Raw genomic sequence first — 115,343 nt, 5'->3', positions numbered from 1 at the left:
TTTATTGTATCTGGTTAGGGCCTGTCAGCTGTTTCTCGCCGGTCACGGCGACTCACTCAGCCAGACTATGCGTTCGGTGAAAGCAAAAACCTTGTTTTTACCGGCAGAAAATGACTTATTATTGATGCCGTATATGGCGCAGAAAGCCCACGATGCCTTACAAAAGCAAGGAAAGGACAGTCGCTATGAAGAACTCAGCGGCAGTCTGGGCCATTTTGATGGCGTGGTGAGTATTAAACAAAAAGCCGATGCGATTGAAGCATTTTTACAGTATTAACAAGGACCTTAATCGATGAACACGACCTTAAAAACGGCCTTGGGTATTGGTCTTGTAACCTTTACTCACAGCGGTATTGCACAGCAGGATGGCAGTTTACAGCTTGATACCGGAGCAATTACCGTGTCGGGGTTATCCTCAGGCGGCTTTATGGCCACTCAGTTTCATCTGGCCAACAGTGACAAAGTGTCCGGTGCGGCGATGCTGGCCTCAGGCCCCTATTACTGTGCACAGAATGATATCGCTGTTGCCCTTAGTCAGTGCGTGGATAAAGTCAATTCGCCGCTGGATATCAAAGCCCTGAGTGCCCAGGCTAAAAACTGGGCACAAGCAGGCAAAATTCCGCCGCTGGCCAACTTAAAAGACGACAACGTGTGGTTGCTGCATGGGAGCGCCGATACCCGGGTCAACTCAGCGGTTAGCGACGCCTTGTATCAGCAATACCAACAGTGGGTGCCGGCTGAACAGCTGACTTATGTAAACGACAAACCTTTTTCACACGTGTTTCCCACTGTTGATGCCGGCGGCAGTTGCCTGGACTCTGCTCCCCCTTACATCGGCCAATGTGAATATGACGCCGCAGGCGAGCTGCTGACAGCCCTGTTAGGTGAACTAAATCCCCCTGATGACGTATTAGAAGGTGCAGTGATTTCCTTTGATCAACAGGAGATTGCCGGCGATGATGCCAGCACGCTGGCCGACAAAGGTTACGCTTATATTCCGGCATCATGCAGTAATGGCGAAGCCTGCCGCGTACATGTGAGTTTTCATGGTTGTAATCAGTATGCAGAAGCCGTTGATATGGCTTATGTAGAGCAAACCGGCCTCAACCGCTGGGCCGATGACAACCAGTTAGTCGTTATTTACCCACAAACCCGAAAATCGTTAATCATGCCAATGAATCCGCAGGGATGTTGGGATTGGTGGGGGTACACGTCAGACGCCTACGCCACCAGTGAAGGACCGCAAATTAAAGCGGTGAATGCTTTTATTGATTATCTAGCCACACGCTAAGGATTATTTTTCTATGTCATCTTACAATATTTTTATTACCGGCGGTGCCAGTGGCATTGGTTACGGTATTGCTGAATTTCTGGGCGCTCAGGGACACACTATTTTAGTGGCCGACATCAACGCCGATGCCGCTTCAGAAGCGTGTAAAAAACTGGCCGGCAAAAACATCAAAGCACTGCCAGTGGAAGTAGATGTTACCAACGCTGAACAGGTTGGCGCCTTGCCCGGCAAGCTGAAAGACACTCCGGTGGACATTCTGGTTAACAATGCCGGTATTCAGCACGTGTCTAAAATTGAAGATTTCCCGCCTGAAAAATGGCAAATGCTGATTAATATTATGCTGGTAGGCCCGGCTCTGCTGACTCAGGCATTTATGCCCGGCATGCGCGCAAGAGACTTCGGCCGCATTATTAATATTGGCTCCATTCATTCGGTCGTTGCCTCACCGTTTAAATCGGCCTACGTTGCAGCGAAACATGGCTTACTGGGCTTTTCAAAAACCATCGCACTTGAAACCGGTGATGCCAATATCACCATCAACACGGTATGTCCGGCTTACGTAAAAACCCCTTTGGTAGAGAAGCAGATTGCTTCACAGGCCAAGGAAAACGGCATTACCGAAGAAGAAGTGGTCAATAAAATCATGCTTGAGCCTATGCCGAAAAAGCAGTTTATTAGCCTGGAAGAACTCGGCGAAACAGCCGCTTTCTTAATGAGTAATGCCGCTCGCAATATTACCGGCCAAACCATGATTTTAGATGGTGGCTGGACCGCCAGATAAACACCGGCGTTATCAGCGGGAGGTGCTTAATATCACCTCCCGCTTTATTTTGCGCACAAGGTTATGGTAATGTCGCCTCAGGATGTGGGGAAGACGAAAAACATGCCATACAACACCGTTGGATTAATCGGTAAAGCGGCCCACGAAGGTGCCCATGTAAGCCTCAATGCGTTAGCAGATTATCTACGCGCAAAGCAATGCACCATTCTTGTTGAGGAAAGCGTCGCTCAGGAAATGGAGGGCGATGACTTCACCGTTTGTGACCTTGTCTCTATTGGAAAACAGGCCGACCTCGCGGTGGTGGTAGGCGGCGATGGCAATATGCTTGGCGCCGCACGCGTACTGTCCCGCTTCAACATTCATGTGGTTGGTGTAAACCGGGGCAACCTGGGGTTTCTCACCGATATTCACCCCGACGAAGTGGTTCAACAAATGGATCTCATCTATAACGGTGAAACCATGGTTGAACAACGCTTTCTGCTGGAAGTGGAAGTGTATCGCCACGAGCAATTAAAAAGTAATAACTCGGCAGTGAACGAAGTGGTATTGCACCACGGCAAAGTGGCCCACATGACTGAGTTTGAAGTCTTTATTGACGATCAGTTTGTGTTTAGTCAGCGTTCAGACGGACTGATTGTGGCCACCCCTACAGGCTCAACTGCTTATTCTCTTTCTGGTGGTGGCCCTATTTTGATGCCACACCTTGATGCACTGACACTGGTTCCCATGTTCCCGCACACCTTAAGTAGCCGGCCCATTGTGGTTGACGCAAACAGCACTATTTCTATGCGGGTATCCAAAGCTAACGTCGACAGCGTACAGGTAAGCTGCGATAGTCATATTGTGCTCCCCGCCCTGCCCGGCGACGAAATACGCGTAAGGAAAAGTAACGACCGACTGTCATTGGTCCATCCTGCCGGTTACAGTTACTTTAACGTACTGCGTAAAAAACTTGGCTGGGGCAGTAAACTGTTTTAGCTGAGCGCCGGTCAGAACGCATTTCGCCCACGACAAACCTGGCCCCAAATAGCGCTATACTCTGTGACATAAACTGCGTTAACCTGCTAATACCTGTAGGTTTTCAGCTATCAACACAGTAACGGAAGTTAAAGCGCTATGGATTCGCCTGCCAATACGCCTGATATTTACGCGGAAGTCATTATTGACTCTTTTGCCAGTCTGCATGGCGGGCGGAAGCGTTCCTCTGCTCTGTTGTATTTCGCTAACCTGGGCGCTCAATACCGTTTTGACTCAGGGCTTTCCCTGCAGGGCGAGCTATGGCTCACTGATAACCAGTCTATTTCCGATGTGGTGGGCGATGAACAAGGAGTCAGCAACATTGAAGCCAGTGAAGCCGGCGTGCATATAGGCACCCTTGCACTGGGCTATGCTACGTCGTCGTTTTCGGCTTTAGTTGGCGTTTATGATATTAATTACCACTTTGACGTGCTTGAGAGTGCCAATCTTTTTGTGCACAGCGCCTTTGGCATGGGCTCTGTATTTGGTATCAGCGGTCCCAACGGTCCAAGTACTTATCCGCAACCCGGTTTAACCGCTAAGTTTGGCTATCATCGAGGTCATCATTCGGTGCAATTTGCGCTCGCTGATGGCGAACCGGGCGACCCACTTTTTTATTACCATACCGCTGCTCAGGAAGAAAAACGCATCAACCTTCTGGTGGTAACGGAATACGCTTACGAGACTGCACAACATAAATTACTGGCCGGATGGTGGGGCTACAATGATGATTCTGTAGTACTGCAAAATGCCGGCGCCAGCCGGGGCAAAAACACCGGCTTATATTTACGCATCGAACACCGATTTCCAGCAGGACCTGCTGAGCACCAACTTACGCTGTTTGGTCGAGCGGGCGTCGGCGCCAGTAAATTTAATTTTTTTGACGAGTTTTACTCTGTTGGTTTGCAAGCCAGCGTTAGACTATGGGGCTTTGGTGACGAGAAGTTCGGCCTCGCCATTGCTCACGCCCGAACCTCAGACGTGAGATCTCCGGAGTATGGTAGCGATGAAACCGCGCTGGAACTCACCTATTCTGCCTCGTTTAATAACGGCCTGGCCGTTCAGCCCAGTCTGCAATGGATTGGCTCACCGGGTGCAGCCCGGGAAGCGAATGACGCCGTCATTTTAGGAGTACGTTTTAGCGGGCGTTTTGACTAACCGTTACGGGATGTTACCCTGATTGCAAGACTGGAAATCCATCCCGTTAGTCAGGCTGTTTTTGGCTGAACTGCAAGCGGATGGTGATGTTAAAGGATTACACAAAATGGGATTACCTGCACTTACCAGGGCCATGCTGTTCACGCTTATTGTTTCAACTGCTTCGTTTTACAGTATTGCCAACACCGCCGATTCCGCCAGCGCAGAGATATGCACCACCGCGTTAGGGTTTGATTTTAAAGCCTGCCCTCAGGATTTCAGGGCCAGCGCACTGGCAAATAGTCCTCAACAGATGGATATCCTGCCCTGCGAAGTAGAAGATGGCGATTGTGCAGTGTCTGAAGCTACCTACCCGGGCAAAACTCACTACGTCACATTTTTTGATGTGGATAACCAACAGACACTGAAATACGCCATCACCACGAAACCGGATGTTTACGATCGCAATAACAATGAGCTGATGACAGGCAGTCAATTGGCAACAACAGTAGCGCCCACCAAACAGGAAGTGAATGTTACAGCGGCTCTGGCTGAAATCGCCCGCCTCAAACAATCCATGCCCCAACACTATCAGCTTTATAGAGATGAAGATGGCGTGATCAGGGATGCTTCAGGCCAACTGGCAGAAGCCAGATTACTCCATTCTTCTGAACTGTGTCAGACCGCGTTAGACTACACGCAGACAAGAATTAATTGTTCAGGCGCATTGAATACCGATATCGATAACGCCATTGCCAGGGATCCGAATTTTCAGTCCTTGCAGGCAGCCATTACAAAGTTACTGCACGCGGCAAACCAACTACCCTCTCTGCACAGGTTTACCGCTCCTTTGGCAAATCTGGCAAGCTTCAGGCTGGTCAGGCAATTCAGTGATAGCTCCGAGCTGGTATTAGACGTCACCGCAATTCAGGGGGCTGGAAGCATAGTGCTGAATAAACATGCTTCGCAAACCACCGAGCAGCGAACGTTTGCCGGAGCAATGGAGTACGGCACCTCCGGACAAGGCAATCACAGAGAAGCGAAGGTAGTGGCAATTTCAGGATTTATTCCCAAGCGTTGCGAGCCTGTCGATTTCTCTCACGAAGATTGGCAACTCGCCGAAAAAGTCACTCTGGCCCGGCCAAATGGTGGTGCGGAAGTGTTTAATATCTACCGCAGGCAAGACCGTTATATTACCTATCAGCAGTGCACTGGGAGTTAATCTCCAGCGTCAGCAGGAAGGGGCGTTAAATTAAATAGCCAGTAACCAGGCTACAAATTTTTTCGCTTCCATGGCGCTTTTAAGCGGCACGTATTTTTTATCGTGACAGTCTTCAAACGCAACGTTGAATTTATTGACAGAAATATTAGAGATAGGTGGTTTGGCATTAATGCTTAAACCATTAAATGTACGAATCATAGAGTTTCTTATTTTTATAGTGCTTAAAAAGAGGTGTTTCTGAATGGTGGGTGGTCGGACAGAAAAAAGTGTTGGAGTAAGATAAAAGGCTGGTTGATGCCAGCCTTAAAAAATCATTTTGATTTATAAAGGTACGACGTTTGAAGCTTGAGGACCTTTTTGTCCCTGTTCAATAGTAAATTGAACCTGCTGGCCTTCTGCCAGTGACTTGAAGCCTTCAGAAGCAATAGAGCGGAAATGTACGAAAACATCTTTGCCGCCGTCATTAGGAGTTAAAAAACCAAAACCTTTATCATCATTGAACCACTTTACTACGCCGTTTACAGAATCAGACATAATTGAAACCTTTTTATTCAAATATTAAGTGCGATGGCGTGCCATCGATGAAGCTATAGATATGAAGAAAACATTTACCAGTAAAGCAAATGTAAATACAAGTTCGACTTAATTGAATAAAAAGCAGAAAAAGAGACGCACAATGCAGTAAGGGATAAAGCTTTAACTTTCTAAAGCCTAGTCAGGGTACGCTAATCGTGCAGACAAGTAAAGCGGTTTATTTATTATTATTCTAGCCAATGTGGTGAGCTCTTCGTTCCAGAACGCTGCGACAGAATCGCGTGGTAATTAAAGTACGACAAAATCGCTTGGTGTTCACAAATCTAAGCTGTACTGACACATAGACGTTCTGACAGTTTAGAATTTTAAGCTCAATCAAATCTGACTGATTAATGGCCGAAAAGAGCGAATAGCAGAAGTAATCCGTACATTATTTGTACTAAATGGTTCTCTGATAGCGGACGTTCGGCTACTGCCGGCTCCTTTTTATCGGATTTACCTCATGCCGCTTTTGGAGAAAGCAGGAGTCTTACCTTCGAACAGATAACCGGAGGAAATCGGTTTATAGCCCCAAAATTATGCACTAAGGCCACGTGCACGAATGAAATCGATCAGGGCTCTCAAGGCCGAGTTCATGTGCACATAGCGCGGAAAGTACAGAAACAGCCCCGGCTCCGGGGGACACCATTCCTCAAGGAGAACAACTAGCTTGCCGTCTTCTATGGCTTGAGCGGCATAACCCTGCGGTAGGTATGCAATGCCCAGCCCTTGCAGGCAGGCTTCTGTCATCAAATGATTATTGTTGAGTGTAAGTGAACCAGGTGGGTCGATTTTTATGGCATTGTCGTTATTGCCAAACTCCCATATGTAGCGTTTGCCACTGGGCAGTCGCTGCCTGATGCACTGGTGAGCGAGTAAATCCTTGGGGTGTTCAGGTTTTGCTCTGTTTAATAAGTATTGAGGCGATGCAACCGCAAGAAATCTGACATCCTGGCTGATGCGAACGGCAATCATATCTTTAGGAATACTTTCACCTAATCTGATGCCGGCATCAAACTCCTTGTTGGTGATATCGCTTAACGCGCCATCTGAATACAGATCGATATCCACGTCAGGAAATTGCGTGTGAAAAGCATACAAATAGTGATTCATCAGATGCCGTAAAGCCCCTTCGCTGCCATTGATTCTGAGCGAGCCCTGGGGTTTGCTCCCCGTTTCACTGATGGTAAACAAAATATCATCCATAGATTTTAATAATGGATTGATTTGATTCATCAGTGATTCGCCTGGCTCAGTAATTGAAACACTTCGGGTTGTGCGCCTGAAAAGCTGGATGCCAAGTTGCTGTTCCAGCCCTTTGATCAGATGGCTTAGCGCTGAACGGCTAACGCCTAATTCATCGGCCGCTTTACGAAAATTAAGATGGGAAGCGACACACACAAATGCATTTAATTCTGCTAATGAGGGCTTTCTCATTGTTCATATTTACTCAACAGTACATCCTCAATGTTGAGTATTAAAGCATTATTGGTTAGTCCCTACAATGGTGTCTCATTTTATAGGAGGCATTATGACAACGAAAACGTGGTTAATAACGGGGGCATCGTCGGGGATCGGGTATCAACTGACTCATCAAATTCTGGCCAACGGCGATAAGGTTATCGCATTGGTGAGAAGAATCGATGCGATGCAGCCGTTACAACAGCAGTTTGCTGATCAGTTAAAGGTAATGTACCTGGACCTGACAGATGTGAAACAAATCGATGCGATAATAAATACCCTGTTCGACAGCGGGAGCAATATAGATTACGTGGTAAGTAACGCCGCATATGGTTTATTTGGTGCTGCAGAGGACCTTTCGGATAACCAGATAGAAAAGCAAATCAGTACCAATTTATTAGGCTCGATCCACCTTATACGGCATACAATACGGCATTTGCGAAAACAGGGTGGAGGGCGAATTATTCAGGTTTCATCTGAGGGAGGCCGGGTCGCTTATCCTGGATTCAGTTTATATCATGCAACAAAGTGGGGAATTGAAGGGTTTGTTGAAGCGGTAAAACAGGAAGTGGAGGCATTTGGGATAGATTTTATCATTGTTGAGCCCGGGCCAACTGATACTGCTTTTATTACTGCCATAGACTTTGCCCCGACATCCCCAGCGTATTCGGATTCCATTGTTGCCCAGCTCAAAGCGGGGTTACAATCCCGCAGCTTTAATTTAAAAGGTGATGAGTCTAAAACGGCCGAGGCAATTCTGAATGTCGCGAGTCTGACGAAGCCACCATTTAGGGTTGCTCTGGGAAGTATTGCCTTCGACAATATTAAAGCGACACTCACTCAACAGTTAAGTGAGTTACAGGAGCAGAAGTACATCGCGTATTCAGCCGATAAAATTGCTTAAGTTCCCCACAGTCATAGCCATCGAAACGATGGCTATGGGCATACCCGGCACAGCGTAAATTTCTTCGCCCTGAGACGATATACCAATCGCGAAAATAGCCTGCGGAAAAGGTATATTTTGATGGTCTATGCACCATAAGCGCCGAAGTGCAGACCATTTTCCTGCCGCTCGTTTGCCTGTTTGGGCATAATTGAACGGGTAACCACCTCCGCCGTTTTTTCCTTTTCTATTGACCAGGGGACGATGTATCTAACCCTGGTTATGGACTCAGCGCTACCTCGATACACGAATGCAGCCGCATTTAATGCTACTGCAAAACGCTGAGCTTCCCTTACAACAGCGCTTCAAAGCGCACATGATGTCTATTCTGGCCATGCAATGCGATACGGAACATGCGAAAGGCTGTTATTTAGTGTTGTGTCAGTCCGAAATCATCAGTGGCAATATCCCGGACGATGCGGCGGAAATGTTGGCGCGCACAGATGCGCTGTCCATTCAACTCTATGCGGCGCTATTTACTGAATCTCCGGAAGCCATTGCTCTGGGACTGGACGCGCATGCTCAAGACAACGCGCTGGCGTTGTATACCTTGTCGAAAGGCACGACCGCCATGGCACGCAGTGGCGCGGAACTATCTCAGTTAGAATACGCTGTCGATAGCATGTTAGCGGGGATTTTTCAGTGCAGCAGCAAGTTGTGCGTATTCAGTAATTTCTATTGTCGGATTTACCCCCCATGGGTCGAAGACCGTGTGAGGGTTACGTTTTACACAAACGGTATTCAGACCGCATTCATTGGCACCAAGCACATCGAAGGGATTACCTGATATCAACCTGGTCTGGCTGGCACTGCACCCGGTAGATTTCAGTAAATACTGATAGATGTCGGGATCCGGTTTAAAGGTTCTAACGGCATCAGCCGTGATCACACTATCAAAAAACTGTTTAATACCATTAATCCTTCTAGAAAAGTGATCAGCACAGAAACCTCAGAACTATTTAGGTCAAGGCGCTCGAGTGTAGGAATGCTATAGCCTTTCAAACTCGAGTAACGCAGACATAGAGAGTCCTAAGGATTCCCGAAGGGCCCGGCCTTCATGCTCTCTGAGCTGCATCAGTCACTTTTGATTTGGCACTACCAAACCGGAAAGTGACTTCTTTGCCAGACAGTATGAATCTCGCGCTGAGTGAGCACTTATCTAGACGGATTGGTATATACCTGCGTGGGTAAGCAGACTGTTGACCGCCTGTTGCTCGCCATTTGAAAAGGCAATCAGAGAATAGTCTTCTGCCAGCGCAGATAACGAACCAACAGCAACAGTAAACGCGGGCAACTGCAAATATTTGGCTAACAGCTCGTTGCGTTGGTTTTCGCTGAGCGATACGTGTAATTGATTGTAGGTAAAGTGAAGTGTCTGCTGCAAAAGTGCACAGCAAAGGTCAACACTCCCTAATACCACTTCCATTTAGTTCTGCTAACAAGCTGCGCGTGTCTATTACCGTGCCATAAACATCAAAAGCCAGCACTGTTTTCATTTCCGCCTCCTGAATAACAAATCAACTATGTTAAAGTTGTTTGATGTTAGTTTACCGATCGGTACGAAATAAATCTGACCACGAGGAAAACACATGACGTCATTAACTGTACATACCTTAGATACCGCGCCAGAAGCGTGCAAGCCAATGTTGGAAGAGTCGATTAAAGCGTTTGAAATATTGCCTAATTTACATGGCATTATGGATGCATCGCCGCAAGTGCTTGAAAGCTATAAAGTACTGCATGATCAGTTCCAGAAAACGTCATTTGATGCTGAAGAACTAACAGTTGTATGGCAAACCATTAATGAAGAGCATGGCTGTCACTACTGTGTTCCTGCTCACACCGCCATTGCGCATTCGATGAAAGTTGATCCGGCTCTGACCGAGGCGCTTCGAAACCAGCAACCCATGCCGACCTCTAAGTTACAGGTACTACAGGATATGGTGCTACTGATTACCCGCAATCGTGGGGTGATCAGCGCTGCAGATCTCGACGCGTTCTAAGCTGCGGGTTATGAGGAGCGTCACGTACTTGAAATTATTCTGGGGTTGACGCAAAAGGTAATGAGCAACTACATTAACCACATTGGTCACACGCCAGTGGATGCTGCATTCGCCAAATTTAGCTGGACCAAGTAATTCGTCAACTACATGCTCAACTGCCTATACCGCCGGGGCACCGGCTATATTGCAACGGTTAACCCGTCCTGTTTACTGATTTGCAAGTCAATTCATTAAACTGCTGAGCAGAGCAAGGTATCTGTAATCAAACGCGTTTTGGTATCCTAAATTAAAATAATTCAAATTCCTTGTCACACATGCCGGGTGTTGTTCGTCTAAACCATTACATGATTCATAAAGAGGACAACATTCATGTTATATGTAATAAAAAGTATTGTGATCGACCAACCGTTTGCAAAGGTATTCGAATTTATTGCCAACCCTGGCAATTTACCCCATTGGACCAATGCGTTCAGCGACGTTACCGCGGATACTGCGCAACTAAAAACGCCAGCCGGAACCGTAACCATTGGGTTAAAAACCAGTGCTAACCCAACCGTGGGTAATGTTGACTGGTTGCTAACGTTTCCGGACGGCAACACGGCCGTCGCGTACTCCAGGCTTTCGCCATTAGCAGAACACCAAACCTTGTATAGTTTTACCTTAACGCCACCACCAGCGCCGCTGGAAGAACTGGAAGGCGCGCTTGCACAGCAAGCCACTATTCTTGAAAACGAACTGAAAACCCTTAAAGCATTACTGGAAGCATAACCTACACGATGAAAAACTCTGGGCAACTGAATCAAATGGTAAGTGATGCATTAAAAGGAAATCAATCGGCCCTTGACCAGTTACTCAGAGTCATTCAGCCGGAAGTTTACCGCTTGTGCCTGCGCTTTCTTATGTCACCGGATGAAGCAAAGGATGCTACCCAGGATATATTACTCAAAACCGTGTTACATCTTGCGCAATTTGAAGGTAACAGCAGTATTAAAACCTGGGTGTATCGCATTGCTACAAATCATCTGCTGGATAGGCGTAAAACACGTCCCACCAGACTGATGTCCTTGGATGACTTCAGCGAAGACCTGCATAGTGGTTTAGCAGAGCAGGATAGCGCCAGTGCCTATGATGATAAACTCCTTGCAGAATTGAGAGTGGGTTGCACGCTGGCGCTCCTTCAATGTGTCACGCCCGCCATGAGAATCACTTATATTCTTGGCGAAATTTTAGACCTTGATCAGTTGGAAGCGGCGAGCATTCTTGCGTTGTCGGCCGAAACCTATCGCCAACGCCTGTCCCGGGCGCGCCGTACAGTGATCGAGTTTATGACGAAAAACTGTGGACTAGTGAAAACCAAGAACCCATGTCGTTGCCATAAGCGTCTTGCAACAGCGCAGAAATTACATCGGGTTGATCCGGAAAATTTAATCTTTGTAAGTTCACAAACTGCGGTAAAGCGCTTTCCTGAAGTGTTAAAAAGCATAAGAAAACTTGAAGAAGCGCAACGCGTATCGGCGTTATTCCGGGCACAAAATATCTCGGTAAATGATGATCATTTTAGCCATTGGTTAAAGTCGGTTATCGCTCAGCACCATTGATATTTACTTTGTAACCCGGTCTATGAAATTATGTTGGACACAAACACGCAGGCTCTGCTTCGCAGTTTAGCCTACGTATTTGTGCCCCATATTTAGGTGTTGATGTCCGCTTTAGCGAAATTATTAGTTCCAGAGTGAGCTTTGTGGAATCTATCGAAACGTCCGCTTTTGACCATTAGCTGAAGTGTTATAACTGATTGAGTCCTAATTTATTTTTTGCCTGATTAAATTAGAACTCACCCAACTAAGCCACAAACCGCCAAACCCACTATTAATCTTCATACAGGTGAGAATAAATCACTCTTAGGGTACGCTGCAGGTTTTGCTTTGCCATTGGCCAGTAAATAGAAATATTGTCGATGTTGTCATGATTACAGTCTGCGCTCAGTCGTGACTCCATATCTTTGAGCGGTGCTGAATTAATGGTGCTAATAACGCTTATTAACCGCCGGCACCCCAGCAGTATGGCCCGATGATCGTCGGCCATCACCGCTTCATCCATAATTTGAGTTGCGGCCGACAGTTTGTCCATCAAACTGGTTAAAGACGTGGCCATTGAGCTTACCTGATGACTGCTTTGCAGATAATTCAGCAAATCAAACCAGGCATTTGGATCAGGCGGCATAGCAAGATTGGCAAAATCTGGTTTTTCGCGTACCTGTTCAGTAATTTCCTGCGCTTGTTGCAACTCCACTTTTTGCGCTTCAACCAGCGCTTTCTCCTGTTCTGCCAGTCTCGACTCACTGTCTTTCAATTTCGTCTGAGCTTGCTGTAACGCCTTCTCGCGATTCTCCAGTTGCGATTTACGCTCGCTCAGTTCATTTTCCAGTGAACTAAGCTGGGCATGTAAATCAGACTGTGAAGAATTCTGCTGATTTAACGATTGCTGCGAGGCGGCGTATTCGCGCTGCACGGCCTCCAGTTGCTCGGTGAGCTGCTGCTGTTGCTGTTCGAGTTGCTCAATACTGTTCTGACTGGACTTCAGTGAAGACTGCTGCTGTTCAACCTGAGCCCGAAGTCTTGCTTCCTGCTCTTCCTGTTGCGCCAGCCGTGCTTCTAATGCCTGCGCCTGTTCTTTGGAGCGATTCAGCTCTTCCTGCATTTTTTGCTCTTCGCTTTGTGTCAGCGTTACTTTCTCTTCAGCATCAGCCAGCTCGCTCATACTTGAGTGCAGTTTGTTCTGCATTGCTGAATTCTGACTTTGAGCTTCCTCCAGCGCTTGCTGTAACTGTTGCTTCTGAGCTTCGATTTCCTCGTGATGCTTACGCCACTGTTCGTCACTGCCAAGCATCATTTCTTTCTGCTTGGCGGCTCGCTGCGCCACGTCGGCCATTTCCGACTGCAATTGTTCCAGCTTGCTCTGCTGTGACTCACGTTCCAGTTTTTCTGCTTCCATCTGCTTCTGGCGGTTGTCCAGTTCCGCTTCGGCTGCGGCAAGCTTTGCTTGTTTAGCAGCCAGTTCCTTAGCCAGTGTTTCCTGTTCAGCCTGCCATTTTTGCTCGCTTTGCTGTATGGCTTGCTGTTGCTGACTGGATTTGTACTGCATTTCACCGAGCTCTTCCTGGAGCTTGGCGAAGATAGCCTGTTGACGGGCTTTTTCCTGTTTTTCAGCTTCAGTTTGTTGCTTGGCCTCAGACAGGATCTGCTCTGTTTGTTGTAACTCCGCCTGTTTGGCCTGCAGTGCCTGCTGCAGCGCTTCATGCTCAGCCTTGCGCTGCGCATCTGCTTCGGCAACTTTCGACTGTTGCTCAACCGTGCGGCTTTCAATATCGGCCAAATCATTCTGCAGTTGCGCCAGACGTTCCTGCTGCGCGGCCTTTTCCTGCTTATCCTGTTCTGCCTGTTGCTTTATTTCTGCCAGTGCCGTTTGCGTTGACTGCAACTGCGACTGCTTGGCTTCCAGCTCTTTGGCCAGTTGCTCTGCGTGGGCCTGCATATCACCCTTCTGCTGAGTAGACATCGTTTCAAGCATCTGCATTTCATGCTGCAAGTGATCGATATGACGCGCTTTTCCTTCGGCTTCGGCCTGCATTTTCTGATACGCCATAGCCAGCTCTCGGCGCTCCACTTCTGCCTGCTCGCTGGCCTTGCGTTGATTTACCAGTTGCTCGCGCAGCTTCTCTGACGCTTCACTGGAACTGTTTAACTGTGACTGTAAAGCGGCAATCTGGCCGCTCACGTCGCCAATTTGCTTATCTTTATTTTCAATAGACGCCTGTAAACCGGCTATTTCCGCTACGTAATTTTCAACCGCTGATTGTTGCTCAGCCTGCTGTTGTTCCAGTCGCTGTGTTTCCTGTTGGCTTTGTTCGAGTTGATCCTGCGCCTCACGGTATTTACGTTCACTGTATTGCAGGGCATCGGCGATCTGATTGCGTTGTTTTTCCAGACTGCCCACTTTCATGCTGGAGCGTTCAAGTTGCGCTTCAAGCGCCGCGTTTGCCTGTTGGCTTTCTTCCAGGAGTTCGCGGTTTTGTGTGTAGTCAAACTTCAGGCTGGCCAGGTGTTCACTGATATCCTTATGCGCCTGTTGTAGCTCAGAGATAGTTTCTATTTTCTCCGACAGGGTAACTTCTGCATCCTGTAATTTCAGCTCGGCCTGAGCCAGGGTTTGTTCGGTTTCAGCCAGCGCTTCCTGTTGTTGTGCTAACTGATGCTGACTGCTGGCCAGTTGTTGTTGTTTTTCTTCAACTTCAAGTTCGGCCGCTTCGCGAAGTTTAACCGCCTCCGTCCGCGCCACTTTGGCTTGTTCAATGGCACGCAAATCTATCCAGACACAAATAATACCCTGTAGTTTGGCGTCCCTTAAAATGGGAATGAGCGTCAGTTCGCAGGGCAGCGTTCGCTGCTGGTACTGGTGTTGCCAGCTTAGGGTAACCACCTGACCCCGGCTGCCAACGATATCCAGCTTTTGTGCGAGCGTCTCGGTATTTGCCGCAGCACCGTGTAGTTCAGGGGCTGTTAACTGCAGCCCCAGCATCTCTTCTTCATCCTGAATGCCAAAGAAAGCACAGGCAGCAGAATTAAACTGGGTAAAACCCTCGTTGGTTAACAGCGCCACCGGCACACTGGCGTATTTCACCAGGCGATCAAAGCGACTGTTCAGATAATCCTGCTCTTCACGGCTGCCAATCCAGCACACATACTCTTCTGGGATCTCGCTAATTTTGTTGGCATGCAAGGTCGTCGACAGGGTTTTGTTAGTGCCACTTTTGAGCCGCGCCGGAAATTCCCTTGCCTGATCATGACGGTCAAGTCGCAGCGTAAGTTTGTCGGTTTCCGCTTTATCCGTAAACAACTGGTAAAAGGAGTGTGATAACAAGTCCTGACTATTCATATCCAGTTGTCGGCAAAGGGTTTGGTTAACTTCCTTAATTTCACCTTCACGATTAAACACTGCGATGCCCATTGGCGAATGGTCGGTAAACATACTTAAGCGGTCTTTGGCCTGAGCCACCTCATGGGTTAAAGACTCCACTTCAGTATGGTCTTCGATGATACCCATAACCCCGCCTGACTCGCCGGCCAGCGCCTGCAAAATAACATTCAGAGAAAGGGATAAACCATGTTCCCGCTTAACCGCAATCATCTGGCGCCTGGTGGTTATTCTGTCACGGCTCTGATGGAGCGTTTTGAACGCCTCATCAAACTGCTTAAGGTCGTTTAATGGCTTCCCTTTAATGTACATTAGATCGGTGTTAAATAAGCTCAGGAAGGCCCGGTTAGCGTCAACAAACTTCCCTTCTCCATCCAGTAGATAGAGCGGCTGAGTGGAACTGGCGAGCAATGCGCTGAAGCGCTGGATTGCCACATCACGCTCCGCTTTGGTGTGGGTTATTTCCCTGCAGTCGACCACCGAAATATGCCCGATAGGAGAACCTGATTCACTGGTATGCTCGGCAAGCGACCCACACAGGGTGACCGGTATGATGCTATTATCAGCCGCCACCAAGGACGTATCGGCCGCCAGTATTTCACCACTCGCAAGACGCTCAAAAGCATCGGTCAGCATTTGCTGATCGCGATCGACTACCCGTTGGATAAAGTCGGCTACCGACAGGTCGCTGTGCTGAGTGCCGAGCCAGGTAACTAAACTTTCATTGAGGGTCAGTTGCTGGGCCGAAAGGTCGATTTCAGCCAGGCCAACTTTTTGCCCGTCAAACAGGCTGCCCATATGCTCGAGCATGGCTGCTGAGTCATCCAGCTGTTGCTGATAATCCTGCACATCTTCAACAATAACCATCATGTGAGCATCTGCTGCCTGACTCAGCGCCGGATTAATACGTAAGCGGTATGCCCTGTCGCGCTGACCAAGTACACACTGCATTGATAACTCGCGGCTGGCACCACTGGCCTGGTTGAGTAATTGTTGTGCGTCAACTGGCAGCAATTCGGCCAGTCCCTTGCCTTTAACGGTGTCGGCATTCTGTCCCAACAGGTAGGCACCAGTGCGGTTTGCGTAGCAGACAGCCAGATTCTCATCAACCAGGATGACGCCAACGCTGACGGCATTCAACCGCTCCTGTTGAACGGTTAGCAGCGCATTAGCTTTGCTGAGCTGCTTAGTGAGCCTGCTTCGCTTGAATGCACCGAATAAAATCATCAGTAACAGGAACCCGGCACCTGCAACACCGGCATACACTATGAGATTAAACTGGTCCGGCGACAGGGACTGGAGGGAAGACGGGAAAGCATAAACATTGGGTGCCACAGCACTAAGCAATAACAATCCCTTGTTTTGAAGATAATTTCTCTGGCAACAGGCACTCATAATCTACATTCAACAACGCGATTAGGATAAAAAGTAAACTATACGCCAGATTTGCAAAGTTGCTATGTGTGATTCATTAAGAAGGTTTGAATTTGCATACGTGAAAAATATTTAGTTACACGATTTCAATAACCTGAAGAGTAATTTCCGGCAAAAGGTATTAACTATATACAGGCGGCTACGGGCTATATAAAGTGTCAGAGTCAGTTGATACTGCAAGTCTCCTGGAAAAATATATTTTTTTAGGTTTATCATAGCCTTGCGTAGATATCTCCGGGAAATTCGACCAACGGGATTTAACTCACCCAAAATACTGTATATATTTACACGTACTGTATATTCATCTAGTCAAACTGTGAGGCATTTATGTTATCGCATTTATCGGTTAAAAACTTTGCTGTCGTTAAAGAAATAAATATTGCCTTTGAGTCCGGCATGACTGCGGTGACCGGTGAAACCGGTGCAGGTAAATCTATTGCAATCGATGCACTGAGCTTGTGCCTTGGTGAGCGCGCCGATGCGTCGGCGGTGAGAAAAGGCGCCGATAAAGCAGAAATTATTGCCTATTTCTCGTTGCTTGATGCGCCGCTGGCAAGAGCCTGGCTGGATGAAAATGACGTCGTACTCGATGATGATCCCAACACTTGCTTTATTCGCCGCCTGATCTCTAAGGAAGGGCGCTCAAAAGCGTTTATTAATGGCGTGCCCGTGGCGTTGCAGCAACTAAAGCAACTGGGTCAGTATTTATTGGCAATTCACGGCCAGAATACCCACCTGCAACTATTAAAAGACGACGTGCAGAGAAAACTGCTGGATGATTTTGCTGAACACGGGCCACTGCTAAACGCCACAGCTGCCAGTTATAAGCAGTGGCAGCAACTGGCCAAAGAACTTAGCGCCCTGGAACAAGCCGCCCAGCAACGCGCAGACAGAGAACAACTGTTGAGTTATCAGGTTGCTGAACTGGACGAATTTGCTCTGGCTGAAGAGGAATTCAGCGAACTGGAAGCCGAACATAAACGCTTAAGTAATGGTCAGACATTACTCGAAGAGGCACAAAAAAGTTTTTATCATTTATATGAAGCCGATGAGTTCAATGCGCTGTCAGCCATTCAAACCAGCATTGATAAGCTCAGTCACCTGGAAGATCACGATCCGGCATTATCCCCGATTGTGGCATTGCTTAACGAAGCGGCAATTCAGGTGGAAGAGTCGGCCAATGAACTGCGTAGTTATTGTGATCAACTGGAAATCGATCCAATGCGTTTACAACAGGTTGAAAAACGCTTTGCTCAGGCGCTGGAGCTGGCCAGAAAACATCAGGTAATGCCCGAATCACTGTATCAACATCATCAGCAGTTGTCTGAAGAACTGGCTGGCCTGAGTGCAGATACCGAAAGACTGTCGGCATTGCAGGAAGAACTCGATAGTAGTCATGCGGCCTATCTGACTGCCAGTGAAAAGCTGTCGCAAAGCCGCAGCAGCGCGGCTGAGAAGCTGGCCGCGATGGTGCAAACCCAGGTGCGCACACTCAATATGCCTCACGCGGAATTTTGCATTGACGTGACTCACTGCGCTCAGTCACGGCCTACCGCACTGGGGATGGATACGGTAGTTATTAAAGTGTCTACCAACCCGGGGCAAGCGCATGATCGACTGGATAAGGTGGTATCTGGAGGTGAATTATCCAGAATTGGACTGGCATTACAGGTGATTAGCCGGGATACGAGTTTGACACCCACCATGATTTTTGACGAAGTGGATACCGGTATAAGTGGCCCAACCGCTTCAATTGTGGGGCAGTTGTTACGTCGATTGGGTAAAGAAAATCAGGTTATGTGTGTGACTCACTTACCTCAGGTGGCGGCACAGGCGCATAATCAGCTATTTGTGACCAAAACAACCGAAAACAGCGAAACGCAAACACATATTCTGGCACTTACGGAACAAGCCAGAATTGATGAGCTGGCGCGGCTACTGGCGGGCGACAAAATTACGCCCAATGCGCTGGCTAATGCCAAAGAATTACTTGATAATGCTTTGGCGAACTAAATTGCAATTCATTGGTCAAAGTTGACGTGCCGGTGTTGAGCGATTAGCATGCTCGGCACCCATAGCGTCTGCAATGACTATCCCACGCGTGTAACAGCCTGGCATGCAGACCAAATAATAACGAATACTTACTGTAATAATTGGATTTATCTGTTAATGAAGCTGTCTCACCTGATTGTTGTGCTTTCACTTACTTTTTTATCAACTGCGTGCTCTAACTGGATTTACCGGATAGATATTCCTCAAGGTAACTTTTTGGACGAGCAGGACGTAAAAAAACTGCGTATTGGAATGACAAAGGAACAGGTAGAATTTGTTCTTGGCCGTCCGATACTTAAAGATGCCTTCGATAAAGATACCTGGTATTACTACTACGAAATGAAGCGTGGCATGGAAAAACGCGGTGAAGATTTTGAAAAAAGTCTGGTCATTACGTTTATTGATGATCGCGTAGAAACCGTAGACAGCGATTTCGAACTGTCTGAGGACTTTAACACCCCTCTCGAGCAATAAGCCTCTCTTTGATTATGGCTTGCCAGAGTTGAACCGGCAGGCCATCCGCGGTCCCGCCTGCTTTTTTAATCTTGATACAATTACCCTTGCATTACCAATGCCCTGTTGGCGTCAGACATATTTTGAAATTATTTTAAAGTACGAGCTTTTCAGCCCCCATGCTAAGGTTATTGCGTGTTTAACCTAATATGCTCTGAAGTATTATGAAAAATCGCTTACTTAACATTTCCCGCCTTGCGCCCCTGTGTTTTGTCATTGGCACTGCGCTCTCTGGCTGTGTGATCAACGTCGGTGGTCAAAGCGCTTCCGATTATGACGGCAGTGTAAACCGTGTATTCGGCAGCATTGATATCTCTGAAAATCGCCAGGTAGGTTCACTTACCACCGTCAATGGCGGCATTACGCTAAGGTCCAATGTTAAAGCCGATGAACTGACTACGGTTAATGGCGGAGTCACGGTTGGCGATTTTTGTGAAATTGATGGTATTACCGTCGTCAATGGCGACATTGAAGCCGGTCAGAAACTGGTATCGGGTGACGGTATAGAATCGGTCAATGGCGATATTACCCTTGGCTCCGGGGCAAAGGTTGATGGTAGCCTGATCACCGTTAATGGCGATATCGAAGCTGCGGACCTTACACTTTCCGACAACATTGAGACCGTCAATGGAGACATCAGTATTACCGGTAATAGTGTAATTAAAGGTGATATTATTTATAAAGATCCGGAAAATAACGACAACCACTCAACCCCTACATTATTGATAGACGCCAGCGTACAACTGACGGGCGACATCATTTTAGGGCGTGACGTTAAACTCGACATTCCGGACACGATGACATCCAAAGTTCACTACCAGAGTTCGGCAATGTAATGATGCAATTTTCCAAGTTAACTATTCAGGATAAACAAGGCGATGATATCGCCATGCAAACATTTGACGGTAAGGTATTGCTTATCGTTAATACGGCCAGTAAATGCGGCTTCACGCCACAATACGAGGGCTTAGAAGCCTTACACCAACAGTACAACGATAAGGGCCTCGCTATAATAGCTTTTCCCTGCAACCAGTTTGGCCAGCAGGAGCCGGGGGATGATGCCAGTATCCAGTCTTTTTGTAGCCTGAACTATAACGTCACTTTTCCGGTAATGAAAAAAATTGAAGTGAACGGTTCAGATGCGAGCCCATTATATAAATACCTTAAAGCGCAGGCGCCGGGCCTGTTTGGTACTAAAGCTATTAAATGGAATTTTACTAAGTTTCTGATCAGTAAAGACCGGGCATCGATCAGGCGTTTTGGTCCGCAGACCAGCCCGGAATCGCTGCATCAGGAGATAGAAAGGTTACTGACACAATAGCAGACTCCCCCGCCGGAGGAGTCTTCAAAGAGAATTAAAACTGACGACGTTGATGAACCCGCTCTTTACGGATTTTATGTTTCTTCACTGAACGACGCATACGACTCAGACGGGCGTGATCCAGTTTCGTCTGGCGTTCATCAACCATACTTTCATTTTCTGCCGGTAACTGAACGATATGACGTAATGCATTAACTTCACTTAGTGGCAACTCTACCCAGGCACCCTGTGGTAAACGCTTTTGCAGCTCTACCGGCCCGTAACGTACCCGAATCAGACGGCTCACCTGGCAATCCTGTGACTCCCATAAACGACGCACTTCCCGGTTACGGCCCTCTTCGAGGGTAACATTAAACCAGTTATTCATGCTCTCTTCGTCAGTAGCTGGACGTGGCTTAATGGCATTAAACTTAGCCAGACCATCTTCCAGCGTGACACCTTTTTTAAGTATCTGCAGCGTTTTGGCCGACACGTCACCGAAAATGCGCACTGCATACTCACGCTCTACTTTACAGCGCGGATGCATCAGGCGGTTGGCCAGCTCGCCATCATTGGTGAACAGCAACAAACCGCTGGTGTTAATGTCCAGCCGGCCTACGGCAATCCAACGACCCTGACTAATTGCAGGCAGACGATCAAACACCGTACTGCGGCCTTCAGGATCAATCCTGGTACATAGCTCGCCTTCCGGTTTGTTGTACATCAGCACCCGGCAAACCGGCTCTTCATTACTGCGCGAAAGGATATGGCCGTCGACCCGGATTTGTGCAGCAGCATCAACGCGGTCACCCAATTTCGCCACCGTGCCATTTACGGATATACGCCCTTGTTCAATCCAGCGTTCCATTTCACGGCGCGATCCAATGCCATGGTTAGCGAGTACTTTCTGTAATTTCTCTGTCATTAGTGTATTGACTCATTCTGGTTGTCGCTATCACCTGCTGCCTGAGTATCAGTCTGCTCATGCAGTACATGAGTGATATTCTGACTGGCATCAAGGGAGGCCATAAAGTCCTCGGCATTAGGTAAGTCACTGAGTGACTTCAGCGAAAAATAATCTAAAAACTGTTTAGTGGTGGCATACAGTGCCGGCCGACCAGGAACTTCCTTATGGCCAATCACTTTTATCCACTCACGCTCAGTCAGCGTTTTTATGATGTTACTGCTTACCGCCACACCACGCACTTGCTCAATCTCACCGCGGGTGATGGGCTGTCGATAAGCAATTAGCGCCAGTGTTTCGAGCATCGCCCGGGAATACTTAGGGCTGCTTTCCTGCCATAAACGACTCAGCCACGGGCTGAGGCTATCCAGAGATTGAAACCGGTAGCCACTGGCTACTTCTTTCAGCTGGATCCCGCGTGGGCGATAATCCAGCTCCAAAGCGCTCAATGCTGATTGTATCGCTTTATCGCTAACGGTGAAATCGGCCAGGACAGTATTTTTTAGTTTCTCAACCGAAACCGGCTGGTCCGAGACAAATATTGTCGCTTCAATAAGCTGTTTGAGCTGTTCGCTATTTATTTTTTTCATGGTGCTTCAAAACTGCCTAACTTCACATGAATGCGGGCAAAAGGCCCCGCCTGTACCAGTTTAACACTCTGCCCTTTAACCAATTCTAAAATCGCCAGAAAGGTCACTACAGCGCCAGCTCTGCCTTCTTCGGCGGTGAATAAGGCTTCCATTGGCGTGTACTCCTGGGCATTGAGTAACTGTAAAATTTTACTCATCCGCTCGCGGGTACTCAGCGCCTCCGGAGCAATATGATGATGCTCGAATGCGGCAGCTCGCTGGATGGCAGCCGAAAAGGCCAGTACCAATTCCTGTAGCGACACGTCAGGCTGAATGATCACCGGTTTAATATCGGATGACGGTTCCACACTTACCCTGAACAGGTCCCGCTCCATGCGTGGCTGCATATCCAGGTCTTCGGCGGCCTGTTTAATTAACTCGTATTCCTGCAGTCGTCTTATCAGCGCGGCACGCGGATCTTCTTCGTCGTCTTCCTCGTCACTGCGACTGGGTAACAGCAGGCGCGATTTGATTTCAGCCAGAATCGCAGCCATTAGCAGGTACTCAGCCGCCAGTTCGAGCTTAAGGGTTTGCATCACTTCCACGTATTCCATGTACTGACGGGTAATTTCCGCCACCGGCATCGTGGTAATATCAAATTTCTGTTTACGGATTAAATACAACAGCAAATCCAGTGGGCCCTCAAAAGACTCCAGGATCACCTCCAGCGCTTCCGGAGGAATATATAAATCTTCCGGTTTTTCAATAACCGCCTCACCATTCACAAACGCCAGGGGCAGCGGCTGCTGCACTGGCGTGGAAAGGGTTGAAGCTGTTTCGTCGCTGTTGCTCATCTCATTGCCCGTTGTACTTTTCAGACATTACAAAAATGGCGTTATGTCACCGCTGCCCTCGCGTACCACAACCGGCTCGCCGTCACTTAAATCAATCACGGTAGTGGGTTGCTCGCCGAGGTAACCGCCATGAATAATCAAACCAACCTGTTTTTCCAGCTTGTCGCGAATGTCATCGGGATCGGACTCAGCCAGAGATTGGCCGGGTAAAATCAACGATGTGGACATAAGAGGTTCATTGAGTTCTTCGAGTAACGCCAGGGCTATGGTGTTATCGGGCACGCGAATACCGATGGTACGCCGTTTGGGATTTTGTAATCGCTTAGGGACTTCGCGGGTGGCTTTCAGCACAAAGGTGTAGGGCCCCGGCGTGTTATTTTTTAACATCCGAAATGCCACATTATCCACTTTTGCATACACCGACAGCTCAGACATATCGCGGCACATCAGCGAAAAATTATGTTCGTTACCAATCTGGCGGATACGGCAGAGTTGATCCAGCGCGCGTTTATCGTCCATCTGACAACCAATGGCATAGCCGGAATCGGTGGGATACACCACCACTTCTCCCTGCCGAATCAGTTCAGCGGCCTGTTTAATTAAGCGGGCCTGCGGGTTATCCGGATGGACATAAAAAAACTGACTCATACAGGGTCCTTAAGTGAGGATTGTCTCACAGATAAATGCCAGTCATGCCAGACCGGAGTAAGCGTGTCTGATTTTAACTGACAACGCCCCAGCTCAGTCCAGCGACCGGGAAAATGAAAATCCGAACCCGCCGATGCCAGTAACTGATGTTCAGCAACAATGGATTGCAAGAAGGCTTGTTTATCCGCATTCATGCCAGGAAAGACGACTTCGGCCGCATCCCCGCCTGCAGCAGAGAATTCACCGATAAGACGGCGCAGCCATTTGGTGCTCATATCGTAATGAATAGGGTGAGCGAGCACAGCGCGCCCACCGGCTTGCTGGATCACTTTCACCGCGGCGGCGATATCCGGCCACTCGGCTTTTACTGCCGCGCGTTTGCCTTTGCCTAAATACAATTTAAAGGCTTTTTCGAGGGTCGGGACCTGGAAATTATCTACCAGTACGCGGGCAAAATGCGCTCGCGTTATCTGCCCGACACCCGCATAACGACGGGCCCTTTCCAGAGTACCTACAAAGCCACACTTTGCCAGCTTATCGGCAATTTTCACTGCACGTTCTTCGCGTTTTTGCTGTTGTTCTGCCAAAAACCGCTGTAAAACCGGGTCTGCGGTGTCGATATTCAATCCGACTATATGAATTTCAAAACTGTGCCAGCGAGTGGATATTTCAACGCCGTCTATCAACGTGAGCGCCGGATAATGTTTACTCGCCTCGGCATGCGCATCAGCCAATCCGTAAATCGTGTCGTGGTCGGTAATGGCCAGAACATCAACCTGCATGGTTTGAGCGCGTTGAATAAGTTCGGCCGGCGTTAACCGACCGTCCGAGAAAGTCGTGTGACTGTGCAAGTCAATTTTCATGTAATTTCAAATTTATGGTTGACACAAATAGGTTTTTGTTTTCTTCTATAGCACAGTATACGGATTGAATGCTTCGATGCCTATCGAAGTTATCAAATAAAACACAGAGACAGAAAACTAATGCTCAAACAACCACAACAACATGCCGTAATGGTAACTATCTGGTGGTGGCACTCCCTTCGATAACGGGCGGTGTGAGCGTTAGTGCGCAGAACAAACAAAAAAGGCCCGTAATGTTACGGGCCTTTTTTTTAATTTTTAACCGGAGAAAAAAGATGAGTTTGGCCGAATTAGGCATGGTCCCGGGAAAAGTGGAAACCATTGAGAGAACAGCAACCTACATCAATGATCCCTTGGCGGCATTTGCCCAGCTATGTGGCGAAAAGCCTCATGCGTTATTGCTGGAGTCAGCAGAAATAGACAGCAAGGATAATCTGCAAAGCTTATTGATGGTAGACGGTGCCTTGCGCTTTGAGTGCCGGGGACAACAGGTTGCCATCAAAGCGCTGAGTGCTAACGGCAAGGGGCTGTTACCCCTGTTCATCGAAAGCTGTCCGGCAGACATGCGGTGCCAGGTAATTAACGATACCGAAATCACCCTTCATTGCCATGCCGACACCGCGAATCTTGACGAAGACAGTCGCTTAAAGTCCACCAGCGTATTTGACGTCTTGCGCCAGGTTGTCAACCAAATCACGCCGCTTCGCGATCACCAGCATGCCGTCTTTTTAGGGGGAGTATTTGCTTATGACTTACTCGCAACCTTCGAAGAACTGCCTGAGGTAGCGGAAGGCGCCAATGACTGTGCCGACTATGTGTTTTATCTGGCTGAAACGCTAATTACCTTCGATCACCAGACCCGCGAAGCCCGCTTACTCGGCAGTGTGTTCAGCGGCAGAGAAGTAGCAACCAGTTACTTTGCCATTGCTCAGCGTCTGGAGGCGCTGTGTGCGGAATTACAAAGTCTCGCGCCGCTGGATTTATCACCGGTCAGGGTGAATGAGCCAACCTCGCTGGAGATGGACAAGTCGGATCAAGAGTACTGTAACGATGTGCTGACCTTAAAAGAGCACATACTGGCCGGCGATATCTTTCAGGTGGTGCCGTCCCGGACTTTTTCTCTGCCCTGCCCCGCTCCTCTCACCGCCTACGCCGCTCTGAAAAAACAAAACCCCAGCCCTTATATGTTTTACATGCAGGATGCTGAATTTACCATTTTTGGCGCTTCACCAGAGTCAGCACTGAAGTATACAGCGCAGAGTAATGTGGTAGAGATTTACCCGATTGCCGGCACCCGCCCACGGGGTAAACGTGCCAACGGTGAGATCGATCACGACATGGACAGCCGGATTGAGCTGAATCTGCGCGAAGACCAAAAAGAAAAAGCCGAACACCTGATGCTGGTAGATCTGGCACGTAACGATGTGGCAAAAGTGTCTGAGCCGGGTACCCGTTATGTTAAGGATTTACTTAAAGTTGACCGCTATTCCCATGTTATGCACCTGGTGTCCCGCGTTGTTGGTCATTTGCGCCACGATCTGGATGCCCTGCATGCTTATCAGGCCTGTATGAACATGGGTACCCTGGTAGGCGCGCCTAAGGTTAGTGCCGCTTCATTAATACGCAAGGTCGAACATAAACGCCGCGGTAGCTACGGAGGAGCGGTAGGCTACCTGAACAACGATGGCGATATGGACACCTGTATCGTGATCCGCTCAGCCTTTGTAAAAAATGGCCGCGCCTATATACAGGCCGGGGCCGGCGTAGTGTATGATTCCGACCCGCAGGCAGAGGCAGATGAAACCCGTAATAAGGCGCAAGCCGTCATCAATGCAGTGAAATCCTCATTGCTCGTTGAGGGAGAAGTACAATGAGCCAGCCCATTACCGTTTTTCTGTTAGATAACGTCGATTCCTTTACCTACAACCTGGTCGATGAGTTGCGCACCATGAATTTAAATATCGTGGTGTACCGCAATAATGTCGACGCTAAAATGTTATTTGAAAAAATGCAATTGCAGGCTGAAAACGGGCCGGTTTTATTGCTATTATCCCCGGGTCCTGGCGCACCGCACGAAGCTGGCTGTATGCCCGAATTGCTAGCGATGGTCCAGGGGCATTTTCCGGTGCTGGGAATTTGTCTTGGTCATCAGGCAATTGTAGCCCATTATGGCGGCACCGTAGGCCGTGCTGAAGATGTGATGCACGGCAAATCATCGGCCATTACGCATACTGGTGAAGCCATGTTTGCGAATATGCCTCAGCCGCTTCACGTTGCCCGCTACCACTCACTGATGGCGCTGGAACTGCCAGACGGTTTAGCGCCGCTGGCTAAAGTTGGTACCACGGTGATGGCGGTTTACCAGGCAGACGATAAAATGCTTGGATTCCAGTTTCATCCGGAGTCCATTCTGACAGCAGAAGGCAGTCGCCTGCTGCTGCAAAGTATTCATTACCTGACCAAAGAGGATTAACTCATGGCTGATTACAGCAAGGTAATTGAAAAACTCTTCGACGGTCAAAACCTGACCCAGGCCGAATCGTTTTCGGTGTTCAATCAGGTGATGCACGGTGAGCTATCGGAAGTGAAGCTCGCTACCTTACTGACCGCGCTAAAAATCAACGGTGAATCCCCCAATGAGATTGCCGGGGCCGCCAGTGCGATGGTGTCAAATGCACGCCCTTATCCAACACCGGACTATGAGTTTGGTGACATCGTAGGGACCGGTGGCGACGGCCATCATACCATCAATATTTCCAGTGCTGCGGCACTGGTAGCCGCCAGTTGCGGTATTAAAGTTGCCAAGCACGGCAACCGCAGCGTGTCGAGCAAATCCGGCTCGGCTGATTTCTTTCGCGAATGCGGCATTAAGCTCGATATTACCCCGGAAGTCGCGCGCAAATGCCTCGATGAGGTAAACTTCTGTTTTCTGTTTGCACCGGTTTACCATGCGGGTATGCGCTTCGCCGCCCCGGTACGTGCCGAAATGAAGACCCGTACCCTGTTTAATATTCTCGGCCCGCTGGCCAATCCCGCCGGCCCTACGTTTGGTGTGTACGGCGTTTATACACCTGAACTGTTGGATATCTATGCGCAAACACTGACCCTGATGGGGCAACGTAAAGCGTTAATCGTCCACGGTGACGGGTTGGATGAGCTATCATTACATGGCCCCACTCAGGTCGTTGAAATCGATCATGGCAGTACTTCCCACTATACGGTTACAGCGGCCGATTTTGGCTTAAGCCATGCGCCTATCAGTGCCATTGCCGGTGGTGAGCCAAAAGAGAACCGGCAGCTTATTGAAGCGGCGTTATGCGGTGAAGGTGAACAGGCCCATCGCGAAGCCATTGCCATGAATGCCGGTGCACTACTGAAAGTTGCCGGGTTCGCCAACACTTTTAAACAGGGTGCCGAGCAAGCGCTTAATGCCATGGCCGATGCCGCGCCAATCAAATTAATCAGACAAGTCGCTGAACACAGTCAACTGGAAGAAAATGCATGAGCAACGTCCTCGAGAAAATAGTTGAAGACAAACGTGTCGAAATTGAAGCACGCATGGCCGAAACGCCTCTTGAGCAAATTAAGCAGGGGTTAACACCATCCACCAAAAGCCTCTTCGAGGCTCTGAATGGCCCGAATGCAGGTTACATTCTGGAGTGTAAAAAGGCCTCCCCCTCAAAAGGGTTGATCCGCGAAACATTCGACCTTGATGAAATTCTGGCCGCCTATACGCCCCATGCGGCGGGCATTTCTGTGCTGACCGACGAAAAGTACTTTCAGGGTAAATTTGAATACTTAGCTTATGTTACCGAGCGTGTCAGTCAACCGGTCCTTAACAAAGACTTTTTTGTCTGTGAGTACCAGGTTTATCTCGCGCGCTACTACAACGCCGATGCAATTTTGCTGATGTTGTCGGTACTGGATGACGAAACCTACCAACAGCTTGCTGATGTGGCAGACTCGCTGGGTCTGGATATCCTGACCGAAGTCAGCAATGAAGAAGAAATGCACCGCGCCATTGCGTTAAAAGCCAGGATTATTGGTATTAACAACCGCGATCTGCGCGACCTGTCAACCGATCTGGCGACCACCGAAAGACTGGTACCATTGCTTGAGGAAGCCACTCACGAGTTCGTCGTAATCAGCGAGTCGGGTATTTATACCCACCAGGACGTACTGCGTCTGGCACCGCTGTGTCAGGGCTTTTTAGTCGGTAGCGCGCTAATGGCCCAGCAGGATCTGCCGCTGGCCGTCAACCAACTGGTTTACGGTACCGTAAAAATGTGTGGTATGACCCAGCCGGATCAGGTGCGTCATGCCTTTGCGTCAGGTGCCAGTTTTTGCGGGCTAATTTTTGCCGCTCACTCCAAACGCTGTGTTAGCCCCGAGCAGGCTCGTGAAATCGTTACCGCTACGCCGGGTAACTACGTCGGCGTGTTTGTTAACCAACCACTTGAAATGGTACTCGGAATTGCCAATGAGCTGGGCCTTAAAGCCGTTCAGTTGCATGGTGATGAAGACACTATGTACCGCCAGCACTTACGAGCAAACTTACCAGAGGGCTGTGAAATATGGCAAGCCATTGGCGTAGCCGGGGAATTACCTTATTTAACCCATGCGCTGCTGGACGATGAGACGCTGGATAAGGTGTTGCTGGATTGTCAGGTTGGCAAACAGACCGGTGGCACCGGGCAACAATTTGACTGGTCATTGATCCACAATGAGCTGGAACTCGAAAAACTGGTTATAGCAGGTGGCATTAACCCACAGAATATTGCCGCTGCGCAGGCAACCGGCGTTGCCATTGTAGATGTCAACTCGGGCGTGGAAGACAGCCCGGGTAATAAGTCTGCACAGCAGGTCAGCGAACTTTTTACTATTTGTCGTCAGTATTAACCGGCAGATATATTCAACAGGACATTTCATGAATCAATTAGATACAAAATTTGGGGAATACGGCGGCATGTATGTGCCCGAGCTGCTTATTCCTGCGCTGGATCAGCTTGAACAAGCGTTTCTTGATGCCAAAGATGACCCGGAATTTAATGCCGAGTTTATGTCACTTTTAAAAGATTACGCAGGACGTCCAACCTCGATGTTCCTGACCCGTAACCTGGTGTCTAACCCTAACGTAAAACTCTATTTAAAGCGTGAAGACTTGCTTCACGGCGGCGCGCACAAAACCAATCAGGTGCTGGGTCAGGCACTGCTCACCAAACGGATGGGCAAAACCGAAGTCATCGCCGAAACCGGAGCCGGTCAGCACGGTGTGGCCACTGCGTTGGCCTGTGCCCTGCTTGGTTTAAAGGCTCGCATTTACATGGGCGCAAAAGACGTTGAGCGTCAGTCACCTAACGTGTTCAGGATGCGACTAATGGGAGCTGAAGTCATTCCGGTAGATTCAGGCTCAGGCACCTTAAAAGATGCGGTAAACGAAGCCCTGCGCGACTGGTCAGCCAACTACGACAAAGCACACTACCTGCTCGGTACTGCAGCCGGTCCTCACCCGTTCCCGACTATTGTACGCGAATATCACCGTATGATTGGTGAAGAAACCCGGGCGCAAATTTTAGAGAAAGAAGGTCGACTGCCAGATGCCGTAGTGGCATGTGTGGGCGGTGGCTCTAATGCCATCGGCATGTTTGCCGACTTTATTGATGAACCTTCGGTGCGCTTGGTGGGTGTGGAACCTGCTGGTAAAGGCGTACATACCAAAGAACATGGTGCCGCTATTGGCAAGGGTACCAAAGGCATTCTGCATGGCGCCTATACCTATATTATGCAAAACCCCGATGGTCAGATTGAAGAGAGCTATTCCGTATCAGCGGGGCTTGATTACCCGGCGGTAGGACCTCAGCACGCATACCTTTCTGATATCGGTCGGGCTGAATACTTTTCTGTTACCGATGAAGAAGCCCTCAATGCCTTCCAGTTACTGGCGCGTAAAGAAGGGATTATCCCCGCCCTTGAGTCATCTCATGCGCTGGCCTATGCGTTAAACATGGCGGATGAAGCCGAAGAAGAAACCATTATTGTGGTAAACCTGTCTGGCCGGGGCGATAAAGATCTTGGTCACGTAATTAGTATTTTGGGAGATGACCTGAATGGATAGATATGCAGCCATGTTTGGCCGTTTAAACGAGCAGAACGCCGGCGCGTTTGTGCCTTTTGTGATGGTCGGCGATCCGGACATAGAAACGTCAGAGAAAATCATTACCCAACTGATCGAGAGCGGCGCCGATGCATTGGAACTGGGGATCCCGTTTTCAGACCCGGTAGCCGATGGCCCGACGATTCAAAAAGCCAGTATCCGGGCATTGGGAAGCGGCGTAACCCCCGCCGCCTGTTTCGAGTTACTGAAACGCATTCGGGCAAAATACCCTGACGTGCCGGTAGGCTTGCTACTTTACAGCAATCTGGTACTGGCCAAAGGGGTAGAAGGCTTCTATGCACAAGCAGCTGATGCTGGCGTCGATTCAATATTAATTGCCGATGTGCCAATCCGCGAAGCACAGCGATTTATTGATACCGCCAATGCCAACGGTATTAAACAAATACTGATTGCGCCGCCTAACGCCACGGATGCCACGTTTAAAGCCATTGGTGATCTGTCGGCCGGCTATACCTATTTACTTGGCAGAGCCGGTGTAACAGGGGCAGAAACCGCAGCCACCATGCCAGCGGCTTCATTAATTGCACGACTGACCAGCGTGAATGCAGCACCGCCACTGCTCGGCTTTGGGATTTCAAACCCTGAACAGGTAAAGCATGCTATTGAAAGCGGTGCAGCCGGTGCCATCTCTGGCTCAGCTACCGTTAACCTTATTGAGCAAAACCTCAATGACGTACCGGCAATGCTTGCTGCCCTGGGGCAGTTTGTGTCGCAAATGAAAGCAGCCACAGGAAAATAACCCATGTTCTATATGATATGCGCCACGGATAAACCCGACACCCTGGGTGAGCGTTTAGCTGCGCGTCCGGCACACCTGGCGCGCCTCAATGAGTTAAAAGATCAGGGGCGTTTGCTAATTGCCGGCCCATTCCCTGCCATCGACAGTGATGATCCGGGCAGCGCAGGCTTCACCGGCTCGCTGGTCGTAGCGGAATTTAGCAGTCTGGAAGACGCTCAGGCCTGGGCCGACGCCGATCCTTATATCGATGCCGGGGTTTACCAGGAAGTCGTGGTTAAGCCCTACAAAAAAGTGTTGCCCTAACTCCCCCTCCCGCGCAAAGCTGCTATAAGCTTTGCGCTCTTCTCCCCCGGTGGTACTATAATTTATAACGGTTAAGGACGGAGCAATATTGCCTGACTTTTTATGGTGCCCGATAAGGTTCTGGATGAGCCTAAGCACGATTCAGACAATATTCAGCCTGACCAGGCTATCCTGCTGATAATAACGAATGATTGGGTACTACCCAACGAGTGGAGTGACATGTTCAAAAGCGTTGTGACCGGTGTATTGCTTGTTATGCTGACTGTCTGTGCGCCTGGTGCAATGGCCCGGCAAGACAAGCAAAAACCCGTTAAAAACTCGACCCAGGCGGCTCAACAGGCCAAGCGCCATGTTGAAGGCCGAGTGTTGAAGGTAGACACCAAGAAAAGCTCCTACCGGGTAAAAATGCTGAAGAAATCAGGCCGGGTTGTCTCCCTCGATGTGGATAAACGGTCCGGACAAGTTAAACCCAGCAAGCGCAAGGATGATAATTAGTGAGAGTATTAGTCGCAGAAGACGATAGCCGTCTGCTGATGCAGTTAGATAGTTTATTCCAGCAACAAGGATTCAGCGTCGATTTGGCTGACGATGGTAAAAAAGCCTTGTTCCAGCTAAAAGAAGTGAATTACGATTTAGCGGTTATCGACATTGGTCTGCCCAAACTCGATGGCTTCGACGTTATACGCCAGGCACGCAGCAGTGATATCAGCACGCCAGTCCTGATCCTGACCGCTCGCGACCGCTGGCAGGAAAAAGTGGAAGGACTGGATGCCGGGGCTGACGACTATCTTACCAAGCCCTTTCATAATGAAGAATTACTCGCCCGGGTCAAAGCGCTGATCCGCAGGGCGTCCGGCCAGGCCAGCTCTACGATTGAATTTGGCCCCGTGGTGCTCGACATGCAGGCTAAGGAAATCCGCGTTAACGCCCGCGCACTGGACCTCACCGCCTATGAATACAAGGTAATGGAATATCTCATGCTTCATCCGCAGAAGGTAATTTCCAAAACTGAGCTGACCGAGCATATTTACGATCAGGACTTCGATCTCGACAGCAATGTGATAGAAGTCTTTGTTGGTCGCTTACGCCGTAAACTCGACCCTGAAGGTACCTTAAAACCCATTGAGACCCTGCGGGGCCGGGGTTACAGGATAAGTCGCGAACTGGCTCAGGACGCTAGCGGCAGCTAACCAATGCCGAACCTGTCGCTGCGGCTGCGCAGTTTGCTTATTGCCATACTCGCCCTGGGAATTTTCATACCGGTTACCGTATTAACACTGTCCAAGGCATATACCTCCAGTTTATTGCAAGCCAAATACAGCGAACTGAAGCTGATGAACCTTGCCATGATCTCGGTATTCGAGTTTGATGACGGTGTCAGTCAGATGCCCGACATGCTCTACGATGAGCAGCTTAACCTGCCCGACTCCGGGTATCTGGGCGCCATTACCATTAATAACGAACTGGTATGGCAATCCGCCTCCAGTGTTTACACCGTGTTCGATCCCCAGACATCAACGCCAGCTACCGGTGATGAAAATTTTGTCACTCAGTTTGCCTTTGAGAATTCCGATGGTGAGTATTTCGCCTATAGCTTTACGGCTGAGTTCGATGATGGCGAACGGTATATCCCGGTCAGTTTTTATGTGTATAACGACAGACAGGACTTTTTGCAGGAGCGGGATGCCTTTCTGCGCTCCGTATGGCAATACCTCGGGGCCCTGGGCGCAGGATTATTGGTGGTACTGATTCTAGGCATGAACACCTTGCTCAAGCCCGTACGGTTGCTGATTGGCGAAATACAGCAAGCCAGTGGCGGTAACCAAACCCGGTTAATGGAAGACTATCCGCCTGAATTTACCCCGCTCAAACAAAGCATTAATCAATTACTGGCCGGCGAAGCTGAACAACGGGAGCGCTATAAGAACAGCCTCGGTGACTTAGCTCACAGTCTCAAAACCCCGCTGGCAGTAGCAATGGGTACCTCATCCTTACCCGAGTCAGCCAGAGAGCCGTTGCAACAAATTGATGCCCTGATTAAGCGCCAGTTGAAGCGGGCTTCAGCCGGTGCCTCAGCGTGGAGTCAGGGCGTGCCGGTGATGCCGGTTGCAGAGCAATTGATCGCAGCCCTGAATAAGGTGTATCGCGACAAGGCATTGCAGCTTAAGGCATCCGGTGATGAAGGCGTATTTTTTGGTGATAAAACCGATTTGATGGAAATTCTCGGCAACCTGATGGATAACGCCTGTAAGGCAGCTCGCCACCAGGTAGTGGTTTCGGTTAAACAGTTATCGCGGCAAACCGAGTTGTGCATTGATGACGATGGTCCGGGCATACCGGCTGAACAAGTCGAACGGTTGCTTAACCGCGGGCAACGACTCGATGCCTACACCGACGGTCAGGGTATCGGCATGGCCGTGGTTACCGATTTACTCACGGCCTATGAAGGTAAACTCTCCATTGAGCGTTCAGCCTCAGGCGGCGCAAGTATCAGGGTAACTTTGCCGGCTCCTCGCTAGCATGACGATGTTTCGCTTCATCGAGCACGGCTTCCCCATCGCTGGACAATAAAATGGCCAGCCAGCGGCTTTCTTCCCGGGACTCCAGGGCAATCTTCACAATCATTGTTAGCGGTACAGAAAGTAACATGCCCACACTCCCCAGCAGCCAGCCCCAGAAAATTAACGACAGGAAAACCACCAGCGTTGAAAGGCCCAGACCGCGCCCCATAAACCGGGGTTCAACCACATTGCCCATAACAGTATTGATCACCACAAAACCCAGCGCCACCAGGCCGGCTTCCCCGCCGCCGTATTGTACCAGCGCCATCAATACTGCCGGTACAGCGGCAATAATAGAACCGATATTCGGAATATAGTTAAACAAAAACGCCAGCACGCCCCAGAGCAGAAAATGATCGACTCCCAGAATATACAACCAGGTACCGGCCAGCAGACCGGTGGCCAGACTGACCACCGTTTTAATCGCCAGATAACTGTTAACCGACTGAATAAAACGGTCGATGTGATGCATTTTCATTTGGGGATCAGATAGCGCAATATGCAGGCGTCTTGGGATCCCTTCCGCTTCAAACAGCATAAAAATCACAGTAAGCAGGATTAAAAACAGATTAGACAGCACGCCGCCCATCCCACTTAAAAAGTTAGTTACCATAGACATGGCCATGCCCGGATCGAGATAGGAAATAATTAAATCTTTATCCACATGAATATTAAAACGCGCGAGTTGATTCACTACCCAGGTAAATTCACCAGAGAGTTTCTCCCGGTACTGCGGCATATTTTCGCGGAATTCAGCCAGTGACTGTCCAACTAAACCCGCCAACATAAAACCAAATACCACAATTAACAGTATAACCAGAGTAATAGACAGCCATCGTGGGATGCGGTATTTCGACATCCACAGAATCAACGGGCCACAGGCGATTGCGATAAAGCCGGATAAAAAGAACGGCACCATAATAGTGCTGGCAGCTTTAATCCCGGCCAGTATTACAATCAGGCTGGCAAAAATGAGCAGGGCTTTAGCGGTTGGCGACAGAGTTGACATAAAAGACTGGTTTCGCTGGCAAAATGCCACGCTACCAGATTTAACCAGAATTAGGTAGCCCTGAGCGCGCAGCCAGGTACAAAGAGTGTAACGGAGCATGTATGCAAATATTCATAACTGGCGGCACAGGCCTTATCGGGCAACATCTGATAGCAAAGCTTGCCCCTGCACATCAAATCACCGTGCTCACCCGTTCAGAGGCGAAAGCACGGTCTGTTCTGCCAGCCGCCGTGACGGTTGTTGATAACCTCGACACACTTGCAGATTTTAATGACTATGACGTGGTGATAAACCTGGCAGGAGAACCCATTGCCGATAAGCGCTGGACCAGTCAGCAAAAACACCAGATCTGCCAGAGCCGTTGGCAGCTGACGACCTCGCTGGTAACAAAAATCAACGCATCCACAACGCCCCCGCATACATTCATATCAGGTTCCGCTATTGGCTATTATGGCCGTCAGGGCGACAAACAGGTCACAGAAAACAACACTGAACCGCATCAGGAATTTACCCATGTGGTGTGCCATCGCTGGGAACAGATAGCCGAAACGGTTAAACAGCACTGTCGTGTATGCCTGCTGCGAACCGGAGTGGTGCTGGCGGCTGACGGCGGCGCACTGGATAAAATGCGGCTGCCCTTCAAGCTCGGCCTTGGTGGCCCCATAGGCAGCGGTGACCAGTATATGTCCTGGATCCACCTGGACGACATGGTGGCCGCGATCAGCTTTCTGATGACCCATTCTCAGTGCAGCGGTCCATTCAATTTAACCGCCCCCCAACCGGTAACCAATAAAGACTTTGTCAGCGCGTTTGCCAGTGCCCTTAATCGCCCGGCCTTTATTCCCATGCCGGGGTTCGCATTAAAAATCATGATGGGTGAAGCAGCAGACATGCTACTCACTGGTCAGCGGGTTATCCCTGAGAAGTTGCTTGATGCCGGCTTTGAGTTCAGATTCGACACCGTGGATAAGGCGTTCGCTGAGACAGAAAAAAGTTAAACAAGCAAGCTGACAAGAACAACAAGAGTCCCTGTTAGCAGTGGAAAAAACAGATAGTATCCGGGCCTGAGCAGAATACCCGCTTGCGTGGTGGCGTAACTCAAAAAGAAAAACCCCCATTGACTCAGCGATAACAGGTCAAACTTTACTATAAGCAGAATGACAGGCAGGCAATATGCCAGGCAATAAGCGAGTGCCTGAACGTTGCCATTACGATCGCTCAGGGGGAGCGCATTCAAATAGTAGTGGTAACGGCACCGCAGTGACTGCAGCTCCAAAAGCTTTGTTGCCGAAATAACGCTCAGTACAAAGGCCACTAACATACCAGCGGGAGCCCTGGCACTGATGTCAATTTGCCTGATAAACGTTGCACTAATGACGAGTAGCAGCAGGATCACCACAGCTCTCAGCAAGGTAGGCTTGGTGTGGTTTATATCCTGCTGCAAAAACAGACGCCAGAACCCTTGTGGCAAAGCGGCCAGGGATGGCGCGGGTAAGCGAACCATGCGCTCAACCAAAACGGCCATTACCAGCCCCAGTAAACAAAGCCAGGGCGACTGCATTTGGCCTGCCCACGGCATGGCTATCAGTGGCAACAGGCCTAAGCTGAGCCAGGGTTTTACCGAGCCCATCGCACTCTGGCAATAATAGAAAGTCAAAACCAGTAACCCGCTGACCGGATAGAGCTGAGCAACCGAAATCCACAGCTCGCCACGCAACAGCTCTTCAAAATGGCCGTACACCATGGCCACAAGCACGGCAGCCGGTGCCAGAATAAAAACGTTGGCCGCATACAGTAACAAGCCCAGTTCAGTGCCTGCCCGTTGCCAGCCTGAAACCGGTAACGAGCGGTCATACATAGCGTGATCAGCCGCTGCCAGTGCTTGTTTTTGCATAGCTATCCAACAATATGCCAGAAGCAGGTAACCCCATAATGTATAGAAAAAACTCTCTCCCTGAGCGTCCTTATCGGCCAGCACTCCAAGGGCCAGCAGCGGTAACAGCAATAAGGCGTAAAGGGCCATCGGGAATAACGCTACAATGCCGGTGCTTACCTGAGTGAGGCTTTCCAGCCACTGTCTTAAGGCGTGCTGATAGAGCTGGCGGCGATATTGCCAGTAGTTCACTTATCGTGTACTCCGCTCGCGTCGAGGTGCAAATGACGCACGTCATTGGCACTTGAGAAGACCTGCGGTTCATGACTGGCAATCACTAACTGACCTTTGTAAGCGGCAAAACAGCCTTGAAGCGCGTCACGGGTTTTGTCGTCCAACCCGTTGGTGGGTTCGTCCAGTAACAGCAACTCGGGCTCGTGCATAAGAGCCAGAATAAGACTGAGCTTTTTGTAATTGCCAAGTGAGAGATCCTGCACCCGGGTATTAATAAAAGGCGTTAAGCCAAATGCGGTAACCCACGGATAATCGGCCCAATGGCAATCCGGAACACAGTGAAACTGCCGCGCATGAAAAGCCAGCATTTCAGTGACCTTAAAAAAGCCCGGCAGATTAACTTTGCTGGCGCTGATACCGATTGTTCGGCGCATGGCAGTCTCAGCGACATTTTGCTGATTAAACCGCACGGCGCCCTGGCTGGGTGTCAGAATACCAGCGGCAATTAGCAGTAGTGTGGTTTTTCCGGAGCCATTAGCGCCGGTGAGCACTACCCGTGGCTCGGGCAGTGAAAGTGTTAAATTGCCAAAAAGCGTTCTGGCACCAAAATGATGGCTGACCTGTTCAAAGCTTAACAACGCCTGCTCCCTTCTCTACAACCCGAGGCCTGCCCCCGGGCCGTTCCTTGTTTACACCATTTTACGCAGTAATTGCCCGGTATTGAGACGTAACAGGCGATAACACCCTATCCCCCCCAACACGCCAACAACCAAAGCGCCAACCAGCGGAGCTATAACCCAGTATTCCCAGTGCATAGAGGCCTGCATATCGAAAATCCGGCTTTGCAGCAAATACAGACTGACTTCGTTGGCCATTGCAGCCATCAGGCCGGCAACGGTGCCAATAATCAAAAACTCGTTGATAACGCTGAAGCGGATCAGGCTGCCTTTAGCGCCCAATGTGCGCAGTATAGCGAGTTCCTGCTGACGTTCATCCATGCTCGCCTGAACTTGCGCAAACAGTACCAGGGAACCGGCTATTAGAACCAGTACCAGAATAAATTCCACGGCCAGTGATACCTGGTCGATAATTTCGCGTACCTGGTTAATTCTGGCATCCACATCAAACAGGGTGACCGAACTAAAGGGCAGCATCAGCGCCGTGATATCGGCTTTACGATCGCCATCAAGGTGGAAACTGGTAATGTAAGTGGCACTGAACTCCTGCATCGCTGCCGGATGCAGTACAAAGAAAAAGTTAGGTTGCATGGTTTGCCAGTTAACTTCTCGAATACTGGTTACCCGGGTCACCACAATTTCACTGCCCACATTAAAGGTCAGTAGATCATCCAGCGCTATATTCAACCGGGTCGCAACGCCCTCCTCTACCGATACCGGATAAATTTGTTGACCACTTTCAGTCATATCCTGCCCATCGGGTTGCCAGCTTTCGTGCCACTGCCCTTTAACTACCGTATTTTCGCGCTGTAACCGCTCGCTCCAACTAAGGTTAGCTTCCCGGCCAAGGCCTCGACGCCCTTCGCTTTGCTCCGGATCTTCTTCTTTGGTGACTTCGGTATTTACCCGTTCATCATTGACTGCCACGAAACGGCCACGGACCACCGGATAGAATTCGTCCACACTGACCTGATTATCGGCAAAATGTGCCTCCAGCGGTGCTCTTTGCGCCTCGGTAATATTGGCCATAAAGTAATTGGGCGTATCCACCGGCAACTGTGCTCGCCACTGAGCAATCATATCGTTGCGCATTACCAGAACCACCAGCAACAGCATAATGGTTACCGAGAAACTGATAAGTTGCACGCTGTTATCCATAGCGCGGCGGCGAATACGGGCCCACGCCAGCTGCCATGAGCCCATTGCCCCCTGTCCTAACCGCCGGCCGACGGCTATCAGGCCAAAGGTGACACCTAACAGGGTAATCACCAGGAGTACACCGGAGCCAAATAAGATGGCACTGATTTCCAGATCGCGGCTGTAAACCCACATGAGCAGGAAAATAGCGCCGCCTGATGCGCCGAACTGCAGCCCTCTGGAACTTAACCCTGAGTCCATGTCGCGACGCAATACCCGCAAGGGTGGTACCGAAAATAACCTAAGCAGCGGATAAAGTGAAAACAGCACGGCACAAATGGAGCCGGTAAGCACGGCGATAAAGACCGGTCGCCAGTGCCAGACATCCAGCGACACATCTACCTGACCAGCAAGAGCCGAGACAACCAACTGCTGAATAATGACACCGGCAATGATGCCAATGAGGATCCCCAGCAGGGTAATAAACATAATTTGCAACACATACACCCGGCGAATCATTTGTTTGGTTGCGCCCAGGGTTTTAAGGATAGCCACCGGATCAAAATGGCGCTGACTATACCGCTGTGCTGCCACAGCTATCGCAACCGCCGCCAACACAATGGCCAGCAGGCTGGCCAGAAGAAAATACCGTTCTGCGCGGGCAACCGAGCGGCCAATGGCGGAATCATCATCCCCGACCTGCTGCCAGCGGTGTAATTCGTCATCGAGATTCTGTCGAAGCCAGTCATAATAGGCTTCAATCAGCGAATTCTCACCGGCGAAATACGCTTTATACGTTACCCGACTGCCCGGCCCGGTAATATTCGTTCGGGCCAAATCGTCCAGCGCTATCAGCACCATAGGATCGGTATTAAAAACACTGAATCCCTGATCGGGAATTTCTGATAACACCTGACTTACCGTAAACTCGCCGTCGCCAATATACACCGTATCGCCCAGCTCGACGTCAAGCAGCTGAAACAGCCTGGAGTCGATCCATATTTCACCGGCAAGCGGCGATTTATCAGTGGCTGAGGGGGTACCAAAAGGCTTGTCAGCGAGCTGAATTTCACCTTTGAGTGGATACTGCGGACTCACGGCCCGTAAATCCACCAGCGACATTTTTTGTTCACCGAAGGCCATGGACCGGGTACTGACCTGCTCAGCAGTGGCCAGCCCATCGGCTTCGGCCTGGCGTTTCCAATCGTCGCTGATAGGCTTGCGCGAGCGCAGCTGACTATCTGCGGCAATAAACTGCGAAGACCGCTCAACGAGCGCCCCCTGTAGCCGTTCGCTGAATAACGATAACGACAACACGGCGGCGACCGACAGAATAATGGCAAACAGAATGATAGTGAGCTCGCCCCGCCGGGCTTCGTGCTTAAATAACCGCCAGGCAAGATTAGCTACCATATGCGAGATCCTTTTCCTCTGCGGCCAGCGGGGAAACGGTAATTTCGGTTAGCTCTCCGGCCTGCATCTGCAGTTGCCGTTCACACTTTTTGGCCAGTTCATTATCATGTGTCACCAGCACCAGGGTGGTGCCAATTTCCCGGTTCAGGTTAAACAATAAGTCTTCAACTCTGACACTGTTAGCAGCATCCAGATTGCCGGTTGGCTCATCGGCAAACAGAATTTTAGGTTGCCCGATAAAGGCTCTTGCAATGGCCACCCGTTGTTGCTCCCCCCCTGATAATTGGTTGGGATAATGGTGAGCGCGATGGCTTAAGCCCACTTGTTCAAGGATAGCCTGGGCGCGTTTGTGAGCGTCAGGCAAGCCGGCAATTTCAGCCGGTAGCATCACATTCTCAATCGCCGTCAGGCTTTGCACCAACATGAAACTTTGAAAGATAAATCCCACTTTCGCGCCGCGCAGTCGGGCTCGCTGTTCCTCGTCCATGTTATGCAACGACGCAGCGTCCAGAAATATCTCGCCACTGCTGACTTCATCCAATCCGGCAAGTAAGCTCAACAAGGTAGATTTTCCGGAACCGGACGCCCCGACAATAGCGATGGACTCCCCGGCCTTGACTTCAAAGGAAATAGGCTGAAGGATCTGTAACGAACCTTCACTCGTATTAACGGTCTTAGTAATGTCTTTGGTTTGAATCATATAGGAGCTATTGTCGTTTTGATTTGTCATTGTTTATTCCGTCGTGGACCCACTCTTAAGTGGATAAAAACACTGGTATTACTAATACCTTTTGTACTGTTTTCAGATCAATTACTGGCGCAATCAGCGACTGCTAAGCCTGCCAGTCAGCAAAGCAGCTCAACGCCATCAGATACACGCTTGCTTATACTTGGAGATAGCCTAAGTGCGGGCTATGGTTTGTTGCAAGCACAAAGTTGGGTTAGTTTGTTACAAAATATCTGGCTCGACGAGCAACGCGGGATTGATGTGATAAATGCTGCGATTAGTGGCGAAACGACCGATGGCGGCCTGGCAAGACTGCCCCGCTTGCTTGAGCAACATCAGCCTACCGATGTATTAATTGAACTCGGCGGTAACGATGGGTTGCAGGGGCATAACGTTGGCAAACTGCAGAACAACCTTACCCGGATGGTGCAACTGGTCAAAGACTACGGTGCCCGGGTTTATCTTCAGGATATGGAAATCCCGACCAACTACGGTCGACGCTATAATCAGATGTTCAGCAATACCTTTGAACAGGTTGCCGATGCCCAGGATATTCCGCTGATTCCGTTTTTCCTGCAGGATATCGCCCTTGATGAATCTCTGATGCAGCGCGATGGGATTCACCCCAACGCCGAAGGCCAACCGCTTATTGCAGAGTTTATGCACCAGCAGCTATCGCCTTTTTTGTTTTCCGACACCGGGAAATAATCGCATTTTTGATAAATCCACCTATAATTGGATATTAACTGAACAGCTATTTTGAGGGGTAAAGAATGGAAATTGGACAATCACCCATCGACAGTGCGTACTCGCGACCAACGCCAGATCCCGCGGAACGCAGCGAGTCGCCACGTCAGGAACGCCTTGAGAGTAATCAGAGTGATGCGCCGACGCCCACTCCTCCGTCATCTTCCCAGCCAACAGCAACCACCGGTTCAGTAGGCCGCAATATCGATACCTACGCCTGAGGTAACAAATACTTTTGTTCGAACTCTGCCAGCGGTATGGGTTTGCTGTAATAAAATCCCTGTACCCGATGACAACCGAGTTGTTTGAGCAGTTGTTCCTGTTCGAAAGTCTCCACCCCTTCAGCCAGTACCCGCAAGTCAAAGTTAGCTGCCAGGTCGACAATGGATTTTACAATACCTGCACCTTCGCCAAGTTCTAGTTTGGACGTGAACTCACGATCAATTTTGAGTTTATCCACCGGCAGCTTATCGAGATACGCCAGCGATGAGTAACCGGTACCAAAGTCATCGATGGCCACATGAAACCCGACTTCGCGAAGCTTTGATAAGATGGCACTTGCTGACTGAAAGTTTTCGATGATGGCACTTTCCACAATTTCCAGCTCAATATAGGCCGGGTCAATTTGCTGAAGTTTGAGTTCTTCTGTCATCCTTAACAGCAGTTCGTTGTCGGCTAAATCGAGGGCCGATATATTGAATGACAAAAACAAGTCCCGACCAGCCTGTTCCCAGCGTTTGATAATGCCAAAGGACTCTTTTACCAACCACCCCGTGACCAGTCGAATAGCCCGGGTTTGCTCTGCCACATCAATAAAGGCCGCCGGGGTAAGAAACCCTTTTACCGGGTGATTCCAACGCAACAGGGCCTCTGCCCCCACCACTTCGCCACTGGCACTGTCCAACTGAGGTTGCAGGAATAATTCAAGCTCATTTTCGGCGATCGCCCTTTTCAGCTCCGCGGCGATGGTCAGTCGGGAACTGGCTTCTATGAGAATATCCTGAGTAAAGAATGCCAGTGCAGCGCCGCCGGCCTGTTTTGCTTTATACATAGCCGCATCAGCGCGCACCAATAAGTCTTCACTGTTGTTGGCATCTTCCGGGAAACAGGCTATGCCAACTGACCCCCCAACATTGATTTCCTGTTCGCCAGCCAGATAAAAGGGCTGGTTCATTTCAGCAATGAGTTTGCGTGCCAGGGTTTCAAGTTCTTCACGCTGATGATACTCCTCCACCAGCAGCACAAACTCATCGCCGCCCATTCGAGCCAGTATATCCGATGCTCTTAACCGTGATAACAGACGCTCGGTTACCATTTTCAGCAACTCGTCGCCGGCCAGATGGCCAAGACTGTCATTGACCACTTTGAAGCGGTCGAGATCCAGATAAAGTAAAGCACACTGCTGATTTGAACGTTCACTGCGCGACACCGCGTGCTGAAGGTGTAATTGAAACTGCACCCGATTAGGTAAGCCGGTTAATGAGTCATAATGAGCCAGGTGTTCGAGCTTTTCTTCAGATTGTTTTAGATTAGTAATATCCGAGAAAACGCCAAGGTAGTTAATAATGTCACCGCGGTCATTTTTAACCACCGAGACACTGAGTAATTCAGGAAAAACCGTGCCATCCTTACGCCGGTTTAATATCTCACCGCGCCAAAAACCGGATTCAGTCAAAGTTTGCAACATGGCTTCCATAAACCGTTCTTCCACTACTCCCTCGCCAAGGAAGAAAGGAGATCTGCCAATCACTTCAGACTCTGAGTAGCCGGTGATTTCAGTGAAAGCCGGGTTAACTGACACAATTTTGTGATGCGTATCGGTAACCACAATCCCCTCCAGGCTGTGATTAAATACCTGCTGACTCAACTCCCAGCGTTTTTGATACTCCAGTTGCTCAGTGGTATCCATAACCAGCGAGTAAAGCAATCGCTGGCCGCCACTATCTACCGGGGTATTAAACACCTCTACATCACGCACTTCACCTGAGGCCAGGCGATGTTTAACATTGAATGTTGTCGACCGTTGTAACAGCGCCTGTTTTACCCTCGACATAATAGAAGTTTGTTCCTGTGCCTGTAAATCAAACACCGTCATACCGGAAAACTGCCTGGCGCTGTAGCCGTAATAATTCAACGCCGCGTCGTTCGCATCTACAATATTGCCAGCGTCATCAACAATCAGCATAACCACTGCGTGCGCTGAGAAAAATTGCCGAAACTTTTCTTCCGAGGTCGTCAGGGCTTCGAGCTTTTCCTGCTCTAATAAGGAATTGTTATACCTCAGCTGGACAATATAAAAGGCAATGGCATTAATGATAAAAGCCAGCACCCAGAACAAAGGGTGAAACTGAAAAGAGACCCAGCCCCCGGCAGGTTGCGCTGAAAGCTGCCACTCACCGTAGGGCAACTGAATAGACAGTTGAACCGGCGTTTGAATAGTGCCTACGGCCTGACTGCGAAAGATTTCGGCCATATTACCAAACTCATTCCGGCCGGTGATCAGTATATCGAGATCGGCATCTTCGATGAAGCCGGCGTCACTTAGTACGCCGCGATAATCCAGTACAACAGAAATTATTCCCCATACGCCGCTATCATTGATAACGGGTAATCGCGCTATAAACCCCACTCCCCCCTGAACCAGACTAACCGGACCATCCAGTACCGGCGAGCCGGTATCAGCAGCAGTAAAAGCCGACTCCCGCTGCTCTTCATTAATCCGATAATCAAGACCTAAGGCTTTTTCATTACCGGCTACGGGGTAAATCAGGTTGACCACAAATCCGCGCGCCGCGGCGATATTGATAATGTTATTGCGCTGTTCCAGCAAGCGGCTCATATAGCGGCTAAAGCCAGCCTGATCGATTTCGGGATTCAACGATATGTAAGCGGCAGCCCCCCGGATCAGCTCGATATTTGTATAGAGCTCAAACTCCAGGTTAGAACGAAGCAAACCCAGCTTTTGTGTAACCCGGTTAATTTGCTCTTCCCGTTGCCACTTACTGGCACCATAATCCGCCGCCAGAGTGACCGAAACGATAACCGTGAATACGCTTAAAAATAGCCAGACCGGGCGATGTTTTTGATGAGGTTTTTTGTGACTACGCAAGACAATCCTATTTCAATAAACGAAGTCATTTAACCGTTGGCACGCCAGCACAAACGCAGAGCGAAAATGGTTAAAGAAAATACAATTCTCAGATACCACTAGCATAGGACAATTTGCTGTAGTTTGCTGATATTTTTTAAAATTCTGACAGAAAGACGGACAGCGATTGACGCCGTTTCTGGTTTATTTACCGTGTTTGAATAAAATTGACTGTGTTTTTTATAGGCGCGCATACCAACGTATCAATTTTTATTAGCTTTACATTGTAGAACAAACTACACTTACGCCAATTTCTTTTACTTTGTAGTACAAAATACAGTTGGAACATGTATGGGTAAGTCACGATTTTTAGGTGAGTTTGAACAGTTTGTGTTACTCGCCATTTTACGCCTCGGGGAACAGGCTTATGGCACCACTATTCGTCAGATACTGCTCGACGTAATTCAACGGGACGTCAGTATCGGCGCGTTGTACACCACCTTAACCCGGCTTGAAGAGAAAGGACTGCTCAGTTCAGCAATGGGAGAAGCTACTGCTGAACGGGGAGGACGGGCAAAAAAATATTTTAAAATAACGGGGGAAGGTAAGCGAGCGTTAGCAGAAACACGCCAGTCACTGGATGCCATGTGGCGGGATGTAAAACTGAGTTTTGTTGGGGTGCAATAGTGAACAATAACTCACCACCACGCCTGGCCGAGGCATTGCTGGCGAAAATCCTGCCGGCGCATCTTAAGGACCCTTTGCTGGGCGACCTCGAAGAACAGTTCAGAGAAATTCAACTTAAACACAATAAACAGTCCTGTCAGTTATGGTACTGGCGCCAGGCACTGATCACTTCATTTCACTTTGTTAACCAAACACAAAAGGCGCTTATTATGTTTGCATTCAGTATTGTATTTTTTGCCGGATTAACCTTTTTTGCCATGGAGCTTTCCGGTGGTAGCAGTATGTTCTTTGATGTGCCATCGTTTATTATTACCTTGCCACCAGCGCTGGTATTTACCCTAGCGGTTACCTCGCCGACAAAGGTTAAACAAGCTTTTAGCAGTCTGCTGTCAGGGCACGTTGAATCTTTGCGGCATGTCCAGAGCAGTGTCATGGTGTTTGATGTGCTTGGCTCGTCCTGTTTGTGGCTGGGCGCAATTATGACCCTGCTGGGCTGGGTAGCTATGGGCTCTAACATCACTGAAGTTAAGGTTATTGGCCCGGCGTTTGCGGTTTCGGTGCTCACCCTGATGTATGCCATGAGCGTGAAACTGGTTTGCTATGTCGCCAGCCAGCGAATCACTTACCTGGGTCAGAGGCTGACAACGAATAGCGACTAACCATTCGCTCGCCGCAAAAAAAAGCCGGCAGCTTGAGCTACCGGCTTATCGCGTCGCTTGCAATACTAGCGAATATACTGTGATGTCTCGCCCGACTCAGCCCGCTGTTGATAGCGGTCCCGAAGTTTGATCTGACGGGATGTCATGTCAATCTGCTGGCCATCGATGAGCACCACTTCCGGTGCTTCGGTAACCTCCAGCGGATCGCCACTCCAGACCACTACATCGGCTTTTGCCCCCTTCTTAAGTACACCGAGTTGGTCGGACATACCAAAAATGCTGGCCGGATTTACCGTGAGAGCTGCCATTGCACTCTCCCAGGACATCCCAAACGCCACGGCATTACCCGCATGCTGAGTCGCCAGGCGGATATTATGAGTCTCCATTCCCATTGCGACCATTACCCCCGCCTCTTCCAGCCGACTGGCATTGGCCAGGGTTGCACCGAGCTGTTCAAAACTGCCAGGCAAATTAAATTCCGGATCGATAATCACCGGAATATCCGCCGCCGCCAGTTCATCCGCGACACGCCACGCTTCCATACCTTTTACCAGTACCACCCTGATTTTGGGATAGCGCTGTTTAAACGCGATCACCTGACGAATATCCGCAGCGCGATCGGCAAACATTAGCAGTGGTGTTGTACCGTCTACCACTGGCTTTAAGGCTTTGATGTCAGCCCGGCTGTTGAGTCCATGCCATTCGGATGACGGGCTCAACTGTGCGGCATCACTTACCTGCATGGCTTCACTGATGGCTTCGTTCAACATCACCCACAGCGCAGCTCTGGAACCGCCACGGCTGTCTGCCCCATTGTTACCCACATTCACGGCCGTAAATGCCTGCGGTTTTAATATCGAATCAGCGGCGCCGGATAGCGTGATTACCGCGCCCAGTCCATGAAATAAGCCGTCGCTGCGCGAAATACCACTAACTGCCGACGTGATCCCCTCAACCCGGCTAATCGCCAGCAAACTGGAATCCGGATTCACCGCATAGCTAACATCGAAAGCCGCGCCGGTAGATGAAACAGGATTCGATGATACCGAAGCATCTACTGTGCCGGCGGAACTGCTGACCTCAACCAGACCCAACTGAGTATAAGCACCAATCAACCCCGGCGTTACATACTTACCGCTGGCATCAATTGTTGTGTAGCCCTCAGGCACTGAGGATGACGTATTAACCGAAACTATTTTATTGTTTTCAATAAGTACCGTAGCGGCATCGAGTGTCCCCTGCGCCGTGCCGGTAAACACTTTACCGCCAACAATTGCCAGTTTATCGGCCAGGGCGGCACTGCTCACCGTTGCCAACAGGCATATCGTTAATAATGACTTCATTTGATATCTCCCTCGCCCACTTGTCCTAACTCAAAATCTGCCACCGGCCAGGTCGCCGGATCACTGAGATCAAAAGCCAGTCCACCGTCGATATAGACTTTGTCTGCTCTGGCATAAGTTGAGAACGGGTTAGCACTCCACAGCACTAAATCGGCATTTTTACCGACTTCCAGAGAACCGGTTTCATCAAAAATACCCAGGGATTTAGCCGGGTTGGCTGACAACCAGATCCAGGCTTCCTGTTGACTGATATCAATGCCTGCACGGCGGCCGTCAGACCAGGCTTTGGCAGCCTCCTGATTAAGTCGCTGAATGCCTAAATCACTGTCGGAATGCACAATCGCACAGGCGCCGGCCTCGTGCACCATTGGAATGTTTTCGCGGATGCCGTCGTAGGCTTCCATTTTAAAGCCCCACCAGTCGGCCCACATTGCCGAACAAACGTTATTCTCCGCCAGTAAATCGCCAATCTTGTAGGCTTCCACACCGTGCTGGAACGAATAGATCTGATAGCCGAACTCTTTCATGACATCCATCATCACGGCCATTTCATCGGCGCGATAACAATGCATATGAACGCGGATCTCATCTTTTAACACGCCCATCAGGGTATCGAGATTTAGATCGCGCTTGGGCGGCGTTGGATTTTTCCCCGCATCATAGTCCGCTTCGTACCGCTCCCAGGCACGCCTATAGTTTTCAGCATCGGCCCATGCCTGGCGATAACCGGCTACATTGCCCATACGGGTTGAAGGTCCGCCTTTTTTGCCATAAACCCGTTTCGGATTTTCTCCACAGGCCATTTTGAGTCCGTAAGGCGCATCGGGAAATTTCATTTCCTGCATAGTACGATCCGGCACATTTTTCAGTACCACTGAACGCCCACCAAACAGGTTGGCAGAGCCCGGTAAGATTTGCAGCGCGGTAACGCCACCGGCCAATGCACGGCCAAAGCCAGGATCCTGAGGCCATACCGAATGTTCAGCCCACACATTCGCAGTGACTGGCTTAACCATTTCGTTTCCATCCGAATGTGAATGGGTAGAGGGATTAGGGTAAACCCCTAAATGGCTGTGTACATCAATAATGCCCGGTGTGACCCATTTACCCGTGCCGTCGATTACCGTAGCGCCGGCGGGAATATCCAGGCTTTCACCGACAGCGGCAATTTTGCCGTCGGCAAAGTACACCATACCGTTATCAATTTTATTACCGATGCCATCTAAAATAGTGACGCCGGTAATCACCGTTGGCGCGCCAGGAAGAGGCGTATATTGACTGGGAAATGGATTTTTATCGATAGTCACTTTCGGTGACTGCTCGGCTTTTTCCGCTTTATCGTCTGCACAGGCAGAAAGCAGCAAAGCACAGCAACACGCCGCAGTAAGACTTAACTGCTTCAGGTTAATAGTCATGCATTACCTTTGTTCTAATAGTTGTCGTTTGAGTGCCATAACCGATCATGCATTAATTCAATGCTGATGGGTCTGACTTACGGTAGCGAATAGCAAGACAACGTACAAGCAGCAAAAGCTATTTTGCAGTGGCAGCCGATTGTTGTAGCACCGCAACAATTTCATCGGCCTTTTGTAACCGGCGGATATTATCAAACAGGACTTCCGCCTGGGGGTATTGGCGCTTCAGGTAGCCACACCATTGTTTCAGACGGTTCGGATAGTAGCGGCCTTTATCGCCGTATATCTCATAACCCGAATAGTCTATCAGTAAGCGGGCCAGTTCAGGCCAGCTCATGGGCGGCTCGTTATCACGAATGTGACGGGCCAGATTAGGCATAGCCAGAGCACCGCGGCCAATCATTACATCATCGCAGCCCGACATTTCCTGGCAGCGTTTAGCATCGTCATAAGACCAGATTTCTCCATTCGCTATCACCGGTAACCGGGTATGCGCACGAATTTTCTTGATCCAGTCCCAGTACGCCGGTGGACGATATCCCTCGGTTTTAGTGCGGGCATGGACTACCAGCTCGGATGCACCGGCTTCATCAATGGCCACCGCATTGTCGATAGCCAGCGATTTATCTTCAAAACCGAGACGAATTTTTGCCGTTACGGGCAAATGGGCGGGCACTGCCTCTCGCACAGTTTTAACGATACCATGCAGCAACTCAGTATATTGCAGTAACACTGCGCCGCCTTTACTTTTATTGACCGTTTTAGCCGGACAACCAAAGTTTAAATCGACGCCAGGAGAACCCAACTCAACAGCTGTTAAGGCATTTTCTGCCAGCCACTGAGGGTGCTGCCCTAATAACTGTACGCGAACGGGAACGCCACTGGGGGTTTTCCCCCCCTCGTGCAATTCAGGGCACAGACGGTAAAAGGTTTTGTGGGGAAGTTTTTGGTCAACGATACGAACGAATTCTGTTACGCACAGATCAAAACCGCCTACCCGGGTAAGCATGTCGCGCATTAAATGATCAACAACGCCTTCCATCGGCGCCAACAAAACTCGCATAGTATTCAGTATTCAAAAAATAAGGGGGCGGATTTTAGCAGAACATTAGGCGGCTGGCATCAGAATTGGTACTTCTGCCCTGAACGTAAAGCAAAGCGTTTTTCACACCGATTTAAAATGGCGCGACGCTCTGTGGCATCGGCACTGTGCCAACCAGTGATTTCATTAATATGGCGCTGACAGCCCAAACAAATGTCCTCATCATCCAGGCAGCAGTTACCAATGCAGGGCGATGTGGCAATTGCCTGTTCAACAGGGACTCTGGGTGTGAACTTTTTCATTATTCGCGATCAGTTCCTCGGTAAACCACAGGCAAACATAGCAGCCAAACCGGGCATCGAGTTTAGCAAAAAAATCGGCTTCATTACTGGCTTCATACCTGACCAGTCTTTGCCCTACCCCTTCATATAACAATGCAACGTAAACCATGATATCCCCGCAACGCGTTAAGCATAGCGAGGAGTATACATTTAGACGTCTAGAAATCCAAACATCCAGACATCGATAATCGACCATTTATCGCATTACTTCAGTAAATGCTGTAAAGCGCCCTCTACAGCCGCAACCTGAGCACGATTACAAATTTCCGGAGTAGCTGACGGGCTGTCCGGATACACCTCCGTTGTAGAACAATAGGTAGCATTATTAAATCCGCCGCATAAGAAGAGCTTTCTCTTGTCATAGCAGATTACGCCTTCAGAAGGCACCTCCGCGCCGATAATCAGGCCGTTTTCATCCGTTGGGGCAATATGGGTAACTTTTTTAACCTCGTTGTTAATCGCTTGCTGCAGTGGCAGATGAGGCGCTTTGGCATCGGCCACCAGATAAAAGCCGTCGGGGATTTCCCAGGCTTTTTGCTCAATAGCATCACGGGCCGCTAATGCCGGGCGAAACTCGCTGTTATCCGTATCGGTGGTTTCATGAAGATCGATATGCAGTAAAAATTCCTGCGGCATTGCGCCAATAAAGTCCATGAGTAGTTTTGACTCTGGCGCTGGCGAGTCGGGATAAAAAGAGCGATTCGGATCGATAGCCAGCGGATCCCAACGGTTAATGGTTTCATAACCCCAAGGGCTCACGCAGGGAACCACTATCAGATTGATTTTATCGGTATACGCCTGACTGTATTCCCGCGCAAATAACAAAGCGCCCTGCACGCCACTGGTTTCATAACCGTGTACACCGCCAGTTACCAGTACCCAGGGGGCTTCTGCTATTGGCTGCCTGGGTAACAATGCATAAAGTGGGTAGCGTGACTCATCATAGGGCAAGGCACCGTACTGAATAACAGAAAAATAATCCGGCATGGCGTCTAATTGACTTAATACTTCATCGGCGTAACTACGCTTAACTGATTGCGCCGCGAGCCATTGTTTTTTTTCTTCTTCTCCCCAGGGCTTACCTGGTGTGCCGATAGGATACATTGATCACCTTATTGCTAGTAAATTTACAGGTGAATTGTAGCATGATTGCAGAGTGGATGAAGTGACGGCCAATTGCACAGTAACCAGAACACGCATAACTGTCTTAGCCTGTTATATAAAGCTTAACAGAATGAGTAAGGGCTTCTCATCCCGAAGAGCAGGCATAAAAAACCAGCCGGTTGGCTGGTTTTTTAATATGGCGTTCCGAGCGGACTAGCCCTAGGGGATTACAGAGTGCTGTCCTGCACTCTGCCCTTCGGGCCGCGCTAAAGCGCGTTCTGCCATGTTCCAGACATGGCAGTCGAACCCCAAATGAAAAAACTCCGGAAGTACTTATGAGTTAGCAGGTTGAATAAGGACTTCTCATCCCAAAGAGCACGCATAAAAAAACCAGCCGATTGGCTGGTTTTTTTAATATGGCGTCCCCTAGGGGATTCGAACCCCTGTTACCGCCGTGAAAGGGCGGTGTCCTAGGCCTCTAGACGAAGGGGACAGAAATTTGTTAGTGAAGCGTTGCTTCACTAAATTTCTGTAAGGCGAGGTAAGCTCTGCGTAACCGAGCGACCTTATAATCATTCCTCACAGAATATTTCGGTCCTGAAAGCATTTCAGCTTCCGGCCTATCCACAGTATTAATCGACTGTGACACGATATAGATGGCGTCCCCTAGGGGATTCGAACCCCTGTTACCGCCGTGAAAGGGCGGTGTCCTAGGCCTCTAGACGAAGGGGACTGAAAATCTGTTTCCGAAAGCACTGCTTTCGGGATTTTCAGTAAGGCGAATTTTGCTCTGCAAAATGAGCGACCTTAGCCTTACTGATTTTCAAGTCCTGAAGAAGCTGGAGTGTAACTCACGAATTACCAAACTAATAATTCTCAACTTACTTCGGCCTATCCACAGTATTAATCGACTGTGACGCGATATAGATGGCGTCCCCTAGGGGATTCGAACCCCTGTTACCGCCGTGAAAGGGCGGTGTCCTAGGCCTCTAGACGAAGGGGACTGAAAATCTGTTTCCGAAAGCGCTGCTTTCGGGATTTTCAGTAAGGCCAGTTTTGCTCTGCAAAATGAGCGACCTTAGCCTTACTGATTTTCAAGTCCTGAAGAAGCTGGAGTGTAACTCACGAATTACTAAGCTAATAATTCTCAACTTACTTCGGCCTATTCCACGATATACATCATGAAAAGAAATTTGGTGGAGCCAGGCGGGATCGAACCGCCGACCTCTTGCATGCCATGCAAGCGCTCTCCCAGCTGAGCTATGGCCCCAAATTGTGTTACGGATGTCGTTGACTTTGTCAGTGACTGTTCCGTGACAGCGGGGCGCATTCTAGATAGCACGCCCCATCATGTCAACGCTTTTTTTAGGAATTTTCTCTGTTTGCTATAAAAGTGAGCGCCTTGTTTATTCTCTCAACAATTTTGTCCTGAGATAACAAATTCAGGGTCACATCCAGCGACGGAGAATTACCGCTGCCAGTAGCCGCTACGCGCAATGGCATACCCACTTTCCCCATGCCTACACCTAATTCTTCAGCCGTATCGTTAATGGCAGCCTGAATGGTTTGTGGATTCCAGTCATTAATGCCTGCCAGCTTTTGCTGAACCAGAACCAGCGCTTCTTTCGCTACCGGGCGAAGGTGTTTTTTTGCCGCATTGGCATCAAACTCTTCATAATCCTGGTAGAAATAAGCGCTGATTTGCGCCAGCTCTTTTAATGTTTTTACCCGGTCGGCCTGAATAGCTATTACATCAGTCAATGCCGGGCCGTTTTCCAACGAAATACCCTGCTGCTCAAAATGCCAGATGGCATGACTGGCGACTTCTTCGGCAGGCAACGATTTAATGTAGTGTTGGTTCAACCACACCAGTTTCTCAGTATTAAATGCAGAGGCCGACTGACCAATCGCATCGAGGCTAAATAAGTCGATCATTTCCTGTTCGGAAAAAATCTCCTGATCGCCGTGCGCCCACCCCAGGCGAACCAGATAATTCTTAACCGCCTGCGGTAGATAACCGTCATCACGATATTGCATTACGCTTACCGCGCCATGACGCTTCGACAGTTTCTTACCGTCGTCACCCAGAATCATCGACACGTGAGCATATTCAGGTACCGGGGCACCCAAAGCTTTTAAAATATTAATCTGTCTTGGGGTGTTATTAATGTGGTCTTCGCCACGCACCACGTGAGAGATCCCCATATCCCAGTCATCCACAACCACGCAGAAGTTGTAGGTTGGCGTACCATCAGAGCGCTGAATAATAAGGTCATCAAGTTCAGTATTGCTGATTTCGATTCGGCCACGCACGTGATCTTCAAATACTACACTGCCTTCCAGCGGGTTTTTGAAACGAATAACGTAAGGCTGGCCTTCAGGGTGATCGGTACGATCGCGCCAAGTCCCCGGATAACGGGGTTTTTCGCCATTTTCTTTTTGTTGCTCACGAATGGCATCAAGCTCTTCTGCCGGCATAAAGCATTTATACGCTTTACCCTCATCCAGCATGCTCTGGATAATGGTTTTATAACGATCGAACCGTTCAGTTTGGTAATAAGGTCCCTTATCCCAGGTCAGACCCAGCCATTCCATGCCATCCAGAATGGCTTGTTTGGCTTCATCGGTTGAACGCTCTATATCTGTATCTTCTATTCGTAATACAAACTCGCCGCCCTGACTTTTCGCATAGAGCCAGGAATATAATGCGGTGCGAGCACCACCGACGTGAAGATAACCCGTTGGACTGGGTGCAAATCTGGTAACAACCGACATGAATAATCTCTTTTGTTAAACGTGTTTTTCAAAGTGGGCGCATTTTACCAGCCATTGGGCTGTGCCACAAAGCAGCAGTGTTATTTTTATTGTTTCAGGCCAGAATTGTTCGGAAAATCATCGTAAACAGGCCTTTTCGTTTACTTATTCGCCAAACGAACATTGGCAGGATATTTTTTTAATTTTTATTGTTGACAGTCGCGCTTTGCTCTCTATAATACGCCACCACTTGCTTAGCACAGCAAGTAACAAAGAAAGCGGACGCTTAGCTCAGTTGGGAGAGCATCGCCCTTACAAGGCGAGGGTCACTGGTTCAAGTCCAGTAGCGTCCACCATTTCTTCAGAAGATGGCCAACTTTTTCTTTGTAGCAAACAATATGGACGCTTAGCTCAGTTGGGAGAGCATCGCCCTTACAAGGCGAGGGTCACTGGTTCAAGTCCAGTAGCGTCCACCATCTCTATTCTCAAGTTCCAGTATATAATCAAACCAAAATAGTTTCAGTGCCGTTCACTGGTTCAACACCTTCGTTGCGAGTCACAGCAGACGTCCACCATCTCTATTCTCAAGCTCTAGTATATAATCAAACCAAAATAGTTTTAGTGCCGTTCACTGGTTCAACACCTTCGTTGCGAGTCACAGCAGACGTCCACCATCTCTATTATCAAGTTCCAGTATATAATCAAACCAAAATAGTTTTAGTGCCGTTCACTGGTTCAACACCTTCGTTGCGAGCCACAGCAGACGTCCACCATCTCTATTATCAAGTTCCAGTATATAATCAAACTAAAATAGTTTTAGTGCCGTTCACTGGTTCAACAACTTCGTTGCGAGCCACAGCAGACGTCCACCATCTCTATTCTCAAGTTCCAGTATATAATCAAACCAAAATAGTTTTAGTGCCGTTCACTGGTTCAACAACTTCGTTGCGAGTCACAGCAGACGTCCACCATCTCTATTCTCAAGTTCCAGTATATAATCAAACCAAAATAGTTTTAATTCCGTTCACTGGTTCAACATCTGCGCTGAAGTCACAGCAGTTATCTGATATCTCCCCTGGCCCTTTTTAATAATTCACCGTCTAAAAATTTGCGCCCCAACGCTAATGCTTGTTTTTCGTGACAGTGATCAGTATTCGGGTTTTAATAAGATTTTTTAGCAAGTTGCCGATAAAGCATTCAGAAGCCAAACGGATATAGCGGTAATGAATTTAAAGTTAGCCAGACAGACTCGTGTATTAGTCATTGATGATCAGGTCTTAGCCAAAGGCTATCTGAAATACTCACTGGAAGAGCTTGGCTTTCAGAATATTGAATATGCCGACCGGGTAAGCACGGCACTCACCTATATTCGCCGTAACCATTACGACCTGATCGTCTGTTCTTATGATCTGAAAAACGAACAGGATGGTTATTTTCTCTATGACCAGCTAAAAGAACATAATGAACTGCCGCCAAGCACCGCATTTGTCTTTATCAGTGCCGATACCACCGCAGACATTGTTCACAGCATTGTGGAGCTGCAGCCCGACGACTTTCTCGCCAAACCGTTTACCGTCAGAGAATTGGATCGCCGGTTAGGCCGTTTGCTCACCCGCAAACAAGTGCTAAAACCGGTTTATCACTTCATTGAGCAAGGTTCACTGGATAAAGCGCTGCTGGAACTGGAAAACTTTTTAACCGAGCCACGTAACTCCGAGTTTTTCCCGCTGGCATTAAAATTAAAAGGCGAGCTGTTGTTAGCCTGTGGTCATTACGATGAAGCCAGAGAGTTTTATCAGGCCATTATTAACGTGCAGAATTTTACCTGGGCGCAATTAGGCCTTATTCGCAGTTTTATCTCGCTGGATTTGGATGAGGAAGCCGAAAAACTGGTTATCGAGTTGGCACTAAAGCAAGACTCGATGATAGCAGCTTATGACCTCCTTGCTGCACTGCAGATTAAACACAAAGAGTTTGAAGATGCGCTTGAAAGTGTTGAGGTGGCCAGCGAAATTTCACCGCGGAATATTCACCGCCACACCAAGGCTCTTGATTTATCGAGACTGACTCACGACTACGAGTCACAGTTTGAAGCAGCCAAGAAAATCGTCAGGATTGCCAAAAATTCGATTCATGACAAACCGGAAATTTACCTCAACGTGGCCCGCGCTGGCATCGACTTCGCCATGACCGCCGATGAGGAGCATACAAAGCGCTTAATCAAACAATCAACCGAGTATTTAAAACAGCTTAAAAGCAACTTTCCCAAAGCCGATATTGATGATCAGCTGAAAGTTATCGATGCCCGGTTATTGTACCTGGAAGACGAAGTGGATAACGCCAAGGCCCTGCTCGATCAATTAAGTGACGATGCCTGGGAAACCGAAAGCATTGAGGGTTTACTCGATAAAGCGAAGGCTTTCCATGAGGTGGGTTTTCAGGAACACGCACTGAACATACTCGACCTCATTGAGCGCCGCTGCAATAATGATCCCGCCCAAAGCAACCTGTTCTTACAATATGTGCAGCAGGAAAAAACCGAGAAGGCCGAAATAAAACTCAGCCCCAAAGAACTTAACAACAGTGCGGTCAATCAGTATCAGCGTGGAGACCTCGAAAAAGCACTGCAAACGTTCCGTCAGGCCTTTACCATCATGCCCAAGAACCCTTCTATTGCCCTGAACTTGTTGCAGGCAGCAGCCATCAACCTGAGAGAAACCAACAACGACGCAGCAAATGACTCTTTAAGCGCGCAGTTAATTCATAACTGTTTGAAAGCCATTGAATCTGGCAAGCTTACTGAAGAACAGGAGCAACGCTACCAACGCGTCAAAAAGGTTTTAAAAGACCTGACCTAATCTGCATACCCCGCTTTCCATGCGGCTTATGACCACATTTTTTGTCTGTTATTTTGCGGTTTTGCCCATTTGAGACTATTTATTAAAGATAAATAGTTATTTGGTTTCACTCTAAGCAACACAAAGCTCACATGAAAATAAAGGCATTAATTGAGAAATATCGCCTGCGTGACGATGAATACGATGGGATCCTGGATCAGTTTATTCACTCAATAGCTGAAATGTTTGATATGCCCATAGCATTCTTAGCGGTAGTGGAAGATAACACCCAGTGGTTTAAAGCGAAGTTTGGTATCGAAGCAACAGAAATTCCCCTGAGCGGTTCAATTTGTAAACTGGTAAAAGAAACCAACAATGTCCTCTACATTGAAGACACCCTCAACGATGAGCGATCCAGAGATAAGCTGTGTGTCACAAGTGCCCCCTTCATTCGCTTTTATGCCGGTGTGCCATTTCAGTTGCAAAACATCACGGTGGGTTCAGTTTGCCTGATGGATACCCGACCACGGGTATTAAGATCCCATGATATCGAGCTGTTAACCAAATTCAGCAGGCATTTGGCGCAATGCATTGAGTTAATTTATGCCAATTTACGCACGGAAGACGAGCACCAGTTGTTAAACAACTCACCGGCGGCCCTCATCAGATGGCAAGCCAGACCGGCAGTGTCCACCTCTTACCTGTCACAAAACTTCAGTAAGTTGTTACGTGTTGAAATTCCTGAAGATGTCTCGCTCTTTCAGCTCGAAAGCTACATTTATCCCGAAGATCTCGATGATTTCATGTTCTCTATGCGCAACCACCAGCAGGGTGCCACTTTTTGTGAATGTGATTTCCGGGTGGTGAATAAAGGCCACTCACCGGTGTGGTACAAATTGGTATCCCGCGGTATTTTTGATCAAGGGCAACTGGTGGCGGTACAGGGACTCCTGCTCAATAATGCCGAGCAGAAATACCTTGAGCAGCGCATTATGGAAACCAACGAGCGCATGCGTTTAATCCTCGAGGCCTCAGGCCTTGGCACTTCTGACTGGGATCTGCAAAACGATAATATGCGAGTCAACAACCGCATGTGTGACATCGTAGGTATGCACCCGGACAGCGTTGACACCAGTATGATGTTTTGGGCGCAATTAGTTCACCCGGCAGATAAAGAACGACTGCGCGATGCCATTGTAGACAGCCTGATCAACCCACAAACCCCGCTCGACATTGAATACCGGCTGCAGTCGGCAACTGGCAGCTACCGCTGGGTGGAGACCTATGGCAAGGTGGTGACCCGTGATAAGAACGGCCGGGCTGAACGCTTTGCCATGACCCATCGTGATATCACCGAGAAAAAGCTGTCTGATCTCGAAGCCGAAAACCAGCGCCGTCTGTTAGGGTTTATCAATCATGCGCAAAACCTGTTTGTTGCCCAAAAAGATTTGCAGTTAGCCTGTGAACAAATTTTTCCGGAACTCATCGACCTGGCCGAAAGTGAGTATGGGTTTATTGGTAAGGTCCACTATGAGGACAATAATCCTTGCTTACACATTTACGCAATTTCCGATGTCAGTTGGAGTGAGGAAACCAAAAAGCAATACGAGTTATTTAAACAAGGTAAATTAAGGTTCACTAACCTGAATAACCTGTTTGGCCACGTGATTACATCCAACTCACCGGTGATTGCTAATGCGCCCCGCAATCACCTTGCCTCAAAAGGCACTCCGAAAGGTCATCCGGTACTTCACCGTTTCCTGGGACTGCCCATTAAGCAGGCAGGCGAAACGGTTGGCGTCATAGGGCTAGCCAATAAGGCCGAGGATTACTCTCAGAGCGACGTTAATTTTCTGACCCCCCTTACCGATACGCTGGCCAACCTGTTCAGAGCGGTTGAAGTCGAACAGGCCCGCTATGAAGCTGAACAACGCCTCGAGTACCTGGCCTCTACCGATGCCCTCACCGGTCTGATGAACAGACGCGCCTACTTTAACCGCATTCAGTCTTTGACCGACCGTGAAAAAGCCAGCCTTTGTATTTGTATCATCGATATTGATAACTTTAAGAAGCTCAATGACAGCTACGGTCACCCGGTAGGAGATAGTGTACTAAAAGAGGTAGCCCACACGTTGGAGTATTCGGTAAGGAGCTCTGATTTGGTGGCTCGCTTAGGCGGAGAAGAATTTGGCTTATATCTCGACTCCGGCGAAGAATCGCAATGCAGCCAAATCCTCGATGAGTTATTAGCCAGCATCAGAGCCATAAAAATAGAAACGGATAAAGGTGTGCTGGAGAATATTTCTATTAGCGTGGGGGCCACTATCGTATGCCGTAGCACCCAGTCTGCCACGACCTTTTTTGATCTGGCCATGAAAGAAGCCGACGACGCCCTTTACGAAGCCAAACGCCAGGGCAAAGATCGCTATTACTGGTATCACCAGATGTTAGCCGATCCACAGCACAGCGAGCAGCAGGTATCCGTTACTCATTAGCGGGGCCGGTACTGTAAACTACAACATCATCGTCAAAAATGGCATCAGTGTAGCGTTCTGTGCGCTGATACTGCATACCAAGCTTTTTCATAATATTGATGGATCCCTGATTGTCGGCCAGAGCAATAGCCGAAAACTGTCGGCATCCAGCCTGTCGCAAGGCGTTAACTACCGCCCGGGCAGCCTCCGTGGCGTACCCTTTACCCCAGCATTGACGACAGAATCGCCAGCCAAGTTCCAAATTATCCGGCTGCGGATTACCGGTAAAAAACCCTAACGGGCGCACCAGAATCCAGCCAATCGCTTCGCTACAATCATTGTTCAGACTGGCCTGCCATAAGCCCCAGCCTTTTTGTTCGTTATTGAAAGATTCAATACGGGGAATAAACACCTCATCCACTTCCTGCCGGGTTGTTTTTCGACCACCGGTCAGAAAGCGCATAACCTCTTCGTCCTGATCGAGCTCGAACAGGAAATCCCTGTCCTGCGCCGTAATACGCCGATAGGTTAAGCGTTCAGAAGGATTAACCCTGAGCATTGGTTAGCCCCCCAGCATGGAAAGGTTTTTGGTGATACCGGTTATCCCTTCCTGGAGATAATGGGAGACTTTCTTATCGGCCAGACTGGCGCCCACAAAATCTTTTACCGCCTGTACGTTACCCGATTGCAATGACTCGCGTAAATCGAGCCCCTGCTCACTGAATAAACACAAATGTAATTTACCCAGTGCCGTAATACGCAGACGATTACAACTGTTACAGAAATCACTGCTGTAGGGCATAATAAATCCAATGCGCCCGACATAATCCGGGTGCGCCAGTTCAATGGCAGGTCCGGCATCCTTACCACGGGGAAGCGGCTGCCAACCCTGAGCTTTCAGAGCAGCTAAGTGTGGTTCGGCGCTGACATGATGAGACTTAAAAAAGGTTTTATGCTGACCGGTTTCCATGAGTTCAATGAAACGCACTGTGACCGGCATATCTTTAAGCCAGGCCGTAAAATCCCGCAGTTGCGAGTCCGCCCAAGGACGCAGTAACACGGCATTGACTTTGACGTTCATTCCCTCAACCAACGCAGATTCCACACCGTCCAGTACCGCGTTGAGTTTGTCCTGACCGCTCAGGAGCGCAAATTGTGCCGGTTCAAGGCTGTCGAGACTGATGTTAACCTGCTTAAGTCCGGCCTGAGCCAACGGCGTGGCCAAGGATGCAAGTTTGCCCGCATGTGTGGTCATCGCCACTTTGCTGATCCCTTCAGTTTGGGCACAACTGGCCACCACGTCGACAATATCCCGTCGTAACGTCGGCTCACCACCGGTGATGCGTATTTTCGAGGTCCCCATTTGCGCAAAAGCATTTACCAGGGTGTCAATTTCATTTAGGCTCAGAAACTGCTGAGCCTCGCCCTGATATCCGTCGGGCAGGCAATATTGACAACGAAAGTTGCATACATCAGTAATAGACAAGCGCAGATAATAAAATCGGCGACCAAATGAATCTTGTAACAAATCAATGCCTTTTGGGTTAATGTCAGCAAATAGCCGTGCACATTGTGCCAATGCCTCATTCTACCTTATGTCAGGCCACAACATAACCATTGTTATTTTAAGGGTATAAAAGAGAATACATGCGCCCACATCGACAACCGGTTGATCCCAACACACCTATGCAATGGCAGGTTTTTCGGCAATTATGGCCCTACCTGCTGGAATTTAAGCAGCGCGTTATTCTCGCCCTGTTGTGCCTTGTGGCGGCCAAACTGGCCAGCATTGGGCTGCCTTTTATTCTTAAACATATCGTAGACAGTCTCAATGACGACACCATTAAAGCCCTTGCGGTGCCACTCTCTCTGGTGTTCGCTTACGGCGTGTTACGGCTGTTGAATGTCTTACTGGGCGAAGTGCGCGATACCTTGTTTGGCCGGGTTACCGAGCGGGCCATGCGCCGGCTGGGCCTGCAGGTATTTCAACACCTGCACCGCCTGGATCTCGGCTTCCATCTGTCCAGACAAACCGGAGGTTTGACGCGAGATATCGAGCGCGGCACCAGTGGCATTAGCTTCCTGATGCGCTTTATGGTGTTTAACATAGGCCCTACCCTGCTGGAAATAGCGCTGGTAGTAGGCGTTTTACTTACCCAGTACGGTGTATCTTTTGCGCTGATAATCCTGTGTTCGGTGATTGCTTATGTGTGGTTTTCAATGAAAGCCACCGACTGGCGCACCGAATACGTACGCCAGGTTAATCAGGCCGACTCAAGCACCAATACGCGTGCCATCGACAGCCTGTTAAACTACGAAACCGTTAAGTATTTTAATAACGAAAAATACGAAGCCAACCTGTACGACACTAATCTGGCCCAGTGGGAATCCGCACGGCGTAAAAATCGCTTATCCTTGTTTGCGCTGAATGGCGGGCAGGCCTTTATTATCGCCACCGCCATGACCAGTATGTTGCTGCTGGCAGCCCTGGAAGTCAGCGAGGGCAATATGACCATTGGTGATTTCGTTTTGGTCAACGCATTTACCATGCAAATATTTATGCCTCTGAACTTTCTGGGCTTTGTGTACCGGGAAATTCGCGGCTCTCTGGCCAATATTGAAAATTTATTCAAGTTGCTGGATCGGGCACCGCTGGTAGACGATAGTCAGAATGCCCAAGCGTTAATTACCCAAGAAGGGCGCATTGAATTTCAGCAGGTCGGCTTTGCTTATCATGCCGAGCGGCAAATTCTCAATCAGGTCTCATTTACCGTTGAGCCAGGCAGTAAAGTGGCCGTAGTGGGTGAAAGTGGTGCAGGCAAGTCGACCCTGGTGAAGTTACTGTTTCGTTTCTATGATCCGACCGCCGGCAGTATTACCATTGATGGACAAAACATTGCTGAAGTCACCCAGCACAGCTTGCGCCAGCATATTGGGATAGTCCCCCAGGACACCGTTTTATTTAACGACTCTATCTTTGAAAATATCCGTTACGGACGGCCTGATGCCAGCGAAGAAGAGGTCAATGAAGCCATTCGACTGGCCCATTTGGATCAGTTTATCAGTCATTTGCCCGAAGGTGCCCAAACCACAGTGGGTGAACGCGGACTGAAACTGTCTGGCGGTGAGAAACAACGGGTTGCCATTGCCCGGGCGATATTAAAGCGTCCGGCAATTATGGTATTTGACGAAGCCACCTCGTCACTGGACAGTCAGTCAGAACAAGCCATATTGCGGGCGTTACGTGAAGTGGCCCAGGGTCATACCAGCCTGGTGATAGCCCACCGGTTGTCCACTATCGTGGATGCCGATAACATTCTGGTAATGCACCAGGGGCAGATCATCGAACAAGGCAATCATGTCACCCTCCTCAGCCAACAAGGTGTTTATGCCGGTCTCTGGCAGGCTCAGCAAAAACAGGCAAATTAATTATGACAGCGTCAATGCAGGACCCGGCCGCCCTCAAACAGGCTATTAATCAGAAGATGCCCTTTGGCAAATATGCCGGGCGCAAGCTTATCCAGTTACCAGAGCCTTATCTGGTGTGGTTTAACAAACAAGGCTTTCCGGCCGGTAAGCTGGGCGAGCAACTGGCACTCATGTACGAAATAAAGCTTAACGGCATGGAAGGTATGTTAACGCCGTTAATTGACGACTAACACCATGGTTTATCATCAAAAGAAGTATCAGCAACAGGAAGCTGACAGGCGCAGCCTGTGTTTACATGACTGTATTGCCCGCAAAGTACTGGCAGAGCCAGCTCGGTTGAACCAGGCAACCGCTACGCTACAACAACGCTATGAGCAACAATTACTGAGTTACGGCGCTTATCTTAACTGGCAGGCCATTCTCGCGCAGGCAGATAACCCAGAGGCGTTTATCAGGGCGATGACCGCAACCGATAAAACCACCACGGCGCTGCGCCGTAAAACCATCTTCAGCGGCGTACTGAACGAAAAAGAGCGCAGCGATTGTCTCGCTGCGCTCTTATAATTAGCCTGTTCAGCTCACAACAGATTACTTACTGCGTAAGTGATCCGCTACCAGAAACGCCATTTCCAGTACCTGATCAGCATTTAAACGCGGATCACACTGAGTTTTATACGCTTCTTTAAGATCTTCATCACTGATCTGATAAGCGCCACCGGTACATTCGGTAACATGCTGACCGGTCATCTCCAGGTGAATACCGCCGGCGTAAGTGCCCTCGGCTTCATGGGCCTGGAAAAACTGCTTAATCTCGCTCAGGATGGCATCAAAGTTACGGGTTTTGTAGCCACTTGACGCTGAGAAAGTATTACCGTGCATGGGGTCCGAGCTCCACACTACGTTGCGGCCTTCTGCTTTCACCCGGCGTAACAGGCGTGGCAAATTCGCTTCCAGCTTGTCCGCGCCCATACGAGTGATTAGGGTTAATCTGCCCGGATCGTTATTCGGGTTCAGTGCGTCAATCAGGCGGATGAGTTCATCCTCTTCCATTGACGGACCTACTTTCACCCCAACCGGGTTGTTAATGCCGCGGAAAAACTCAATGTGAGCATGATCAAGCTGACGGGTGCGTTCACCAATCCACACCATATGCGCAGAACAGTCATAAGGCTTGCCTGTCAGCGTATCAATACGCGTCAGGGATTGCTCATAATTGAGTAACAAGGCTTCATGGGAAGTAAACAGAGACGTTTCGTGTAACGACGGCGTATTGGTAGCGTTAAGCCCAATAACATCCATAAACTCCAGCGTATCCTGAATACGACGGGACAGGTCCAGATACTTATCTTTTTGCGGGTTATTTTCCAGAAACGCCATGTTCCAACGGTTAACTTCATGCAAATCGGCAAGTCCGCCCTGGGCGAAAGCGCGCAGCAGGTTTAACGTGGCAGAACTGCGATGATAAGCCTCAACCAGACGTTGTGGATCCGGCCGGCGGGCTGCTTCGGTAAATTCGAAGCTATTGATAATATCACCACGATAGCTGGGCAGTGTTACACCATTAATGGTTTCAAGGTCTGACGAGCGAGGTTTGGCATACTGCCCCGCCATACGAGCCACTTTGGTCACCGGGCATCGACCGGCGAAGGTCAGTACAATGGCCATTTGCAACAGCACTTTAAAGGTATCGCGGATCTTAGGTGCATTAAACTCGCTAAACGATTCCGCACAGTCACCGCCTTGCAGTAAGAACCCTTTACCTTCGCAAACCTGACCAAGCTGGCGTCGCAGCTCTCGGGCTTCAGCGGCAAACACTAAAGGAGGATACGAACTCAGGGTCTCCTCGACCTTCGCCAGTTCAGCTTTATCCTCGTATTCTGGCTGTTGCAAAATCGGTTTTGCACGCCAGCTATCTGGTTGCCAGTTATTCACTTAGCACCTCTTTCAAATGGGAGATTTCAGAAAACGACTAATCTTTTAAAAACCAGTTACATGACGTACGGGAATAAAATGCCGCTGCTCGTCCTTAAACAGGCATTCAAACTGACAATCAAAGGTTAGCCACAGGTTAGACAGGTTGAGTACATCTCTGGTAGGTCCGTATGCAAGCATTTGCCCTGCCTTTGCTAACAATACCGTATCGGCAAAGGTATTAGCAATATTGATATCATGGCAGCTCATAATTATTTGGTTTCCGACCTTCGCCAGCGCACTAAGCCAATGCATCAACACCGTCTGATGACGTATATCCACACCTTGCAGTGGCTCGTCGAGCACTATAATAGCATTACCGGATTTAATAGCTGGCCACACCTGTAGCAGCGCACGGCTAATCATGATCCGCTGTAACTCTCCCCCGGACATCCGGGTAATGGGTTTATCCAGCAAGTCGGCAATGTCCAGTTTACGGATCAGCTCACCGGGGATATCAGTACTCTGAGAAGGACTTAAAAATTGCAGGCATTCGCGACCCGTCAGCTCAAACTGAATGCTGTGCTGTTGCGCCACGAAACACCGGTGCACCGACAGTACCGCCAGCGGCGAGGTAAACACATCGGTCTGCCCCCAGTATACCTGCCCTTGCTCAGGTTCTACCAAACCGGCCAGCACCAGCAGCAACGAAGACTTCCCGGCCCCATTGGACCCCAACAGACAGGTAATGCCAGGCTGCATTATGGTAACCGATATATTACTCAGGCGCTGGTCCAGGCACACGTTATCGAGCCTAATTGACTGGCTCATTTAAACTGCCCCTTGAGCAAGGCATAAAGCAGCAGCGGGCCCCCCAGTGATGCAGTCAGCATGGATACCGGCAAGGTAGCATAGGGCAACAAGTCCGAGAACAACGCCACCAGCAGTAACATGACCCCACCACACAATGCGCTGGCCGGTAACACCACCCGGTTATCAAACCCCATCAGCAATCTGACGTAATGAGGCACTAATAAGCCCAAAAATGCGATGGAACCGGCAATGGCCACTGCAGCGCCCACCGCCAGCGCGCAGGCAATAAGAACGACCTTGCTCTCATGGGCAGGGTCAATTCCCGCACTGCGCGCCGTCAGCTCGCCGTTATACAGATAATTGAGGGTCTTGCCTTTGGCGATAATAAGGAAGCAGCTTGCCAGTATCAGCGGCGCACTCCACAGCAGGATCCAACCATCCGCCTGATGCAGGCTGCCCATGACCCAGAAAGTAAGATTACGCATCGACTGCGCATCGGCAAACAAATAGAGCCAGCCCATTACCGCGCTGGTTAGCGTAGTAATGGCAATACCGGCCAGGATCACCGCAGTATTCAGGCCCCGCAGACGAGCCGAGAGCCGATAGATAATCGCGGTCGACATCAACGCTCCGGCAAAACACGCCAGCGGCATACTGTAATGCAGGGTACTTACCATCCATTCGGGCATCAGGATCAGCACTAGCGCCGCCATCAGGCTCGCTCCACTGGCAATACCAATAATACCGGGGTCGGCCAGCGGATTGCGCAAAACCACCTGCAGAGCCGCCCCACTGACACACAAAGCGGCGCCAACAACCGTGGCGGTAACTGCCAGCGGCAGCTGTAAATTTAGCAGAATGTACCAGCGGGTTTCGGCGGTGGTATCAGCCTGCCACCAGACGCTGGCAAGCAATGCCGAAAAACACAGCAGTAATACCACACCCAGGGCACCAACAGTCCATTTGGAGGCGGGGGCCAACATTACCCCTTGAGCGCCTTAATAATACCGTCGGAGGCTTCTTCAATTAGACTCAGCACCAGCTCAAAGCCTTTCTTACCCCCATAGTAGGGGTCGGGCACTTCTTCGTTTTCGTAACCGGCAAAATCCAGCATCAGGCGAATTTTATGGTGGTGCTCCGGCTCGCTCATTTCACGCAGGTTATCCAGATTGCTCTGGTCCATGGCCAGAATCAGGTCGAAGGTTTCAAAGTCGGTATCGCTTACGCGGCGGCACTTGAGGCCTTTGAAGCTGTAACCGCGTTCTTTTCCGGCCGCTTGGGAACGCTTATCCGGCGCACTGCCAATGTGGTATCCATGCGTACCAGCCGAGTCAATGGTCAGCTTGAGTCCGGCAGCATCAGCTTTGTGTCTGAACACCGCTTCGGCTGTCGGCGAGCGGCAAATATTGCCAAGACAGACAAATAAAACAGCTTTGGGTGATGTCATGGTAATTCCTATCTTTACGTCAGTATTTTGAGCCTGCGAGTACCCGGCCTCCTGGCAATGCGACTTACCCCACCGGTTCGAGCGTGGTATTGTACTTATCATTCGCGTTTAACACTATGCTAAAACCCACGAAAAAAACAAAGAGAAAGTTGAATGCCGACAGAAAACAATGCACACGTGCTAATGCTATCCAGTTCCCGCATGGGCGATGAAGCGTATCTGGAACACGCCCGCGAAATGATTTTCGAGCACCTCGGTGACGAGAAAGACGTGCTGTTTATTCCGTTTGCCGGGGTGACCCTGGAATGGGATGACTACGTCGAAAAGGTCCGCCAGGCACTCCCTGAACTGACCATTACGGGCATTCACACCTGTGATGCGCCGGCAGATGCCGTTTCATCCGCCCGGGCCATACTGGTAGGTGGCGGTAATACGTTTAACTTACTCAATGAGCTGTACAAGCAGTCTTTGCTTGAGCCTTTACAGCGAAAAGTTAGCCAGGGGTTGCCCTACATAGGCTGGAGCGCAGGCAGTAATATTTGCGGTAACAGCATTCGCACTACAAACGATATGCCAATCGTTGAACCGCCCTCCTTCGCCGCGCTGAATTTTTTAAGTTGTCAGTTGAACCCACACTACACGGACTATCAGCCGCCAGGACACAATGGCGAAACCCGGGATGACCGTTTATTTGAATTCACCCGACTCAGCCCTGAAACGCCGGTGCTGGCCATCCGAGAAGGCACCGCCCTGCAATACAGCAAAGGTCGGCTGACGTTACTGGGTGAACTGGAAGGCTTTTGCTTCAGCGGCAACGATAAAACACCTATTGCTCCGGGCCAGGATCTGACCCACTATCTCAGTTAAATATCTCAGCGAGTGCGGCAAGGTCTGGCGTAAGCTGATAAGGAATTGTCGCCAGTCGCGGTGCCGGCATCAACTGCTCGAGCGTCGCCAGGTTTTCGTTCAGACAGGGCATTTCGGGGGCCAGGATATTAGCTATCCAGCCTTTAATATTCAGGCCATCAGCCTTAATCGCTTCAGCCGTTAGCAAAGCATGATTTAAACAGCCAAGCCGCATTCCGACCACCAGAATAACCTCCAGTTGAAGGTCCTTAACCACATCGCTTAAAAAGCGGTCGTTGCTAAGCGGTAATCGCCAGCCTCCCGCCCCTTCCATCAGTAACACATCGGCCTGCCTGTCCAGCAGATGTTGATAGCCAGCTTTAATGACTGCTTCACTGATTGGCGTATTAACCAGCCTGGCCGCGATATGCGGTGCAATAGCGGGTTCCAGTGCAATAGGGTTAACTTCTTCAAGCGTCACAGACACGTTCGATGCCGCCATTAATGCCAGCGCATCTTCATTTTGCCATTGCCCGTCCTGCCATTCACAGCCAGCTGCCACCGGCTTGTAACCAACAACACGTTTATCTGCCAGAGCGGCCGCTTTAAGTAACATCGCACTCACGTAGGTTTTGCCCACTTCAGTATCGGTACCGGTGACAAAAAGTGCCTGGGTCACAGTGCTTTCTCCAGTGTCAGGTGCAATACGCTATAGGTATTGGTTAACAGGCCCTGCCCGCTGCGCGGCATCACTGACTCGAGCTGCTTTAAATGCCTGCGGGTCAGCCCTTGTCGATGTGAGCTCAGGTTTCCACTCCCGGCCCCCACGTCTTTAATCGAGCGCAGTAGCTCAAGCAATCCGGCAAACTGATCGGTATAGCCGGTCAGATCGTGGGCCTTGCAGATCAGGCCGGACTGGCTAACCGCAGTGAGCCAGTCACTGGCAGTAAACAGGTCATTAATGTGCAGCTTAACCCCGGTCTGTCTGCTAGCTTCGCGCAATTCAGCAAATGAGCCGTCTACCATTATGGCCAGCTCAACGCGTCCGCCGCCGTTTAGCACGCGGTGAACCTCAGCGAGCGGCGCCTGTGGTCGGCGGCACCACTGCAAGGCCATAGTGGACACTATCAGATCAAAGGTTTCAGCCTGCCAGGGCAACTGTTCAGCGTCACCCTGTATAAAATGTAATCCCGGATAATTTTGTCGGGCCTGACTCACCATGCCTGCAGCTAAATCGAGCCCGGTTGTTTCGCCGCCTAACCGGCTAAGCTGATAGGTATGACGGCCGGTGCCACAACCAATATCCAATGCTTTAGCCACGGTTACAGAAGATACGCGCGCCAGCGTGGCGCTGGCTATTTCGGCCTGGATATTGGCAACCCGGTCATACTGACTGGCGGCTACGCTAAAACGCCTGGCTATGTCGTCTTTCTGAGTGGCCTGCGTCGGGTTTAACAGCGGTTCAATCAGGGCCATGCTGTAACTCCTGGCGGACCAGATTGAGCCCGTCGATTAAGGCATCAATGTCCTGAGTAGTCTGCACTGCGCTTAAAGTAACCCGCAGGCGGTCAGAGCCTTTAGGCACTGTTGGATGGCGCATGGCCGGCACCCAGAGTCCTCGCCTGGCCAGTGCCGCTGAATAGTGTTTGGCCAGTTCAGGCTCACCCACGATCAGTGGCTGTATTGCACTGTTTGAATCAAGTAGCTGCAAACCTTCCTGTGAGGCACGTTGTTTAAAGTAAGCAATATTATTGTGCAACTGCTCCCGCTGAGAGCCGGTTGTTACGCAGTTTAACGCGTAAATAGTGGCAACCGCCTGCGCCGGCGGAAAGGCCGTGGAATATATATAGTGGCGCGCATAGTTAACCAGATAATCTATCAGGCTGTGGCTGCCCGCCACAAAAGCACCCGCCGTGCCTACCGCTTTGCCAAAGGTGCCCATCACAATCTGGCAATCTGTTTGCTTCAGGCCAAAGCTTTCAACTGAGCCTAATCCGGTTTCACCGGTTACCCCAAACGCATGCGCATCATCGAGCATCAGCCAGCTGGCTGACGCTTTGGCTTTGCTGACCAGCGCGTTTACGTCAGGACTGTCACCGTCCATACTGAACACCCCTTCAGAGGCAATCAGGCAATTGTCTGAGCGAGTTTTGGTCAGCACAGTGTCGAGGTGGGCCATGTCATTGTGAGCAAAGCGGCGCAGATTTCCCTGACTGGCCTGAGCGCCTTCAATAAAAGAGGCATGCATAAATTTATCTGCAATGATATCGCCGGAAGCAGAAAACAATGCCTGACAAATCGCCTGATTGGCAGCAAAGCCTGAATTAAACAACAGCACCGCGTCATATCCGAGCGCATCCGCCAGCATCAGTTCCAGCTCGCGATGTGCCACGCTGTATCCGGTAACCAGTGGCGATGCCCCACTGCCGGCACCAAATTGAGCCAGCCCTTCAACCCAGGCTTGTAATACTCCCTGGTCGTGACGTAATCCCAAATAGTCATTGCTGCCAAAATTGAGATAATGCTCACCGTTAACCGCGATAACGCCATCGCGTTCATAGTCCACGGGGCTACGCTGACGGTAATATCCCTGCTGTTGACGCTCGCTCAACTGCGCATCAATAAAATCAAAGGCCATTATGCAGACTCAGTTTGGCCTTTTTCAGTGGCATCATAAAACAGTTCAGACTGAGGCGTATTGTGCTCCTCGATAGCTTCTTCCAGCGCCAGCTGATGCGCTTCGTCGGAATACTCACGGGTACGCTCAGAGTTAATCCCCAGTTTTTTAAACAGCACCACATCTTCATGAGTATCAGGGTTTGAGGTGGTAAGCAGTTTACAACCGTAGAATATAGAGTTAGCACCGGCCATAAAACACAGGGCCTGCATTTGTTCATTCATTTGTTCACGACCGGCAGACAATCGAACGTGAGACTGAGGCATCATAATCCGCGCTACCGCAATGGTTCGAATAAAGTCGAAGGGCTCCATATCGTCCAGTTTATCTAATGGCGTGCCGTCCACCTTTACCAGCATATTAATCGGCACACTTTGCGGCTGTTCTGGCAGATTGGCCAGTTGAATAAGCAATGAAGCACGGTCAGCCAGGGTTTCACCCATCCCGACAATGCCACCAGAGCAAACGTTCATTCCGACTTCCCGCACATTTTGCAGGGTATCGAGACGATCCTGGTAGGTTCGGGTGGTGATAATGTCGCCATAAAACTCCGGCGACGTATCAAGATTATGGTTATAGTAATCCAGGCCTGCCTGCTTAAGTGCTACCGCCTGATCACGAGTTAACATGCCGAGTGTCATACAGGTTTCAAGGCCCATCGCTTTTACTTCTGCCACCATTTGTGTCAGATACGGCATATCGCGTTCTTTGGGGTTACGCCACGCAGCTCCCATACAAAAACGGGTTGAACCGGTTTGTTTGGCTTCTTTCGCGCGTTCAATAACTTTTTCGATTTCAAGCAGGCGTTCTTTTTCAAGACCGGTATCATAACGGGCACTTTGAGGGCAGTATTTACAATCCTCAGGACAAGCACCGGTTTTAATCGATAACAGTGTGCTCACCTGCACCTGATTAGGGTCAAAGTGCTGACGATGAACAACCTGGGCTTTGAATAATAAATCGTTGAACGGCATGGCATATAATGCCTCAACTTCTGCCCGGCTCCAGTCATGTCGAACAACCGCTTCAGTGCTATTATGTTGTGATGCCTGCATGGCCTTTCCTTTACTCTTTGTGTCTGGTCGCTTAGTCTATGCAGCAGCAAAAACTTGTCAACCAAATTAACCTTTTAAGCTTTACTACTGTGCATGATTTAACCAATAAAGAATTTGACCAGCAACATATCTGGCATCCTTATACTTCCGCCATCGATCCGTTGCCTTGTTTTGAGGTCAGTGGCGCCAGCGGCGCAGAAATTACCCTCGCATCCGGTGAAGTCCTCGTCGACGGCATGTCCAGTTGGTGGGCCGCTATTCATGGCTACAATCACCCAGCATTAAACGCCGCCGCGCACCACCAGATTGATCAATTCAGCCATGTGATGTTTGGCGGCCTGACTCACGAGCCAGCCGTTAGTCTGTGCCGACAACTATTGTCTATGGCCCCGGCAGGTCTTGAGCGGGTATTTCTGGCAGATTCCGGATCAGTCTCGGTAGAAGTGGCCATCAAAATGGCTGTGCAGTACTGGGCGTGTCAGGGCAGACCGGAAAAATCCCGCCTGATCGCCCCCCGTAATGGTTATCATGGCGATACCTTCGCCGCCATGTCAGTCTGTGATCCGGTCAACGGCATGCACAGTCTGTTCACCAATACGCTCACCAAACATGTGTTTGCTCCGGCACCGCAAACCCGGTTTGGCCAGGCCTTCAGCGAAGATGATATTTTGCCACTTGAAGAGCTCTTCGCGCGTCACCATGAGGAACTGGCAGCCCTGATCCTCGAACCGGTAGTTCAGGGCGCAGGCGGTATGCGTTTTTATCACCCCGAATATTTACGACGTTGTCGCCAGCTTTGTGATACTTACGATGTACTGTTGATTTGTGATGAAATTGCCACCGGTTTTGGCCGTACCGGTACGTTGTTTGGCTGCGATCACGCCCAAATCAGCCCCGATATCATGTGTGTAGGAAAGGCCCTGACCGGTGGCTATATGACTCTGGCTGCTACCCTTTGTACAGAAGATGTGGCACGCGGTGTTTGCGAAGGTAGTCCAGGCGTGTTTATGCACGGTCCTACGTTTATGGGTAACCCACTGGCCTGCGCGGTCGCCGGAGCCAGTTTGTCACTGATTAATCAGGGGGGCTGGCAGGGCCAGGTCCAGGCTATCGAAACACAACTAACAACAGAGCTATCCCGCTGCAATGAACTTGCCTGCGTGGAGGATGTCAGAGTATTAGGTGCCATCGGCGTGGTAGAGACCAGACACCCGGTAGATATGAAACGTTTACAGCCTTTGTTTGTAAAATCCGGCGTATGGATCCGTCCGTTCGGCAAACTCGTTTATATTATGCCACCCTACGTTATTTCATCTGAGCAGCTTAGCCGCCTGAGTGATGCCATTTATCACTGCCTGAGCACAACTTACGGATAAAGCATTGAGGAGCCGCAGTAAATGATAATCATGCGATTAATTGACAAGGTATGGTTTGCTGCGCTGCTTATTCTGATGTTACAGGTACCCATCGTCACCGACCATTATCTGCAGTATCTCAATGGCTATGTCGACGCCACACAGGCCGAAGTCGACCACTATCAACAACTCGCCGATACCTATGACTATGCCAGTGTCAGCGCCATGCTCATCGCGCTCAAAGCCAATGAAGACCCGCTGGTGAGAGATGATGCAGTACACAAACAAACGGTATTACAAGCCCATAAAGATGCTCAGCAAGCGTTACAAACCTTGCGAACCAGTAATTATTTCGAACAATTCTGGTATTTTGCCCAGCCGGTTCAGTACCCGCGCTTGAGCCAGGTGCTCACCTTTTATCAGCCTTCCCTGCCGCTACAACCTCAGGCTATCGGCTCTGCACTGGCCACTTCTCTCACCCTGTATTTATTGCTTTGGCTGCCAGTAGCCTGGCTGCGAAACCGTCGCAAAAAGCAACGTCAGGTCTTCAGCCACTAAATTTTTTTATTAACGGCTGCACAATAGGTATCAAATTTGCTACCTAATCATCATGGTAAACACCTTTTACTTACGTTTTATCGATTAATATTTACTCAATATCGCGAAACGCCCCACTTTCTCGGGCCATGCGATTGAAGTGAGGAAAACAACCATGACAGATACACCTAAAAATCATACATTGCTTACTGGCCAGCTGTTGCAAATCAGAGACAAATTGATGGCCAAGCGCCACCTTATTCCGGCCTCTGTTCAGGCGGAATGGGACTCTCTGGCCGAGCAAACTGAAATGTTCGACCCGGCCAATCAGGGCCAGTTAAGCCATGCAGGTAATGAAATGGTTACCAAGCACTCGGCGTTTAAAGGCACGGTCAATGATCTGCTGAAACTGGTTGAGGCTATGCGTAATCTAAACCGCCAGATCAAAATCACTGCACATTAAGTCGCCAGTCCCCAGTTCCGGGGACCGCCGCCGTAACACGATAGCGGCCTGAACCCGACGCTTGCCATAGCTTGTCATGCGCTGGAAGTCTTCCCTGGCAATGGGCACATGCTGGTAGTCAAGGATCCGGGAAACCGCAGTATCGGTATCCGGGTCCGGATCGTGGATATACACGCAATGTTCATCGGTACCGGTAATCACTACCCAGTGAGGTGCTTTTGAGCGATCCAGCCGGTAAGTACTGATAAGGCACATTAACGCACTGTGCGGCGCGTTAGCTTCGTTATCGAGAATATCCAGCCAGTTACTGTAAAACACCGGCACCTGGCGGGCTTCGGCTTCAATTGAAAATTGCTCTTCTACGGCCATAAGAGTCTGTCGTTTGTGCTCGTTACGCACCCCATCCACAAACAATGGGCCTTCATGGCTTAAATAGACTTTCACGTCGAATCCTCGCTCCATGGCCGACATCGCCAGTCCCAGCGGATGCGTACCCGCAGGGCCACTGGTCATGTAAACGGTATTCGATTCACGCCAGATAGCAAATTCTTCAGTCTGCGATAACCTGACCGTCGGATCAATCATTGCCATTGCCATCATCAGGCTGGCCGGCCCACAGGTGAATGCCGTGGATTGCTGATACCACGGGCATAACCTGTGCTGAATATCCGGGGTATCGAGAGGCAGTGCTTTTTGCATACGGATCGCGGTTGCGTCATCCTCATAGTAATGTGGGGTGATGGCAAACGACTCAAACCCCAGACGGGTATACAGCCGAATGGCGGACTCATTGTGCTCCGCCACTTCCAGGCGCATGTACCGCTTGCCACGCTTACTGGCACGCTTTTCCAGATAACCAATAATGGCTTCTGCCATGCCTTGCCCACGCGCTTGTGGCGCCACGGCGAGTGAGTATAAGCGGGTCAGCAATGTTCCCCGGCGAACTAACAGCAGGCCATAGCCCTGCAGTTCGCCACCAGCATCAGCCACCACCATTTCGGCATTAGTGCTGTGCAGGTAATGACGGAAACTGCGCCGACTGAGTCGGTCGGCGCTAAAACAGCCGTTTTCCAGCGCCAATAGTGCCGTTAGATCACTGTTTTGCGCAGGTCGTAACAACCAGCAAGGTGTCACCGGGTTCATTCCTGACGCCCCCGGCGTTCCAGGCGACTGACAAACTCCTGCATAATGAGCAGGTAGAGTTCGTTGCCCAGATACTTATCTTCAATCCCGGCATCAATATTGGGGTTATCATTCACTTCAATCACGTAAACTTTGTTACCGCGCTGCTTTAAATCAACACCGTACAAGCCTTTTCCCGCCACATCTGCGGCGGCAATGGCCGCTTTTAGAACCTGTTTGGGCACTTCAAAAGTCGGCATGGTTACAAAGTCGCCCGAATCAGACTTACCGTCTGCATGGTTGTAAATTTGCCAGTGATTGCGAGCCATAAAGTACTTGCAGGCATAAATGGGCCGGCCGCCAAGCATGCCGATACGCCAGTCGAATTCGGTAAAAATGTATTCCTGAGCCAGGACTAATGCGGAAGCTTCAAGCATCATACTGAGCTTTTCCTGTAAGGCTTCACGGGTCTCGACTTTATAAACGCCTTTGGAAAAAGAGCTCTCCGGTAATTTCAGTATAATCGGCAGCTGCAAGGCGTCTATCAGCGCTTCGCAGGTGGATAATTCCGCATCTGTCACAAACTGACTTTTCGGCGCCGGTACCTTGTGATAGCTAAAGGCATCCTGCAGGAAAATTTTGTTACAACAGCGCAGTATGGACTGACTGTCATCCATCACCACCACCCCTTCTCGTTCTGCCGCACGCGCTAACCGGTAGGTCTGATGGTCAATCGCTGTGGTTTCCCGGATAAACAAGGCATCGTACTGTGCCACATCACCAATGGTTTCAGCGGTAACCACCTCGGCATGAAAGCCTGCCTTTGCTGCCGCTTTCACAAACTGTGCAATGGCTTTTTTATCACTGGGCGGCGTTGATTCTTCAGGGTCAACCAAAATAGCCATATCCCAGCGCGATTGTTTGCTTTTCGCAGAGGTACGCCACTGCTGCCGGGTAAACTGACCAAGCCGCTCAATAAAAGCGCTTTGCAGCGCATCGGGGATGGCATTAAATCCAACCGACACACAGGAAACCGTTGCCTGTTCCTGACGCACGGTCAGTTTTAACAGGGGGCTCGGATAGCGGCCAAATGCCGAAGCAGCAATGCGTTTCAGACGACTGTCTTCGGTTTTACCAAAGCACACAAAAAACTCACCGCCAAGGCTGTCGATAATCGCCTTCTCCTGCGGTTTAATGACCAGCGACTGTCCTTCTTGTCCGGCTTTCACCAAACGCAAATCGTTAATCGTATTCACACTGGGAATGACCCGGTGCTGTCTGGCCTCAGCCAACAATGAACAATAGTAACCGTTACTCAGGTATTGCTCTGTATCACATAGGTTAATAACCCGTGTTTTCGGTTCGTTCCACTTGGGATAATCCGACAGGTATTGTTCGAAACTGAGCACCGTTAATGAAGGGACGTCCAGGTCGATGTGTTGATTGGCCACAATCAGAGTGTGATGCATGAAAAGTTATCTGTCCTTACAGCTACGCCGGAAAAGACCTGGCCCTATTGCCAGAATGTCTCCTGCGTTAAGTTATTGCTCTATATTACTGGTAAGCGGTCGAGCGGAATAACGGATAATTTTTATCGTTACGACCTGTTTTGTTTCTGCTGCGACCGATGTATTTGCATTGTGAAAGGGTTATGCTCTATTCTGCGCCTACCCCGGCACCATTGGTTGGTGCGCAGGCTGCTCAAGGAGATTATATGTTGTTAGCGAGTGTCGCTATTATCATCGGGTTACCACTATTGTTATGGAGTGCGGATAAGTTTGTCGGCGGTGCTGCTACTGTTGCGAAGCATTTTGGTCTGTCACCCATCCTTATCGGTATGTTGATCATTGGATTTGGTACTTCAGCCCCCGAGATAATCGTCTCTATTATCGCTGCGATGGAACAAAGCTCAGGCATCGCTTTGGGTAACGCCTATGGCTCGAATATCGCCAACATAGCCCTGATTCTGGGTATCACTGCGCTGATCAGCCCGATCGCCGTACGCTCAGAAATTATTCGTAAAGAACTCCCCATCATGCTCGGCCTGACATTTTTCGCGGCCTGGCAGGTACTGGATTTACAGGTGTCCAAAGATGACGCATTTTCCTTACTTGGATTGTTTATCTTATTGATTTCCTGGAGTATCTGGACAGGTATGCGCGGCGATAAAGATGCCCTGGCTGAAGAATACAATGAAGAGCTCAATCAGGCCGAGACTAACCTTAAGAAAGAAACCCTGTGGCTTATTATTGGACTCGTCATCCTGGTCGCCAGTTCTCGTTTGCTGGTATGGGGCGCAGTAGAAGTAGCCACTTTCTTCGGCGTCAGCGACGTCGTGATCGGTTTAACCATTATTGCCATAGGCACTTCATTACCTGAACTCGCTTCTTCCCTGGCAGCGGTGAAAAAAGGCGAACACGACCTGGCCCTGGGCAATGTGATTGGCTCCAACATGTTTAATACGCTGGCAGTGGTCGGGATAGCCGGTGTTATTCACCCCATGGAAGTAAGCTCTGACTTTTTGTATCGCGACGTGCTGTTTATGTTGGTCGCCTCAGTGGCGCTGTTTATTTTCTGTATCGGTCTGAAAGGCCCTGGACGCCTAAACCGACTGGAAGGTGGCGTGTTTGTTGCGGCTTACGTGGGCTATACCTGGTATTTAATCAATAGCAGCTTTATCGGCGGCTAGGTAATATTGCGGGCAGCGCTGACTTATGACAGCGCTGCAGCATTAAGAGTAACCAGGCTCAGTGAGCTGATCCCGGCCAGAATAAATAAATTAACGCCATAACGGTCGCTTTTGCGGCGGTTGCGGCGTGAACGCAGAAACATGGTTAGCAAACTGGTTACCAAACAACCCTGCAATAACATGATGAGCGCATCGATATATTGAGGCGCCCAACTGGTACGCCCTTCAATCCCCCAGAATTGCTGCACACCAGAAACCATCTCAGGCCGGGCAAAATGAAACAGAATTAAACAAATCACCAGTGAAAGCCAGGCGAGCGAATTGAGGGTGACTACAACCCGGTAATAGGTATCCTGTTCACGCGATTTTTTTCTGCGCTCCTGACCAAATTTTTGTACTTGCCTGGTTGTCATTTATCTTTGTATCGCTAGTATCCGCAAAGCGAATAAGTATACTAGCGCCTGGTTGGCTAAAGTCATTACTACACTGCTTAATAATCAGGCAGCAGTCGGGCTAAAAGCGGTGTTTTTACCGCTCTTACACCTAATATCGGCCAAGACGCCATTTTGTTTAATGAATCTGGATGCAATCACGCTTAGCCTATGCGATGATTTGCGATTATATAAAGACACACTTTTATTGGAGAAAGTAACCATGACACACGCCCCCGTAGTTGACGTACTGGCTGGTAAGTACGCGGTTGGCGAATCGGTAACGGTAAAGGGCTGGGTTCGCACACGACGCGACTCTAAAGCGGGCCTTTCATTTATTGCTTTGCATGACGGCAGTTGTTTCGATCCTGTTCAGGTGATAGCGCTCAATACTTTACCCAATTATGCTGATATTCAACGCTTAACGGCAGGCTGTTCACTGGTTGTTACTGCCAGTGTGAAAGCGTCAGAAGGTAAAGGCCAGGCGCTGGAACTGGATGCTACAGACGTGGCAGTCGTGGGCTGGGTTGAAAACCCGGATACCTATCCAATGGCGGCAAAGCGCCACTCTATTGAGTATCTGCGTGAACACGCCCATTTACGTGCCCGTACCAATGTGATTGGCGCCGTAACCCGGATCCGCAACTGTTTGTCGCAGGCGATCCATCGCTTCTTCCACGAGCAGGGTTACTTCTGGATAAGCACGCCGATAATCACTGCCAGCGATACCGAAGGCGCCGGTGAACTGTTCCGCGTATCAACGCTGGATATGATGAACGTGCCTAAAACCGAAAAAGGCGATGTGGATTATAGCGAAGACTTTTTTGGCCGCGAAGCTTACCTGACAGTATCTGGTCAGTTAAACGGTGAGACTTACGCCTGTGCCATGTCTAAAATCTATACCTTTGGGCCGACATTCCGGGCGGAGAACAGCAACACCTCCCGCCACCTGGCTGAATTCTGGATGATTGAACCAGAAGTGGCTTTTGCCGACTTAGGTGATATTGCCCAGCTCTCAGAAGACATGCTCAAATATGTCTGCAAAGCCGTTCTCGAAGAGCGTGCCGACGACATGGCATTCTTCGCCCAGCGCATCAACAAAGACGCCATTAGTCGTCTGGAAAAGCTCATCAGCAGCGATTTTGTTCGCATGGATTATACCGATGCCATTACGATTCTGGAAAACTGCGGTAAAGATTTCGAATTCCCGGTGAGCTGGGGGATTGATTTATCCAGTGAGCACGAACGTTATCTGGCAGAAGAACATGTTGGTGCCCCCATCATCATGCAAAACTACCCGAAAGACATTAAAGCCTTTTACATGCGCTTAAATGATGACGGTAAAACCGTGGCAGCGATGGATGTGCTGGCCCCTGGCATCGGCGAAATCATTGGTGGTTCACAGCGTGAAGAACGACTCGACGTATTCGATACACGCCTGGCCGAAATGGGCCTGAGCAAAGAAGACTACGGCTGGTACCGCGATTTACGCCGTTACGGCACGGTGCCCCATTCTGGCTTTGGCTTAGGGTTTGAACGTCTGGTTGCCTATGTGACCGGTATGCAAAACGTCCGCGACGTCATCCCCTTCCCGCGTACACCGGGTAACGCCAGCTACTGAGTTTTATCCCATTTTGCGATACCAACGGGGCTCATAATGAGCCCCGTTGTATTTTAAGTCGGTAGGGTTTAGGTTAAGCTAACTAAAACCCTTTTCGACGCCAGTGATGTCAGCGCCTCCTCTTTGTAATATCACCTGCCCTCAGTGCGAAGCCAATGTCAACGTACCGGCTTTGCAAAACAAACAGCGTGCTGTGTGTCCGCGCTGTGGCTACACGCTTAGCATTTATCATCGGAATGATATGCCTGCGTCGCTGGCTCTTTCCCTGTCTGCGATGATTTTTTTGTTGCTGTCGTTGCCCTTTAATTTTCTCTCTTTCAGGGCCAATGGCCAGCAAAACAGCATCGATTTACCGGGCGGACTGAATGTACTGGTTGAGCAGGATTACCTCACCCTGGCAGTGATCACCGGCATGGCTACCCTGGTGTTACCCGGGCTGGTTTTAACCGGGTTAATTATTCTGCTTACCTGCCGGCTGCTCGGTACGCCGAGCCCCTGGATGAAAACCCTGTTGCGCTGGGTTGAATGGCTGATGCCCTGGAGCATGGCTGAAATCTTCCTGCTTGGTACCCTGGTCAGCCTGATAAAAATTACCTCACTGGCGGATATTGCCATTGGTTTATCATTTTATGCCTTTGTCCTGTTCAGCGTATCCATGAGCGCGGCCTTGTTTTATTTTGATGATACCCGCCTGAAACTCTGGTTACATAATGGTGAACTCCCTGAAGTCACCCCCTTAACGCCGCAGGTGGCAAGTCTAAGCATTCAGCGTACCTGGGCGTTGCTGTTTACCGCGTTAATCCTGTATATTCCAGCTAACGCACTACCGATAATGAGCACGGAGCTGTTTGGCAACTCTGAGCCCAACACCATTATGGGCGGAGTAATATCGTTATGGCAGTCGGGTTCATATCCGGTCGCCCTCGTGATATTTGTTGCCAGTATTGTGATCCCGGTGGCTAAACTGGTGGTGCTAGCCAGACTGACCTATGCGGTACAATTTAAAGAACTGATAAACCCCGGCAGGCAGATCCGCTACTACCGGTTTATTGAATTTATCGGCCGCTGGTCAATGATTGATGTATTTGTGGTGGCCATTCTGGTGGCGCTCATTCAGCTGGGCAGTACCCTGGCGATTCACCCCGGCCCCGCAGCGCTGGCTTTTTGTGCGCTGGTATTTATTACCATGCTGGCCGCGATGACTTTTGACTCCCGCTTAATCTGGCAGCAAAGGAAAGACTCAGATTTATGACCGATGATGCAGCAGTAAAACCAACAACGCGAATCTCCAAAGTCTGGGTAATTCCCATCATTGCGTTACTGATTGGCGCGTGGATGGTGTATTACCAATGGCAAAACCAGGGCCCGCTAATCACCATAGATATGAGTTCAGCCAGTGGTATTGAAGTCAATAAAACGCCCATTAAAATTCGCGACCTGGATGTCGGGCAGGTAAAGAAAATTGAGCTCAAGCCCGAGCTTGACGGCGTTACCGTGACCGCCCGGCTGGAAAAGAGCGCCGCCCGTCTGCTTAATGAAAACACCCGCTTCTGGGTAGTGGCGCCACGAGTGTCTTTTTCTGAAGTCTCCGGGCTCAATACGCTGCTTTCCGGTAGTTTTATAGCCATGACAGCTGAAACCGGCCAAACCGAACAGGATCATTTTACCGCTCTGGAACGTCCGCCGGTTACGCCGCCGGGTACCCCCGGCTTACATGTAGAGCTAAGCAGCGATACGGATGATTTAACCTATAAACCGGGTGATACCATCATTTACAAGGGGTTTAAGGTCGGCGAATTTGAAGAGGTCCACTTTGATGTTGAGCTGGGGCGCATTACCTACCGGGCATTTATCCACGCGCCTTATCACAAGTTAATTGATGAAAATACGCGATTCTGGAACGTCAGTGGCGTGAAACTGCAACTGGCTTCTAACGGCCTTACCATTCAAACCGGCAGCCTGGAAACCTTACTGGCTAACGGGGTGACCTTTGGCAACCCACAAGGCGACACCAAAGGCAATCCGATAGATAATAACGCCAAATTTGTTATTTACGGCGACTATAACGCCGCAGCCGATGAGCGGTTTCGTTACGCCGCTCAGTATGTCCTGCTGATAGACGAAAGTGTGCGCGGACTCACCGTGGGAGCGCCGGTAGAATATCGCGGCTTGCAGATTGGTAAAGTGGCAGCCATTAATGACAATAACGTCGACATTGGCAGCCTGCTGGACGATGAATATCCAATCCCGGTGCTCATCAATATTTATCCGGGCAAAGCACGACTGGAAGATAGCAAAGAGGGGCTCGCGTTCCTGCGAGACAGACTGGGACGCTGGATACGTAAAGACCTGCGCGCTACCCTACGCATGGGCAACTTTATTACCGGCGGGTTATTTGTGGATCTGCAGCACGTCGATCAGCCGGTCACGGCTTCCCTGTTATCGGTTAACGATATGGACGTTATTCCCACTGTATCCAGTGAGTTTACTCAGCTCACTCAAAAAGCCGATGCCATCTTGGACAAAATCAATGCACTGCCGCTGGAAACACTGATTGCAGACATTACCACAGTCATCGGCACTCTCAAGGAAGCCGCCGAGTCAGTCAATGAAACCAGCGATAACTTTGACGAAACCATCGCTGCACTCGATACCGAACAGCTAAACACCCAGATACAGCATAGTTTGCAAGCGTTTGAGGGGCTCCTTCAGCACTACTCAGAAGGCGGATTAAGTAAAGCGGAAATCGCCAATACCGTTGACTCACTGCAAGAGACTCTCAGGGCCATTCAACCGCTGCTTATGCAACTCAATAAAACCCCAAATGGCCTGATTTTTTCAGATAATGCCGAGATTGATATTCAGCCCCGGGCTCAGGAGCAAGACCAATGAAGAAGTGGATAGCCGGTATCGCAGTGCTATGGTTGGCGGGCTGCAGCAGTAAACCGATTGGCTTAAACTATTACCTGCTGCATAAACCCACCCAGGTGATGGCACAATCCAGCGCCGATATTAGCGACCAGCCCAGCCTGTTTTTACGCTCGCTGACGGCACCGGATTACCTAAAACAACGCAACCTAAGTTTGCAGCTCAGTGACAGCGAAATCCATTTCGCGCCTAAACACGTCTGGGCCGAGCCCTTTGACCGCGATTTTAAGATGGCATTGAGTGAATCACTGTCAGCAAACCACCAAATGCGTCTTCGAGTGCAAAGCAAGTGGACAAATCCTGCCCAACCAGAGTACATTTTAGACATACAGCTGGACGACTTTATTCCTACTTTCGATGGCAGGTTGGTCCTGAAAGGAAAATTCCGGCTGGCAACGGACGGAGCGGAACCGCAGATTGTTCAGTTTAATTATGGGTTACCTCTCAACAAGGATGGTTTTGCTTTTTCAGTGTCGCAAATGCGATTGCTGATCGATGAATTAACCAACGATGTTGTAACCAGAGTTGAAACAAACAGATAATCCCTACACCTTTATAACACAGCTGTTTAACGGCCTGATTTCCAGTGGCTGTCGCAGCGATCACGATGAAGACACAAACCGCAAAATAGTCGTTATCAACCTGTTTGCTATTGTGGGCATGTCTATCACGCTGGTACTGGGCATCAAAGCCGTGTTCAACGAACAGCTTACCCTGGGCATTGTGTTACTGTCATCGGCGACCCTGTTTGGCCTCTGTAAAGGGGTTTTGCTGCACAGTAAGTTAAAAAACAATCATATTATAGCCCCTACCCTGCTGGTACTCTGCCTGCTTAGCCTGATGCTGTACCTGGTTATATTCGGTGGCGTGGCTGGCACCGGCCCGCTATGGATTTTTGTGCTGCCCCCGGTCGCCATGTTTTTTGCCGGAGTATTCTGGGGGGTTATTACTGTTGGCATGTTTATCGCGCTGTGCGCGGTCATTCTGTTTACCCCCGGTGATGCGCTGCTGATCGCCAGTTATACCCACGAATTTAAAGTGCGTTTGTTGTTGTCTTTCGCCACCGTGACCTTTTTATCGGCCTTTTACGAGCATAGCCGGCAAACCAGCTTCATCATCATTCGCGATATCAGTGAAAAATTTGAACGACAGGCGTTATATGACGCCCTGACCAATCTGCCTAACCGGCGCGGCATTCAGAAGTTTATTGATCATGAGATAAACCGCGCTAAACGGCAGCAGGAACAGCTTACTCTTATTCTGTGTGATATCGACCGTTTTAAACAGGTTAATGATAACTACGGCCATGATGGTGGAGACATCGCCCTTAAGCACGTTGCTGATCTGTTTAAGGAGGTCATCAGGGAACAGGATGGCGTGGCGCGCTGGGGCGGCGAAGAATTTCTGTTTGTCCTGCCTACCACCAATGAGAGCAATGGCGTGGTGCTGGCCGAGAAAATCCGTGAAACACTCCAGGCCACGCCGGTAGAAATCAAAAACACCTCACTGACAATCACCGCCAGCTTTGGTGTGGCGCAGATCAACCTGGCGAATGGTCTGAACAGTGCCCTTTCACTGGCAGACAAGGCACTTTACCGGGCCAAAGAAAAGGGTCGCAATAAGGTCCTAAGTACGTCATCATTAACACCTTAAAACGATAGGCTTTCGCAGCATCACTTTTTAATAGTTCGTTACAATTATAAAGCGATCCGATAGATGTCATCGCTCATAATATAAATCTAAAGAAAAGCGTATCCAGGGTCAAAGGAAGTACAAAATATGAAGTTGTTAAGAGTCATCTTACCAATAGCCATCATTGTTCTGGGGATTGGAGCAATGAAGACTGTTACCGCACTAGGTGACACCACAGAAGAAAATGAATCGGTCGATACCCGGCCAACCGTTCAGATTACCCAGTTAAAGCCAGAATCCTTTGCCATTAATATTGAAGCTTTCGGCGAACTTGCGCCATTAGAAAGCACCCGCCTGGCGGCCCAGGTGAGCGGAGAAGTGGTTGAATGGAATCCAAAGTTCGTTGCCGGCGGCATTGTTAAGCGTGGCGAAATGCTGTTCTCGATTGAAAAAGATGCGTACACCGCGGCCCTGCTACAAGCGGAGTCGGCACTGGCCAATGCTCAGGCAGCGCTTATAGAAGAAAAAGCGCTGGCCAATGTCGCCGAGCGTGAAGCCGCCACCTTACCCAATTCAAGAGTAACCGATTTATACTTGCGTAAACCACAGATTTTATCTGCTGAAGCAGCCGTTAAGGCCGCCCAGGCACAAATGAAAATTGCTAAGCGTGACCTCGCCAACACTGAGGTGGTTGCGCCTTATGATGCTTTGATTGTTAGTCGCTCTATTGGTAAAGGGGATTTTCTGACCGTGGGAACCACTGCGGCCACGTTATACAATGTGGAAGTGGGCGAAGTGACCTTTCCTCTGGCCCGATTCGACCAGGCCTTCCTGCCTGAAACCGTTAATGGTATTGAAGCAACAGTCTCCTTGCTTAACGGCACCACTGACGAAATTAAACGCTCTGCCACCATTGTTCGCGACTCAGGCATTTACGACAGCGCGACCCGTATGACCCACCTGGTGGCCAGAATAAATGACCCTTATGGTTTAACAACCGGGCAGCCGGTGCTGCGTTTTGGTGCTTACACCAAAGTGGCTTTTACCGGTAAAACTATTGATAACGTCTACCGTATTCCCCAGGAACTGATCACCCGTCGCCAGCTCTGGATCCTTGATGACGCTGATAAACTGGTAGCCAAGCCGGTTGAAGTGGTGCGTGAAGTAGGCAGCGAGTTTTTAATTCGGGTCGATATTACTGCTAATGACCGGATTGTCATGACATTACCGGAATACCCGCAAAACGGTATGGCCGTTAAGGTCATTGAAGGTGCCGATAAACTCGTCGCAAAACAACCATAATTAACGGAAACCACCGCAATGTCAGATCCATTAAACCCTCAAACCGGGCTTATTTCGTGGTTTGCCCGTAATTCGGTTGCTGCAAACCTGCTGATGATATTCATCCTGATAATGGGTGCCTTTGGTTATAAAACCATTCAGCGTCAGATGTTTCCGAATATCGAGAGAAACTATATTAATATTTCGGCGCAATACCGCGGTGCGTCCCCCCAGGAAATTGAAGAAAGTATCCTGATTAAAATAGAAGAAAGCCTGAAAGACGTTAGCGAAATTAAACGCACCGTGTCCCGTGCATTCAGAAACAGCGGCCGGGTGTCGCTGGAGATCGATAAAGACGAAGAACTGACCGATGTGCTCGATAAGGTAAAGCTGCGCGTTGACAGTATTGCCACCTTCCCGGCCGATATGGAGCCGGTCACCATTTCTCAGGCTGAGTTTCAGCAGCAGGTGTACCAAATGGCCCTGGTGGGCGATATTCCTCTGGAGGAATTAAAGCCTATCGCTAGGGAAATTGAGGATGACTTACTCCAGTTAAGTAACGTCTCTCTTGCCAATGCCCGGGTGCCAACCGATGAAATTGCCATCGAGATTAAGCCCGAACTGTTGCGCATGTACAACCTGACGATTTCAGACGTCACCAATGCCATTAATCAGTACTCTGCCAACATTTCAGCCGGTCAATTACGTACTGACGCAGGCCTGGTCTCGGTACGTTTTGAAAGTCAGTTTTATGATGGCCAAGAGTTTGCCAGCATCCCGGTTAAGATTGGCTCTGATGGCGCGAAGGTCGTGCTCTCTGATATTGCCGATATTAAAGATGGCTTTACCGAAGGTGAGCGTTACTTCCGTTACTCGGGGCAAAATGCGGTATTGATTGCAGTAGACGCAACTAAATCGCAGAGCATGGTGCCGATTGCTGAAACGGTAAAAGACTTCATGGCATTTAAAAACACGGAGCTGCCAGCCGGTTTAGAGCTGAAAGAGCTGGTCGACATGACCTACTACTTAAATGCTCGTCTTAACATGATGCTCAACAACCTGTTTCAGGGCTCGCTACTGGTTGCTCTGATGCTGACAATCTTTCTGCGCTTCCGCCTGGCTTTCTGGGTTATGGTAGGGCTACCGCTGTGTTTCTTGGGCGCAGTTATGCTAATGCCTGTGTTTGGCGTAAGTGTGAATATTCTGTCGTTATTCGCCTTTATCATGGTACTGGGTATTGTGGTGGATGATGCCATCGTAATAGGAGAAAGTGCCTACACCGAAATAGAACAACGGGGGCCTGGGGTAGAAAACGTTATCCGCGGTGCCAAGCGTGTAGCAACGCCAGCGACCTTTGGTGTACTTACCACCATTGCCGTGTTTGCCCCATTTACCCTTAGTAGCGGTCCCGAAGGGGAATTCTTTTACAATATCGCCATTGTAGTGATTTTGTGCCTGGCCTTTAGCCTGATTGAATCCAAACTGATCCTGCCTGCGCACATTGCCAACATAAAATTCAGCAAGGTAAAACCTGACGGTTGGCGCGCTCGCTTCAATGCGCGGTTCAACCAGTTTGTAAATGGCCCGTACCGTCGCACTGTCGAAAAAGCCGTACATTGGCGCTGGGCCGTGCTGGCCGGGTTTGTTGCCATGCTAATGCTTAGCTGGGGTCTGGTTGCCGGTAATCATGTACGCATTATACCTCAGCCTAAGGTGCCTCATGACTTCCCCAGCATCGGCATTGAGATGAACGAAAATGTGTCGGATATGGCGACCATTGAAGCATTAAAAACTATTGAGTCGGTGATCTGGAAAATTGAAGAAGACACCATCAAGGAATATGGGTCGGGCATGATCCGTGATCTGCTCGCGTTTAACGAATCCCGTACCGAAGCACGGTTGGTTATTCCTCTGGTCGATGAGGACGCACGTCACTTTAATACCTTTGAACTGGCACGTAAGTGGCGTGAACAAATCCCCGAAATCGCCGGTATGAAGAGCTTTAGTATTGAAGACGATGTTAACGGTGGCGGCGATAACGGCGAGTTTGGTTACCTGCTGTATGGTGCCGACATTAAGTCGCTGAACGAAGCGGGATTGCGCTTTATTCAGATGTTGCAACAGGAAAAAGGCCTCTACGATGTGAGTTCCACCATTGACCCGGCCAGTAAAGAAGTGCGCATGGAACTATTACCTGCTGCTTATGAACTGGGTCTTACCCTGCGCAGTATTGCCAATCAGGTTGGCCTGAGTTTCTACGGTGGCGAAGCCCAACGGGTGATTCGCGACGGTGAGGAAGTCAGGGTAATGGTGCGCTATCCGCGCCTGACCAGAGAACGCTTTTCCGACCTCAAGTACACCGTAATTACCACCCCCGAGGGTGACGAGGTAATGTTAGGTGATGTGGTGACCCTCAGCGAAGAGCCGGGCATCAGTTATATTCGTCGTGAAGAGGGCTACCGCTCGGTTTATGTGTGGGGTGCTATCGACGAAGAGCAGGTTGAACCCAACGAAGTGGTGGCCAGTATTGATGAAAAGCTGCTCCCCCAGCTGTTTGAAGAGTTCCCCAATGTACAAACCCAACTGGGCGGCGACATTGAAGAACAACAGGCACAGCAGGATGAACAAATCATGTTCTTCGTAGCAGCCATGATCATGGTTTACATCTTACTGGCGGTGCCGCTGAAGAGTTACGGCCAGCCGCTAATCATTATGTCGGTTATCCCCTTTAGTCTGACCGGTGCCATCTGGGCGCATTATCTGCTTAGCCTCGACCTGAGTATGATGTCGACCTTCGGCTTAATTGCTGCAGCCGGAGTGGTTATCAATGACTCACTGGTAATGACCGATTACATAAACCAGAAGCGTCTGGAAGGTTACTCTATTCTACAAGCCGTTCAGGAAGCGGGCTGTGCTCGCTTCAGAGCAATTACTCTGACTTCGATTACCACTTTTGCCGGGGTTATGCCGATACTGTTTGAAACCAGTCTGCAGGCTAAGTTTGTTATTCCCATGGCAGCAGCATTAGGCTCAGCCGTATTGTATGCCACGCTTGTCACCTTGTTGCTGGTACCTTGTCTGTATTTGATTTTGCAGGACTTAACTACCCTGTTCGGCAAATTCTTTGGCTTGTTTCCACTGCTTAAGAACAAGTTGATGGGGAAATCCCCGCAGCTTTCCTAATACGGTAAACCACAGGTAGTCCGGCGGTGCAAACCGTGCTACCTGTGGCCTTTTCAGATACACTTCGCCACCTTTAAAAACGAATAATACTTAGCTATTGTTGCGACGGAGGAGAACTCATGGCCATCACCATCAGACCCGCTCAAAAATCAGATACCGACACCATCTTACATTTCATCAAAGAACTGGCTATTTACGAAAAGGCTGAGCACGAAGCCAAAGCCACTCCCGAGCATATTCACAATACCCTGTTTTGCGAAACACCTCATGCCCATGGCTTGATCTGTGAACATGAAGGCCAGCCCATCGGCTTTGCCATCTACTTTTTCAGTTATTCGACCTGGCAGGGTCAGTATGGGATTTATCTTGAAGATCTCTATGTTTCACCACAGAGCAGAGGCCTTGGCGCAGGCAAGCAACTGCTGACTCATCTGGCCGGCATTGCGGTAGAGAAAGACTGTGGCCGTTTTGAATGGAGCGTACTGGACTGGAACCAGCCGGCCATTGATTTTTATGAATCGCTTGGCGCTAAACCTCAGGGCGAATGGATCCGCTACCGTTTAGATGGCGAAGCCCTTAAGACCCTTGGCAGTCAGGCCTGATCGATATCACTCTGCCCGGCGCTTCTCCACCGAAGCGCCAAAATAGCGGAAGATGTCCCGCCAGCTAACAATACCAACCGGCTTTCCGGTCTCATCAATAACCGGCAGACAAGAAATTTTATGACGGTTAAATAAGCCGATGGCACTGACCATGGTGTCGGTCACTTTAAGGGTAATCACGTCCCGGGTCATAATTTGATGCACTTTACGCTCCAGAGTCGCCCGGTCGCGGATACGTTCGCTAATGCTGTTAAGGAACGGACTGATCGCTTTTAAATAATCCCGGTCTGATAACACGCCCACCAGCTTTTCATTTTCAACCACCAGCAAATGATGAAAGCCACTGGCCTCAAATATCTCTTTAACCACAGCCAGCGAATCGTCCATTTGAACGGTGACAATGCGATGGGTCATAACACTGGGTATACTCATTTCTTACAGCTCCGCGAATGGCAACAATAAACGCTTAAAAGACTCTGTTTCATCAGTGGAAATCTCCACATTACCGTGTAATAGTAGTTTATAAAGTCAATGACAATATAACAATTCGAAGGACGTCAAATGACCACGCGCCAATATCCGCGACTCCTTAACCATCCTTATCTGATTATTCTGTTCAGCAGTATACTGATTGTCGCACTGGCAGCCGGCGCTCAGAACCTGTATTTCCGCGGTGACTATAAGACCTTCTTTCGCGAAGACAATCCGCAACGGGTTGCCTTTGAAGAAATGCAGGACATGTTTAATAAAACCGAATCGGTAAATATTCTGGTAGTACCGGATTCTGGCAACGTATTTAATACCACTACCCTGAATTTAATTCAGTCTCTTACTGAAGAAGCCTGGCAAACGCCCTACTCAATCCGCGTCAATTCCATCACCAACTTTCAGCATACCTACGCCGAAGGTGACGATTTAATTGTGGATAAACTCTATCCGGACTGGCAAACCCTGACGCCGGAAGTGATAGCTAATATTGAACAGGTCGCTCTGAGCGAACCCGATGTCCTTAATCGTCTGGTTTCCCCGGATGGTGAAGTTGCGGTCATCAGTATTACGGTAAGGATGAGTGATGGCGATCAAACCCCCGAAGTGGCCGAAATTGGCGACTTTGTTAAAAACATAAAAGCCAGAGTGGCTGGGGAATACCCGGATCACACCCTGTATTTAACCGGCGTGGTGATGCTTAATGACGCCTTCCAGATAGCGGCCAATGACGATGCGGCCACCCTGGTACCCGCCATGTTTGCCGCTATCATCGTGATGATTGGCGTATTGATGCGTTCGGTTTTTGCCGCCATAACAACTCTGGTCATTGTGGCCACCACAATAGCCTCGACCATGGGTTTTGCTGGCTGGAGCGGGTTCTTTTTGAGTGTTTCAACAGTGAATGTACCGACCATGGTAATGACACTGGCAGTGGCTGACTGCGTGCACGTAATTGCATCCTGGTTTCAGCATATGCGTGAAGGTGAAAGCCGCGATGAAGCCTTACACAACGCGCTGGCCTTAAACTTTATGCCGATTGTGATTACCTCGGTGACCACTTCTATTGGTTTCTTAACCCTGAATTTTTCCGATGTGCCGATTCTGGTCGACCTGGGTAATCTTACTGCAATGGGCGTAATGCTTGCCTGTGTGCTGTCACTGACCCTGTTGCCCGCCATGCTCAAAGTATTGCCAATTAAACCGCCCCAACAAACCAGCACCAAACCACTGCCGTGGCTAACTCAGCTGGGAGAATGGGTGATCACCTATCATCGCCGTGTATTACCTTATAGCGCCATCATTTTTGTTACAGCTCTGATTCTGGCTTCAACCAATCAACTGAATGACATCGCAATTAAATACTTTAGCCAGGACAACTCCTTTCGTCAGGCAGCGGACTATCAGTCGGATCACCTGAGTGGTCTGGCGACCATCGATTTTGCCGTCTATACCGATGAAATATCCGGTATTAACCAACCGGAAGTATTAACATCGGTGCAGGCGCTAACGGCGTGGTTAAGAGCACAACCTGAGGTCGACCATGTTTCCTCAATCAGTGACACTTATAAAAAGCTCAATAAAAACATGAATTATGATGATAATACCTATTATCAGTTACCGCTTGATGCCGAACTGGCCGCACAGTATTTATTGTTATTTGAAATGTCGCTGCCCTATGGTCTTGATTTGAATAATCAGATAGACGTCGACAAAGCTGCTACCCGCATTAGCGTCACCCTCGATAACCTTGGTAGCAAAGAGCTCACGGCATTCGAACAACGGGCCAAAGATTTCTTTGCCAAACTGGCCCCTCAGCTGAGGTTAACCGCGGCGAGTCCGGCCCTGATGTTTGCTCACATTGGCGAAACCAATATGCAGAGTATGCTGAAAGGCTCCCTCACTGCGCTGGTGATCATTTCGGCACTGCTCATATTCGCATTAAAGTCACTTAAACTTGGTGCCATCAGTCTGGTACCAAATCTATTACCGGCCGGTCTGGGCTTTGGCATCTGGGCCATGCTGTCTGGTGAGATTAATATGGCACTTTCTGTAGTGCTGAGTATGACACTGGGGATCATCGTCGATGATACGGTGCATTTCTTATCGAAGTATAAGAAAGCCCGGGAGCAGGGTAAGACCGCCGAAGAAGCGGTGAGATATGCTTATAAAACCATTGGTCAGGCGCTTATTGTAACCACCACAGTACTGACCGTCGGCTTTGGTATTCTTAGTCTGTCCAGTTTTGCGCTGAATTCAGATATGGGCCTGCTAACGGCCATTATTCTGGTAGGTGCGCTGGTCATTGATTTACTGTTTCTGCCTGCGTTTTTACTCTGGCTGGATACCGACCGAACGGCTAAAATTCACTCGTAGATATCAATGTGCGGTGCATCAGGATCATGATGATGCTCCGGCGTTTCACCGTGACTGTCGTAAAGCAGCTCTTCCTCGTCATCTTTTTCTGGCGCTGCTGACTGCTCATCAGATTGCTGATCAGGCTGCTGTCTGGCAGCGTTCTGCTCTTGCTGCGGCGCTTTTTCATGGACTTTATACTGCTCTTGCTCGCTGATCAGACGCTCTTCGTCGTGCGTCTCTTTTTCGTCTTCAGAGAGGTTTTTAGCGCGCGTTTCTTTACTGACGCGCTTAACCTTCTCATCCACCACTACCGGCACCTTGCCTTCCCGTGGCAATATTGAAAACAATAGATCGTTACTCACAACTGCCTCCCCACTTTTGCCCTAATTATACGCCTTAATGTATATTTATTCACCAGATTAGATTATTCATTCCAAACTTACAGGTCTTATAACGATTAGTTAGAGTATATTTGCCCGCAAAAGTTGCAAAACGCTTGCAATGACTGCGCGTCTTGGCTATTGTTTGCGCGTCTAAATTATTGAACCAAATTTTATACATGATTAAACGCGCCGCCATTCATCACCACCATCATAAAGCATAACCTTTCAGGTTTGTGCTGGAAGGTTGTTGTTCTCCTTCCAGTGGCGCAGATACCAAATATCGACCCCCGGAAGGAAACTTCCGGGGGTTTTTCGTTAATGGCGCACAAATTCAGGACTAATTAGAGGACCATCACCATGAGTGATAACAGCAGCAGACTGCGAATTGCAATTCAAAAATCCGGTCGCTTGAGCGACGACAGCATTGCACTTCTTAAAGCTATAGGCATCAAACTTAACATTCGCGATCGCCTGCTGATTGCCCATTCTACCAACGAAAATATCGACCTGCTGCGAGTCCGCGACGATGATATTCCGGGCCTGGTTATGGACGGTGTAGTGGATATGGGCTTTATCGGTGAAAACGAGCTGGAAGAAAAAATGCTTGAGCGCCAGGCCGCGGGCAAACCAGCCGACTTCGAAGTGCTGCGTCGCCTTGATTACGGCGGTTGCCGTTTATCCCTCGCCGTGCCTACCGAGATGGACTATACCGGCGCAGCGTCTCTGGCCGGCAAAAAGGTAGCGACTACCTATCCCTATTTACTCGAGCGTTATTTCAAAGAGCAAAGCATTAACGCCAAAGCGGTCATGCTGACCGGTTCCGTAGAAGTAGCGCCTCGTGCTGGGGTTGCTGATGCCATTTGCGATTTGGTGTCTACCGGTGCCACCCTGGAGGCCAATGGTTTGCAGGAAGAAGAAGTCATTTTCCGCTCAAAAGCGGTTTTGATTCAACGTGCAGACGGCGAACTGACCGAAGAAAAAGCCGCCCTGATTAACCGCTTGGTACCGCGTATTGACGGTGTCATTCAGGCCAAAGAAAGCAAATACATTATGCTTCACGCACCCAAAGCCTACCTGGAACAGGTTAAAAGTTTATTACCCGGCGCTGAAAACCCAACGGTACTGCCACTGGCAGGTAGCGACGACACCGTAGCTATTCATGTGGTCAGCCCGGAAAACCTGTTCTGGGAAACCATGGAAAAACTTAAGGCGCTGGGTTGCAGCTCAATCCTGGTTATGCCAATCGAAAAAATGATGGGTTAATGCGAGGCTAATCTTATGATTAACTGGTCTACTCTGACTACCGCTGAACAAGTTGCAGCCCTGGCCCGCCCGGCCATGGCCGACAGCGCCAGACTCAAAGCTACAGTGGCCGATATCCTGGCAGCCGTGCAACAGCGTGGCGACGACGCAGTGCTGGAATTTACCCGCCGCTTTGACTCACCGGCACTAAACAGTTTAAAACTTAGTGTTGAAAAACGTGACGAACTGGCGCAGCGAGTAACGCCACAAGTGCAAAGCGCGATTCAGACCGCTTTTGCCAATGTAAAGCAATTCCATGAGGCACAATATCCTCAGGATATCCGTTTGACCACTACGCCAGGCGTGGTCTGCGAACAGCGCTTTACGGCGCTGGAAGCCGTAGGCTTATATATTCCTGGCGGCAGTGCACCACTGCCCTCCACCGTGATGATGCTGGGGGTACCCGCTCTGGTAGCCGGTTGTGAGCGCAAGGTACTGTGCACACCGCCCAATGCTGAACAGGAAATTGCCCCGGAAATTGCCTACGCGGCCAAATGCTGTGGCATTGGTGAAATTTATCTTTGTGGTGGTGCCCAGGCTATCGCGGCCATGGCGTTTGGCACCGAGACTATCACCAAAGTCGATAAGATCTTCGGCCCCGGTAACAGTTTTGTGACTGAAGCTAAACAACAGGTCAGTCAGCGTGCCGATGGTGCCGCGATTGATATGCCTGCGGGTCCATCAGAAGTTTTGGTGCTGGCTGATGACAGCGCCGATGCCGATTTTGTGGCGTCCGATCTGCTATCACAGGCTGAGCACGGGCCGGACTCTCAGGCCATCCTGGTAACTAACAGTGCAACACTTATTGAAGCTGTTGAAGTGGCCGTCACCAAACAGCTGGAAGCGTTGTCGCGAAACAGCATCGCCAGCAAAGCCATGGAAAACGCAAGGTACATTGTTACCGACACGATCAATGAAGCCATCGCGGTTAGTAACCAGTACGCGCCAGAACACTTAATTGTGCAGTGTGATAATGCCCGGGGCTTGCTGCCGCTGATTAAGCATGCTGGCTCAGTATTTTTAGGTCCCTGGTCGCCAGAAAGCGCCGGCGACTATGCCTCTGGTACCAACCACGTTTTACCTACGTATGGCTACGCCAGAAATTACTCCAGTCTGGGATTGCTGGACTTTATGCGCCGCTACACTATTCAGGAGCTCAGTGAAGACGGCATGCGCAATTTAGGCCCGGCCATTATGCAACTGGCCGATGCCGAAGGGCTTGATGCTCACCGCAACGCGGTTGGCTTTCGCCTGGATAAATTGAACAAGCAAAACGATTAACTTACAGAGACCGCTATGACGAGCAAACTGGTTGATACTTTAATCAACGCCAATCTGGTGCCGCTGAAACCCTATGAATCAGCGCGCCGGTTATTTTCCGGTGGTCAGGACTGGCTCAACGCCAACGAATCGCCTTTTGCCAACCCTTACGATATTGATGCCAGTAATTTTAACCGCTATCCCTCCTGTCAGCCCGACAGTGTGATTAACGGCTATGCAAGCTACGCCGGGGTAGATAAAACACAACTGATTGTTACACGCGGTGCCGATGAAGGCATCGAGCTGTTAATTCGTACCTTTTGTACCCCGGGTGAAGACAATATTCTGATTTGCCCACCTACCTATGGCATGTATGCCATCAGTGCGGAAGCCTGTGATGTGGGCATTAAACGGGTGCCGTTAAACGACGATTTCAGCCTGGATGTGGACGGGATTTGCGCCACCGAAAACGTTAACCTGGTGTTTATCTGCGCGCCTAACAACCCCACCGGTACCCAGGTGAGCAAAGCTGACTTAACTGCGGTACTTGAGCATTTTGCCGACACCGCTCTGGTAGTGGTAGACGAAGCCTACATTGAGTTTGATATCGAAAACACCTGGGCAACTGAGCTGGCAACTTACCCTAACCTGGTGGTATTACGTACGCTTTCCAAAGCCTTTGCCCTGGCCGGTTTACGCTGTGGTTTTACTATCGCCAGCGAAGCGATTATTCAGGCATTACTGAAAGTCATCGCCCCTTACCCTATTCCGGCACCGGTGGCGCAAATTGTGGCGCAGGCGCTAACGCCTGACAATATTGCGCGAATGCAGCAACAGGTGGCGTTTTTAAATGAACAGCGCACTACGCTGCAGGCGGAGCTGGCCAAACGGCCCGGCGTGGAACTGGTGGGTGATGTAAAAGCCAACTATATTTTGTTCCGCCACAGCCATTGCGCGCAGATCATGCAATACCTGGTGAGTCAGGGCATGCTTATTCGCGATCAATCCAAACAACTTAACCTGCAAAACTGCCTGCGGGTAACTCTTGGCAGCGCTGAACAGAATCAGCGTTTACTTTCCTTATTAGACGCTTATTTTGAGCAAGCGGGAGCATCATTGTGAGCCAGCAAGCTATTTTATTTATCGACCGTGACGGCACTCTGGTAGAAGAGCCACCTATCGACAAGCAACTCGACAGTCTGGAAAAACTGGTCTTCGAACCCCAGGTGATCCCGGTGTTATTGAAACTGAAAGCCGCTGGCTTCAGACTGGTAATGGTTACCAATCAGGATGGCCTGGGTACCGACAGCTTTCCGCAGGCCGATTTCGACCTGCCCCACAATGCCATGATGGCGGTGTTTGAAAGCCAGGGCGTGACCTTTGACGATGTACTCATTTGCCCGCATTTTGATGAAGACAACTGCTCCTGCCGCAAGCCAAAGCTGGGACTGGTTAAAGATTATCTGCAGCAGGGCAAGGTCGACTTTACCCGCTCCTATGTGATTGGCGATCGCATGACTGACATGCAACTGGCCGATAACATGGGGATTAAAGGGATTCAGTACAGCCGTGACGGCGTTAACTGGCCGGTTATTGAAAAGCAATTGCTGGCGTCTTCCCGCATTGCCGAAGTCACCCGCACCACTTCTGAAACCAGTATACACGTGCGCGTTGATTTAGACTCTGCGGCAAAATCGACTATTGCCACCGGCATGGGCTTTTTCGACCATATGCTCGACCAAATAGCCACCCACGGGGGCTTTGAGCTGCAACTCAAAACCGATGGCGATCTGCATATCGACGATCACCACAGTGTAGAAGACACTGCACTGGCGTTAGGTGAAGCGCTTAAAAAAGCACTGGGTAATAAGCGTGGCATTGGCCGTTTTGGCTTTGCTTTGCCGATGGATGAGTGTCGCGCCGAATGTATTATGGACATTTCCAATCGCCCTTATCTGAAGTTTGATGCCAAATTCAGCCGTGATCAGGTTGGCGAAATGGCCACCGAGATGGTTGAGCACTTCTTTTACTCACTGGCACAAAGCATGGGCCTGTCGCTGCACTTATCCACCAGCGAAGGCAATGCTCACCATCAGGTAGAGAGCCTGTTTAAGGTATTTGGCCGGGCCTTGCGTCAGGCAATTACCCGTTCGGGTGATGCCCTGCCAAGCAGTAAAGGAGCCCTGTAATGACCCAGCAAACCATTGTTATTGTTAACACCGGTTGCGCCAATATTTCCTCGGTTAAATTTGCCCTTGAGCGTCTGGGTGTCAGTGTAACGGTATCGGATGATCCGGCGGTTATTAAAGGTGCCGATAAGGTATTTTTACCCGGCGTTGGCGCAGCAGGTGCAGCCATGACCAGCATTACTGCCAAACAGCTTATTCCGACGCTGCAAGCGTTAACGCAGCCGGTACTGGGTGTGTGCTTAGGCATGCAGCTTATGGTTGAGCAATCTGATGAAGCCACAACCGGTACTATCGACTGCTTAAAACTATTACCCGGCCATGTAAAACGTATGCAGGCTGGCGAGTTGCGCTTACCGCACATGGGCTGGAATACTATTCGCCCGGTCGGCGACTCACCACTGTTTAAAGGGTTAGGCGAAGGCACCTATTTTTATTTTGTGCACAGCTTTGCAGTGCCGGTTTATGAGCACACCCTGGCGAGCTGCGAGTACGGCCAGACGTTTTCTGCAGCCATCCAGCACAATAATTTCTTTGGGGTGCAATTCCACCCTGAGCGTTCAGGTGAAGCCGGCGCGCAACTGTTAACCAACTTTGTGAACCTATAATCATGATTATACCTGCTATCGATTTAATCGACGGCGCCGTGGTGCGACTGTACCAGGGCGACTATAACCAAAAAACCCAGTACACCCTAGACCCGGTTGAGGTAGTACACAGCTATGCTGATCAGGGTGCCGAGTGGTTACACATTGTTGACCTCACCGGTGCCAAAGACACCGACAAACGTCAGTTGGAACTGATTCGCGCCATGGTGGATACCAAGCGAATGAAATTCCAGTCTGGCGGTGGCATTCGTGAAGAGCGCGAAGTCGCCCAGTTACTTGAGTCTGGTGTTAGCCGTGTAGTCATTGGCTCGCTGGCAGTAAAACAAACTGAGCTGGTAAAAAGCTGGGTAAAACAGTACGGGCCTGAGCACATTGTCTTGGCGCTGGATATTAACATCGACGATGACGGCAATAAGTTTATTGCGACCCATGGCTGGCAGGAGAATTCCGGCGTGTCACTGGAGCAAATCCTCGAAGCCTTTGCCGAAGTGGATGCTAAACACGTGCTGTGCACAGACATCAGCCGTGACGGCACCCTGCAGGGTTCAAACGTTGAACTGTATACCGAAGTAAGCAAACAGTTCCCTAACGTCTCCTGGCAGGCCTCTGGCGGCATTGGCGGGCTCGATGATATTCGTGCCCTGCGTCCTACCGGTGTGGGCGGCGTCATTTTAGGCCGGGCATTACTGGAAGGTAAATTTACCGTTGAGGAGGCGATCGCATGCTGGCAAAACGGATAATTCCTTGTCTGGACGTACGCGACGGCAAAGTCGTAAAAGGCGTTCAGTTTCGTAATCACGAAATCATTGGCGATATTGTCCCACTGGCGGAGCAATATGCTAAGGCCGGTGCCGATGAACTGGTGTTTTATGATATCACCGCCAGCTCTGATCAGCGCGTAGTGGACAAAAGCTGGGTCAGCCGTATTGCCCAGGTAATTGACATTCCATTTTGCGTGGCAGGCGGTATTAAATCGGTAGAAGATGCCGGACGCATTCTGGAAATGGGTGCTGATAAGATTTCGATAAACTCACCGGCTCTGACCAACCCGGAACTGATTAATGAACTGCATGACGTCTACGGTCAGCAATGTGTGGTGATTGGCATCGACAGCTTTTATAACGAAGCGAACAATCAGTACGAGGTATACAAGTTTACCGGTGATGAAAGCCGCACCCAGCAAACTGCCTGGCAGACTCTGGACTGGATTAAAGAAGTGCAGTCACGGGGTGCTGGCGAAATTGTACTGAACTGTATGAATCAGGACGGTGTGCGCAAAGGCTATGATCTGGCGCAGCTGACGGCGGTTCGTGAGGTCTGCAATATCCCGCTGATAGCCTCCGGTGGTGCCGGAGCCATTGAACACTTTACCGACGTGTTTAAGCAAGCGGATGTAGACGGCGCGCTGGCCGCTTCAGTGTTCCATAAAGGCATTATCAACATCGACGAATTAAAGGCGACTCTGGTCGATGCAGGTGTCCCCATGCGCCAGCGTTACACTGTGGGTGCGTAAGGAATCAACTATGAAGATTAATCAAGACACTCAGAGCCAGCTAGCCTGGCAGAAAATGGATAACCTGCTGCCTGCCATTGTGCAGGATGCGGTGACCGGTAAAGTATTAATGCAGGGTTACATGAACCCTCAAGCGCTCGAGCTCACGTTGACCAGCGGCAAAGTCACCTTTTTCAGTCGCTCTAAGCAGCGCTTATGGCAAAAAGGCGAAACCTCCGGCAACACGCTGGATTTGGTCAGCGTGAGCAGTGATTGCGATGACGATTCGTTACTGGTGTTGGCCCACCCTAACGGTCCGACCTGCCACACCGGCGCAGAAAGCTGCTGGTTTGATGGCGACGTTGCCGATTACACCTTTGTTGGCGATCTGGAGCGAGTACTGGCAGCGCGTAAATCGGCCGATCCGGAGTCAAGCTACACGGCTAGTCTGTACAGCAAAGGCATAAAGCGTATTGCGCAAAAAGTGGGAGAAGAAGGCGTGGAAACGGCGCTGGCTGCCACTGTAATGGATAAAGAGGAATTGCGTAATGAAGCCGCTGACCTGCTCTATCACTTAACCGTGCTATTACAGGCCTGTGATATGTCGGTCTCTGATGCGGTGAATGTACTCAGAGAGCGTCACAAAGGTTAATTAACCAAAGACAATCAGGCTACTTTACCGTAGCCTTTTTTATTTAAGCTACTCATAGCCCAGCTCCCGGGCCGCCTCCTGCAGACGCTTCACCAGCTTAGGATCCATGTTGCCATTAGCCGCCAGATAAGCCACAACGGCTAATTCAGGAATGGGCTGCACCACTTTAATATCGGAGGCCTGCAGACCTGCCAGGTTTGCAGTACTCTCGATCAGAACAGGATCTTCAATAATAAAATCAACAGTACCAAGTTTTAACTGTTGCCAGGAACACAGAATATCGGCGCATACCAGCAGGTTATGACCTTCCTCCAGCCCTTTGGACAGCAGCCACGTCTCGGCGATGTCATCGCGCTGCGCTGCTGCCGATAAGCCCGTTAAATTTAACCCAGAATCGAGTTGAATATGATTGCTGTTGGCCAGCGTCAGAATACTCAGATTGAATTTCGCTACGGGTGCTATCCAGTGAAACTGGCCCTCCCGCTCGGGGGTTTTTGCTATGGAGTAAATCAGGGCGCGACTGGAGCGTTCAACATTCAGCATCGCTCTGGCCCACGGGAACAGTTTGAATTCTGCATTCAGGCCAGCGCGTTCGACAATTTTACGAACACGCTCAGTAGCAATGCCCTCTACCCTGTCGCCCCCCTGATACTGATAAGGAGGGGAGACTTCGGTAAATACCACCAACGTGGGTGTATCAGCGTAAGTTAGCCCAATACTCAAACCGAAAAAACACATACCACATAATAGCTGGCGAAACTTCATCAAGGCAGCAACTAGAAAACAACGTTAGTTTAAGTGTAACCCCCTGTGGGGGTTTTGCCTAATTAACCGCGTTATGAAGTATAAGTTTCGGGACTATATGTCAGCCTGTTACCAGCCATTCACCCGCGACCAGATATCCGAGAGGGTACCGTCTTCGCCAATTACATGGTACCTGGAATACTGAGCTGCGGTGGCGCAGGCGTGAATGGGCAGTATTCGCAGCAAGCTGCCGTAAGCAAATATCGACGCTGGCGGGGTGAGGTTTTCGCGGTGGCGAATAATTCCGTGCTCCTGATTGGTACCACTCACATACCAGCCATCAAGAAGCTTGCCGTGCTCATCACACACCAGCCCGTATCCACAATCCTGTTGGTGAGACGCCGTCCCCTGATCGCGTGACAATGCCATCCAGCCTGCATCCACAATCACCTCGTTTTTATCTAACTGATGACCAATAACTGAAGTTAGCACCGATAGGGCTATATCACTGGCTTCACATACGCCCAGTCCGGCCATTACACAATCAAAAGTGGCATATACGCCAGCCCGAAGCTCATTAATGCCCGTGTGCTTTATGTCGGCCAGAGCGGTGGGGGTTGACCCCGCAGAAATCAGTTCGCAAGGTATACCGGCCTTTAACAGGTGAGTGGCGGCTTGCGATATCCGCTCACATTCCTGCCTTCCCATAGCCTGCTGCGCCGTTTTGGAATCACAATCATAAGAAGCACCGGCGTGGGTCATAATACCGCGGAAGTGAATATCAGGCGACTCAGCCAAAGTGCTGGCACAAGCAATTAATTCCTTCGAGTCAGGCAAGAGGCCAGCGCGGTGATTATCCACATCCACTTCCAGCATCACCGATAAAGGTAAAGTTAATTCGCTGGCGTAATCAGTTAAGGCGTTCACAGCAACCAGGCTGTCGGCTATGACCGTAAAATCCGGAGCCAGTCGTTGTATGGCAGCTAAGTGCGGAAATTTGTTGGGTGAAAGACCCACTGCATAGAGAATATCGGTATATCCGGCGCTGGCGAAGGCCGCGGCTTCAGCCAGTGTTGACACCGTGATCGGGCCCGAGGCAGGGGCATAATATTCGGCCGCCTGCAGAGATTTAAGGGTTTTCACATGTGGGCGTAACGTTAATTGTTCAGCTTCTGCCACTGCCTGCATCCGCCGACAGTTATGCCGGAACCTGGTTAGGTCTAACAGGCACGCCGGGGTGATTAATTGAGTTAACGATTTCATAAAAAGGGTAACCAGTAAATCAGTGTCAGGTTAGCGCTGGCCAGACCGAACAGCGACATCAGTGTGAGCATCATGCCCGCGACCCTTTGCCAGGTAGCGCCCATGGAATGACGAAGACCGTAAGCGTGTAAAACCCGACCAATGACCAGCAAAGCGCCGAATAAATGAATGAGCCAGGGGATTTCAGTGCTGATTTCCAGAATGGCCAGAAGCAGCAACGTCAGCGGTACATATTCTGCAAAATTACCGTGAACGCGGATCAGTCGCTGCAGCACTTCGTCGCCGCCATCACCAACGCCTATTCGGTTGCTTCGCCGATGGATGATGACCAACGCACTAATATACAAATAGATAAATGCCAGAATGCTGGCATAAAAAGCAGTAACCGGAAGTACGATCATCTTTTCACTACTATCTTCACATAAGGAGTGTTTATTGTGACAGTGAAACGGCTGGAGGGCAAAATAATGATTGCACGCAGACCCAGGCAGGAACCCGGAAGAAACAAAAAAGCCGCTGCGGGGCAGCGGCTTTGATTTTATGGCGGGAGGCCGGATTACCCCAGCAGCTCACCTAATTGCTGACTAACCGTTTCAACCGGTTTAGTACCATCCAGCTTGTGATACTCACAGTTGCCTGCTGCCGCTTCAGCACTGTAATAGTCTACCAGTGGCTGTGTTTGCTCATGGTAAATACCCAGTCGTGCGCGCACGGTTTCTTCTTTATCATCATCACGAATGATCAGTTCTTCTCCGGTCACGTCGTCTTTACCTTCCGCTTTTGGCGGGTTGTAAACTACGTGATAAACACGGCCCGATGCAGGGTGAACGCGACGGCCGCCCATACGATCCACGATAACATCGTCAGGTACATCAAACTCGATAACGTGATCAACTGACACACCGGCTTCCTTCATGGCATCCGCCTGAGGAATAGTGCGAGGAAATCCATCGAGCAGGAAACCGTCTTTACAGTCATCCTGAGCAATACGCTCTTTTACCAGGCCAATAATGATATCGTCGGAAACTAATTTCCCTTCGTCCATGACTTTCTTTGCTGCTAAGCCCATTTCAGTTCCGGCCTTAATTGCACTACGAAGCATGTCACCTGTAGAAATTTGCGGGATACCATATTTGCCCATTAAAAATTGCGCTTGTGTACCCTTACCGGCTCCCGGTGCACCGAGAAGTATAATTCGCATATTTGCGCTCTCCGCTTATTTATTTCATAACTGTGAGGCACTTTACACACTACCATTCGGCGTGACAAGTGCTCAGCCTGTGTTGTCCGCTGTCTTACGACTAATAGCGTATGTAAATTGAACTATTGAACAATGTCGACACAAATCATTAACAGCAAATGGCTTCCCTGCTAAACATATGCCACCGCTAAGGGATTTCGCTATCGCCAGACAAACTTTATCCCTGCTATTTCCTGAGATTAATCAGTTGCTCCATCAGCCTGCAAAACATCCGGTATAAACATCGCTGATATATCGCCTGGCGTCTCAGGGTTACCCCCAGCTGTAAATGTTGTCGACACTAAAGCGCTTTTATCGGATACAAAAAAACGGGCAGGTAATACCCTGCCCGTTTTATTTTAAACTTCCGTAACAACTTACTTAGACAGACTCATTAATAAGCCGTTCAGATTGCGCACAAAAGAAGCCGGGTCTTTAAGACTGCCTTGCTCAGAAAGGGCGGCCTGATCAAACAGAACTTCCGTCCAGCTATTAAACACGGTCTCGTCCTGCACATCGGCCAGTAATTTCACTAACTGATGCTCAGGGTTTAACTCGAAGTGGTATTTCACTTCAGGTACCGGTTGTCCAGCCGCTTCCATCAGCTTCATCATTTGCGTAGTCATGCCGTTATCGTCAGCAACAATCACCGCCGGTGAATCGGTTAAGCGGTGAGTAAATTTAACATCAATGACCTTATCACCCAGTGCAGTTTTAGCGCGTTCTAACACACCTTCAACCTGCTTTTCAGCTTCTTCGTGGGCCTTTTTACTTTCTTCGTCTTCCAGGTCATCCAGGTCCAGATCGCCACGAGCAATCGACTTAAGCTGTTTACCGTCAAACTCTGTCAGATGCTGCATTAACCACTCATCAATGCGCTCACCCATTAACAGTACTTCAATGCCTTTCTTCTTAAAGATCTCCAGGTGAGGACTGTTTTTGGCCGCCTGATAGCTATCGGCAGTCACAAAATAAATCTTGTCCTGACCGTCTTTCATACGGGCAATATAGTCGGCCAGTGACACAGTTTGATCACTGCTATCAGCATGGGTTGAAGCGAATCGCAGCAGACCTGCTACCTTCTCTTTATTGGCGAAATCTTCAGCCGGGCCTTCTTTCAGCACGTTACCAAATTCGTTCCAGAACAACTGATATTTCTCAGCATCATTCTTCGCCATACGCTCAAGCATTTGCAGCACGCGTTTGGTACAACCGGTACGAAGTGACTGAGTGATTTTGTTGTCCTGCAGGATTTCACGGGACACATTAAGTGGTAAATCGTTAGAGTCCAGTAAGCCTTTTACAAAGCGCAGGTAAGTGGGCATAAACTGCTCTGCATCGTCCATAATGAACACACGTTGAACGTAAAGTTTCAGCCCGTGGCTTTGTTCACGGTTCCACAAATCAAACGGTGCTTTGCTCGGGATATATAACAAGCTGGTGTATTCAGTTTTACCTTCCACCTTGTTATGCGCCCAGCTCATTGGCTCAGCAAAGTCATGTGAAACATGGCGATAGAATTCGATGTATTCTTCATCGGTAATTTCAGATTTATCACGAGTCCATAGCGCCGTGGCTTTGTTCACGGTTTCCCATTCACCTGGCTGGGCCGGGATCTTCTCACCGTCCGGACCATCCTGCTCTTCTACCGGCGCTTTCCACATGCAAACCGGGATACTGATGTGATCGGAATACTTACTGATAATAGAGCGTAAGCGCCAGTCATCGGCGAACTCTTTCTCGTCATCGCGCAGATACAGGGTTATTTCGGTACCGCGCTCGGCTTTTTCGATATCCCCAACAGTGAAATCACCTTCACCGGCAGAAATCCACTCTACGCCCTGGTCGGCAGATTCGCCAGCGGCACGAGTACGCACCACAACTTTATCGGCAACGATAAACGAGGAATAGAAACCTACACCAAACTGACCGATTAACTGTGAATCTTTAGCACTGTCGCCAGACAGTTTGCTAAAGAAATCTTTAGTGCCGGACTTTGCGATGGTGCCCAGGTTGGAAATCACGTCATCACGAGTCATACCAATACCGTTATCGCTAATAGTAATGGTGCCCGCTTCCTTATCAACACTAAGTTTTACGCATAGATCGCCATCATTTTCGTACAGGCTATCGTTTTCCAGTGCGTTAAAACGGAGTTTGTCTGCCGCATCAGCTGCGTTTGAAACCAGCTCGCGTAAAAAGATTTCCTTGTTTGAATAAAGAGAATGGATCATCAAATGCAGAAGTTGTTTAACTTCTGTTTGAAAGCCATGAGTTTCTTGATGGGCCACTTCAGCCATAAACCAGAGTCTCCTAGTCAGTTTAATTATTTTTCAACAAGACAAGTGAGGTCTCAGAGCTGAAAATTCAACGGTAAAACGTAAAAAATTGTCAGTTAGATAAAAAAGAAGTGGTAAATGACAGACTTATTAGCAGCAGTTTCGACGGTACTCAGAGTGCCCGTCGACCAGAAAACGCATGGGTCAGGGTATTGCCATCGATGTACTCCAGCTCACCACCAATGGGCACACCGTGAGCAATACGACTGGCTGAAACATTGTGCTTCTGACACAACTGACCGATATAGTGGGCCGTAGCTTCGCCTTCCACTGTAGGATTGGTGGCCAGAATGACTTCGGCATATTGCCCTTCAATGATTTGCTTTTCGAGGATATCCAGACCAATTTCAGCAGGCCCTACCCCATCGATGGGCGATAGGTGCCCCATCAATACAAAGTAAGTCCCTTTGTAAGCCATGGTTTGTTCAATAGCCATCACGTCCTGTGGACTTTCCACTACGCAAAGCTGCTGACTGTCGCTGCGCTGAGGGTGCTGACAGATTTCGCATAACTCATGTTCGGTAAAATTACGGCACTGCTTACAGTGACCGATATGCTCCATAGCGTTATGCAAGGCAGCGCTCAACGTTCTGCCGCCTTCACGATTACGCTCTAACAATTGAAACGCCATGCGTTGGGCTGTTTTGTTCCCAACGCCAGGCAAGCAGGTTAAGCTATCGACTAACTCTGCCAATAAGGGACTGTACTTCACGTGCTGATTAAAACGGCATTTTGAAGCCAGGAGGCAGAGGCATGCCGCCGGTAACGTCAGACATTCTTTCTTTTGACGTTTCGGCTACGCGACGCGCGGCGTCATTGAATGCTGCTGCAACCAGATCTTCGACCATGTCTTTGTCGTCTTCCATCAACGACTCATCAATCTCCACACGGCGCACATTGTGGTTACAGGTCATGGTAACTTTCACCATACCGGCACCTGATTCGCCTACCACTTCAAGGTTTGCCAGCTCTTCCTGGGTTTTCTGCATGCGCTCTTGCATTTGCTGCGCCTGCTTCATGATGTTGCCCATTCCGCCTTTGAACATAATAGTATCTCTCTAATAGAAAAAATTGATAAGTTGCGACACCGCTACTCAGCGCGGCTGGATACTGTCTTCCAGAACTTTTGCATTAAATGCCCCCACAACAGAGCAGATAACCTCATCAGACTGAATAACCTGGCGCGCATGACGCTGTCGCATTGTATTAATTTGCTGTTGAATCTGAAAAGGTGTATCGACGACCTCAGCAAACTCTAACTGCACTGTTACCGGCGATTGTAGCACTTCTGACATGGCAGTCGATAACTGTGAAGCCGTTGTTTCGTTGACCAGGTGCTGCTGCGCCGGGTCGAGCCTGAGCAATACCTGATCTTCCTTTCGCTCAAACAACGAATGCAAGGCGACCTGCTTGAGTAATCCCGCGATGGGCATTGCTTCAATCAGTGCACTCCACTTATCGATTTGACTGGCAGCGAGCAGCTTATCACCATTTTCCAGGTAAGCAGGCAAATTACTGTATGTATCAAATGATACGTTAGCAGCCTGATTTGGATCGTAAGCCACTGTTGAAGCTGGCGTTGATTGTGGCTCTGGCTGGTGATCACCACTAGCGGCAGCGTCATCATAGCCGTTATCGGCAGTCTGATTCTGCGGTTCAGACTCGTCCGACGGCACTGACACCGGACCTTGCTCTTCTGCCATATCCTGACTGTTTTCAAGCACCCAGGGAGGCGGCGTGTCTGTCTCGGCGTCATGATGAGCCAGAGGTTCATCATTGGTGAGCGCAGCGTTATTGACCTGAACGTCTTCGCTTTGGGTTGCTTGCGGTGTACTGGCTGACTCGGTCTGAGGAGCCTGCTCATCACTTTGAGCCGCTTTGGCTGCGAGCGAAGGCTTGAACTCCCGGTTACTGGTTGCCGGCTTTTTTGCAGCGTCAGCTTTGTCCTCCGCGGCTTGCTGCTTAAGACGCTGACGTAATGCCAGCATCGCAGCGGTACTGGATACTGAGCCCGGAGGTTCTTGCTGCACAGGTTCTGATTGTGGCTGCGCATCCATAGGATAGGCCGGCTGATAATCCTCTGGCGGCGGTAGCTCATCGTCCGGCGGATTATCGAACTGCTGATAAGCCTCATCATCCAGAGGCGGCTCATCGTAATGCGGCGGCTCGGATGACGGCTGTCTTAAAGCTTCACTTTGCTGGCGATAATCATGCGCCTCATCCATCAACTGCTCGGCCTGCGAGGCCAGCTGTTGGGATTCATCAGGTTGACCGGGTTGCTCTGCAGTTTCCGTAGTCTCTTCTACCGGTGTAGGTAAAGAGGAAGCCGACTCCTGGTGCACCGAAGCATCTGCATCGGGCGCAACAGGTGCTGACACTATTTGAGATCCTGCGTCTGGCACTGGAGCGGCCGGCGCTTGCTGGATAACCGTTTCCCGCTCGCCAACCGGCTCAACCGGTGCGAAAGTCATCATACGCAGGAGTGTCATTTCAAATGCACTGCGCGCATCATTGGCAAAGGGCATGTCCTTTCGACCCTGCAAAGCAATTTGGTAAAGTAACTGCACTTGTTCAGGCGCGAAATGACGGGCTAGCTGATAGATAGCTTTGGCAGTATTGGTCTCCAGCTTACAGGCTTCCGGCACCCACTGCGTGAGCGCCATCTGGTGTAGCAAACTGGCCAGTTCAGCAAGCACAATGCTGTAATCCGGCGCCAGCACATCGATTTCTGCCGCCTGATTTAACACTTCAGCGGCATCCTTCTTAGCAATAGCAAACAGGATTTTTAGCAGTTGCTGGCGATCCATTAAGCCAAGCATATCGGTGACAATGGCACCGGATACCTGATTGTTACCCTGAGCAATGGCCTGATCGGTGAGGCTTAAAGCGTCACGCATACTGCCCTGTGCCGCTTTGGCTAATAGCCCCAGGGCCGAGTCTTCAAAGGCAATGTGTTCCTGTTGCAGAATATGCTGCAATTGGCGACCAATTTGCTCCCGCGACAACGCTTTTAAATTAAATTGCAGACAGCGTGATAAAATAGTGATCGGTAATTTTTGTGGATCGGTGGTTGCCAGCAAAAATTTAACGTGCGGCGGTGGCTCTTCCAGTGTTTTAAGTAAGGCATTGAAGCTGTGCTTAGACAGCATGTGCACTTCGTCTATGAGGTAAACTTTGTAACGACCGCGGGTAGGCCTGTACTGAACGTTGTCGAGCAATTCGCGGGTGTCTTCAACCTTGGTTCGTGAAGCGGCGTCAATTTCGAGTAAATCAACGTAATTACCCTGCTCGATTTCAGTACAGGTGCTGCACTGACCGCAGGGGTTAGCACTTTGCCCCTGCTCACAGTTTAGACTTTTCGAGAAAATCCGCGCTATCGTGGTTTTACCCACCCCACGGGTCCCCGTAAATAAGTACGCATGATGCAAACGATCGTTATCCAATGCATTGGTGATCGCAGCAACAACGTGCTCCTGGCCAACCAGTTCAGCAAATCTGCCCGGCCGCCATTTTCTTGCCAGTACCTGATATGCCACCGTTAGTTGTCCCTATTCGCCATCAAATTCACAAATACAATACGGTTCCAGTCCCAGCGCTTCAAGCTTTTCATAGCCATGCAGTGCCGGTAAACCGATAACGAAACCCGCGTGTTCGACTACGCCGCCAAGGTTACGGATCAGTTTAGCGGTAGCAGAAATAGTGCCGCCGGTCGCTAATAAATCGTCGATTAACAATACCTTGTCACCAGGATTAATCGCATCTTTATGGATTTCCAGCGTGTCTTTGCCGTATTCGAGCTCATAGCTTTCGCTCAGCACGTCACGGGGTAATTTGTTAGGCTTGCGTACCGGAATAAAACCTACACCAAGTTCCAGCGCCAGAGGGGCGCCAAATAAAAAGCCGCGGGCTTCTGTGCCAGCAACTTTGTTAAAGCCATAGGGACGGTATTTATCCAGCAACATAGAGATACACTGACTAAACGCCTGGTAATCTTCTAAAACGCTTGTGACGTCGCGAAATTCAATGCCGGGCTTTGGATAATCCGGCACCGTTTTTACTACTGATTTAATGTAATCTGCGCTCATGCCTGTCCTTTATAATTATTGTTTAGCATGAATTTATTTAATCAGGTAAGTGAATATACCTGCTAGCGTAGGAAGGAGCGGGAACGCTACCAACGCAACTACAATTGCCAGAAAATACCACCAATTAAACACTTCTTTAAAATCTTCGTTACCAGCCATGAAAATTCTCAAATATAGTTAAGCTAAAAAAGGGGGTAAATGGTAATCGAAAGCCGTGGAAATTGACAGTGCAAATATAACGCCCGATGAAAAACCGGGCATTCATTTTATCTATATTCAATCAGGAACGATGGGGATAACAGCACCACAGGATAACCATTGAGTTAGCAACGGTGTGAGTCCCTGATGAAGGGTTTCAATAGCAAACTGTGGCGCCTGTTCATGAATAGCCGCTATTAGCGAATCAACACTGTATGGCTGACTGCCTAGCAGCTGTATGGCTAAAGCAGACAGTGCAGTGATGTGCTGAAATTGCACCTGATGCTGCCCATCCCGATAAAGCAGATAGTAATAAAGCGTATCTGAGGATTCAGGCTGAAACTCTGCGCTAATTTGATGTACCGGATAATGATAAGCCGCCAGCTCGCTTAGCGGTGAAGCAGCAAATCGTTCAGGCAAGGTCTCCTGCAGCCACTTATCTACCGGCTGCTGCGCATCCCTTACAGAGAGCGCTAGCTCGAGCCATTCATAATGAGCCAGTTCAGCCATAAAGGGCGGGTCAGTGCTCGCCGGCTCGTATTCGTTGCCCAGGTATTCAACAAACTCCTTGCTGATATGGATAAAGTAGGGCGAGGAACACTGATGTTCAGTGAAAAAACGCCTGACCAGCGTTTCCCAATCTCCTTCAGAATACAAACTGTACAGCACCGGAAAACCATTTTTAATAAAACCGGCGACATTGTTAAAAAACAATGAACGGTAAATATCCATGCGGCGTTTGGTGTCGGCCGATTCAGCAACCGATTCCTGTGGTTCCCGTATGCTGCATGCAAAAGACTGCAACTGCATTTGCAGGGTCATTACGCGACCCCCTGCTGCTTATTGTCATGCACACTTTGTTGGATCTGTTTAATACGCTGCACTTCATCAAGCAGCACGTCTAAAGCGGGAATATTAAAATCCCGTTCGAGTAAGGTCGGAAACACGTGGTGCTTTCGATAACTATGCGCCAGCAGATCCCAGACGGGTTCAATCACGTCACTGCCGTGAGTATCAACCCTTAAGTCTTCAGCCTCCTCGTAATGGCCAGCAATGTGCCCATAAACAATTCGCTCAGACGGTAAGCCATCAATAAAGGTATAGGGATCGTATCGATGATTAATCGAATTTACATACACGTTATTGACATCAAGGAGCATTTTGCAATTAGCTTCAGACAGCACAGCATTGATAAACTCGAGCTCTGAAAGTTGCTGATGCGGCGCAATATAGTAAGACACGTTTTCCAGCACCAACGGTCGTTCGAGTATGTCCTGTACAATTTTAACCCGTTCGGCAATGTAACTAACCGCTTCCTCTGTAAAAGGTACGGGCATTAAGTCGTATAAATGGCCGTCTGCACAACAGTAGCTCAAATGTTCGCTGTACAACGCTATGTTATACCGATCCAGAAACTGTTTAAGCTCATGCAAAAACCGGTGATCCAAGGGGTCCGGACCACCGATAGATAACGATAAACCATGAGTCGTAAACACGGCCTGGTTAACGCAGTGATTAAAATCCTCGCGGAATGTACCTCCAAGCGGTATCCAGTTCTCAGGCGCCACTTCCCAGAAGTCTACACTTCCAGGTAACCAGGGCAAGACGTCTTCGAGCATCTCCCTACGTAGACCCAGGCCTGCGCCCTGTAACTTAAAGGCCATGAATGACTCCTGAGGTTAGCGTCTTAAGCTGCACCACCGCATTTACCTTCGCCACATTTACCTTCTTTTTTGGCTTTCTTATCGCCACCGCATTTACCTTCACCACACTTACCTTCTTTCATGGCTTTTTTATCTGCACCGCATTTACCTTCGCCACACTTGCCTTCTTTCATGGCTTTTTTACTTTCGCCGCATTTGCCTTCGCCACACTTGCCTTCTTTCATGGCTTTTTTACTTTCGCCGCATTTACCTTCGCCACACTTGCCTTCTTTTTCGGCTTTTTTACTTTCACCGCATTTGCCTTCGCCACATTTACCTTCAGGGGCGAACTGCATATAGCCAGATTCTAACTGTTGAGCACCAAATGGGTTAGCCTTATCAGCCATAGCCATAGAAGACATCGAGCTCAAAACAACCGCGCCCAATGCACTTGCAATACCGTTTTTATTTACTTGTTTCATTGTCTTTTCCTATCGGGTCAAATAATTGTTATCACTTCCACTATAGACCGGTGACCATAAAATTATATTTCGTTTAGTTAAAAAAAAACCACTTATACAAGCTAAGTGGTCTTCTCTACTCGCATAATATTCTTATCAGTCTGCTTTATAACCAATTCTAAATCCACCCCAGTGGCGGTTATTCACAAAAATAGGTGCTGACAAGTCATGCATCACCTCACCAGTATCACGCTTATACGTTTGCAACAGGAAGCTTTCGGTATTACTGCCACAACGAGAACCGGTGTAATCATTAAATATTCGTTTAGTTCGACTCTTTGCAAGATCTGTTTCGTAATTCCCGGTCATTTTGTGACTGAACTTTTTATTATGAGTAGGGAAATAACCATTAACATCGACCGCCCCGGCGTAAATGATAAAATCATTTTGGTCCAGAATGGGTTCTTGGAGTAAGGGCAGCTCGGCATCAGTGAACTTGTCGAATCCGGTGGTAAATTTCTGCGGGTTTGTATTAGGAACAGGCTGATAGTTAAAATCGAACAGTGCCTGTTGGGATAAACGCCCCTGCTCGATTGCCTGTTCGAATAATTTGCCAATTCTCGCGGCAGTGTCCTGAGCAATGCGCTGTACCTGAGCATTGCGGTTGTGTAAATCAAACACTTGTAACTGGCGGAAGATATCTTCCGTCTGGTGACTCAATGCCAACACTTTTTCAGAAACTTCACCAAGTTCAGCTTCGAGGTGGCGGGTATTTTCGTGTAACTGCAAAGCATTAGAACTTATGCCTCTGTTGGCTTCGCCGTGTTCATCAACAGTTTCTTTCATTACCGTCATCGAATTGGCTGCGGCACTGGAAGCCTCACTCGCCGCTTTAACGAGTTCTGAGGATTCGGTAATCATCTGGCTCATCTCGTCGCCGGCGTTAGCAACCTTTTCAATTGCTTTAACCGAGTTCTGACTGCATTGATTTATTTCACTCAACACCTCATCAATGCCCTGGGTGGCATCGGTAGTTTTCTTTGCCAGATCCCTGACTTCATCGGCAACAACAGCAAACCCCCTCCCTTGCTCACCGGCACGGGCAGCTTCGATGGCAGCATTCAGAGCAAGCATATTTGTCTGATCAGCAAGCTGGTTTATGGTAGTCGTAATACTGCCGATAGACTCTGCGCTGGTTCTGAGGTTTTCTAACATCGACTTGGAATCGTTAATCTGGCTTATCAGTGTAGCCTGCTGGGCGAGCAGATTAGTTAATAATTCGCGACTTCGTTGCGTCATTTCGTCAGAGGTTTGAATTTTATCCTCAGCCATTGTTGCATGTTCAACGAGCTGCTGATTTCCGGACTCGATGTTTTCAATGCGCTGTGCAATCTCCTTGATACTGGCAACCTGCTGATTAAACATTGAGGTTAATTTATCCAGAAAATGCGAAACGTTGGCGCCACCAATGGCAATGCGGCTGGCAGACTGACTAATCTTTTCTCCTTTTTGGGCATACTCGTAGTCTACCGGTTGGGAGTCGGTTGTGATGTCACTTTGACTGTTTGACGCATAGTAGGTAAACCCGCAAGATAGCAGGCCAACAATAAAAGCCACAACGCCGAAAGATAATTGGAAAAGCCCCAGCGCCAGGCTTCCGATACAGATTATAACCAACTGACTAATTGTAATTTTCACAGCGATTAACTTCTTAATTTAATGTTATAACAACCTTGTAACAACTATAGCTTAAGTTTACCAAGTTACGGCAATTTCTAGACAAAAGTATGAAGCAAACAACCTTAATGTATAACCTCCTGTATTTGTTTTATTAGCGATGGGTACAGAGCGCTGTTTAACTCTGCGGTTACACGAGGGAGATCCCGGACAAGCACTGTGTGCTTTCCGGGATGACGGTTCTTTGTTTGATTAGCGATTAGTACGGTGCGCTTTTTAACTCTACGGTTGCACGAAGGGGGTCCCGGATAAGCACTGCGTGCTTTCCGGGATGACGGTTCTTTGTTTTATTAGCGCTGTATTCGGTGCGTTTTTTAACTCTACGGTTGTACGAGGGAGATCCCGGATAAGCACTGCGTGCTTTCCGGGATGACGGTTCTTTGTTTTATTAGCGCTGTATTCGGTGCGCTTTTTAACTCTACGGTTGTACGAGGGAGGTCCCGGATAAGCACTGCGTACTTTCCGGGATGACGGTTCTTTGTTTGATTAGCGATTAGTACGGTGCGCTTTTTAACTCTACGGTTGCACGAAGGGGGTCCCGGATAAGCACTGCGTACTTTCCGGGATGACGGTTCTTTGTTTTATTAGCGCTGTATTCGGTGCTTTTTTAACTCTACGGTTGGACGATGGGGGTCCCGGATAAGCACTGCGTGCTTTCCGGGATGACGGTTCTTTGTTTTATTAGCGCTGTATTCGGTGCGTTTTTTAACTCTACGGTTGCACGAAGGGGGTCCCGGATAAGCACTGCGTGCTTTCCGGGATGACGGTTCTTTGTTTGATTAGCGCTGTATTCGGTGCGTTTTTTAACTCTACGGTTGTACGAGGGAGATCCCGGATAAGCACTGCGTGCTTTCCGGGATGACGGTTCTTTCTTTGATTAGCGCTGTATTCGGTGCTTTTTTAACTCTACGGTCGCACGATGGGGGTCCCGGATAAGCACTGCGTG

At 49.5% G+C, this 115,343-nt stretch carries 107 protein-coding genes, 6 tRNA genes, 1 pseudogene and 2 other annotated features (1 of these 116 running past the window's edge); of the genes and pseudogenes, 58 read left to right on the top strand and 56 right to left on the bottom strand.

Annotated features, from left to right (window positions below; all coding sequences use genetic code 11):
• The 6 genes from AC27IB_RS07985 to AC27IB_RS07960 all read left to right on the top strand — a co-directional run.
• Positions 1-277: the final stretch of an E22 family MetX-like putative esterase gene (locus AC27IB_RS07985; RefSeq protein WP_487120127.1), read on the top strand. Its footprint begins 911 nt before the window's first position; 277 of the gene's 1,188 nt are visible here — the last part of the coding sequence; its start codon lies off the left edge, out of view; its stop codon occupies positions 275-277.
• A 15-nt stretch (positions 278-292) separates the two neighbouring features.
• Positions 293-1,291 (top strand): extracellular catalytic domain type 2 short-chain-length polyhydroxyalkanoate depolymerase, encoded by a 999-nt coding sequence (locus AC27IB_RS07980; RefSeq protein WP_487120125.1) that lies wholly within the window; start codon positions 293-295, stop codon positions 1,289-1,291.
• A gap of 13 nt (positions 1,292-1,304) precedes the next feature.
• Positions 1,305-2,072, top strand: coding sequence for a 3-hydroxybutyrate dehydrogenase (locus AC27IB_RS07975; RefSeq protein WP_296052536.1), 768 nt, complete (start codon positions 1,305-1,307; stop codon positions 2,070-2,072).
• Between the two features lie 102 nt (positions 2,073-2,174).
• Positions 2,175-3,050: an NAD(+) kinase gene (gene nadK, locus AC27IB_RS07970; RefSeq protein ID WP_296052556.1), complete on the top strand. Its 876-nt coding sequence runs from the start codon at positions 2,175-2,177 to the stop codon at positions 3,048-3,050.
• A 138-nt stretch (positions 3,051-3,188) separates the two neighbouring features.
• A complete protein-coding gene (locus AC27IB_RS07965) occupies positions 3,189-4,247 on the top strand; it encodes a carbohydrate porin (RefSeq protein WP_487120123.1) in 1,059 nt (352 codons plus the stop codon).
• A 22-nt stretch (positions 4,248-4,269) separates the two neighbouring features.
• The gene (locus AC27IB_RS07960) at positions 4,270-5,448 is read left to right on the top strand and encodes a hypothetical protein (RefSeq protein ID WP_487120121.1); all 1,179 of its coding nucleotides are present in this window, start codon (positions 4,270-4,272) and stop codon (positions 5,446-5,448) included.
• A gap of 30 nt (positions 5,449-5,478) precedes the next feature.
• Here AC27IB_RS07960 and AC27IB_RS07955 read toward each other — a convergent pair whose 3' ends face one another.
• The 3 genes from AC27IB_RS07955 to AC27IB_RS07945 all read right to left on the bottom strand — a co-directional run bounded on the left by AC27IB_RS07955 (position 5,479) and on the right by AC27IB_RS07945 (position 7,458).
• On the bottom strand, positions 5,479-5,646 hold the full coding sequence (locus tag AC27IB_RS07955; RefSeq protein ID WP_296052529.1) for a hypothetical protein: 168 nt from the start codon (positions 5,644-5,646) through the stop codon (positions 5,479-5,481).
• 123 nt (positions 5,647-5,769) lie between these two features.
• The gene (cspE, locus tag AC27IB_RS07950; protein WP_296052527.1) at positions 5,770-5,982 is read right to left on the bottom strand and encodes a transcription antiterminator/RNA stability regulator CspE; all 213 of its coding nucleotides are present in this window, start codon (positions 5,980-5,982) and stop codon (positions 5,770-5,772) included.
• Positions 5,983-6,558: 576 nt separating this feature from the next.
• Positions 6,559-7,458, bottom strand: a complete 900-nt coding sequence (locus AC27IB_RS07945) for a LysR family transcriptional regulator (RefSeq protein ID WP_487120119.1) — start codon at positions 7,456-7,458, stop codon at positions 6,559-6,561.
• Positions 7,459-7,552: 94 nt separating this feature from the next.
• Between AC27IB_RS07945 and AC27IB_RS07940 the strand changes: the two genes are divergently transcribed.
• Positions 7,553-8,386 (top strand): SDR family oxidoreductase, encoded by an 834-nt coding sequence (locus AC27IB_RS07940; RefSeq protein ID WP_487120117.1) that lies wholly within the window; start codon positions 7,553-7,555, stop codon positions 8,384-8,386.
• A gap of 664 nt (positions 8,387-9,050) precedes the next feature.
• Here the strand turns inward: AC27IB_RS07940 and AC27IB_RS07935 are convergent.
• A complete protein-coding gene (locus AC27IB_RS07935; protein WP_487120115.1) occupies positions 9,051-9,314 on the bottom strand; it encodes an HAD hydrolase-like protein in 264 nt (87 codons plus the stop codon).
• Between the two features lie 270 nt (positions 9,315-9,584).
• Positions 9,585-9,851: an HAD family hydrolase gene (locus AC27IB_RS07930; RefSeq protein ID WP_487120113.1), complete on the bottom strand. Its 267-nt coding sequence runs from the start codon at positions 9,849-9,851 to the stop codon at positions 9,585-9,587.
• Positions 9,852-10,014: 163 nt separating this feature from the next.
• On the opposite strand from AC27IB_RS07930, the pseudogene AC27IB_RS07925 reads away from it, so the two are divergent.
• From AC27IB_RS07925 to AC27IB_RS07915, 3 genes and pseudogenes are all read left to right on the top strand, one after another.
• Positions 10,015-10,563 (top strand): annotated as a pseudogene (locus AC27IB_RS07925) (carboxymuconolactone decarboxylase family protein).
• A gap of 234 nt (positions 10,564-10,797) precedes the next feature.
• Positions 10,798-11,196: a hypothetical protein gene (locus AC27IB_RS07920; RefSeq protein WP_487120111.1), complete on the top strand. Its 399-nt coding sequence runs from the start codon at positions 10,798-10,800 to the stop codon at positions 11,194-11,196.
• Between the two features lie 8 nt (positions 11,197-11,204).
• Positions 11,205-12,026, top strand: coding sequence for an RNA polymerase sigma factor (locus tag AC27IB_RS07915; protein ID WP_487120109.1), 822 nt, complete (start codon positions 11,205-11,207; stop codon positions 12,024-12,026).
• Positions 12,027-12,297: 271 nt separating this feature from the next.
• Here AC27IB_RS07915 and AC27IB_RS07910 read toward each other — a convergent pair whose 3' ends face one another.
• Positions 12,298-16,749 carry a PAS domain S-box protein gene (locus AC27IB_RS07910; protein WP_487120107.1) on the bottom strand — a complete coding sequence of 1,484 codons (4,452 nt, stop codon included), beginning with the start codon at positions 16,747-16,749 and terminating at the stop codon, positions 12,298-12,300.
• Positions 16,750-17,163: 414 nt separating this feature from the next.
• Here AC27IB_RS07910 and recN point away from each other — a divergent pair, with 414 nt between their 5' ends.
• The 4 genes from recN to AC27IB_RS07890 all read left to right on the top strand — a co-directional run bounded on the left by recN (position 17,164) and on the right by AC27IB_RS07890 (position 20,722).
• Positions 17,164-18,849, top strand: a complete 1,686-nt coding sequence (gene recN / locus AC27IB_RS07905) for a DNA repair protein RecN (protein ID WP_296047019.1) — start codon at positions 17,164-17,166, stop codon at positions 18,847-18,849.
• Between the two features lie 156 nt (positions 18,850-19,005).
• Entirely contained in the window at positions 19,006-19,362 is a 357-nt protein-coding gene (locus tag AC27IB_RS07900; protein WP_296047017.1) for an outer membrane protein assembly factor BamE, read from the top strand.
• 203 nt (positions 19,363-19,565) lie between these two features.
• Positions 19,566-20,237: a DUF4097 family beta strand repeat-containing protein gene (locus AC27IB_RS07895; protein ID WP_487120104.1), complete on the top strand. Its 672-nt coding sequence runs from the start codon at positions 19,566-19,568 to the stop codon at positions 20,235-20,237.
• Positions 20,237-20,722: a glutathione peroxidase gene (locus tag AC27IB_RS07890; protein ID WP_487120102.1), complete on the top strand. Its 486-nt coding sequence runs from the start codon at positions 20,237-20,239 to the stop codon at positions 20,720-20,722. The genes AC27IB_RS07895 and AC27IB_RS07890 overlap by 1 nt, the downstream gene beginning before the upstream one ends.
• 34 nt (positions 20,723-20,756) lie before the next feature.
• On the opposite strand, the gene rluB is transcribed toward AC27IB_RS07890, so the two are convergent.
• Genes rluB through AC27IB_RS07865 form a run of 5 tightly spaced genes read right to left on the bottom strand, consistent with a single transcriptional unit; the run spans position 20,757 to position 24,599 of the window.
• Complete coding sequence (rluB, locus tag AC27IB_RS07885; protein WP_296047010.1) at positions 20,757-21,626, bottom strand: 23S rRNA pseudouridine(2605) synthase RluB; 870 nt, start codon at positions 21,624-21,626, stop codon at positions 20,757-20,759.
• The gene (gene scpB, locus AC27IB_RS07880; protein WP_296047007.1) at positions 21,626-22,255 is read right to left on the bottom strand and encodes an SMC-Scp complex subunit ScpB; all 630 of its coding nucleotides are present in this window, start codon (positions 22,253-22,255) and stop codon (positions 21,626-21,628) included. The genes rluB and scpB overlap by 1 nt, the downstream gene beginning before the upstream one ends.
• Positions 22,252-23,088 (bottom strand): segregation and condensation protein A, encoded by an 837-nt coding sequence (locus tag AC27IB_RS07875; RefSeq protein WP_296047006.1) that lies wholly within the window; start codon positions 23,086-23,088, stop codon positions 22,252-22,254. The genes scpB and AC27IB_RS07875 overlap by 4 nt, the downstream gene beginning before the upstream one ends.
• A gap of 27 nt (positions 23,089-23,115) precedes the next feature.
• Positions 23,116-23,736 carry an L-threonylcarbamoyladenylate synthase gene (locus AC27IB_RS07870; RefSeq protein WP_296047004.1) on the bottom strand — a complete coding sequence of 207 codons (621 nt, stop codon included), beginning with the start codon at positions 23,734-23,736 and terminating at the stop codon, positions 23,116-23,118.
• Positions 23,733-24,599 (bottom strand): PHP domain-containing protein, encoded by an 867-nt coding sequence (locus AC27IB_RS07865; RefSeq protein ID WP_487120099.1) that lies wholly within the window; start codon positions 24,597-24,599, stop codon positions 23,733-23,735. The genes AC27IB_RS07870 and AC27IB_RS07865 overlap by 4 nt, the downstream gene beginning before the upstream one ends.
• Before the next feature lie 159 nt (positions 24,600-24,758).
• Positions 24,759-24,851, top strand: a sequence feature (Trp leader region).
• Between the two features lie 23 nt (positions 24,852-24,874).
• Here AC27IB_RS07865 and AC27IB_RS07860 point away from each other — a divergent pair.
• From AC27IB_RS07860 to AC27IB_RS07815, 10 genes are all read left to right on the top strand, one after another.
• Positions 24,875-26,473: an anthranilate synthase component 1 gene (locus AC27IB_RS07860; protein WP_296047000.1), complete on the top strand. Its 1,599-nt coding sequence runs from the start codon at positions 24,875-24,877 to the stop codon at positions 26,471-26,473.
• Positions 26,470-27,072 carry an aminodeoxychorismate/anthranilate synthase component II gene (locus AC27IB_RS07855; RefSeq protein ID WP_296046998.1) on the top strand — a complete coding sequence of 201 codons (603 nt, stop codon included), beginning with the start codon at positions 26,470-26,472 and terminating at the stop codon, positions 27,070-27,072. The genes AC27IB_RS07860 and AC27IB_RS07855 overlap by 4 nt, the downstream gene beginning before the upstream one ends.
• Before the next feature lie 3 nt (positions 27,073-27,075).
• The gene (gene trpD, locus AC27IB_RS07850) at positions 27,076-28,104 is read left to right on the top strand and encodes an anthranilate phosphoribosyltransferase (RefSeq protein ID WP_487120096.1); all 1,029 of its coding nucleotides are present in this window, start codon (positions 27,076-27,078) and stop codon (positions 28,102-28,104) included.
• Positions 28,101-29,498 carry a bifunctional indole-3-glycerol-phosphate synthase TrpC/phosphoribosylanthranilate isomerase TrpF gene (gene trpCF / locus AC27IB_RS07845; protein ID WP_296046994.1) on the top strand — a complete coding sequence of 466 codons (1,398 nt, stop codon included), beginning with the start codon at positions 28,101-28,103 and terminating at the stop codon, positions 29,496-29,498. Before trpD ends, trpCF begins: the two co-directional genes overlap by 4 nt.
• 28 nt (positions 29,499-29,526) lie before the next feature.
• Positions 29,527-30,714: a tryptophan synthase subunit beta gene (trpB, locus tag AC27IB_RS07840; RefSeq protein ID WP_296046992.1), complete on the top strand. Its 1,188-nt coding sequence runs from the start codon at positions 29,527-29,529 to the stop codon at positions 30,712-30,714.
• Positions 30,707-31,513 (top strand): tryptophan synthase subunit alpha, encoded by an 807-nt coding sequence (gene trpA, locus AC27IB_RS07835; RefSeq protein WP_296046990.1) that lies wholly within the window; start codon positions 30,707-30,709, stop codon positions 31,511-31,513. The genes trpB and trpA overlap by 8 nt, the downstream gene beginning before the upstream one ends.
• A gap of 3 nt (positions 31,514-31,516) precedes the next feature.
• Positions 31,517-31,816, top strand: a complete 300-nt coding sequence (locus AC27IB_RS07830) for a YciI family protein (protein WP_296046989.1) — start codon at positions 31,517-31,519, stop codon at positions 31,814-31,816.
• Between the two features lie 102 nt (positions 31,817-31,918).
• The gene (locus AC27IB_RS07825; RefSeq protein WP_367269659.1) at positions 31,919-32,311 is read left to right on the top strand and encodes a PepSY domain-containing protein; all 393 of its coding nucleotides are present in this window, start codon (positions 31,919-31,921) and stop codon (positions 32,309-32,311) included.
• Positions 32,311-33,006, top strand: a complete 696-nt coding sequence (locus tag AC27IB_RS07820; protein WP_296046987.1) for a response regulator transcription factor — start codon at positions 32,311-32,313, stop codon at positions 33,004-33,006. Before AC27IB_RS07825 ends, AC27IB_RS07820 begins: the two co-directional genes overlap by 1 nt.
• Before the next feature lie 3 nt (positions 33,007-33,009).
• Entirely contained in the window at positions 33,010-34,335 is a 1,326-nt protein-coding gene (locus tag AC27IB_RS07815; RefSeq protein WP_296046984.1) for an ATP-binding protein, read from the top strand.
• Here AC27IB_RS07815 and AC27IB_RS07810 read toward each other — a convergent pair.
• Complete coding sequence (locus AC27IB_RS07810; protein ID WP_296047029.1) at positions 34,307-35,386, bottom strand: AI-2E family transporter; 1,080 nt, start codon at positions 35,384-35,386, stop codon at positions 34,307-34,309. The genes AC27IB_RS07815 and AC27IB_RS07810 overlap by 29 nt on opposite strands.
• Before the next feature lie 101 nt (positions 35,387-35,487).
• Here AC27IB_RS07810 and AC27IB_RS07805 point away from each other — a divergent pair, with 101 nt between their 5' ends.
• A complete protein-coding gene (locus AC27IB_RS07805) occupies positions 35,488-36,384 on the top strand; it encodes a TIGR01777 family oxidoreductase (protein WP_487120092.1) in 897 nt (298 codons plus the stop codon).
• Here AC27IB_RS07805 and AC27IB_RS07800 read toward each other — a convergent pair.
• Genes AC27IB_RS07800 through AC27IB_RS07785 form a run of 4 tightly spaced genes read right to left on the bottom strand, consistent with a single transcriptional unit; the run spans position 36,381 to position 41,420 of the window.
• The gene (locus AC27IB_RS07800) at positions 36,381-37,511 is read right to left on the bottom strand and encodes a DUF6136 family protein (RefSeq protein ID WP_487120090.1); all 1,131 of its coding nucleotides are present in this window, start codon (positions 37,509-37,511) and stop codon (positions 36,381-36,383) included. The genes AC27IB_RS07805 and AC27IB_RS07800 overlap by 4 nt on opposite strands.
• Positions 37,508-38,131, bottom strand: a complete 624-nt coding sequence (locus AC27IB_RS07795) for an ABC transporter ATP-binding protein (protein ID WP_487120088.1) — start codon at positions 38,129-38,131, stop codon at positions 37,508-37,510. Before AC27IB_RS07795 ends, AC27IB_RS07800 begins: the two co-directional genes overlap by 4 nt.
• Positions 38,132-38,182: 51 nt before the next feature.
• On the bottom strand, positions 38,183-40,720 hold the full coding sequence (locus AC27IB_RS07790) for an ABC transporter permease (protein WP_487120086.1): 2,538 nt from the start codon (positions 40,718-40,720) through the stop codon (positions 38,183-38,185).
• On the bottom strand, positions 40,710-41,420 hold the full coding sequence (locus AC27IB_RS07785) for an ABC transporter ATP-binding protein (protein WP_296047027.1): 711 nt from the start codon (positions 41,418-41,420) through the stop codon (positions 40,710-40,712). Before AC27IB_RS07785 ends, AC27IB_RS07790 begins: the two co-directional genes overlap by 11 nt.
• An 18-nt stretch (positions 41,421-41,438) precedes the next feature.
• Here AC27IB_RS07785 and AC27IB_RS07780 point away from each other — a divergent pair, with 18 nt between their 5' ends.
• Both AC27IB_RS07780 and AC27IB_RS07775 read left to right on the top strand, forming a co-directional pair.
• Positions 41,439-42,155 carry an arylesterase gene (locus AC27IB_RS07780; protein WP_487120084.1) on the top strand — a complete coding sequence of 239 codons (717 nt, stop codon included), beginning with the start codon at positions 41,439-41,441 and terminating at the stop codon, positions 42,153-42,155.
• A 65-nt stretch (positions 42,156-42,220) separates the two neighbouring features.
• Positions 42,221-42,415, top strand: a complete 195-nt coding sequence (locus tag AC27IB_RS07775; RefSeq protein ID WP_487120082.1) for a hypothetical protein — start codon at positions 42,221-42,223, stop codon at positions 42,413-42,415.
• Here the strand turns inward: AC27IB_RS07775 and AC27IB_RS07770 are convergent.
• On the bottom strand, positions 42,406-45,303 hold the full coding sequence (locus tag AC27IB_RS07770) for a bifunctional diguanylate cyclase/phosphodiesterase (protein WP_487120080.1): 2,898 nt from the start codon (positions 45,301-45,303) through the stop codon (positions 42,406-42,408). The two genes, AC27IB_RS07775 and AC27IB_RS07770, sit on opposite strands and share 10 nt — an antisense overlap.
• Before the next feature lie 330 nt (positions 45,304-45,633).
• Here AC27IB_RS07770 and AC27IB_RS07765 point away from each other — a divergent pair, with 330 nt between their 5' ends.
• Together AC27IB_RS07765 and AC27IB_RS07760 are read left to right on the top strand one after the other, a co-directional pair.
• Positions 45,634-45,969, top strand: a complete 336-nt coding sequence (locus AC27IB_RS07765) for a PadR family transcriptional regulator (RefSeq protein ID WP_296046971.1) — start codon at positions 45,634-45,636, stop codon at positions 45,967-45,969.
• Positions 45,969-46,628 (top strand): permease prefix domain 2-containing transporter, encoded by a 660-nt coding sequence (locus tag AC27IB_RS07760; RefSeq protein WP_487120078.1) that lies wholly within the window; start codon positions 45,969-45,971, stop codon positions 46,626-46,628. The genes AC27IB_RS07765 and AC27IB_RS07760 overlap by 1 nt, the downstream gene beginning before the upstream one ends.
• Positions 46,629-46,693: 65 nt before the next feature.
• Here AC27IB_RS07760 and AC27IB_RS07755 read toward each other — a convergent pair whose 3' ends face one another.
• From AC27IB_RS07755 to gltX, 11 genes are all read right to left on the bottom strand, one after another.
• Positions 46,694-47,971, bottom strand: a complete 1,278-nt coding sequence (locus AC27IB_RS07755; protein ID WP_296046967.1) for an amidohydrolase family protein — start codon at positions 47,969-47,971, stop codon at positions 46,694-46,696.
• Positions 47,968-49,386 carry an amidohydrolase gene (locus AC27IB_RS07750; protein WP_296046966.1) on the bottom strand — a complete coding sequence of 473 codons (1,419 nt, stop codon included), beginning with the start codon at positions 49,384-49,386 and terminating at the stop codon, positions 47,968-47,970. Before AC27IB_RS07750 ends, AC27IB_RS07755 begins: the two co-directional genes overlap by 4 nt.
• A gap of 118 nt (positions 49,387-49,504) precedes the next feature.
• Positions 49,505-50,449 (bottom strand): tRNA dihydrouridine(16) synthase DusC, encoded by a 945-nt coding sequence (gene dusC, locus AC27IB_RS07745; RefSeq protein ID WP_487120075.1) that lies wholly within the window; start codon positions 50,447-50,449, stop codon positions 49,505-49,507.
• A 59-nt stretch (positions 50,450-50,508) separates the two neighbouring features.
• Positions 50,509-50,730, bottom strand: coding sequence for a DUF1289 domain-containing protein (locus AC27IB_RS07740; protein ID WP_296046962.1), 222 nt, complete (start codon positions 50,728-50,730; stop codon positions 50,509-50,511).
• Positions 50,699-50,878 (bottom strand): hypothetical protein, encoded by a 180-nt coding sequence (locus AC27IB_RS07735; RefSeq protein WP_487120073.1) that lies wholly within the window; start codon positions 50,876-50,878, stop codon positions 50,699-50,701. The genes AC27IB_RS07740 and AC27IB_RS07735 overlap by 32 nt, the downstream gene beginning before the upstream one ends.
• Before the next feature lie 95 nt (positions 50,879-50,973).
• Positions 50,974-51,873, bottom strand: a complete 900-nt coding sequence (locus AC27IB_RS07730) for a M14 family metallopeptidase (RefSeq protein WP_487120071.1) — start codon at positions 51,871-51,873, stop codon at positions 50,974-50,976.
• Positions 51,874-52,290: 417 nt separating this feature from the next.
• A tRNA-Glu gene (locus tag AC27IB_RS07725) sits at positions 52,291-52,366 on the bottom strand.
• A gap of 164 nt (positions 52,367-52,530) precedes the next feature.
• Positions 52,531-52,606, bottom strand: a tRNA-Glu gene (locus tag AC27IB_RS07720).
• Between the two features lie 195 nt (positions 52,607-52,801).
• Positions 52,802-52,877: transfer RNA gene (locus AC27IB_RS07715), tRNA-Glu, on the bottom strand.
• Positions 52,878-53,067: 190 nt separating this feature from the next.
• A tRNA-Ala gene (locus AC27IB_RS07710) sits at positions 53,068-53,143 on the bottom strand.
• Between the two features lie 95 nt (positions 53,144-53,238).
• Positions 53,239-54,648 carry a glutamate--tRNA ligase gene (gene gltX, locus AC27IB_RS07705; protein ID WP_487120069.1) on the bottom strand — a complete coding sequence of 470 codons (1,410 nt, stop codon included), beginning with the start codon at positions 54,646-54,648 and terminating at the stop codon, positions 53,239-53,241.
• 259 nt (positions 54,649-54,907) lie between these two features.
• Between gltX and AC27IB_RS07700 the strand changes: the two genes are divergently transcribed.
• From AC27IB_RS07700 to AC27IB_RS07685, 4 genes are all read left to right on the top strand, one after another.
• Positions 54,908-54,983: transfer RNA gene (locus tag AC27IB_RS07700), tRNA-Val, on the top strand.
• A gap of 44 nt (positions 54,984-55,027) precedes the next feature.
• Positions 55,028-55,103, top strand: a tRNA-Val gene (locus AC27IB_RS07695).
• Positions 55,104-55,850: 747 nt separating this feature from the next.
• Complete coding sequence (locus AC27IB_RS07690; protein ID WP_296053147.1) at positions 55,851-57,485, top strand: response regulator; 1,635 nt, start codon at positions 55,851-55,853, stop codon at positions 57,483-57,485.
• A gap of 131 nt (positions 57,486-57,616) precedes the next feature.
• Entirely contained in the window at positions 57,617-59,959 is a 2,343-nt protein-coding gene (locus tag AC27IB_RS07685; protein ID WP_487120067.1) for a sensor domain-containing diguanylate cyclase, read from the top strand.
• On the opposite strand, the gene AC27IB_RS07680 is transcribed toward AC27IB_RS07685, so the two are convergent.
• Positions 59,949-60,497, bottom strand: a complete 549-nt coding sequence (locus tag AC27IB_RS07680; protein ID WP_487120065.1) for a GNAT family N-acetyltransferase — start codon at positions 60,495-60,497, stop codon at positions 59,949-59,951. The genes AC27IB_RS07685 and AC27IB_RS07680 overlap by 11 nt on opposite strands.
• A 3-nt stretch (positions 60,498-60,500) precedes the next feature.
• Positions 60,501-61,466, bottom strand: coding sequence for a GTP 3',8-cyclase MoaA (gene moaA, locus AC27IB_RS07675; protein WP_296053142.1), 966 nt, complete (start codon positions 61,464-61,466; stop codon positions 60,501-60,503).
• A gap of 119 nt (positions 61,467-61,585) precedes the next feature.
• On the opposite strand from moaA, the gene AC27IB_RS07670 reads away from it, so the two are divergent.
• The 3 genes from AC27IB_RS07670 to AC27IB_RS07660 are packed head-to-tail and all read left to right on the top strand — an operon-like array spanning position 61,586 to position 63,931.
• Positions 61,586-63,367, top strand: coding sequence for an ABCB family ABC transporter ATP-binding protein/permease (locus AC27IB_RS07670; protein ID WP_487120063.1), 1,782 nt, complete (start codon positions 61,586-61,588; stop codon positions 63,365-63,367).
• 2 nt (positions 63,368-63,369) lie between these two features.
• Entirely contained in the window at positions 63,370-63,597 is a 228-nt protein-coding gene (locus tag AC27IB_RS07665) for a DUF3820 family protein (RefSeq protein WP_487120061.1), read from the top strand.
• Positions 63,598-63,601: 4 nt separating this feature from the next.
• On the top strand, positions 63,602-63,931 hold the full coding sequence (locus AC27IB_RS07660; RefSeq protein ID WP_487120059.1) for a hypothetical protein: 330 nt from the start codon (positions 63,602-63,604) through the stop codon (positions 63,929-63,931).
• A 24-nt stretch (positions 63,932-63,955) separates the two neighbouring features.
• On the opposite strand, the gene AC27IB_RS07655 is transcribed toward AC27IB_RS07660, so the two are convergent.
• The 4 genes from AC27IB_RS07655 to AC27IB_RS07640 are packed head-to-tail and all read right to left on the bottom strand — an operon-like array spanning position 63,956 to position 67,538.
• Positions 63,956-65,299: a class II 3-deoxy-7-phosphoheptulonate synthase gene (locus AC27IB_RS07655; protein WP_487120057.1), complete on the bottom strand. Its 1,344-nt coding sequence runs from the start codon at positions 65,297-65,299 to the stop codon at positions 63,956-63,958.
• Positions 65,300-65,344: 45 nt separating this feature from the next.
• Entirely contained in the window at positions 65,345-66,109 is a 765-nt protein-coding gene (locus tag AC27IB_RS07650) for an ATP-binding cassette domain-containing protein (RefSeq protein WP_487120055.1), read from the bottom strand.
• Positions 66,106-67,074 carry a FecCD family ABC transporter permease gene (locus tag AC27IB_RS07645; RefSeq protein WP_296053529.1) on the bottom strand — a complete coding sequence of 323 codons (969 nt, stop codon included), beginning with the start codon at positions 67,072-67,074 and terminating at the stop codon, positions 66,106-66,108. Before AC27IB_RS07645 ends, AC27IB_RS07650 begins: the two co-directional genes overlap by 4 nt.
• On the bottom strand, positions 67,074-67,538 hold the full coding sequence (locus AC27IB_RS07640) for a low molecular weight protein-tyrosine-phosphatase (protein ID WP_487120053.1): 465 nt from the start codon (positions 67,536-67,538) through the stop codon (positions 67,074-67,076). Before AC27IB_RS07640 ends, AC27IB_RS07645 begins: the two co-directional genes overlap by 1 nt.
• Before the next feature lie 153 nt (positions 67,539-67,691).
• On the opposite strand from AC27IB_RS07640, the gene pepE reads away from it, so the two are divergent.
• Positions 67,692-68,405, top strand: a complete 714-nt coding sequence (gene pepE / locus AC27IB_RS07635; protein WP_487120051.1) for a dipeptidase PepE — start codon at positions 67,692-67,694, stop codon at positions 68,403-68,405.
• On the opposite strand, the gene bioD is transcribed toward pepE, so the two are convergent.
• Genes bioD through bioB form a run of 4 tightly spaced genes read right to left on the bottom strand, consistent with a single transcriptional unit; the run spans position 68,398 to position 72,116 of the window.
• Positions 68,398-69,063: a dethiobiotin synthase gene (bioD, locus tag AC27IB_RS07630; protein WP_487120049.1), complete on the bottom strand. Its 666-nt coding sequence runs from the start codon at positions 69,061-69,063 to the stop codon at positions 68,398-68,400. The two genes, pepE and bioD, sit on opposite strands and share 8 nt — an antisense overlap.
• Complete coding sequence (locus AC27IB_RS07625) at positions 69,060-69,860, bottom strand: methyltransferase domain-containing protein (protein ID WP_487120047.1); 801 nt, start codon at positions 69,858-69,860, stop codon at positions 69,060-69,062. The genes bioD and AC27IB_RS07625 overlap by 4 nt, the downstream gene beginning before the upstream one ends.
• A complete protein-coding gene (locus AC27IB_RS07620) occupies positions 69,847-71,022 on the bottom strand; it encodes an aminotransferase class I/II-fold pyridoxal phosphate-dependent enzyme (protein ID WP_487120045.1) in 1,176 nt (391 codons plus the stop codon). Before AC27IB_RS07620 ends, AC27IB_RS07625 begins: the two co-directional genes overlap by 14 nt.
• Entirely contained in the window at positions 71,022-72,116 is a 1,095-nt protein-coding gene (gene bioB, locus AC27IB_RS07615) for a biotin synthase BioB (protein ID WP_487120043.1), read from the bottom strand. Before bioB ends, AC27IB_RS07620 begins: the two co-directional genes overlap by 1 nt.
• A 38-nt stretch (positions 72,117-72,154) precedes the next feature.
• On the opposite strand from bioB, the gene bioA reads away from it, so the two are divergent.
• The 3 genes from bioA to AC27IB_RS07600 all read left to right on the top strand — a co-directional run bounded on the left by bioA (position 72,155) and on the right by AC27IB_RS07600 (position 74,471).
• Positions 72,155-73,492 carry an adenosylmethionine--8-amino-7-oxononanoate transaminase gene (gene bioA, locus AC27IB_RS07610; protein WP_487120041.1) on the top strand — a complete coding sequence of 446 codons (1,338 nt, stop codon included), beginning with the start codon at positions 72,155-72,157 and terminating at the stop codon, positions 73,490-73,492.
• Positions 73,493-73,522: 30 nt separating this feature from the next.
• Entirely contained in the window at positions 73,523-74,029 is a 507-nt protein-coding gene (locus AC27IB_RS07605) for a DUF2937 family protein (RefSeq protein WP_487120039.1), read from the top strand.
• 154 nt (positions 74,030-74,183) lie between these two features.
• Entirely contained in the window at positions 74,184-74,471 is a 288-nt protein-coding gene (locus AC27IB_RS07600) for a hypothetical protein (RefSeq protein WP_487120037.1), read from the top strand.
• Here AC27IB_RS07600 and AC27IB_RS07595 read toward each other — a convergent pair.
• Positions 74,439-75,614, bottom strand: a complete 1,176-nt coding sequence (locus tag AC27IB_RS07595) for a GNAT family N-acetyltransferase/peptidase C39 family protein (RefSeq protein ID WP_487120035.1) — start codon at positions 75,612-75,614, stop codon at positions 74,439-74,441. The two genes, AC27IB_RS07600 and AC27IB_RS07595, sit on opposite strands and share 33 nt — an antisense overlap.
• Positions 75,611-77,062 carry a RimK family protein gene (locus tag AC27IB_RS07590; protein WP_487120033.1) on the bottom strand — a complete coding sequence of 484 codons (1,452 nt, stop codon included), beginning with the start codon at positions 77,060-77,062 and terminating at the stop codon, positions 75,611-75,613. The genes AC27IB_RS07595 and AC27IB_RS07590 overlap by 4 nt, the downstream gene beginning before the upstream one ends.
• A 245-nt stretch (positions 77,063-77,307) precedes the next feature.
• Between AC27IB_RS07590 and AC27IB_RS07585 the strand changes: the two genes are divergently transcribed.
• A complete protein-coding gene (locus AC27IB_RS07585) occupies positions 77,308-78,282 on the top strand; it encodes a calcium/sodium antiporter (protein WP_487120031.1) in 975 nt (324 codons plus the stop codon).
• A 23-nt stretch (positions 78,283-78,305) separates the two neighbouring features.
• Here AC27IB_RS07585 and AC27IB_RS07580 read toward each other — a convergent pair whose 3' ends face one another.
• Positions 78,306-78,695, bottom strand: coding sequence for a hypothetical protein (locus AC27IB_RS07580; protein WP_487120029.1), 390 nt, complete (start codon positions 78,693-78,695; stop codon positions 78,306-78,308).
• 241 nt (positions 78,696-78,936) lie between these two features.
• Between AC27IB_RS07580 and asnS the strand changes: the two genes are divergently transcribed.
• From asnS to AC27IB_RS07540, 8 genes are all read left to right on the top strand, one after another.
• Positions 78,937-80,334 carry an asparagine--tRNA ligase gene (gene asnS, locus AC27IB_RS07575; protein WP_296052110.1) on the top strand — a complete coding sequence of 466 codons (1,398 nt, stop codon included), beginning with the start codon at positions 78,937-78,939 and terminating at the stop codon, positions 80,332-80,334.
• Positions 80,335-80,575: 241 nt separating this feature from the next.
• Entirely contained in the window at positions 80,576-81,586 is a 1,011-nt protein-coding gene (locus tag AC27IB_RS07570) for a paraquat-inducible protein A (protein ID WP_487120027.1), read from the top strand.
• Positions 81,583-83,226, top strand: a complete 1,644-nt coding sequence (gene pqiB, locus AC27IB_RS07565; RefSeq protein WP_487120025.1) for an intermembrane transport protein PqiB — start codon at positions 81,583-81,585, stop codon at positions 83,224-83,226. The genes AC27IB_RS07570 and pqiB overlap by 4 nt, the downstream gene beginning before the upstream one ends.
• Complete coding sequence (locus AC27IB_RS07560) at positions 83,223-83,804, top strand: PqiC family protein (protein WP_487120023.1); 582 nt, start codon at positions 83,223-83,225, stop codon at positions 83,802-83,804. The genes pqiB and AC27IB_RS07560 overlap by 4 nt, the downstream gene beginning before the upstream one ends.
• Entirely contained in the window at positions 83,788-84,915 is a 1,128-nt protein-coding gene (locus AC27IB_RS07555; RefSeq protein ID WP_487120021.1) for a GGDEF domain-containing protein, read from the top strand. The genes AC27IB_RS07560 and AC27IB_RS07555 overlap by 17 nt, the downstream gene beginning before the upstream one ends.
• 126 nt (positions 84,916-85,041) lie before the next feature.
• Complete coding sequence (locus AC27IB_RS07550) at positions 85,042-86,196, top strand: efflux RND transporter periplasmic adaptor subunit (RefSeq protein ID WP_487120019.1); 1,155 nt, start codon at positions 85,042-85,044, stop codon at positions 86,194-86,196.
• Positions 86,197-86,214: 18 nt separating this feature from the next.
• Positions 86,215-89,358, top strand: a complete 3,144-nt coding sequence (locus tag AC27IB_RS07545; protein WP_487120017.1) for an efflux RND transporter permease subunit — start codon at positions 86,215-86,217, stop codon at positions 89,356-89,358.
• Positions 89,359-89,477: 119 nt separating this feature from the next.
• Entirely contained in the window at positions 89,478-89,960 is a 483-nt protein-coding gene (locus tag AC27IB_RS07540) for a GNAT family N-acetyltransferase (protein WP_487120015.1), read from the top strand.
• 6 nt (positions 89,961-89,966) lie between these two features.
• Here AC27IB_RS07540 and AC27IB_RS07535 read toward each other — a convergent pair whose 3' ends face one another.
• The gene (locus tag AC27IB_RS07535; protein ID WP_487120013.1) at positions 89,967-90,392 is read right to left on the bottom strand and encodes a CBS domain-containing protein; all 426 of its coding nucleotides are present in this window, start codon (positions 90,390-90,392) and stop codon (positions 89,967-89,969) included.
• A gap of 129 nt (positions 90,393-90,521) precedes the next feature.
• Between AC27IB_RS07535 and AC27IB_RS07530 the strand changes: the two genes are divergently transcribed.
• On the top strand, positions 90,522-92,822 hold the full coding sequence (locus AC27IB_RS07530) for an efflux RND transporter permease subunit (RefSeq protein ID WP_487120011.1): 2,301 nt from the start codon (positions 90,522-90,524) through the stop codon (positions 92,820-92,822).
• Here AC27IB_RS07530 and AC27IB_RS07525 read toward each other — a convergent pair.
• A complete protein-coding gene (locus AC27IB_RS07525; protein ID WP_487120009.1) occupies positions 92,813-93,166 on the bottom strand; it encodes a hypothetical protein in 354 nt (117 codons plus the stop codon). The genes AC27IB_RS07530 and AC27IB_RS07525 overlap by 10 nt on opposite strands.
• A 217-nt stretch (positions 93,167-93,383) precedes the next feature.
• Positions 93,384-93,503 (top strand) — a sequence feature (His leader region).
• A gap of 41 nt (positions 93,504-93,544) precedes the next feature.
• Here AC27IB_RS07525 and hisG point away from each other — a divergent pair.
• Genes hisG through hisIE form a run of 8 tightly spaced genes read left to right on the top strand, consistent with a single transcriptional unit; the run spans position 93,545 to position 100,687 of the window.
• On the top strand, positions 93,545-94,450 hold the full coding sequence (gene hisG, locus AC27IB_RS07520) for an ATP phosphoribosyltransferase (protein WP_487120007.1): 906 nt from the start codon (positions 93,545-93,547) through the stop codon (positions 94,448-94,450).
• A 15-nt stretch (positions 94,451-94,465) separates the two neighbouring features.
• On the top strand, positions 94,466-95,770 hold the full coding sequence (gene hisD / locus AC27IB_RS07515) for a histidinol dehydrogenase (protein ID WP_487120005.1): 1,305 nt from the start codon (positions 94,466-94,468) through the stop codon (positions 95,768-95,770).
• Positions 95,771-95,785: 15 nt separating this feature from the next.
• Positions 95,786-96,871: a histidinol-phosphate transaminase gene (hisC, locus tag AC27IB_RS07510; protein WP_487120003.1), complete on the top strand. Its 1,086-nt coding sequence runs from the start codon at positions 95,786-95,788 to the stop codon at positions 96,869-96,871.
• Positions 96,868-97,938, top strand: coding sequence for a bifunctional histidinol-phosphatase/imidazoleglycerol-phosphate dehydratase HisB (hisB, locus tag AC27IB_RS07505; RefSeq protein ID WP_296050354.1), 1,071 nt, complete (start codon positions 96,868-96,870; stop codon positions 97,936-97,938). The genes hisC and hisB overlap by 4 nt, the downstream gene beginning before the upstream one ends.
• Complete coding sequence (gene hisH / locus AC27IB_RS07500) at positions 97,938-98,543, top strand: imidazole glycerol phosphate synthase subunit HisH (protein WP_296050357.1); 606 nt, start codon at positions 97,938-97,940, stop codon at positions 98,541-98,543. The genes hisB and hisH overlap by 1 nt, the downstream gene beginning before the upstream one ends.
• Positions 98,544-98,545: 2 nt before the next feature.
• Positions 98,546-99,283, top strand: coding sequence for a 1-(5-phosphoribosyl)-5-[(5-phosphoribosylamino)methylideneamino]imidazole-4-carboxamide isomerase (gene hisA, locus AC27IB_RS07495; protein ID WP_123324254.1), 738 nt, complete (start codon positions 98,546-98,548; stop codon positions 99,281-99,283).
• Positions 99,265-100,056: an imidazole glycerol phosphate synthase subunit HisF gene (gene hisF / locus AC27IB_RS07490; RefSeq protein WP_296050363.1), complete on the top strand. Its 792-nt coding sequence runs from the start codon at positions 99,265-99,267 to the stop codon at positions 100,054-100,056. Before hisA ends, hisF begins: the two co-directional genes overlap by 19 nt.
• 10 nt (positions 100,057-100,066) lie before the next feature.
• A complete protein-coding gene (hisIE, locus tag AC27IB_RS07485) occupies positions 100,067-100,687 on the top strand; it encodes a bifunctional phosphoribosyl-AMP cyclohydrolase/phosphoribosyl-ATP diphosphatase HisIE (RefSeq protein ID WP_487120000.1) in 621 nt (206 codons plus the stop codon).
• Between the two features lie 48 nt (positions 100,688-100,735).
• On the opposite strand, the gene AC27IB_RS07480 is transcribed toward hisIE, so the two are convergent.
• The 13 genes from AC27IB_RS07480 to AC27IB_RS07420 form a co-directional block, all read right to left on the bottom strand.
• Positions 100,736-101,410 (bottom strand): transporter substrate-binding domain-containing protein, encoded by a 675-nt coding sequence (locus tag AC27IB_RS07480; RefSeq protein ID WP_487119998.1) that lies wholly within the window; start codon positions 101,408-101,410, stop codon positions 100,736-100,738.
• Positions 101,411-101,560: 150 nt separating this feature from the next.
• Positions 101,561-102,694: an alanine racemase gene (locus tag AC27IB_RS07475; protein WP_487119996.1), complete on the bottom strand. Its 1,134-nt coding sequence runs from the start codon at positions 102,692-102,694 to the stop codon at positions 101,561-101,563.
• Positions 102,691-103,095 carry an MAPEG family protein gene (locus tag AC27IB_RS07470; protein WP_487119994.1) on the bottom strand — a complete coding sequence of 135 codons (405 nt, stop codon included), beginning with the start codon at positions 103,093-103,095 and terminating at the stop codon, positions 102,691-102,693. Before AC27IB_RS07470 ends, AC27IB_RS07475 begins: the two co-directional genes overlap by 4 nt.
• Before the next feature lie 155 nt (positions 103,096-103,250).
• Entirely contained in the window at positions 103,251-103,895 is a 645-nt protein-coding gene (gene adk, locus AC27IB_RS07465) for an adenylate kinase (RefSeq protein WP_296050379.1), read from the bottom strand.
• A gap of 416 nt (positions 103,896-104,311) precedes the next feature.
• Complete coding sequence (htpG, locus tag AC27IB_RS07460) at positions 104,312-106,234, bottom strand: molecular chaperone HtpG (protein ID WP_487119992.1); 1,923 nt, start codon at positions 106,232-106,234, stop codon at positions 104,312-104,314.
• Positions 106,235-106,385: 151 nt separating this feature from the next.
• Positions 106,386-106,985 (bottom strand): recombination mediator RecR, encoded by a 600-nt coding sequence (gene recR / locus AC27IB_RS07455; protein ID WP_296050382.1) that lies wholly within the window; start codon positions 106,983-106,985, stop codon positions 106,386-106,388.
• A 7-nt stretch (positions 106,986-106,992) separates the two neighbouring features.
• Positions 106,993-107,319, bottom strand: a complete 327-nt coding sequence (locus AC27IB_RS07450; protein ID WP_279318504.1) for a YbaB/EbfC family nucleoid-associated protein — start codon at positions 107,317-107,319, stop codon at positions 106,993-106,995.
• A gap of 48 nt (positions 107,320-107,367) precedes the next feature.
• Complete coding sequence (dnaX, locus tag AC27IB_RS07445) at positions 107,368-109,809, bottom strand: DNA polymerase III subunit gamma/tau (protein ID WP_487119989.1); 2,442 nt, start codon at positions 109,807-109,809, stop codon at positions 107,368-107,370.
• Between the two features lie 12 nt (positions 109,810-109,821).
• Positions 109,822-110,358 carry an adenine phosphoribosyltransferase gene (gene apt / locus AC27IB_RS07440; protein WP_296050393.1) on the bottom strand — a complete coding sequence of 179 codons (537 nt, stop codon included), beginning with the start codon at positions 110,356-110,358 and terminating at the stop codon, positions 109,822-109,824.
• 276 nt (positions 110,359-110,634) lie between these two features.
• Positions 110,635-111,378, bottom strand: a complete 744-nt coding sequence (locus tag AC27IB_RS07435; protein ID WP_487119987.1) for an HvfC family RiPP maturation protein — start codon at positions 111,376-111,378, stop codon at positions 110,635-110,637.
• A complete protein-coding gene (locus AC27IB_RS07430) occupies positions 111,378-112,220 on the bottom strand; it encodes an HvfB family MNIO-type RiPP peptide maturase (RefSeq protein ID WP_296050398.1) in 843 nt (280 codons plus the stop codon). The genes AC27IB_RS07435 and AC27IB_RS07430 overlap by 1 nt, the downstream gene beginning before the upstream one ends.
• Before the next feature lie 23 nt (positions 112,221-112,243).
• Positions 112,244-112,681: an HvfA family oxazolone/thioamide-modified RiPP metallophore gene (locus tag AC27IB_RS07425; RefSeq protein ID WP_487119985.1), complete on the bottom strand. Its 438-nt coding sequence runs from the start codon at positions 112,679-112,681 to the stop codon at positions 112,244-112,246.
• A 135-nt stretch (positions 112,682-112,816) separates the two neighbouring features.
• Positions 112,817-114,358, bottom strand: coding sequence for a methyl-accepting chemotaxis protein (locus AC27IB_RS07420; protein ID WP_296050403.1), 1,542 nt, complete (start codon positions 114,356-114,358; stop codon positions 112,817-112,819).
• Positions 114,359-115,343 lie beyond the last annotated feature (985 nt).

It is taken from the genome of Alteromonas sp. 4NH20-0104, assembly GCF_057547795.1.
Note: the sequence above shows the minus strand (reverse complement) of the source record. Positions and strands in the feature narration are given on the sequence as shown.

Excerpts from the sequence above, each read along its gene's own strand:
- AC27IB_RS07535 (WP_487120013.1), bottom strand. The coding sequence starts at position 90,392 with ATGAGTATACCCAGTGTTATGACCCATCGCATTGTCACCGTTCAAATG.
- AC27IB_RS07450 (WP_279318504.1), bottom strand. The coding sequence starts at position 107,319 with ATGTTCAAAGGCGGAATGGGCAACATCATGAAGCAGGCGCAGCAAATG.
- hisA (WP_123324254.1), top strand. The coding sequence starts at position 98,546 with ATGATTATACCTGCTATCGATTTAATCGACGGCGCCGTGGTGCGACTG.
- AC27IB_RS07670 (WP_487120063.1), top strand. The coding sequence starts at position 61,586 with ATGCGCCCACATCGACAACCGGTTGATCCCAACACACCTATGCAATGG.
- AC27IB_RS07595 (WP_487120035.1), bottom strand. The coding sequence starts at position 75,614 with ATGAACCCGGTGACACCTTGCTGGTTGTTACGACCTGCGCAAAACAGT.
- AC27IB_RS07830 (WP_296046989.1), top strand. The coding sequence starts at position 31,517 with ATGTTCTATATGATATGCGCCACGGATAAACCCGACACCCTGGGTGAG.
- hisH (WP_296050357.1), top strand. The coding sequence starts at position 97,938 with ATGACCCAGCAAACCATTGTTATTGTTAACACCGGTTGCGCCAATATT.
- AC27IB_RS07955 (WP_296052529.1), bottom strand. The coding sequence starts at position 5,646 with ATGATTCGTACATTTAATGGTTTAAGCATTAATGCCAAACCACCTATC.
- AC27IB_RS07920 (WP_487120111.1), top strand. The coding sequence starts at position 10,798 with ATGTTATATGTAATAAAAAGTATTGTGATCGACCAACCGTTTGCAAAG.
- AC27IB_RS07430 (WP_296050398.1), bottom strand. The coding sequence starts at position 112,220 with ATGGCCTTTAAGTTACAGGGCGCAGGCCTGGGTCTACGTAGGGAGATG.
- bioB (WP_487120043.1), bottom strand. The coding sequence starts at position 72,116 with ATGCAGGCATCACAACATAATAGCACTGAAGCGGTTGTTCGACATGAC.
- AC27IB_RS07945 (WP_487120119.1), bottom strand. The coding sequence starts at position 7,458 with ATGAGAAAGCCCTCATTAGCAGAATTAAATGCATTTGTGTGTGTCGCT.
- AC27IB_RS07685 (WP_487120067.1), top strand. The coding sequence starts at position 57,617 with ATGAAAATAAAGGCATTAATTGAGAAATATCGCCTGCGTGACGATGAA.
- AC27IB_RS07965 (WP_487120123.1), top strand. The coding sequence starts at position 3,189 with ATGGATTCGCCTGCCAATACGCCTGATATTTACGCGGAAGTCATTATT.
- gltX (WP_487120069.1), bottom strand. The coding sequence starts at position 54,648 with ATGTCGGTTGTTACCAGATTTGCACCCAGTCCAACGGGTTATCTTCAC.
- AC27IB_RS07860 (WP_296047000.1), top strand. The coding sequence starts at position 24,875 with ATGAGTTTGGCCGAATTAGGCATGGTCCCGGGAAAAGTGGAAACCATT.
- AC27IB_RS07425 (WP_487119985.1), bottom strand. The coding sequence starts at position 112,681 with ATGAAACAAGTAAATAAAAACGGTATTGCAAGTGCATTGGGCGCGGTT.
- AC27IB_RS07470 (WP_487119994.1), bottom strand. The coding sequence starts at position 103,095 with ATGATCGTACTTCCGGTTACTGCTTTTTATGCCAGCATTCTGGCATTT.
- AC27IB_RS07640 (WP_487120053.1), bottom strand. The coding sequence starts at position 67,538 with ATGACATCACCCAAAGCTGTTTTATTTGTCTGTCTTGGCAATATTTGC.
- bioA (WP_487120041.1), top strand. The coding sequence starts at position 72,155 with ATGCAGCAGCAAAAACTTGTCAACCAAATTAACCTTTTAAGCTTTACT.
- AC27IB_RS07735 (WP_487120073.1), bottom strand. The coding sequence starts at position 50,878 with ATGGTTTACGTTGCATTGTTATATGAAGGGGTAGGGCAAAGACTGGTC.
- dusC (WP_487120075.1), bottom strand. The coding sequence starts at position 50,449 with ATGCGAGTTTTGTTGGCGCCGATGGAAGGCGTTGTTGATCATTTAATG.
- AC27IB_RS07740 (WP_296046962.1), bottom strand. The coding sequence starts at position 50,730 with ATGAAAAAGTTCACACCCAGAGTCCCTGTTGAACAGGCAATTGCCACA.
- AC27IB_RS07650 (WP_487120055.1), bottom strand. The coding sequence starts at position 66,109 with ATGAGCCAGTCAATTAGGCTCGATAACGTGTGCCTGGACCAGCGCCTG.
- trpCF (WP_296046994.1), top strand. The coding sequence starts at position 28,101 with ATGAGCAACGTCCTCGAGAAAATAGTTGAAGACAAACGTGTCGAAATT.
- trpD (WP_487120096.1), top strand. The coding sequence starts at position 27,076 with ATGGCTGATTACAGCAAGGTAATTGAAAAACTCTTCGACGGTCAAAAC.
- AC27IB_RS07870 (WP_296047004.1), bottom strand. The coding sequence starts at position 23,736 with ATGAGTCAGTTTTTTTATGTCCATCCGGATAACCCGCAGGCCCGCTTA.
- AC27IB_RS07580 (WP_487120029.1), bottom strand. The coding sequence starts at position 78,695 with ATGACAACCAGGCAAGTACAAAAATTTGGTCAGGAGCGCAGAAAAAAA.
- pepE (WP_487120051.1), top strand. The coding sequence starts at position 67,692 with ATGCCGACAGAAAACAATGCACACGTGCTAATGCTATCCAGTTCCCGC.
- AC27IB_RS07690 (WP_296053147.1), top strand. The coding sequence starts at position 55,851 with ATGAATTTAAAGTTAGCCAGACAGACTCGTGTATTAGTCATTGATGAT.
- AC27IB_RS07900 (WP_296047017.1), top strand. The coding sequence starts at position 19,006 with ATGAAGCTGTCTCACCTGATTGTTGTGCTTTCACTTACTTTTTTATCA.
- AC27IB_RS07540 (WP_487120015.1), top strand. The coding sequence starts at position 89,478 with ATGGCCATCACCATCAGACCCGCTCAAAAATCAGATACCGACACCATC.
- AC27IB_RS07805 (WP_487120092.1), top strand. The coding sequence starts at position 35,488 with ATGCAAATATTCATAACTGGCGGCACAGGCCTTATCGGGCAACATCTG.
- htpG (WP_487119992.1), bottom strand. The coding sequence starts at position 106,234 with ATGGCTGAAGTGGCCCATCAAGAAACTCATGGCTTTCAAACAGAAGTT.
- AC27IB_RS07530 (WP_487120011.1), top strand. The coding sequence starts at position 90,522 with ATGACCACGCGCCAATATCCGCGACTCCTTAACCATCCTTATCTGATT.
- AC27IB_RS07785 (WP_296047027.1), bottom strand. The coding sequence starts at position 41,420 with ATGATTCAAACCAAAGACATTACTAAGACCGTTAATACGAGTGAAGGT.
- scpB (WP_296047007.1), bottom strand. The coding sequence starts at position 22,255 with ATGAAAAAAATAAATAGCGAACAGCTCAAACAGCTTATTGAAGCGACA.
- recN (WP_296047019.1), top strand. The coding sequence starts at position 17,164 with ATGTTATCGCATTTATCGGTTAAAAACTTTGCTGTCGTTAAAGAAATA.
- AC27IB_RS07775 (WP_487120082.1), top strand. The coding sequence starts at position 42,221 with ATGGAAATTGGACAATCACCCATCGACAGTGCGTACTCGCGACCAACG.
- AC27IB_RS07810 (WP_296047029.1), bottom strand. The coding sequence starts at position 35,386 with ATGTCAACTCTGTCGCCAACCGCTAAAGCCCTGCTCATTTTTGCCAGC.
- adk (WP_296050379.1), bottom strand. The coding sequence starts at position 103,895 with ATGCGAATTATACTTCTCGGTGCACCGGGAGCCGGTAAGGGTACACAA.
- cspE (WP_296052527.1), bottom strand. The coding sequence starts at position 5,982 with ATGTCTGATTCTGTAAACGGCGTAGTAAAGTGGTTCAATGATGATAAA.
- AC27IB_RS07890 (WP_487120102.1), top strand. The coding sequence starts at position 20,237 with ATGATGCAATTTTCCAAGTTAACTATTCAGGATAAACAAGGCGATGAT.
- AC27IB_RS07940 (WP_487120117.1), top strand. The coding sequence starts at position 7,553 with ATGACAACGAAAACGTGGTTAATAACGGGGGCATCGTCGGGGATCGGG.
- AC27IB_RS07475 (WP_487119996.1), bottom strand. The coding sequence starts at position 102,694 with ATGAAATCGTTAACTCAATTAATCACCCCGGCGTGCCTGTTAGACCTA.
- AC27IB_RS07980 (WP_487120125.1), top strand. The coding sequence starts at position 293 with ATGAACACGACCTTAAAAACGGCCTTGGGTATTGGTCTTGTAACCTTT.
- AC27IB_RS07605 (WP_487120039.1), top strand. The coding sequence starts at position 73,523 with ATGCGATTAATTGACAAGGTATGGTTTGCTGCGCTGCTTATTCTGATG.
- AC27IB_RS07815 (WP_296046984.1), top strand. The coding sequence starts at position 33,010 with ATGCCGAACCTGTCGCTGCGGCTGCGCAGTTTGCTTATTGCCATACTC.
- trpA (WP_296046990.1), top strand. The coding sequence starts at position 30,707 with ATGGATAGATATGCAGCCATGTTTGGCCGTTTAAACGAGCAGAACGCC.
- AC27IB_RS07600 (WP_487120037.1), top strand. The coding sequence starts at position 74,184 with ATGACAGATACACCTAAAAATCATACATTGCTTACTGGCCAGCTGTTG.
- trpB (WP_296046992.1), top strand. The coding sequence starts at position 29,527 with ATGAATCAATTAGATACAAAATTTGGGGAATACGGCGGCATGTATGTG.
- pqiB (WP_487120025.1), top strand. The coding sequence starts at position 81,583 with ATGACCGATGATGCAGCAGTAAAACCAACAACGCGAATCTCCAAAGTC.
- AC27IB_RS07545 (WP_487120017.1), top strand. The coding sequence starts at position 86,215 with ATGTCAGATCCATTAAACCCTCAAACCGGGCTTATTTCGTGGTTTGCC.
- apt (WP_296050393.1), bottom strand. The coding sequence starts at position 110,358 with ATGAGCGCAGATTACATTAAATCAGTAGTAAAAACGGTGCCGGATTAT.
- AC27IB_RS07680 (WP_487120065.1), bottom strand. The coding sequence starts at position 60,497 with ATGCTCAGGGTTAATCCTTCTGAACGCTTAACCTATCGGCGTATTACG.
- AC27IB_RS07765 (WP_296046971.1), top strand. The coding sequence starts at position 45,634 with ATGGGTAAGTCACGATTTTTAGGTGAGTTTGAACAGTTTGTGTTACTC.
- AC27IB_RS07665 (WP_487120061.1), top strand. The coding sequence starts at position 63,370 with ATGACAGCGTCAATGCAGGACCCGGCCGCCCTCAAACAGGCTATTAAT.
- AC27IB_RS07625 (WP_487120047.1), bottom strand. The coding sequence starts at position 69,860 with ATGGCCCTGATTGAACCGCTGTTAAACCCGACGCAGGCCACTCAGAAA.
- AC27IB_RS07570 (WP_487120027.1), top strand. The coding sequence starts at position 80,576 with ATGCCTGCGTCGCTGGCTCTTTCCCTGTCTGCGATGATTTTTTTGTTG.
- hisF (WP_296050363.1), top strand. The coding sequence starts at position 99,265 with ATGCTGGCAAAACGGATAATTCCTTGTCTGGACGTACGCGACGGCAAA.
- hisG (WP_487120007.1), top strand. The coding sequence starts at position 93,545 with ATGAGTGATAACAGCAGCAGACTGCGAATTGCAATTCAAAAATCCGGT.
- hisD (WP_487120005.1), top strand. The coding sequence starts at position 94,466 with ATGATTAACTGGTCTACTCTGACTACCGCTGAACAAGTTGCAGCCCTG.
- hisC (WP_487120003.1), top strand. The coding sequence starts at position 95,786 with ATGACGAGCAAACTGGTTGATACTTTAATCAACGCCAATCTGGTGCCG.
- AC27IB_RS07895 (WP_487120104.1), top strand. The coding sequence starts at position 19,566 with ATGAAAAATCGCTTACTTAACATTTCCCGCCTTGCGCCCCTGTGTTTT.
- AC27IB_RS07790 (WP_487120086.1), bottom strand. The coding sequence starts at position 40,720 with ATGGTAGCTAATCTTGCCTGGCGGTTATTTAAGCACGAAGCCCGGCGG.
- AC27IB_RS07590 (WP_487120033.1), bottom strand. The coding sequence starts at position 77,062 with ATGCATCACACTCTGATTGTGGCCAATCAACACATCGACCTGGACGTC.
- AC27IB_RS07855 (WP_296046998.1), top strand. The coding sequence starts at position 26,470 with ATGAGCCAGCCCATTACCGTTTTTCTGTTAGATAACGTCGATTCCTTT.
- AC27IB_RS07560 (WP_487120023.1), top strand. The coding sequence starts at position 83,223 with ATGAAGAAGTGGATAGCCGGTATCGCAGTGCTATGGTTGGCGGGCTGC.
- AC27IB_RS07550 (WP_487120019.1), top strand. The coding sequence starts at position 85,042 with ATGAAGTTGTTAAGAGTCATCTTACCAATAGCCATCATTGTTCTGGGG.
- AC27IB_RS07825 (WP_367269659.1), top strand. The coding sequence starts at position 31,919 with ATGGTGCCCGATAAGGTTCTGGATGAGCCTAAGCACGATTCAGACAAT.
- AC27IB_RS07435 (WP_487119987.1), bottom strand. The coding sequence starts at position 111,378 with ATGACCCTGCAAATGCAGTTGCAGTCTTTTGCATGCAGCATACGGGAA.
- AC27IB_RS07750 (WP_296046966.1), bottom strand. The coding sequence starts at position 49,386 with ATGACTATTAACCTGAAGCAGTTAAGTCTTACTGCGGCGTGTTGCTGT.
- AC27IB_RS07865 (WP_487120099.1), bottom strand. The coding sequence starts at position 24,599 with ATGAAAATTGACTTGCACAGTCACACGACTTTCTCGGACGGTCGGTTA.
- AC27IB_RS07915 (WP_487120109.1), top strand. The coding sequence starts at position 11,205 with ATGAAAAACTCTGGGCAACTGAATCAAATGGTAAGTGATGCATTAAAA.
- AC27IB_RS07930 (WP_487120113.1), bottom strand. The coding sequence starts at position 9,851 with ATGGAAGTGGTATTAGGGAGTGTTGACCTTTGCTGTGCACTTTTGCAG.
- AC27IB_RS07620 (WP_487120045.1), bottom strand. The coding sequence starts at position 71,022 with ATGGCCTTTGATTTTATTGATGCGCAGTTGAGCGAGCGTCAACAGCAG.
- asnS (WP_296052110.1), top strand. The coding sequence starts at position 78,937 with ATGACACACGCCCCCGTAGTTGACGTACTGGCTGGTAAGTACGCGGTT.
- AC27IB_RS07730 (WP_487120071.1), bottom strand. The coding sequence starts at position 51,873 with ATGTATCCTATCGGCACACCAGGTAAGCCCTGGGGAGAAGAAGAAAAA.
- AC27IB_RS07875 (WP_296047006.1), bottom strand. The coding sequence starts at position 23,088 with ATGAGCAACAGCGACGAAACAGCTTCAACCCTTTCCACGCCAGTGCAG.
- hisIE (WP_487120000.1), top strand. The coding sequence starts at position 100,067 with ATGAAGATTAATCAAGACACTCAGAGCCAGCTAGCCTGGCAGAAAATG.
- AC27IB_RS07755 (WP_296046967.1), bottom strand. The coding sequence starts at position 47,971 with ATGAAGTCATTATTAACGATATGCCTGTTGGCAACGGTGAGCAGTGCC.
- nadK (WP_296052556.1), top strand. The coding sequence starts at position 2,175 with ATGCCATACAACACCGTTGGATTAATCGGTAAAGCGGCCCACGAAGGT.
- AC27IB_RS07645 (WP_296053529.1), bottom strand. The coding sequence starts at position 67,074 with ATGTTGGCCCCCGCCTCCAAATGGACTGTTGGTGCCCTGGGTGTGGTA.
- AC27IB_RS07585 (WP_487120031.1), top strand. The coding sequence starts at position 77,308 with ATGTTGTTAGCGAGTGTCGCTATTATCATCGGGTTACCACTATTGTTA.
- AC27IB_RS07975 (WP_296052536.1), top strand. The coding sequence starts at position 1,305 with ATGTCATCTTACAATATTTTTATTACCGGCGGTGCCAGTGGCATTGGT.
- AC27IB_RS07660 (WP_487120059.1), top strand. The coding sequence starts at position 63,602 with ATGGTTTATCATCAAAAGAAGTATCAGCAACAGGAAGCTGACAGGCGC.
- rluB (WP_296047010.1), bottom strand. The coding sequence starts at position 21,626 with ATGACAGAGAAATTACAGAAAGTACTCGCTAACCATGGCATTGGATCG.